Annotated in this window: 106 protein-coding genes, 2 tRNA genes and 2 pseudogenes (2 of these 110 running past the window's edge); 61 read left to right on the forward strand and 49 right to left on the reverse strand. The window is 63.5% G+C overall.

Annotated elements, in window-relative coordinates; translation table 11 throughout:
- The 4 genes from ACV959_RS09830 to ACV959_RS09845 all read right to left on the reverse strand — a co-directional run.
- Positions 1-645: the 5' portion of a PopZ family protein gene (locus ACV959_RS09830; RefSeq protein WP_475736434.1), read on the reverse strand. The gene continues 18 nt to the left of window position 1, outside the view; 645 of the gene's 663 nt are visible here — the first part of the coding sequence; the start codon lies at positions 643-645; its stop codon lies off the left edge, out of view.
- Positions 646-786: 141 nt separating this feature from the next.
- Positions 787-2,235 carry a TolC family outer membrane protein gene (locus tag ACV959_RS09835; RefSeq protein ID WP_475736435.1) on the reverse strand — a complete coding sequence of 483 codons (1,449 nt, stop codon included), beginning with the start codon at positions 2,233-2,235 and terminating at the stop codon, positions 787-789.
- Positions 2,236-2,361: 126 nt separating this feature from the next.
- The gene (locus ACV959_RS09840) at positions 2,362-3,078 is read right to left on the reverse strand and encodes a protein-L-isoaspartate O-methyltransferase family protein (protein ID WP_475736436.1); all 717 of its coding nucleotides are present in this window, start codon (positions 3,076-3,078) and stop codon (positions 2,362-2,364) included.
- Positions 3,079-3,157: 79 nt separating this feature from the next.
- Positions 3,158-3,640 (reverse strand): RrF2 family transcriptional regulator, encoded by a 483-nt coding sequence (locus tag ACV959_RS09845; protein WP_475736437.1) that lies wholly within the window; start codon positions 3,638-3,640, stop codon positions 3,158-3,160.
- A 295-nt stretch (positions 3,641-3,935) separates the two neighbouring features.
- On the opposite strand from ACV959_RS09845, the gene ACV959_RS09850 reads away from it, so the two are divergent.
- Both ACV959_RS09850 and cysK read left to right on the forward strand, forming a co-directional pair.
- On the forward strand, positions 3,936-4,739 hold the full coding sequence (locus tag ACV959_RS09850; protein WP_475736438.1) for a sulfite exporter TauE/SafE family protein: 804 nt from the start codon (positions 3,936-3,938) through the stop codon (positions 4,737-4,739).
- A gap of 22 nt (positions 4,740-4,761) precedes the next feature.
- Positions 4,762-5,742: a cysteine synthase A gene (gene cysK / locus ACV959_RS09855; RefSeq protein WP_475736439.1), complete on the forward strand. Its 981-nt coding sequence runs from the start codon at positions 4,762-4,764 to the stop codon at positions 5,740-5,742.
- 57 nt (positions 5,743-5,799) lie between these two features.
- On the opposite strand, the gene ACV959_RS09860 is transcribed toward cysK, so the two are convergent.
- The 3 genes from ACV959_RS09860 to ACV959_RS09870 are packed head-to-tail and all read right to left on the reverse strand — an operon-like array spanning position 5,800 to position 9,254.
- Positions 5,800-6,150 (reverse strand): hypothetical protein, encoded by a 351-nt coding sequence (locus ACV959_RS09860; RefSeq protein ID WP_475736440.1) that lies wholly within the window; start codon positions 6,148-6,150, stop codon positions 5,800-5,802.
- 43 nt (positions 6,151-6,193) lie between these two features.
- The gene (locus ACV959_RS09865) at positions 6,194-7,144 is read right to left on the reverse strand and encodes an aspartate carbamoyltransferase catalytic subunit (protein WP_475736441.1); all 951 of its coding nucleotides are present in this window, start codon (positions 7,142-7,144) and stop codon (positions 6,194-6,196) included.
- 58 nt (positions 7,145-7,202) lie between these two features.
- Positions 7,203-9,254, reverse strand: coding sequence for a putative bifunctional diguanylate cyclase/phosphodiesterase (locus ACV959_RS09870; RefSeq protein ID WP_475736442.1), 2,052 nt, complete (start codon positions 9,252-9,254; stop codon positions 7,203-7,205).
- Between the two features lie 373 nt (positions 9,255-9,627).
- Between ACV959_RS09870 and nadA the strand changes: the two genes are divergently transcribed.
- The 4 genes from nadA to nadC all read left to right on the forward strand — a co-directional run bounded on the left by nadA (position 9,628) and on the right by nadC (position 13,847).
- Positions 9,628-10,728, forward strand: a complete 1,101-nt coding sequence (nadA, locus tag ACV959_RS09875) for a quinolinate synthase NadA (protein ID WP_475736443.1) — start codon at positions 9,628-9,630, stop codon at positions 10,726-10,728.
- Positions 10,729-10,790: 62 nt separating this feature from the next.
- A complete protein-coding gene (locus ACV959_RS09880; RefSeq protein WP_475736444.1) occupies positions 10,791-11,411 on the forward strand; it encodes a DUF4202 domain-containing protein in 621 nt (206 codons plus the stop codon).
- Positions 11,412-11,414: 3 nt separating this feature from the next.
- Complete coding sequence (locus ACV959_RS09885; protein WP_475736445.1) at positions 11,415-12,959, forward strand: L-aspartate oxidase; 1,545 nt, start codon at positions 11,415-11,417, stop codon at positions 12,957-12,959.
- Positions 12,960-12,995: 36 nt separating this feature from the next.
- On the forward strand, positions 12,996-13,847 hold the full coding sequence (gene nadC / locus ACV959_RS09890) for a carboxylating nicotinate-nucleotide diphosphorylase (protein WP_475736446.1): 852 nt from the start codon (positions 12,996-12,998) through the stop codon (positions 13,845-13,847).
- A gap of 4 nt (positions 13,848-13,851) precedes the next feature.
- On the opposite strand, the gene ACV959_RS09895 is transcribed toward nadC, so the two are convergent.
- Entirely contained in the window at positions 13,852-14,709 is an 858-nt protein-coding gene (locus ACV959_RS09895; RefSeq protein ID WP_475736447.1) for a ChbG/HpnK family deacetylase, read from the reverse strand.
- A gap of 60 nt (positions 14,710-14,769) precedes the next feature.
- Between ACV959_RS09895 and ACV959_RS09900 the strand changes: the two genes are divergently transcribed.
- Complete coding sequence (locus ACV959_RS09900) at positions 14,770-15,750, forward strand: glycosyltransferase family 2 protein (RefSeq protein ID WP_475736448.1); 981 nt, start codon at positions 14,770-14,772, stop codon at positions 15,748-15,750.
- A gap of 196 nt (positions 15,751-15,946) precedes the next feature.
- Here the strand turns inward: ACV959_RS09900 and ACV959_RS09905 are convergent, their stop codons facing one another.
- Positions 15,947-16,303 (reverse strand): DUF2845 domain-containing protein, encoded by a 357-nt coding sequence (locus ACV959_RS09905; RefSeq protein ID WP_475736449.1) that lies wholly within the window; start codon positions 16,301-16,303, stop codon positions 15,947-15,949.
- Between the two features lie 116 nt (positions 16,304-16,419).
- Between ACV959_RS09905 and murJ the strand changes: the two genes are divergently transcribed.
- Entirely contained in the window at positions 16,420-17,961 is a 1,542-nt protein-coding gene (murJ, locus tag ACV959_RS09910) for a murein biosynthesis integral membrane protein MurJ (protein WP_475736450.1), read from the forward strand.
- Between the two features lie 3 nt (positions 17,962-17,964).
- Here murJ and ACV959_RS09915 read toward each other — a convergent pair whose 3' ends face one another.
- A complete protein-coding gene (locus ACV959_RS09915; protein ID WP_475736451.1) occupies positions 17,965-18,348 on the reverse strand; it encodes a DUF2267 domain-containing protein in 384 nt (127 codons plus the stop codon).
- 133 nt (positions 18,349-18,481) lie between these two features.
- On the opposite strand from ACV959_RS09915, the gene ACV959_RS09920 reads away from it, so the two are divergent.
- Entirely contained in the window at positions 18,482-19,477 is a 996-nt protein-coding gene (locus tag ACV959_RS09920) for a DUF4424 family protein (protein ID WP_475736452.1), read from the forward strand.
- 39 nt (positions 19,478-19,516) lie between these two features.
- Here the strand turns inward: ACV959_RS09920 and ACV959_RS09925 are convergent, their stop codons facing one another.
- Positions 19,517-19,969: a hypothetical protein gene (locus ACV959_RS09925; protein WP_475736453.1), complete on the reverse strand. Its 453-nt coding sequence runs from the start codon at positions 19,967-19,969 to the stop codon at positions 19,517-19,519.
- Positions 19,970-20,054: 85 nt separating this feature from the next.
- A complete protein-coding gene (locus ACV959_RS09930; RefSeq protein WP_475736454.1) occupies positions 20,055-21,287 on the reverse strand; it encodes an aspartate kinase in 1,233 nt (410 codons plus the stop codon).
- 165 nt (positions 21,288-21,452) lie between these two features.
- Between ACV959_RS09930 and ubiG the strand changes: the two genes are divergently transcribed.
- The 7 genes from ubiG to ACV959_RS09965 all read left to right on the forward strand — a co-directional run bounded on the left by ubiG (position 21,453) and on the right by ACV959_RS09965 (position 25,777).
- Positions 21,453-22,226, forward strand: coding sequence for a bifunctional 2-polyprenyl-6-hydroxyphenol methylase/3-demethylubiquinol 3-O-methyltransferase UbiG (gene ubiG / locus ACV959_RS09935; RefSeq protein WP_475736455.1), 774 nt, complete (start codon positions 21,453-21,455; stop codon positions 22,224-22,226).
- Positions 22,227-22,279: 53 nt separating this feature from the next.
- Entirely contained in the window at positions 22,280-22,975 is a 696-nt protein-coding gene (locus ACV959_RS09940) for an invasion associated locus B family protein (RefSeq protein WP_475736456.1), read from the forward strand.
- Between the two features lie 532 nt (positions 22,976-23,507).
- Entirely contained in the window at positions 23,508-23,675 is a 168-nt protein-coding gene (locus ACV959_RS09945) for a hypothetical protein (RefSeq protein WP_475736457.1), read from the forward strand.
- A 160-nt stretch (positions 23,676-23,835) separates the two neighbouring features.
- Positions 23,836-23,910 (forward strand) — tRNA-Gly (locus ACV959_RS09950).
- Positions 23,911-23,951: 41 nt separating this feature from the next.
- Entirely contained in the window at positions 23,952-24,818 is an 867-nt protein-coding gene (locus tag ACV959_RS09955) for a 4-(cytidine 5'-diphospho)-2-C-methyl-D-erythritol kinase (protein ID WP_475736458.1), read from the forward strand.
- Positions 24,815-25,660 (forward strand): 23S rRNA (guanosine(2251)-2'-O)-methyltransferase RlmB, encoded by an 846-nt coding sequence (rlmB, locus tag ACV959_RS09960; RefSeq protein ID WP_475736459.1) that lies wholly within the window; start codon positions 24,815-24,817, stop codon positions 25,658-25,660. Before ACV959_RS09955 ends, rlmB begins: the two co-directional genes overlap by 4 nt.
- Positions 25,661-25,701: 41 nt before the next feature.
- Positions 25,702-25,777, forward strand: a tRNA-Thr gene (locus ACV959_RS09965).
- A gap of 142 nt (positions 25,778-25,919) precedes the next feature.
- On the opposite strand, the gene ACV959_RS09970 is transcribed toward ACV959_RS09965, so the two are convergent.
- Together ACV959_RS09970 and ACV959_RS09975 are read right to left on the reverse strand one after the other, a co-directional pair.
- Entirely contained in the window at positions 25,920-27,293 is a 1,374-nt protein-coding gene (locus ACV959_RS09970) for a sensor histidine kinase (RefSeq protein ID WP_475736460.1), read from the reverse strand.
- Complete coding sequence (locus tag ACV959_RS09975; protein ID WP_475739633.1) at positions 27,290-27,979, reverse strand: response regulator transcription factor; 690 nt, start codon at positions 27,977-27,979, stop codon at positions 27,290-27,292. Before ACV959_RS09975 ends, ACV959_RS09970 begins: the two co-directional genes overlap by 4 nt.
- 750 nt (positions 27,980-28,729) lie before the next feature.
- Between ACV959_RS09975 and ACV959_RS09980 the strand changes: the two genes are divergently transcribed.
- The 7 genes from ACV959_RS09980 (at position 28,730) to ACV959_RS10010 (ending at position 38,509) form a co-directional block, all read left to right on the forward strand.
- Positions 28,730-31,057, forward strand: coding sequence for a TonB-dependent siderophore receptor (locus ACV959_RS09980; RefSeq protein WP_475736461.1), 2,328 nt, complete (start codon positions 28,730-28,732; stop codon positions 31,055-31,057).
- A 14-nt stretch (positions 31,058-31,071) separates the two neighbouring features.
- Entirely contained in the window at positions 31,072-32,268 is a 1,197-nt protein-coding gene (locus tag ACV959_RS09985) for a PepSY-associated TM helix domain-containing protein (RefSeq protein ID WP_475739635.1), read from the forward strand.
- A gap of 47 nt (positions 32,269-32,315) precedes the next feature.
- Entirely contained in the window at positions 32,316-32,636 is a 321-nt protein-coding gene (locus tag ACV959_RS09990) for a hypothetical protein (protein WP_475736462.1), read from the forward strand.
- Positions 32,633-34,681, forward strand: a complete 2,049-nt coding sequence (locus tag ACV959_RS09995) for a TonB-dependent receptor (RefSeq protein ID WP_475736463.1) — start codon at positions 32,633-32,635, stop codon at positions 34,679-34,681. The genes ACV959_RS09990 and ACV959_RS09995 overlap by 4 nt, the downstream gene beginning before the upstream one ends.
- A 35-nt stretch (positions 34,682-34,716) precedes the next feature.
- On the forward strand, positions 34,717-35,061 hold the full coding sequence (locus ACV959_RS10000; protein ID WP_475736464.1) for a LysR family transcriptional regulator: 345 nt from the start codon (positions 34,717-34,719) through the stop codon (positions 35,059-35,061).
- A 38-nt stretch (positions 35,062-35,099) separates the two neighbouring features.
- Positions 35,100-35,711 carry a LysR family substrate-binding domain-containing protein gene (locus ACV959_RS10005; protein WP_475739637.1) on the forward strand — a complete coding sequence of 204 codons (612 nt, stop codon included), beginning with the start codon at positions 35,100-35,102 and terminating at the stop codon, positions 35,709-35,711.
- Between the two features lie 1,016 nt (positions 35,712-36,727).
- Positions 36,728-38,509, forward strand: a complete 1,782-nt coding sequence (locus ACV959_RS10010) for a DUF3363 domain-containing protein (RefSeq protein ID WP_475736465.1) — start codon at positions 36,728-36,730, stop codon at positions 38,507-38,509.
- Positions 38,510-38,655: 146 nt separating this feature from the next.
- On the opposite strand, the gene ACV959_RS10015 is transcribed toward ACV959_RS10010, so the two are convergent.
- On the reverse strand, positions 38,656-39,099 hold the full coding sequence (locus ACV959_RS10015) for a four-helix bundle copper-binding protein (RefSeq protein WP_475736466.1): 444 nt from the start codon (positions 39,097-39,099) through the stop codon (positions 38,656-38,658).
- Positions 39,100-39,563: 464 nt separating this feature from the next.
- Here ACV959_RS10015 and ACV959_RS10020 point away from each other — a divergent pair.
- The 3 genes and pseudogenes from ACV959_RS10020 to ACV959_RS10030 form a co-directional block, all read left to right on the forward strand.
- Positions 39,564-39,647: pseudogene (locus ACV959_RS10020) on the forward strand (hypothetical protein); the annotation flags it as partial.
- Positions 39,648-39,905: 258 nt separating this feature from the next.
- Complete coding sequence (locus tag ACV959_RS10025) at positions 39,906-40,373, forward strand: hypothetical protein (RefSeq protein ID WP_475739736.1); 468 nt, start codon at positions 39,906-39,908, stop codon at positions 40,371-40,373.
- A gap of 2 nt (positions 40,374-40,375) precedes the next feature.
- Entirely contained in the window at positions 40,376-40,984 is a 609-nt protein-coding gene (locus ACV959_RS10030; protein ID WP_475736467.1) for a hypothetical protein, read from the forward strand.
- A gap of 36 nt (positions 40,985-41,020) precedes the next feature.
- Here the strand turns inward: ACV959_RS10030 and ACV959_RS10035 are convergent, their stop codons facing one another.
- Both ACV959_RS10035 and ACV959_RS10040 read right to left on the reverse strand, forming a co-directional pair.
- Positions 41,021-42,199, reverse strand: coding sequence for a tyrosine-type recombinase/integrase (locus tag ACV959_RS10035; protein ID WP_475736468.1), 1,179 nt, complete (start codon positions 42,197-42,199; stop codon positions 41,021-41,023).
- Between the two features lie 315 nt (positions 42,200-42,514).
- Positions 42,515-43,402 (reverse strand): annotated as a pseudogene (locus ACV959_RS10040) (transposase); the annotation flags it as partial.
- Between the two features lie 612 nt (positions 43,403-44,014).
- Between ACV959_RS10040 and ACV959_RS10045 the strand changes: the two are divergent.
- From ACV959_RS10045 to ACV959_RS10060, 4 genes are all read left to right on the forward strand, one after another.
- A complete protein-coding gene (locus ACV959_RS10045) occupies positions 44,015-44,959 on the forward strand; it encodes a hypothetical protein (RefSeq protein WP_475736469.1) in 945 nt (314 codons plus the stop codon).
- Positions 44,841-46,910: a glycoside hydrolase family 99-like domain-containing protein gene (locus ACV959_RS10050; protein WP_475736470.1), complete on the forward strand. Its 2,070-nt coding sequence runs from the start codon at positions 44,841-44,843 to the stop codon at positions 46,908-46,910. The genes ACV959_RS10045 and ACV959_RS10050 overlap by 119 nt, the downstream gene beginning before the upstream one ends.
- Positions 46,900-48,075 carry a glycosyltransferase family 4 protein gene (locus tag ACV959_RS10055; RefSeq protein ID WP_475736471.1) on the forward strand — a complete coding sequence of 392 codons (1,176 nt, stop codon included), beginning with the start codon at positions 46,900-46,902 and terminating at the stop codon, positions 48,073-48,075. Before ACV959_RS10050 ends, ACV959_RS10055 begins: the two co-directional genes overlap by 11 nt.
- Positions 48,076-48,332: 257 nt before the next feature.
- Positions 48,333-48,743, forward strand: a complete 411-nt coding sequence (locus ACV959_RS10060) for a hypothetical protein (protein WP_475736472.1) — start codon at positions 48,333-48,335, stop codon at positions 48,741-48,743.
- Between the two features lie 70 nt (positions 48,744-48,813).
- Here ACV959_RS10060 and ACV959_RS10065 read toward each other — a convergent pair whose 3' ends face one another.
- Positions 48,814-50,034 (reverse strand): hypothetical protein, encoded by a 1,221-nt coding sequence (locus ACV959_RS10065; protein ID WP_475736473.1) that lies wholly within the window; start codon positions 50,032-50,034, stop codon positions 48,814-48,816.
- 444 nt (positions 50,035-50,478) lie between these two features.
- Here ACV959_RS10065 and ybgC point away from each other — a divergent pair, with 444 nt between their 5' ends.
- From ybgC to tolB, 6 genes are all read left to right on the forward strand, one after another.
- A complete protein-coding gene (gene ybgC, locus ACV959_RS10070; RefSeq protein ID WP_475736474.1) occupies positions 50,479-50,904 on the forward strand; it encodes a tol-pal system-associated acyl-CoA thioesterase in 426 nt (141 codons plus the stop codon).
- Between the two features lie 14 nt (positions 50,905-50,918).
- Positions 50,919-53,156: a methyltransferase domain-containing protein gene (locus ACV959_RS10075; RefSeq protein ID WP_475736475.1), complete on the forward strand. Its 2,238-nt coding sequence runs from the start codon at positions 50,919-50,921 to the stop codon at positions 53,154-53,156.
- Positions 53,157-53,325: 169 nt separating this feature from the next.
- The gene (tolQ, locus tag ACV959_RS10080; RefSeq protein WP_475736476.1) at positions 53,326-54,069 is read left to right on the forward strand and encodes a protein TolQ; all 744 of its coding nucleotides are present in this window, start codon (positions 53,326-53,328) and stop codon (positions 54,067-54,069) included.
- A 3-nt stretch (positions 54,070-54,072) separates the two neighbouring features.
- Complete coding sequence (locus ACV959_RS10085; protein ID WP_475736477.1) at positions 54,073-54,522, forward strand: ExbD/TolR family protein; 450 nt, start codon at positions 54,073-54,075, stop codon at positions 54,520-54,522.
- A gap of 11 nt (positions 54,523-54,533) precedes the next feature.
- Positions 54,534-55,760: a cell envelope biogenesis protein TolA gene (locus tag ACV959_RS10090; protein WP_475736478.1), complete on the forward strand. Its 1,227-nt coding sequence runs from the start codon at positions 54,534-54,536 to the stop codon at positions 55,758-55,760.
- 169 nt (positions 55,761-55,929) lie between these two features.
- The gene (gene tolB, locus ACV959_RS10095; protein WP_475736479.1) at positions 55,930-57,231 is read left to right on the forward strand and encodes a Tol-Pal system beta propeller repeat protein TolB; all 1,302 of its coding nucleotides are present in this window, start codon (positions 55,930-55,932) and stop codon (positions 57,229-57,231) included.
- 3 nt (positions 57,232-57,234) lie between these two features.
- Here the strand turns inward: tolB and ACV959_RS10100 are convergent, their stop codons facing one another.
- Positions 57,235-58,011 carry a D-alanyl-D-alanine carboxypeptidase family protein gene (locus ACV959_RS10100; protein WP_475736480.1) on the reverse strand — a complete coding sequence of 259 codons (777 nt, stop codon included), beginning with the start codon at positions 58,009-58,011 and terminating at the stop codon, positions 57,235-57,237.
- A gap of 109 nt (positions 58,012-58,120) precedes the next feature.
- Between ACV959_RS10100 and ung the strand changes: the two genes are divergently transcribed.
- A complete protein-coding gene (gene ung / locus ACV959_RS10105; RefSeq protein ID WP_475736481.1) occupies positions 58,121-58,789 on the forward strand; it encodes a uracil-DNA glycosylase in 669 nt (222 codons plus the stop codon).
- 64 nt (positions 58,790-58,853) lie between these two features.
- On the opposite strand, the gene ACV959_RS10110 is transcribed toward ung, so the two are convergent.
- Together ACV959_RS10110 and ACV959_RS10115 are read right to left on the reverse strand one after the other, a co-directional pair.
- Positions 58,854-59,498, reverse strand: coding sequence for a glutathione S-transferase family protein (locus ACV959_RS10110; protein WP_475736482.1), 645 nt, complete (start codon positions 59,496-59,498; stop codon positions 58,854-58,856).
- Positions 59,499-59,510: 12 nt separating this feature from the next.
- Complete coding sequence (locus ACV959_RS10115; RefSeq protein WP_475736483.1) at positions 59,511-60,620, reverse strand: calcium:cation antiporter; 1,110 nt, start codon at positions 60,618-60,620, stop codon at positions 59,511-59,513.
- 156 nt (positions 60,621-60,776) lie between these two features.
- Here ACV959_RS10115 and ACV959_RS10120 point away from each other — a divergent pair, with 156 nt between their 5' ends.
- From ACV959_RS10120 to ACV959_RS10160, 9 genes are all read left to right on the forward strand, one after another.
- Complete coding sequence (locus ACV959_RS10120) at positions 60,777-60,947, forward strand: Flp family type IVb pilin (RefSeq protein WP_475736484.1); 171 nt, start codon at positions 60,777-60,779, stop codon at positions 60,945-60,947.
- 49 nt (positions 60,948-60,996) lie between these two features.
- Positions 60,997-62,985 carry an excinuclease ABC subunit UvrC gene (uvrC, locus tag ACV959_RS10125; protein WP_475736485.1) on the forward strand — a complete coding sequence of 663 codons (1,989 nt, stop codon included), beginning with the start codon at positions 60,997-60,999 and terminating at the stop codon, positions 62,983-62,985.
- A gap of 24 nt (positions 62,986-63,009) precedes the next feature.
- Positions 63,010-63,744 carry a GNAT family N-acetyltransferase gene (locus ACV959_RS10130; protein WP_475736486.1) on the forward strand — a complete coding sequence of 245 codons (735 nt, stop codon included), beginning with the start codon at positions 63,010-63,012 and terminating at the stop codon, positions 63,742-63,744.
- Between the two features lie 70 nt (positions 63,745-63,814).
- Positions 63,815-64,657 carry a YihY/virulence factor BrkB family protein gene (locus tag ACV959_RS10135; protein WP_475736487.1) on the forward strand — a complete coding sequence of 281 codons (843 nt, stop codon included), beginning with the start codon at positions 63,815-63,817 and terminating at the stop codon, positions 64,655-64,657.
- An 82-nt stretch (positions 64,658-64,739) separates the two neighbouring features.
- A complete protein-coding gene (locus ACV959_RS10140) occupies positions 64,740-67,274 on the forward strand; it encodes an FtsK/SpoIIIE family DNA translocase (RefSeq protein WP_475736488.1) in 2,535 nt (844 codons plus the stop codon).
- Positions 67,275-67,310: 36 nt separating this feature from the next.
- A complete protein-coding gene (locus ACV959_RS10145) occupies positions 67,311-68,240 on the forward strand; it encodes a sodium:calcium antiporter (protein WP_475736489.1) in 930 nt (309 codons plus the stop codon).
- 82 nt (positions 68,241-68,322) lie between these two features.
- Entirely contained in the window at positions 68,323-69,087 is a 765-nt protein-coding gene (locus tag ACV959_RS10150) for an outer-membrane lipoprotein carrier protein LolA (protein WP_475739639.1), read from the forward strand.
- A gap of 2 nt (positions 69,088-69,089) precedes the next feature.
- Positions 69,090-70,751, forward strand: coding sequence for a SulP family inorganic anion transporter (locus ACV959_RS10155; RefSeq protein ID WP_475736490.1), 1,662 nt, complete (start codon positions 69,090-69,092; stop codon positions 70,749-70,751).
- 55 nt (positions 70,752-70,806) lie between these two features.
- Positions 70,807-71,181 carry a hypothetical protein gene (locus ACV959_RS10160; protein WP_475736491.1) on the forward strand — a complete coding sequence of 125 codons (375 nt, stop codon included), beginning with the start codon at positions 70,807-70,809 and terminating at the stop codon, positions 71,179-71,181.
- Positions 71,182-71,258: 77 nt separating this feature from the next.
- On the opposite strand, the gene ACV959_RS10165 is transcribed toward ACV959_RS10160, so the two are convergent.
- The 9 genes from ACV959_RS10165 to ACV959_RS10205 all read right to left on the reverse strand — a co-directional run bounded on the left by ACV959_RS10165 (position 71,259) and on the right by ACV959_RS10205 (position 78,965).
- On the reverse strand, positions 71,259-72,293 hold the full coding sequence (locus ACV959_RS10165) for an aspartate-semialdehyde dehydrogenase (RefSeq protein WP_475736492.1): 1,035 nt from the start codon (positions 72,291-72,293) through the stop codon (positions 71,259-71,261).
- A gap of 30 nt (positions 72,294-72,323) precedes the next feature.
- The gene (locus ACV959_RS10170) at positions 72,324-72,707 is read right to left on the reverse strand and encodes a hypothetical protein (protein ID WP_475736493.1); all 384 of its coding nucleotides are present in this window, start codon (positions 72,705-72,707) and stop codon (positions 72,324-72,326) included.
- Positions 72,708-72,777: 70 nt separating this feature from the next.
- Positions 72,778-73,557 (reverse strand): succinate dehydrogenase iron-sulfur subunit, encoded by a 780-nt coding sequence (locus tag ACV959_RS10175; RefSeq protein ID WP_475736494.1) that lies wholly within the window; start codon positions 73,555-73,557, stop codon positions 72,778-72,780.
- A gap of 4 nt (positions 73,558-73,561) precedes the next feature.
- Positions 73,562-73,906: a virulence factor gene (locus ACV959_RS10180; RefSeq protein ID WP_475736495.1), complete on the reverse strand. Its 345-nt coding sequence runs from the start codon at positions 73,904-73,906 to the stop codon at positions 73,562-73,564.
- Between the two features lie 48 nt (positions 73,907-73,954).
- Entirely contained in the window at positions 73,955-75,787 is a 1,833-nt protein-coding gene (sdhA, locus tag ACV959_RS10185; RefSeq protein ID WP_475736496.1) for a succinate dehydrogenase flavoprotein subunit, read from the reverse strand.
- 45 nt (positions 75,788-75,832) lie between these two features.
- Positions 75,833-76,228, reverse strand: coding sequence for a succinate dehydrogenase, hydrophobic membrane anchor protein (gene sdhD, locus ACV959_RS10190; RefSeq protein ID WP_475736497.1), 396 nt, complete (start codon positions 76,226-76,228; stop codon positions 75,833-75,835).
- 16 nt (positions 76,229-76,244) lie between these two features.
- Positions 76,245-76,652, reverse strand: a complete 408-nt coding sequence (sdhC, locus tag ACV959_RS10195; RefSeq protein WP_475736498.1) for a succinate dehydrogenase, cytochrome b556 subunit — start codon at positions 76,650-76,652, stop codon at positions 76,245-76,247.
- A gap of 192 nt (positions 76,653-76,844) precedes the next feature.
- Positions 76,845-77,588 (reverse strand): outer membrane protein, encoded by a 744-nt coding sequence (locus ACV959_RS10200; protein ID WP_475736499.1) that lies wholly within the window; start codon positions 77,586-77,588, stop codon positions 76,845-76,847.
- A gap of 165 nt (positions 77,589-77,753) precedes the next feature.
- A complete protein-coding gene (locus ACV959_RS10205) occupies positions 77,754-78,965 on the reverse strand; it encodes an MFS transporter (protein ID WP_475736500.1) in 1,212 nt (403 codons plus the stop codon).
- A 231-nt stretch (positions 78,966-79,196) separates the two neighbouring features.
- Here ACV959_RS10205 and ACV959_RS10210 point away from each other — a divergent pair, with 231 nt between their 5' ends.
- Positions 79,197-80,813, forward strand: coding sequence for a PhoX family protein (locus tag ACV959_RS10210; RefSeq protein WP_475736501.1), 1,617 nt, complete (start codon positions 79,197-79,199; stop codon positions 80,811-80,813).
- Between the two features lie 89 nt (positions 80,814-80,902).
- On the opposite strand, the gene ACV959_RS10215 is transcribed toward ACV959_RS10210, so the two are convergent.
- Positions 80,903-81,637: a trypsin-like peptidase domain-containing protein gene (locus tag ACV959_RS10215; protein WP_475736502.1), complete on the reverse strand. Its 735-nt coding sequence runs from the start codon at positions 81,635-81,637 to the stop codon at positions 80,903-80,905.
- Positions 81,638-81,774: 137 nt separating this feature from the next.
- On the opposite strand from ACV959_RS10215, the gene alr reads away from it, so the two are divergent.
- Positions 81,775-82,923 carry an alanine racemase gene (gene alr, locus ACV959_RS10220; protein WP_475736503.1) on the forward strand — a complete coding sequence of 383 codons (1,149 nt, stop codon included), beginning with the start codon at positions 81,775-81,777 and terminating at the stop codon, positions 82,921-82,923.
- A 3-nt stretch (positions 82,924-82,926) separates the two neighbouring features.
- Here the strand turns inward: alr and ACV959_RS10225 are convergent, their stop codons facing one another.
- From ACV959_RS10225 to uvrB, 4 genes are all read right to left on the reverse strand, one after another.
- The gene (locus ACV959_RS10225; RefSeq protein WP_475736504.1) at positions 82,927-83,565 is read right to left on the reverse strand and encodes a Maf-like protein; all 639 of its coding nucleotides are present in this window, start codon (positions 83,563-83,565) and stop codon (positions 82,927-82,929) included.
- A 24-nt stretch (positions 83,566-83,589) separates the two neighbouring features.
- Entirely contained in the window at positions 83,590-83,808 is a 219-nt protein-coding gene (infA, locus tag ACV959_RS10230) for a translation initiation factor IF-1 (protein ID WP_016920926.1), read from the reverse strand.
- Between the two features lie 208 nt (positions 83,809-84,016).
- A complete protein-coding gene (locus ACV959_RS10235; RefSeq protein ID WP_475736505.1) occupies positions 84,017-85,282 on the reverse strand; it encodes a choice-of-anchor tandem repeat GloVer-containing protein in 1,266 nt (421 codons plus the stop codon).
- 248 nt (positions 85,283-85,530) lie between these two features.
- A complete protein-coding gene (uvrB, locus tag ACV959_RS10240; RefSeq protein WP_475736506.1) occupies positions 85,531-88,092 on the reverse strand; it encodes an excinuclease ABC subunit UvrB in 2,562 nt (853 codons plus the stop codon).
- 155 nt (positions 88,093-88,247) lie between these two features.
- Here uvrB and ACV959_RS10245 point away from each other — a divergent pair, with 155 nt between their 5' ends.
- Entirely contained in the window at positions 88,248-88,535 is a 288-nt protein-coding gene (locus ACV959_RS10245; protein ID WP_475736507.1) for a hypothetical protein, read from the forward strand.
- Here ACV959_RS10245 and ACV959_RS10250 read toward each other — a convergent pair.
- The gene (locus ACV959_RS10250) at positions 88,512-89,117 is read right to left on the reverse strand and encodes a hypothetical protein (protein WP_475736508.1); all 606 of its coding nucleotides are present in this window, start codon (positions 89,115-89,117) and stop codon (positions 88,512-88,514) included. The two genes, ACV959_RS10245 and ACV959_RS10250, sit on opposite strands and share 24 nt — an antisense overlap.
- A 126-nt stretch (positions 89,118-89,243) precedes the next feature.
- On the reverse strand, positions 89,244-91,127 hold the full coding sequence (locus tag ACV959_RS10255) for an ABCB family ABC transporter ATP-binding protein/permease (protein WP_475736509.1): 1,884 nt from the start codon (positions 91,125-91,127) through the stop codon (positions 89,244-89,246).
- Between the two features lie 127 nt (positions 91,128-91,254).
- Here ACV959_RS10255 and ACV959_RS10260 point away from each other — a divergent pair, with 127 nt between their 5' ends.
- The gene (locus tag ACV959_RS10260; protein WP_475736510.1) at positions 91,255-91,851 is read left to right on the forward strand and encodes an LOG family protein; all 597 of its coding nucleotides are present in this window, start codon (positions 91,255-91,257) and stop codon (positions 91,849-91,851) included.
- A 50-nt stretch (positions 91,852-91,901) separates the two neighbouring features.
- Here the strand turns inward: ACV959_RS10260 and cimA are convergent, their stop codons facing one another.
- From cimA to cysS, 4 genes are all read right to left on the reverse strand, one after another.
- On the reverse strand, positions 91,902-93,548 hold the full coding sequence (gene cimA / locus ACV959_RS10265) for a citramalate synthase (protein ID WP_475736511.1): 1,647 nt from the start codon (positions 93,546-93,548) through the stop codon (positions 91,902-91,904).
- Complete coding sequence (locus ACV959_RS10270) at positions 93,548-94,057, reverse strand: GNAT family N-acetyltransferase (RefSeq protein WP_475736512.1); 510 nt, start codon at positions 94,055-94,057, stop codon at positions 93,548-93,550. Before ACV959_RS10270 ends, cimA begins: the two co-directional genes overlap by 1 nt.
- A gap of 2 nt (positions 94,058-94,059) precedes the next feature.
- Positions 94,060-94,194: a hypothetical protein gene (locus ACV959_RS10275; protein WP_475736513.1), complete on the reverse strand. Its 135-nt coding sequence runs from the start codon at positions 94,192-94,194 to the stop codon at positions 94,060-94,062.
- A 191-nt stretch (positions 94,195-94,385) separates the two neighbouring features.
- The gene (gene cysS / locus ACV959_RS10280) at positions 94,386-95,792 is read right to left on the reverse strand and encodes a cysteine--tRNA ligase (protein WP_475736514.1); all 1,407 of its coding nucleotides are present in this window, start codon (positions 95,790-95,792) and stop codon (positions 94,386-94,388) included.
- A 284-nt stretch (positions 95,793-96,076) separates the two neighbouring features.
- On the opposite strand from cysS, the gene ACV959_RS10285 reads away from it, so the two are divergent.
- Positions 96,077-96,415: a hypothetical protein gene (locus ACV959_RS10285; RefSeq protein ID WP_475736515.1), complete on the forward strand. Its 339-nt coding sequence runs from the start codon at positions 96,077-96,079 to the stop codon at positions 96,413-96,415.
- Positions 96,416-96,419: 4 nt separating this feature from the next.
- On the opposite strand, the gene ACV959_RS10290 is transcribed toward ACV959_RS10285, so the two are convergent.
- Complete coding sequence (locus ACV959_RS10290) at positions 96,420-96,947, reverse strand: CreA family protein (RefSeq protein WP_475736516.1); 528 nt, start codon at positions 96,945-96,947, stop codon at positions 96,420-96,422.
- Positions 96,948-97,235: 288 nt separating this feature from the next.
- Between ACV959_RS10290 and ACV959_RS10295 the strand changes: the two genes are divergently transcribed.
- Complete coding sequence (locus ACV959_RS10295) at positions 97,236-98,390, forward strand: DUF2865 domain-containing protein (RefSeq protein ID WP_475736517.1); 1,155 nt, start codon at positions 97,236-97,238, stop codon at positions 98,388-98,390.
- Positions 98,391-98,517: 127 nt separating this feature from the next.
- Entirely contained in the window at positions 98,518-99,423 is a 906-nt protein-coding gene (cysD, locus tag ACV959_RS10300) for a sulfate adenylyltransferase subunit CysD (RefSeq protein WP_475736518.1), read from the forward strand.
- A 230-nt stretch (positions 99,424-99,653) separates the two neighbouring features.
- On the opposite strand, the gene cckA is transcribed toward cysD, so the two are convergent.
- The 5 genes from cckA to ACV959_RS10325 form a co-directional block, all read right to left on the reverse strand.
- The gene (cckA, locus tag ACV959_RS10305) at positions 99,654-102,167 is read right to left on the reverse strand and encodes a cell cycle histidine kinase CckA (protein WP_475736519.1); all 2,514 of its coding nucleotides are present in this window, start codon (positions 102,165-102,167) and stop codon (positions 99,654-99,656) included.
- Between the two features lie 321 nt (positions 102,168-102,488).
- Positions 102,489-102,659: a hypothetical protein gene (locus tag ACV959_RS10310; protein ID WP_475736520.1), complete on the reverse strand. Its 171-nt coding sequence runs from the start codon at positions 102,657-102,659 to the stop codon at positions 102,489-102,491.
- Positions 102,660-103,090: 431 nt separating this feature from the next.
- Complete coding sequence (locus ACV959_RS10315) at positions 103,091-103,549, reverse strand: hypothetical protein (RefSeq protein ID WP_475736521.1); 459 nt, start codon at positions 103,547-103,549, stop codon at positions 103,091-103,093.
- Positions 103,550-103,701: 152 nt separating this feature from the next.
- On the reverse strand, positions 103,702-104,118 hold the full coding sequence (dksA, locus tag ACV959_RS10320; protein ID WP_475736522.1) for an RNA polymerase-binding protein DksA: 417 nt from the start codon (positions 104,116-104,118) through the stop codon (positions 103,702-103,704).
- A gap of 128 nt (positions 104,119-104,246) precedes the next feature.
- A complete protein-coding gene (locus ACV959_RS10325; protein WP_475736523.1) occupies positions 104,247-105,458 on the reverse strand; it encodes an NADP-dependent isocitrate dehydrogenase in 1,212 nt (403 codons plus the stop codon).
- Positions 105,459-105,866: 408 nt separating this feature from the next.
- Between ACV959_RS10325 and ACV959_RS10330 the strand changes: the two genes are divergently transcribed.
- The 3 genes from ACV959_RS10330 to ACV959_RS10340 all read left to right on the forward strand — a co-directional run bounded on the left by ACV959_RS10330 (position 105,867) and on the right by ACV959_RS10340 (position 108,492).
- Positions 105,867-107,261: a hypothetical protein gene (locus ACV959_RS10330; protein WP_475736524.1), complete on the forward strand. Its 1,395-nt coding sequence runs from the start codon at positions 105,867-105,869 to the stop codon at positions 107,259-107,261.
- 59 nt (positions 107,262-107,320) lie between these two features.
- Positions 107,321-108,154 carry an RNA methyltransferase gene (locus tag ACV959_RS10335; protein ID WP_475736525.1) on the forward strand — a complete coding sequence of 278 codons (834 nt, stop codon included), beginning with the start codon at positions 107,321-107,323 and terminating at the stop codon, positions 108,152-108,154.
- Positions 108,155-108,264: 110 nt separating this feature from the next.
- Entirely contained in the window at positions 108,265-108,492 is a 228-nt protein-coding gene (locus ACV959_RS10340) for a hypothetical protein (RefSeq protein WP_475736526.1), read from the forward strand.
- Positions 108,493-108,534: 42 nt separating this feature from the next.
- Here the strand turns inward: ACV959_RS10340 and ACV959_RS10345 are convergent, their stop codons facing one another.
- Entirely contained in the window at positions 108,535-108,930 is a 396-nt protein-coding gene (locus ACV959_RS10345) for a nuclear transport factor 2 family protein (protein WP_475736527.1), read from the reverse strand.
- Positions 108,931-109,031: 101 nt separating this feature from the next.
- Here ACV959_RS10345 and ACV959_RS10350 point away from each other — a divergent pair, with 101 nt between their 5' ends.
- Together ACV959_RS10350 and ACV959_RS10355 are read left to right on the forward strand one after the other, a co-directional pair.
- Entirely contained in the window at positions 109,032-109,277 is a 246-nt protein-coding gene (locus ACV959_RS10350) for a hypothetical protein (protein WP_475736528.1), read from the forward strand.
- Positions 109,278-109,362: 85 nt separating this feature from the next.
- Positions 109,363-109,923, forward strand: a complete 561-nt coding sequence (locus ACV959_RS10355) for a NifU family protein (protein ID WP_475736529.1) — start codon at positions 109,363-109,365, stop codon at positions 109,921-109,923.
- 51 nt (positions 109,924-109,974) lie between these two features.
- Here the strand turns inward: ACV959_RS10355 and ACV959_RS10360 are convergent, their stop codons facing one another.
- On the reverse strand, positions 109,975-111,363 hold the full coding sequence (locus ACV959_RS10360; protein ID WP_475736530.1) for an N-acetylmuramoyl-L-alanine amidase: 1,389 nt from the start codon (positions 111,361-111,363) through the stop codon (positions 109,975-109,977).
- A gap of 183 nt (positions 111,364-111,546) precedes the next feature.
- On the opposite strand from ACV959_RS10360, the gene tsaB reads away from it, so the two are divergent.
- From tsaB to miaB, 3 genes are all read left to right on the forward strand, one after another.
- Entirely contained in the window at positions 111,547-112,317 is a 771-nt protein-coding gene (gene tsaB, locus ACV959_RS10365; protein ID WP_475739641.1) for a tRNA (adenosine(37)-N6)-threonylcarbamoyltransferase complex dimerization subunit type 1 TsaB, read from the forward strand.
- A 7-nt stretch (positions 112,318-112,324) separates the two neighbouring features.
- Complete coding sequence (locus ACV959_RS10370) at positions 112,325-112,813, forward strand: GNAT family N-acetyltransferase (protein WP_475736531.1); 489 nt, start codon at positions 112,325-112,327, stop codon at positions 112,811-112,813.
- A 184-nt stretch (positions 112,814-112,997) separates the two neighbouring features.
- A protein-coding gene (gene miaB, locus ACV959_RS10375; protein ID WP_475739643.1) for a tRNA (N6-isopentenyl adenosine(37)-C2)-methylthiotransferase MiaB crosses the window boundary here: on the forward strand, positions 112,998-113,045 show its 5' portion. The gene runs 1,302 nt beyond the window's last position; 48 of the gene's 1,350 nt are visible here — the first part of the coding sequence; its start codon is at positions 112,998-113,000; the stop codon falls past the right edge of the window.

Raw genomic sequence — 113,045 nt, forward strand, 5'->3', positions numbered from 1 at the left:
GGCCACCCGTTCGATTTCCGCGCGAACCAGACGCTCCACGATGACGGGCAGATTGTCGTCGAGCCACTGCTTCAGCATCGGACGCAGCATCTCCTGCGCATATTTTTGCAGGAGCCCGCTGTCGTTGATGATCATGCTCGCGGCGAGCGCCTGGAAATGCGACGCGATCGAGGACGCCGCGTCTGACGAGACCAGAGGCCCCTCGTTTTCCTCGACGAACTCCGCGACGTCTTCCTCGACGGCGTCAAGCGCGCGATCGGGTTCGGCATCCTCCGGATAGTCCTCCAGCGCAATGGCCTGCGGCGCCGCAACATGCTCGGACGCGGCGCGGTTGAGGCGCAATTGCCTGATGTCGGCGACGGGCGCCGGCTCCGGATCATGACGAAGTTCAGCCTTCGGTTCGGAGACGCGCGCCGCGGCGGGCTCCAGCGCCGGCGCTGGATAAGCTGTCTGGGCGGCAGTAGTGGCGGCCGCCTCGTCGACTGCGGCCGCTTCCGCCTCACGGCGGCGGCGGGCGTTCGGAAGCGAGTCGTCATCCGCGATGATTCGGCGGATCGACGCCAGAATCTCCTCCATGGAGGGCTCGTGCGCGCGCATCTCCTCTTCGAGAGAAGCCGAGGGGGCGGAAGCGTTCGCAGCGCTCATGGGGGGCTCTTCTTCATTGCTTGCGCCGACTCTCCAGCGGCGCGGTGGACAGGCAATCAGTGAACGCACCCTAAACTCGAATCAACTGATTCGACCTGAATTCCACACCTTTCGTCGCGCGCTGTCACGCATTCCGCGCGCTTATCGTCCGTCCGGCGCGCCGGTCCCGAACCATTTGGATTTGACCTGTTCGTAATGGACGCTCGGATCATAAAGCGCCACATCGAGATTCAGTTCGCGGGCGGACAGACGGCCGATCGAACCGAGCGCGGCGTAAGACGCCACGACCCGGTCGCGTTGCGACATGACAAGATTGACGCGCGCATTCAGCAGCGCCTGCTGCGCATTCAGAACGTCGAGCGTCGTTCGCTGGCCGACCTTCGCCTCTTCGCGCACGCCGGCCAGCGCCGTCTCCGCCGCCTTTACCGCCGCCTGCCCCGAGATGATCGACGCCTTGGCGGTCTCCAGCATGCCGTAACTGGAAACGACGCTCGCGCGCACGCTGTCGCGCTGCAAATCCGCGTTGAGTCGCGCTTGTCCCAGCTGTTCCTTGGCCTGCCGGATCGAGGCGTATTCCGCGCCGCCCTGATAGATCGGAATATTGAGCTGCCCGCTCGCGCCGGCCGAAAAATAACGCGATCCGGGAGAGCCGAGAAACGAGTCGTATTGGCTCGAAAGCTGCGCATTCACAGAAAGCGTCGGCGAAAGCGCGCTCTCGGCGACCTTCACGGCGAGTTCCGCCGCGTCGACCTGATGCAGGGCCGCGACCACGCCGGGATGTTCGGCGAGCGCGACATTGATCGCCTCGTTCAGCGACTTCGGCAGCAACGCATCGAGGGGGCGGCCGGGTTCGAGATGCTTCGGCTCGTCGCCGATGATCTGGCGGTAGTTCGCCGCGCTCGTCTTGAGTTGCGCCTGCGCCGCGTAAAGCTCCGAGCGCGCCTGGGCGAGAGACGCCTCCGCCTGCGCCACGTCGGTGCGCGTCACCTCGCCGACCTGAAAACGGTCGCGGGTCTGTTTGAGCTGCTCCTCGAGAACGGCGATGTTGTTCTTGCGCAGATTGACGACCGCCGTGTCGCGCAGAACATTCATATAAGCGGTGGCGCCGTTTTGAAGCGTGGCCTGCTCGGTCAGGCGCATCGTGGCCCGCGCTGCGAATACGCCGGATTCGGCGCGCCTCACCGAATTCTCCGTTGCGCCGCCGTCGAAAACGGTCTGTGAGACGTTAAGCGTCGCGCCGCGCGGGTAACCGAGATACTGGTCGTAGGAATAAGCTCGGCCATTGTCGAGCTGGCTTCGCCCGGCCGGGATTTTGACATTGCTGAACTGCGGCCCCCAGGTCGCCTGTATGTTGGCCTTCGGCCGCATGCCGGCGGCCGCGCGCGGCGTGTCCTCGTCCCGCGCCCGCACATTGGCCCGACTCTGGTTCAGGTCCGGATTCCCGTAATAGGCCCGCGACAAAGCGGACAAGAGGGTCTCCGCCCGAAGCGGGGAGACGAGCGACGTCGATATGGCCAATGCGAAGGCAAAGCGACGCGCAAAGGACGGGAGACCGGCCGTCTGCGGCAGATTTGACGCCGCCCAGTCCATTCCAACCTTCCTTTTACTGCCCGGCCCAAGCCGGTGGGAGGACGGCGGGACTCGCGCCGCCCCGGGTGATTCTCGACTAAGACGCAGCATGGAACGCTAGAAACGCCAATGAGGCGAAAATTGGCCTCAGAACGTGAAAACAGGCGGCTTCTGGAAACCCTCCAGAACCGGCGCGCCGGCGCTCAGCAGCGAAATCCGGCCGGCCAGCTGACCGCCCTGCCGTTCGAAGCGCACCACCTGACGCCCGGCCCCCGGCTCTGGCGTCACAATCGCCAACAAACGTCCGTTCGGAGTTAGCTGAGGGAAGAGCGCCTCCAGACCCGCGTCGACCGCTCCTTCAACGAAGATCAGGTCGAAGGGACCGGCGGAGGGAACGCCCTTCTCCAGGGGTCCGGTTTCGACTCGCACATTGCCGGCTCCGACCGCCGAGAGCCCCTCCCGCGCGCGGGCGGCCAGTTCAGGGTCGTTCTCCAGCGCGACGACCTCGCCGACCAGACCGGAGAGAATCGCCGCCGAATAGCCGGCGCTGCCGATGACCAGCGCTTTTTCGCCCGGCCGCGGATCGCCGCCCTGTAACATTCGGGCGAGGACCAGGGGCGGCAGGAGGCTGCGCCGGCGGCCGCTCGCGGTCTTCACGACGACGGCGAGATCCGAATAGGCGACCGCAGACTGGTCGGCGGGGAGAAACAGCTCCCGCGGAACGTCCATGAACCGCTCGAGCAGCGGCACATCCGTCACGTCGAAGGGCCGCAATTGACGCTCAACCATGGTGCGGCGCAACTCGGCCGCCGTCTGATCCTGTCCCATATCTTGCCGCACCGCCGCAACCGCTGCTTCCGACATTCGCTTCCCGGCCCGAGCCGGCCTCTGATCTCAAGGGAAATGCCGGCGCTTCAGCCGACAGGGCTTTATAAGTTCGCGCTCACGCCATGTCCATTGCCGCGGGACTGGCGGCTCGCGGCAAGGGCGAAAGCATCGCCTCCCCAGCTTCGCCCAACGTCCGCATCTGCTCGAGCGACGTGTTGTCGAGGACGCGGGCGATCGCGTCGCGCGCTTCCATCATAACCAAACGCACCGCACAATGCGTCTCGTCGACGCAATCCTCGCATCGGCGATACAAGCGCCTGCTGGCGCACTGGATCGGCGCGAGCGGCCCGTCGAGGGTGCGCACGAGATTGCCGACGCTGATCTCACCGGGCGGCCGCGCAAGCATGTATCCGCCGCCCTTGCCCTTCTTGGAGTAGACGTATCCGGCGTTGCGGAGTTCGCTGAGGATGGCGTCGAGGAATTTCTTCGGGATCTGGTTCGCGGACGCGATGTCCGCGACGAGCGCCGTCTGTCCCGGCGCCACGCCCGCCAGATAGGCCATCGCTTTCAGGCCGTATTTCGTCTTCTTCGTGAGCATTCGCAAACCTAACACAGATTCGTGCGCTCCGCGTCGCACGAGGCTGGCCGGACGGACCGCGTTTTTAGTCCGACGCAAGGGTCTGCCGTCGTGACTAAATCACATATTTCATTTTTTTCATATGAGAGCCTCCTCCTATCTGATCGGAGGGTTGACCTCTTATGTCTGTGTAGTTTAGTGTTTAGATAGACTAAAAGGCGGTTGACTGGCGCGCCAGCTCGGCCATTATCACATGTGTCATGCGTTCATTTCTGAAAACAACAGATATGAACATGTGAAATAGAGGGCCCGCTTCATGCCCACGTTTTTCGACGCCTTGCACGCCTTCAATCCGCTCTATTCGGTGTCCGGTTTCGTCGTGGGCGCCCTCGTCGGTTTCACCGGGGTCGGCGGCGGCTCCCTGATGACGCCGCTCCTCGTTCTGGTCTTCGGCGTGGCACCGACGACGGCGGTCGGCACCGACCTGCTTTATGCGGCGATCACGAAGAGCAATGGCACCCTCGTCCACGCCATGAACGGCACGGTCGACTGGAAGGTGACGCGCCGTCTCGCCTATGGCTCGGTGCCGGCGACAATCCTGACCCTGCTCACGCTTTCCTGGCTCGGCAAGACCCAGGGCCACGCCGCCAACGGCCTCATTACGTCGGCGCTCGGCTTCGCGCTTCTGCTGACGGCGGCGGCGATCCTGTTTCGCCGCTGGATCCTCGACTACATCGGGCATCATCTCGACGGCCTCAGCGACCGTCAGACATGCCTGCTGACCGCGACGCTCGGCGTGTTCCTCGGCGTCCTGGTCTCCATCTCCTCCGTCGGCGCAGGGGCCGTGGGAATGACGGTTCTGCTTGCCCTCTACCCGCGTCTTCCCACGGTGCGGCTCGTCGGCTCGGACATCGCCCATGCGGTGCCGTTGACGCTGGTGGCCGGCTTCGGGCATTGGCTCATGGGCGGCGTCGACTGGCTTCTGCTGTTCTCTCTCCTGATCGGTTCGCTTCCCGGCATCGCCATAGGAAGCCATCTGGCGGCGAAGGTTCCGGACCGCATCCTGCGCCCGGCTCTCGCGACGATGATGGCTGTAGTCGGGGCGAAACTGTCGATATAAGTCACCTGATCAGGAGCATCCCATGTCGAACGCCAAGAGTTTCACGCCCCCGGCCCGGCCGGGACGCGGCCGCATCTACAGCTCGATCACGGACACGATCGGCGACACGCCGATCGTGCGTCTCGACCGCCTCGCGAAGGAAAAGGGGGCGAAAGCCAACCTCCTCGCCAAGCTGGAGTTTTTCAACCCGATCGCGAGCGTCAAGGACCGCATCGGCGTGTCGATGATCGATGCGCTCGAAAAGACCGGCAAGATTTCGCCCGGCCAGACCGTGCTCATCGAGCCGACGTCCGGCAACACCGGAATCGCCCTCGCCTTCGTGGCGGCCGCGCGCGGCTATCGGCTCATCCTCGTCATGCCGGAGTCGATGTCGATCGAGCGGCGCAAGATGCTTGCCCTGCTCGGCGCGGAACTGGTTCTGACGCCCGCGTCCCAGGGCATGAAAGGGGCGCTTGCCAAAGCGGCGGAGCTCGCCGCGGACACGCCCGGCGCGGTCGTCCCCCAACAGTTCGAGAATCCGGCCAATCCGGAAATCCACCGCCTCACCACGGCAGAGGAAATCTGGAACGACACCGACGGACATATCGATTACTTCGTCTCCGGCGTCGGCACCGGCGGGACGATTACGGGTGTCGGCCAGGTGCTCAAGCAGCGCAATCCGGCCCTCAAGGTGGTCGCCGTCGAGCCCGAAGATTCCGCCGTCCTCTCCGGCCGGCCGCCGGGCCCGCACAAGATTCAGGGCATTGGCGCGGGTTTCGTGCCGCCGATCCTCGATCGCGGCGTCATCGACGAAATCGTGACCATCGGCAATCAGACGGCCTTCGACACGGCGCGGCTTCTCGCGCGCGTTGAAGGGATTCCGGTCGGCATTTCGTCCGGGGCCGCGGTCGCCGCCGCGCTCGAAGTGGCCAGCCGTCCTGAAGCCGAAGGCAAGACTATCGTGCTGATCATCCCCTCCTTCGCCGAGCGATATCTGTCGACGGCGCTGTTCGAGGGGCTCTGAAAACCGGAAGCCGGGCGACGCGCCGACCGCCCGGCTTCCTCCTTTTGCCTGGTCTTATTACTTCTTGCCGGATGCGCCGATGGCGACGCCCTTCCCGCGCGCGTAATGGCGGCCATAGGCGCCGGTGACATAGCCCACCGCGCAGATCACGAAATAGACGACGATCAGAAAGCCGCCGCGCTGATTGGCCGAATGCGCTTTCTCCAGCAGCGCCGTAACGCCGCTTTCATCGATGAACTTGTCGGATACGACGCCGAAGACGACGGCGAGCACGGGCACCCACCATGACGGCAGCCGCAGATAGCCGAGCGCCGCGCTCGCGGCGAAGGCCACGAAGCCGAACAGATTGACGAACTGGAGGAAGATTGACTGGGACACCAATCCGATGAAGCGGATCAATTTGAGCATTTCGCACCCCTTTTAGGTCCGAAGGACCGGTTTTGCGCCGATCTTACACATTCGGGAGGTGCTGCGCGAGAGCCTCCAGAACCGCCATTCGGACGGCGACGCCCATCTCGACCTGCTCGCGAATGAGCGAGCGTCCACTATCGGCGACGGCGGAATCGATCTCGACGCCGCGATTCATCGGCCCTGGGTGCATCACCAGCGCGTCGGGCGCGGCATAGGCGAGTTTCTCCTCGTCGAGGCCGAAGAAGTGGAAATATTCGCGCGCGCTGGGGGTCAGCACGCCCGACATGCGTTCGCGCTGGAGGCGCAGCATCATCACGATATCCGTTCCGTCGAGGCCCCGGCGCATGTCGTGATGCACCTCGACGCCGAGCCGCCCGAGGCTGTCGGGCGCGAGCGTCGACGGCCCCACGACGCGCAGCCGCGCGCCCAGGGCCGACAGCAGCAGAATATTCGAACGGGCGACGCGCGAATGAAGGATGTCGCCGCAAATCGCGACCGTTAGCCCCTCGATGCGGCCCTTGTTGCGGCGGATGGTGAGGGCATCGAGCAACGCCTGCGTCGGATGCTCGTGCGCGCCGTCGCCGGCGTTCACGACCGAGCAGTCGACCTTGCGGGCCAGAAGATGCGCGGCTCCCGCCTGCGCGTGGCGCACCACGATGATGTCAGGCCGCATTGCGTTCAAGGTCATCGCCGTGTCGAGAAGCGTCTCGCCCTTGGACTCGGAGGACCGCGCGACGGACATGTTCATCACGTCCGCGCCGAGGCGCTTGCCGGCGATCTCGAAGGAGGCCTGCGTGCGCGTCGAAGGCTCGTAGAACAGGTTGATCTGGGTGCGCCCGCGCAGGTTGGAGCGCTTCTTCTCGACCTGCCGGGAAACCTCGACCGCCTGCTCCGCGAGGTCGAGGAGCGCCTCGATATCCGGCCGGGAGAGCCCCTCGATGCCGAGCAGATGGCGATGCGGAAAGATGGCTTTTTGAACGTCGGCCTGCATGGCGACGTCTATAGCAGCTTTGCCGGTCGTCGCGACCCCCCGAATTCCGCCGTCGGCGTCATGCGGCCGCGACGGCGGGCGACGAAAGCCCCGGCGGCTCCGGCTCCAGCCCCGTCATCGGGCAGACGCCGAGCAGCGAGGCGATCTGGTTCGCGGGCCGCGGCCGGCTGAAAATATAGCCCTGAGCCTCCCGGCATCCGAAGTCGCGAAGCATCTCCAGCTGGCGCGCGTTCTCCACGCCTTCCGCCGTGACGGCGAGGGAGAGCGACCGCGCGAGTTCGATCGTCAGCTTCACGACCGACGCGCACATCGCGTTCGTCTCCAGATTGGCGACGAAGGAGCGGTCGATCTTCAGCCGGTCGAGCGGCAGCCCGACGAGATTGGCGAGCGAGGAGTAGCCCGTGCCGAGGTCGTCGAGCGCCGTGCGAATGCCGATGCGGCGCAGCGAGGCGAGCATCTCGAAGGCCAGTTCGCCGTCGAGGATCATCGCCGTCTCGGTGAGTTCGAGTTCGAGGCGGCGCGGATCGAGCCCGCTCCTTTCCAGCGCCTTCAGCACGACCTCCTCGAAATTAGGCTTGCGCAGCTGCAAAGCCGAGACATTCACCGCGACCCGCAAATGCGAGGGCCAGTTCGCCGCGATGGTCATGGCCTCTTCGAGCGCCCAAGCGCCCACTCTGTCGATCTGGCCCGCACGCTCGAAAAGCGGAATGATTTCCGCCGCGCTGAGAACGCCGCGCACGGGATGGCGCCAGCGAAGCAACGCCTCGAACCCTTGAGTTTCGTGCGTCTCCGTGTCCACGAAGGGCTGGAAGACCATGAAGAGTTCGCGCTGCGCGAAAGCGCGGTCGAGCTCCGCGTCGAGGGTGTTTCGTTCCGCGACGAATCCGAAACGGTCCCGAAACAGCGTGTAGCCGCAGCGTCCCGCCTGTTTCGTGGCGTACATCGCGCTGTCGGCGTTTCGGATCAGGCTCTCCGGGTCCACGCCGTCGCTCGGCGCGATCGCGATGCCGACGCTGACCGAGATCGGCATGCTGCGCCCGCCGATCTCGAAGGGCGCGCGGAACGCCGAAAGTATGCGATGCGCTATGGTGACGGCGTCCTCGACGCTGCGGATATCGATGGCGATGAGCGCGAATTCGTCGCCGCCCAGTCGCGCCACGAGGTCGCCCTCGCGCGTCGAGCTGCGCAGGCGCCGCGACGCCTCGACGAGCACGGCGTCGCCGGTCTCGTGGCCCATGGAGTCGTTCACGCCCTTGAAGCCGTCGAGGTCGAAACACATCAGCGCGAAACGCTCGTTCTGCCGCGACAGGCGGGCGAAGGCGCGGGCCAATTCCTCGCGGAAGGCGACGCGATTGGGCAGCCGCGTGAGTTCGTCCCGCAGGGCGCCCTCCTCTGCCGCGGCCTCAGCCGCGCAGCGCCGCGCCGCCGCCCCGGCGCGCGTCAGCGCGCCGCCGATGATGACGATCGTGTAGATCGCCACGGTGCCCGCCACGACGTCGAAAGAAGGATCGTGTTCGGCCAGCACCGCGACCAGAAAGCCGACGGCGATCGGGATCACATGCGCGAGCATGGCGCTCGGGATCATGGACAGCGCGAAACTTCCGCCGAACAGCGTCGCGAAACAGAAGCCCGAGATCACGAATTGCTGAGGCAGTTCCGATTCAGCGAAGAAGAACACCGGCAACGCGCCCCACAGCGAGCCGTGGAGCAGCGCATTCGCCGTCGCGCGCCAGACGCCGTCGGGCGACGCGACCCGGGCGACTCTTTGCGGCGCGCTGACCCTGCGAGCGTAGATCATGCCGGCAAGCGCAAAAATCAGCGTCGCCCAGACCCGCGCCTGATCGGCGAGCGGCGTCGCCCACATGGACATCGCGAAAATGAGCGCGCTGAAACACGACACGAGCATCACGACCGGCGTGCCGCGCTCGAGATCTCCAAGTTGCTCCGCGCGAAACCTCGCTCGGACGGTGGGGGACGATGGAACCTCGTCGAAAGCGAGCGGATCGCCCTCTAGAAAATTCCGCAGACGGGCGAAACCGCCATTCTCCCTTTCGGAAAAGGCGCGTTCAACGTCTAAGATAAACTCTGAAAAAGCCGTAGAAATCCCCATTTCCCGTCGCCGTCCCCCGTCCCATCGCGACCGCCCTGCCCCTGGCGTAAGCGCGGCTCTTCGCTCCAGCAGGGTCGTTTGCAGACATTTCCAATTGTTGAAATTCACCGTTCGATTGTCGACGCAGTTAACGGCTCCGCTCCCGGCTCTTCGGGACCTCGCCCCATCGGCAGTTCTTGACTTATGCTCGTGACGAGCACATCTGTGAGCGAGGCCGGGGTTGCGGGCGCTACAAAGCCCCATTAAACTTTGACCTTCGAGCGCTCCGGGCGGGGTCCGCCGCGGGGTTTTTGTATGATCCACTTATACTCAATTAGAGCATAAGTGGCGCCGTCGAGTAGGCGGCGACTGCACTGCGAAGGGCCAGCGATCCATGACGTCCCATACCGTCGACATCCGGAACGCCGCGCCGACGGCGTCGCCCATCTCGGCGAGCGCGCTCGGCGTAGGATTGAACGGCCGCTTCCCGGCGCTTCCCCGCCCCAATCTGGAATGGACGCCCGACGTCGAGGCGGCGACCGCGCACCTCTATGAGCGGGTCTCCAAGGTCATTCCCCCGGTCGAATGGCCATTCCACGCGCCCTACATAAAGGCGATCAACGACATCAAGAAAACGCGCAACGCGGTCATTCTGGCGCACAATTACCAGACGCCGGAAATCTACCACTGCGTCTCGGATTATATCGGCGACAGCCTTCAGCTCGCGAAGCTCGCGGCCAAATCAGACGCGGACGTGATCGTGCAAGGCGGCGTCTATTTCATGGCCGAGACGTCGAAGATTCTGAACCCTGAAAAGACGGTGCTGATTCCCGACGCCGGGGCGGGCTGCTCGCTCGCCGCCTCGATCACGGGCGCCGACATTCGCGCGCTGCGCAGGGAATATCCGGGCGTCCCGATCGTCGCCTATGTGAACACCTCGGCGGAGGTGAAGGCGGAAGTGGACATCTGCTGCACCTCCTCCAACGCCGTGAAGGTGGTCGAGAGCCTTGGCGTCGATCGCGTCATCATGGTTCCCGACCGTTTCCTCGCCCAGAACGTCGCGGCGCAGACGAAGGTGAGGATCATCGCCTGGCATGGCGCCTGCGAGGTCCACGAACGCTTCACGGCTGAGGAGATCCTGGGCTTCAAGGCCGATTATCCAGGCCTGAAGGTGATCGCACATCCCGAATGCCCGCGGGAGGTCGTGGAGGTCTCCGACTTCTCCGGCTCCACGGCGGCCATGATCGACTATGTGCGCGACAGGAAGCCGGCGCGCGTGCTGCTCGTGACCGAGTGCTCCATGGCCGACAACATCGCGGCGGAGACGACAGGCACGGAATTCGTTCGTCCGTGCAACTTCTGCCCGCACATGAAGCGCATCACGCTGCCGAAAATTCTCGACAGCCTGCTCGACATTCGCGAGGAGGTCGTCGTCGACGCGCAGATCGCCGCCCGCGCGCGCCAGAGCGTGCAGCGCATGATCGACCTGGGGTAAGCCGCTCCCCCGCCGCGGCGGGGGAGGTTTGACGAGGGGGAGTTTCCCCCTCCGGAGTTCCGATGCCCGCTCTCGAAGCCACGCTCGCGGCGATCGACGCCGCCAATGCGGAAGACCCACGAAAGATCGACGGCCGCGCCTTCGAGAGCCTTTACGCGGAGCGGATGAGCGCGCGTCTCTCGGCGCTCTACCCGAACGCTTCCGACCTTCTGAAGATCGCCGCCCGCGCCCAGCATCTGCGCCGCTGGGAAATTCCGCGCGGCGATTATCCGGAAGGGCGCAAGGGCTACAACGAATGGCGGCGCGCCTGCCGCGCCCATCACGCGAAACTTGCAGGAGAGATCATGCGCGCCAATGGCTACGGCGAGGCCGAGATCGCGCATGTCGGCGCGCTCGTCCGAAAGGAACAACTAAAGAAAGATCCGGAATCGCAGGCGTTGGAGAATGTCGCCGCGGTCGTCTTCCTGGAACATTATTTCGGGGACTTCCTTGCGAAATACCACGGCTATGACGATGACAAACTCATCGACATCCTCGGCAAGACGCTCTGCAAGATGTCGCCCCGGGGCCACGCGGCCGCGCTTTCCCTGCCCTTGCCGGAACGCGCGCGCGCGCTCGTTTCTGCAGCCGTGGCGCGCGAGGCGGCCGCGCTCGAGCGGCTCGCTGCCATGTCGCTCGATTAGCGCATGCCCGAAAAACTCCCCCCCATCGTCATCGTCGGCGGCGGCCTCGCCGGCGTCTTCTGCGCGTTGAAACTCGCGCCGCGGCCCGTTGCGATTCTCGCGCCCACGCCGGTAGGGTCCAGCGGCTCGTCCTACTGGGCGCAGGGCGGCATCGCCGCCGCGGTGGAGGAAGGCGACACGCCCGAGCGCCATGCCGACGACACGGTCAAGGCCGGCGCCGGCATCGTCGATCGCGAGATCGCGCTCGGCATGGCGCGCGAGGCGCGGGCGCGCGTCGAGGATCTCGCAGCCATGGGCGCGCCCTTCGACCGCAAGGACGGCGGGGCCTTCGCGCCCTCGCAGGAAGCGGCGCATTCACGTCGCCGCGTCGTGCGCGTCATGGGCGACGCCGCCGGCCGCGCCATCATGGAGACGCTGGAAAAGCAGGTCTCGAAAACGCCGTCGATCACGGTCGTCGACGGTTATTCGGCGCAGGAGATCATCACGCGGGACCGTCGCGTCGTGGGCGTGCGCGCACGGCATGTCTCGGGCGGAATATGCGACATTCCCTGCTCTGCGCTCGCACTCGCGACCGGCGGCCTCGGCCATCTCTATCGCGTGACGACGAATCCGGTGGAGTCGCGCGGCGTGGGCGTCGCCATGGCGGCGCGGGCGGGCGCGATCATCGCCGACGCGGAATTCGTGCAGTTTCACCCGACGGCGATCGACATCGACGCCGACCCCGCGCCGCTGGCGACCGAGGCGCTGCGCGGCGAAGGCGCGACCATTGTCGACCGCGTGGGCCGGAGATTTATGCTCGACGTAAATCCGGCGGGCGAGCTAGCGCCGAGGGACCTCGTCGCGCGCGGCGTCTTCGCGAGCATCAAGGCCGGGAACGGCGCGTTTCTCGACGCCCGCGTCGCTGTCGGCGCAGAATTCCCCCGTCGCTTTCCGACCGTTTATGCGAGCTGTAAGGCGGCGGGGATCGATCCCGTCACGCAGCCTATCCCCATCGCGCCCGCTGCGCATTATCACATGGGCGGCGTCTGGACGGACGCACGCGGACGCACGAGCGTCGCGGGCCTATGGGCGATCGGCGAAGTCGCCTCGACCGGCGTGCATGGCGCCAATCGTCTCGCTTCCAATTCGCTTCTCGAGGCAGTCGTCTTCGGCGCGCGCGCGGCGGCTGATATCGCCTCCGCGCAGCTTCCCGAACTCGACGCGCGCGTCGCGGCGGAGCGGTCGGAACTCGTCGCGCGCGACCGGGATTTCGCTGTCGTCGAGGAATTGCGGGACCTCATGTCCGCCAATGTCGGCGTCATTCGCGACGCCGCCGGCCTTACTGGCGCGCTGCGGACGATCCGTCGCCTGTCCGCCCGAACGAACGACATCGAGATCGCGAACATGCTGACGACGTCCCTGATGATCGCGGCCTCCGCGCTCGTGCGCCGTGAGAGCCGCGGCGCGCATTTTCGCTCGGACTTCCCCGAACCCAACGACGCCTTCGCGCGGCGCTCGCAGCTCTCGTTCGCCGACGCCTTACATATCGCAGACAGGGCGGGCGGCTGAGCGCGCCCGGCGCAGCGGATCAGAGGACGCCGTCAAATGACCTTCGAACTCTCCCCTCTCCTCGTCGCAGACGCCATCCGCGCCGCGCTGGCGGAAGATCTCGGCCGCGCCGGCGACGTTACGACCCAGGCGACGATTCCGGAAAACGCCAACGCCCGCGCCGTGATCGCGGCGCGCGAGGCTGGCGTCATCGCAGGGCTGCCGCTCGCCCTCGCCGCCTTCCGGCAGATGAGCGAGAAGGCGGGCGTCGAAACCTGGATCGCCGACGGCGCGAGGGTCGCGCCCGGCGACATCGTCGCCCGCATCGAGGGGCCGGCGCGCGCCGTGCTCTCGGCCGAGCGCGTGGCGCTGAACTATCTCGGTCGCCTCTCGGGCGTCGCCTCGCTCACCGCGCTTTACGCGGCGCGTATCTCCCATACCAAGGCGAAAATCTGCGACACACGCAAGACGACGCCGCTGCTGCGGGCCTTCGAAAAATACGCCGTGCGATGCGGCGGCGGCGCCAACCACCGTTTCGGCCTGGACGACGCCGTTCTCATCAAGGACAATCATATCGCGGTGGCGGGCGGCGTCGTTCCAGCTCTGCGCGCGGCCAAGGATTTCGTCGGTCACCTCGTGAAGATCGAGATCGAGGTCGACACGCTCGATCAACTGCGCGAGATTCTGTCCGAAGGCGCGGACGCCGTGCTGCTCGACAATATGTCTCCTGACGACTTACGTAAGGCCGTCGAGATGGTCGGCGGCCGCATGGTCTGCGAGGCTTCGGGCGGCGTCACGCTCGACACGGTCGCGGCGATCGCGGAAACAGGAGTCGATCTCGTTTCGGTCGGCGCGCTGACGCATTCGGCGCGCGCGCTCGATCTCGGGCTGGATATCGAAATCGCCTGATCGCTCAGCCTTCCGCCGCGGCGCTCAGCCGCCCGAGCTTGAGGCCGCGCTTTTCCAGCATCTCGGGCAGGCGCGGCGACAACAGAAACGCCAGCTCCTGCTCGCGTGTGATCGTCACCGGGTCCAGCGCCTTCAATTCGTCGTCGACATGGCCGGGATGGCACATCACGAGATGGCGGCGGCCCGGCGCGCGCAAATAGCTCTCGAAGGAACGCGCGAAATCCTTCCCCGGATCGAAGTCGGAAAAGCCGGCGAAGCCGTCGTTCGCCGCGAAACCGCGCCAATGCGCCGCGCGGTAAAACCCCGCCGACAACGCGCGGACGGCCAGCGCCTTGCGCGCATGGGCGCCGCGCAGCGCGATGCGATGCAGGGCGTCGGCGGCGTTGCGCACCCAGGCGCGGCCGGCGAGCTTGCGCGCGAGCATAGCGTCGAGCAGCGCGTCGCGTATGCCGGGGAGGCCATGCACATGCTGATGTCCGTCGACGAAATCCGGCCGGCGCTCGACAACCGCCTCGAAACGGTCGAGCTGGCGGTCGATCTCGGCGCGAATTTCGTCCATCGGAAGCTTTCCGCGCATGGCCATGCGGATGACTTTGGAAACCGGCGGAAACGCGCCCGTGGGCGCGAATTTCGGCATGTGGCCCAGCGGACGCCCGAGCGTGAGATTGAAGTGAAGGCCGATGTCGGCGTTTTCGCAATGGCGGAGCAATTCGCGCCCCATCGCCGGCCAGCGCGGACCGGTGACGAGCGCGGAGACGGCGGTGAGCCTGCCCGCGTCTAGCGCCTCCAGAATGCCGCGGCTAACGCCATAGGAGAGACCGTAATCGTCCGCGCAAAGCGCGATGAGTCTCTCCTTCGACATTCCGTCCGCCTCCCCGGTTCGGTCTTTGCGGCGCCCATAATTTCTGGTTGAACCAACGCCATGAGCGACAGCCTCCCAGATATATCGGTCGTCATCCCCGTCTTCAACGAGCGCGCCAATCTGCGCCCGCTGGCGGAGCGGCTTGTCGGAGTCCTGACCCGGGCCGGGGTCGCTTTCGAGACGATCTTCGTCGACGACGGCTCGCACGACGGCAGTCTCGACGAGCTTCGGACGCTTTGCCGCGACGAGCCGCGCTTTCGCGCCATCGCGCTCTCGCGCAATTTCGGCAAGGAGGTCGCGATCGCGGCCGGACTCGACGACGCGCGCGGGCGCGCCGCGGTCATCATGGACGCCGATCTGCAACATCCGCCAGAAGTCGTCGCGCAGTTCATCGAGAAGTGGCGGGAGGGCTACAAGAATGTCTACGGCCAGCGCACCGACCGCGCGACCGACCCGAAGATGCGCACTTTCTTCACCGAAATCTTCTATCGCCTGCTCGAGAAATTCGGCGATGTCTCTTTGCCGCCGGGCGCCGGCGACTTCCGGCTGCTGGATCGGCAAGCGGTAAACGCCCTGCTCTCGATGCGCGAGCGCGCGCGCTTTAACAAGGGCCTCTATGCCTGGATCGGTTTCCGGTCGATCGGCGTGCCCTTCGAAGTGGAGAGCCGCGCGAGCGGCGAATCCAAGTTCAATTTCGGCCGGCTCGTGCGCTTCGCGCTCGACGGCCTCATGTCTTTCTCCTCGATCCCCCTGAAGGTCTGGACCTATGTGGGGCTCGTCATCTCCTGTTTCGCGCTCGCCATGGCGGCCTATTACTGGGCGCGGACCATGCTGTTTGGCGTCGATACGCCCGGCTTCCCCACCCTCGTGGTGTCAATCGCCTTCTTTTCCGGCGTGCAACTCATCTCGCTCGGGGTGCTCGGCGAATATGTCGCCCGCATCTTCAACGAGGTGAAAGGCCGGCCCCTGTATCTCGTGGCGGAGCGGATCGAGTCACGCGACCCGGAGGGCGGCCGGACAGCGGCGCGCGATCGAGACTGAGCCCGCGACGGCCGGGCTCAGGACTTGGCGAGAAGACTATGGGCGGCCGCCTATTGAAACTTTGTCTTTCCGAGTTTCACGGAACGCCGTGACCCCCGCCTTTGCGTTTGCATTCTATCTGTTCCTGGCGTCGGATCGAGCCGGGCGGCAAGCCTGACGACGGGCGGCTATCGCCAACACTGCCCGGCGCATTGAATCACCGGCCGTAACCGAGCGAGCGGATCGAAATCAGCCGGCCGTTCTCGAAAAGAAGCTGCGGCATGAGCTGCGTCGAGCCGAAATTATAGACCCATTCGTCGATCACGACCTGACGCATCACGGGGCCGGAAGAATAGGGTTCCGGCGAATCGAGTGGGCGCGGCGCCATCGGCGCGGCGGGCGGCCCCCAGCGGTATTCCACGCGGCTGTCGGCATAGGCGGGGTCCCCGCAACGCTGGAGAACGTCGAATTTCGACTGCCCCTCGACGACCAGATTCGTCCCGCAATACAAAGCGAAGGCCGGCCCCGTGGCGAGGGGCAGGAAGAACGCCGGCAGAAACAGTTTCGACTTCATTGTCCGGTCCCGTTGCCTCACGCGCGCGCTGCGGCCGAAACTAAGCGAAGCGCGCCTTTCCCGCCAGACGCCGCCTGTGCGCAGATTTTGAAAACAATCCTGCTAGAAGCCGTCGAATGATTCGAAATTTCCTCTCGGTCGGCGGCTTCACCCTGCTCTCGCGCGTCACGGGCTTCCTGTCGCTCGCCATGCAATCCGCCATCATGGGCGCCGGGGCCGTCTCGGACGCCTTTTTCATCGCACAGAGATTGCCGAACAGTTTCCGCGCCATCTTCGGCGAAGGCGCCTTCAACGCGGCCTATATCCCGAGCTACGCGACGGCGCTGGAAAAGGAAGGCGCCGGCCCCGCCGAGGAATTCGCCGGCGAGGTTTACACGCTCCTGCTCGCCTCGCAGATCGTGCTGCTGCTGCTCGTATGGGCTTTCACGCCGCAATTTGTCGGGCTGCTGGCGCCGGGCCTGGGCGACCGGCCCGAGAAATTCGCCCTCGCGGTCAATCTGACTCGAATCACTTTTCCTTATCTGCTTTTCATGACGCTCTTCGTGCTGCACATGGGCACGCTCAACGCCCATGGGCGGTTCGCGCTCGCCGCCTTCGCGCCGAACCTCATGAATCTGTGCGTAATGGCCGCGCTCGCCGTCGCCTTCCTCTTTCCCAACGCCGGCTATGCCGCGAGCTGGGGCGTCACCGTGTCCGGCGTTCTGGAGCTCGGGCTTCTGATGTGGGACGCGCGGCGGATCGGGGTGCTGAAGCGGCTTCGCCGCCCTCACTGGCCGCGCGTGCGCGACTTCTTCATCAGGCTCGGGCCCGCGATCATCGGCTCGGCGAGTCCGCAGATCGCCGTTTTCGCCGATACGATTCTCTCGTCCATGCTCGCGGACGGCGGCGTGTCCTCGATCTCCTACGCCGAGCGGCTGTATCAGCTGCCGGTCGGCGTGATCGGCATTGCCGCCGGCACGGTGCTGCTGCCGGAAATGAGCCGCCGCATCGCGGCCGGCGACGTCGCCGGCGCACATCGGGCGCAGAGCCACACCATGGCGCTCACCATCGCCCTCGCCGCGCCGTTCTTCATCGCCTTCGACACCCTGCCCGAGTTGATCGTCGCGGGCCTTTTCATGCGCGGCAAATTCACCGCCGCCGACGCTGTCGCCGCGGGCGACGCGCTCGCGGCTTATGGCGCGGGACTGATGGCGCTGGTTCTGATCGCCTCGGCGCGCGCGAGTTTCCAGTCGCGCGGCGACACCGCGACGCCCATGAGAATCGCGCTCGCCGCCCTGGCGGTGAATGTCGCGCTGAAATTGGCCCTGTTCCAGCCCCTCGGCGCGGTTGGCCTCGCCACCGCGACCTCGGTTGGCCTGTGGGTCAATCTCGGCGCGCTGATCGCGATCGCGATCGCGAAAGATTTGATCGACTTCGACGCCGTCTTTGCGAGGACCGTGGGCGCGACGCTGATCGCCTGCGGGTTCCTCACGCTCGTCGTCATGTTCGGTCGCGCGCCGGCGCTCGCCTTCGGCCGTCATTTCGGCGCGCAGGCAAATCTCGTGGCCCTTATCGCGCTCGGCGCCGCCGGCGCGGCCGTCTATGGCGCCGTGCTCGGCGGCGTCCTGCACGCCGCAGGGGTCAGGGTCGCGAACCTTCGCACGCGCAGGAAGGTTTAGACCTCACAGGAACTGCGACAGCCCCGGGATCGAATTGGCGATTTGCTGGACCTTCTCCTTGCCGAGAACGGTCTCAGCGTAACCGAAGATTTCATGCCCGAGTTTCTGGATCTGCCCCATGTCGAGGCCGAGCGCGTTGAGCTTGGTCGCGAGTCCCATCAGGCCGCCGCTCAGCAAGCCGCCGAGCAGACCGCCGCCCGCGCTGCTCTCGCCGCCTTCCGCGGCGTCCGCCGCCTCGCGCGCGCCCGCGACGGAATCGAGAAACTCGGCGACGGGCCCCTCGGGAAGCTCCTTGCGGAGGAAGGCGAGCACATGGCCCACGGCGGTCTTCGCGACCTCCGCATCGACCCCGATCGCCGCGGAAACGCGCGCTATCAATTCATCCATGACCGTCCTCCCCAAATCGCTTCGTTGGACCGTGACTGTCGCCGCGGCTCGCCGTGAAATCAAGCGCGCCCGTGCGCGCGTTGAGCGCCCGACAAAGCCGTAATAGTGTCAAGGAACGGATGGGGAGGAGAACATGCGACGCTTGGTTCCGGGAACGGCCGCGCTCTTTCTCGGACTCGGCGCCGCCCCCTGCCTCTCGAATGATTCCGAGGCCGAGACCGGCGTCGGCGGACTGACGCTGAAACACTCTGAACACATCCGCATGGACAGCGAAGACCTGTTCATCTCGCGCGACGCCGTGCGCGTGAAATACCGCTTCACGAATACGAGCGACTCGCCGGTCGAAACGCTCGTCGCTTTTCCCCTGCCGGAAATTCCGCCAACCGACAGCGAGAATACGAGCTATTGGAACGATGTCGGCGATCTGAAATTCAGGACGACGATCGACGGCAAGCCAATCGTTTACGACATCGTCGAACAGGCGATCTTCAAAGACCGCGACATCGGCGCGCGGCTGAGCGCGGTCAAACTTCCGATCAACCGCCTGTCGCCGAAATTCGACGACGCCATCAAGAAGGCGCCCAAAGCCGAACTCGACAAGCTCGTCGCCGACGGCCTGCTGGAGAACACCGGGGACAACGACTATCCCAACTGGGTCGCGAATTGGGCGCTACGCACGACGATCACGCGCCGGCAGACGTTCCCGCCGAATGCGACGGTGACGGTCGAACATGAATATGCGCCGCTCGCGGGCGGCAGCGTCGGCGGCAATCTCGACGCCTGGCGGCGCAAGGACAAGGAACTCCGCAAGGAGTTCGAGGACACGCTCCGGAAATATTGCATCGACAAGGAATGGCTCGCGAGCTTCGACCGGATCGTGAAAACCCGGCGCACGGAAACGCCCTATTCGGAAGTCTGGCTCAGCTATATCCTCAAGACCGGCGCGAACTGGAAAGGACCGATCAGCGACTTCCGCCTCGTCGTTGACAAGGGCAAGCCCGACTCGCTCGTGAGCTTTTGCGCAGAGGGCGTGAAGAGAATTTCCCCGACGCAGTTCGAAGTGCGACGCAAAAACTTCACGCCGGATCGCGATCTCGATATTCTGATCGTCGACTGGCTGGGCAAATGACGCGGCCCGGAGGCCGCGTCGCCGGATTCAGGATTTGCGTCAGGCACCGGGGCGCATTTCCTTGCCTATGTCGGGCTGACGCCCCATGGGCCAGGAGCGCTCCATCAACGACGGCATCTTCGCCCTGATTTTGGAGACGCCGTCCTCGCCGATCAAAACTTCGGCTCTCGCAAGCGTTTCTTCGAGAAGCCGTTGGCTCTGCTCCTGCGTGAGGCCGAGATTGGCGAGCTTGCCGACCAGAATGTTGAGATCGGCGCGGCCGTGACCCATGAAGCTGGTCATGGCCTCGATAAACTGCGTGACGCCCCCATCGCCAGACGCTCCCGCGGCCGCCACGGCTTCCCGCGCACCCGGCATCTTGTCGATGAACTCCGCGACGTGACCGCCCGGAACCATGTCCCGCATGAACAGCAGCACGTGGCCAATTGCGGCTTTCGCAATCGCGGGTTCGAGCGACGTCGCTTCGACGACGCGTTTGGACAGCGTTTCCATGTGACATCCCTCCTTCAGGGATTACCTGAAAGTGAAATGTCGCGCCGCCCCGTCGGGTCAACCCGCGCGTGTGGAATTATGCGCCTCAGGCGGCGTCGAGGCCGTAGAGCGAATGCAGCGTGCGAACGGCGAGCTCCGTATAGGCCTCGTCGATGAGCACGGAAAATTTGATCTCGGAGGTCGTGATGGCGCGGATGTTCACGCCCTTCTCGGCCAGCGCGCGGAAAGCGCGGGCGGCGACGCCCGCGTGGCTGCGCATCCCGATGCCAATGGCCGAAACTTTCGCGACTTCCTTCTCGCCCGCCATGCTGGCGAAGCCGATGTCGGGCTTGAGTTTCTCGAGGATCGAAAAGGCGCGCTCGTAATCGGCGGAACCGACGGTGAAGGTCATGTCGGTCGTGCCCTGCTCGGAGACGACCTGCACGATCATGTCGACATTGATGCCGGCCTCGGCGAGCGGCATGAATACGGCCGCCGCGACGCCCGGCTTGTCGGCGACATTACGGAGCGTGATCTGCGCTTCGTCGCGCGAGAAGGCGATCCCTGTGACGACCTGGGCTTCCACGATGTCCTCCTCTTTGCAGATCAGCGTCCCCTCGCCCGGCCTGTCAGGATCGTCGAACGACGAGCGCACATAGGTCGGCACGCCGTGCACCATCGCCACTTCGACGGAGCGCACCTGCAACACCTTGGCGCCGAGCGACGCCATCTCCAGCATTTCCTCGAAAGCGACGCGCTCCATGCGGCGCGCTTTCGGCACGACGCGCGGATCAGTCGTATAGACGCCGTCGACGTCCGTATAAATGTCGCAGCGGTCGGCCTTAATCGCCGCCGCGAGCGCCACGGCACTCGTATCCGAGCCGCCGCGCCCGAGCGTGGTGATGCGGTTCGTTTCCTTGTGAACGCCCTGAAACCCGGCGATCACGGCCACTTCGCCGCGCGAAAAGCCCTCGACGATTCCCGACCCGTCGATCGCCTCGATCCGCGCGGAGCCGTGGGCGCCGTTGGTGTAGATCGGCGCCTGCCAGCCGAGCCAGGAGCGCGCGGGAACGCCAATCTCCTGAAGCGCGATGGCGAGAAGTCCCGCCGTCACCTGCTCGCCCGAGGCGACCACGGCGTCATATTCGACCTGGCTGTAGAGCGGCGCGGCCTCCTTGCACCAGGCGACGAGTTCGTTGGTCTTGCCCGCCATGGCCGAGACGACGACCGCGACCTCCCGGCCGGCGTCGACCTCGCGCTTCACGTGGCGCGCCACATTGCGGATGCGCTCGACATTTGCGACGGACGTGCCGCCGAATTTCATGACCAGGCGTGTCATAGGACCGATTTCGAACCGGGCGCGAGAAAGCGAGCGGCGAAGGAGAGGCCCTATTCGCCATTCGTGGAAAGCGGGCGTATATGTGACCGCGCCCGCCCACCTGTCAACGGCGCAGGCCGCCCTAGTCTAAAGCGGCGAAGGCTCGACCCGACAAAGAGGTTCTCAGTGTCCGAAGAGGCGACTTCCCCACATTCCGCCAGCGTCAACCCCGAGGACGTCGCCCGATTCAACCGCCTCGGCGACCTGTGGTGGGACAAGAAGGGCAAGATGGGGATCCTCCACGAGATCAACCCGATCCGCGTCACCTACATTCGCGACCATATTCGCCGCTTCCTGCTGGGCGACGCCAGCGCGCTCAACGAATCGCCGGACCGGCCGCTCGAGGGCGTGCGAATCGCCGACATCGGCTGCGGCGGCGGCATTTTGAGCGAATCTCTCGCGGAGCTCGGCGCGCGCGTGACGGGGATCGACCCAGCGCCCAACAACATCGCCGTCGCGCGGCGCCACGCCGAGAAAATGGGCCTCGACATCGACTACCGGAACGTCACCGCCGAAGCGCTGGCGGAGACCGGCGAGCAGTTTGACGCCGTCGCGGCGCTGGAAGTGATCGAACATGTCGAGGGACCGAGCGATTTCATTGCAATGCTCGGACGGATGGTGAAACCCGGCGGCCTGATTTTCCTCGCCACGATCGACCGCACCATGAAAAGCTACGTCTTCGCGATCGTCGGCGCGGAGTATATTCTCGGCTGGGTGCCGAAGGGAACGCACGACCACAACAAATTCATCCGTCCCGACGAACTCTCGGCGATGCTGCGAAGGGCCGGCCTGCGCGAGATCGACCGAGCCGGCATGAGTTTCCAGCCGCTGACGCGGCGCTGGCGCAAGAGCCACGACACCGACGTGAACTATCTGATGGCGGCCAAAAAGGACGCCTGAGGAGATGACGAAGCGTCTTGTTCGCGGTTTGAGCGGAAAGTAGACTTTCCGGGATGCTGACCGAATCGTCGATCCTGATTTCTCTCGCCCGGCGCGCGCCCTCCGCATTGGGAGCGTCGCTCGCACTCGCCTTTTCGCTCACCGTGATCGGCGCTCCGGCCGTCGCCGTCGCAAGAGAAAAGCCCGCAGCGTCGAAGGACAAGAAGGACGCCAAGGACAAGCCGGCGGAGGAAGCGTCCCCGCAGGAAGAGGGCGCGACCGACAACAAGGGCAAAAAGGGCGGAAAAACCGACAAGAGCGGCGCCGGCAAGCCCGAACAGCTTGGAACCTACGGGGAATGGGGCGCCTATCTGGCTCAGGGCGGCAAGGACAAGACCTGCTACGCCCTTGGCCAGCCAAAGGACCGCCAGCCGAAAGCGAAGCTGAAGGATACGTCCGCTTACGTCTTCATCTCCTCGCGTCCAGGCGAGGGGGTGCGCAACGAGGTGGCGATCAATCTCGGCTATCCCACGAAGGACGGCTCCGCGGCGACCGCGCAGATCGACGGCGACAACTGGGAGTTGATCACCAAGGGGACAAACGCCTGGGTGAAGGATCAATCCAAGGAGAAAGAGTTCGTCGGCGCGCTGCGCGGCGGCTCCAAGCTCGTCGTTAAGGCCTCCTCGGCCAAAGGCACCTCGACAACCGACACCTACACGCTCAAGGGTCTCTCGGACGCCCTCGCCCGCGTGGCGCAGGAGTGCAAATAGCATCAAGCGCCGCGCCTATTCCCGATTCGCCTTTCATTCGACGCCCGCGGCCGCCGCGGGCGTTTTGTTTTTGCTCCCGACACGCCGACTGACCCAGCCGCCTCGGACCAGATAGTATAAATTATATAGGACCAAGTAATTTTACCACGTGTCGGCAAATCTGTGGTTCTTTGATCCTTGCGTAGAATGACGCAATTTCGAGGCGTCAACGACGGCTTCCCCCTGTTGCCTAGTTGGCGAGCGATGGCGCAACCGCCTGAGGCCAAGGCGGTTCGGCGCCGTCGCTCTCTCGCTTCTTATCGTCTGGGGCGCCGACCGCCGCTTCCCGGCGGCCGTTTTGGCGCGCCCTGCTGCATGACAAAAATCATGTATATACCATGTAAATATTGGACCAAAATGCAATTATTGCATGGAGCCAGCTGGATTATTACATTAAATATAACCAGTCTGCGCGATTTTATATTTGCTTTGCTCCCGGCAATAGGCTACGAAGAAGTCCCCTGATTTAAAGAAAAGCCAAAGGGAGGGAAATATGGCTGTTAACGTTCATGGCGGCGCCGAGGTTGGCAAAATCCTCGTCTACATCGCCGCTTTCGCCGTCTTCGTGGTCGTCGCTCTGACGTGGGTTCCCGAGTGGATTTCGCCGGACAGCGCCAACATCACCGGCAACACCGGTTCGACCGCGCGCATGATCCAGTAATCAACTGAAAAACCGGGCCTCTCGCACGCTGACGGCGTTCGGGAGGCCCAATTCTCTCCGGCCTCGAAAATTGTTGCCGGAGCCTGTTGCAAAGCCGGATCGTTTGCGGCATAAGACCCCCGCGACGGCGAGGGCGAAACGTCAAACCGGCGCGTCGGATGCGGGTGTAGCTCAGGGGTAGAGCACAACCTTGCCAAGGTTGGGGTCGAGGGTTCGAATCCCTTCGCCCGCTCCAAATGAAGCTCCGCGATTACCCACAGCGGAGGACGGGGTTAGATGCTGGTTACGCGCGCCCCCGCGAAAATCAATCTTACGCTCCACATATGCGGTCGACGGGAAGACGGCTATCACGAGCTGGAAAGCCTCGTCGCTTTCAGCGGCGCGGGCGATACGCTGAGCTTCGTTCCCGGCCCGCGCCTCTCGTTCGACATCGACGGCCCCACGGCGACCGCCGCCGGAGCGGGCGACGACAATCTCGTCCTGCGCGCGGCGCGCAACCTGGCCGAACGAGTCGAGGGCCTGACGCTCGGCGCCTTCCGGCTCCAGAAGCGGCTTCCCGTTGCAGCGGGAATCGGCGGCGGGTCGTCTGACGCCGCGGCCGCCTTGCGGCTGATTGCCTTCGCGAGCGCGCTGACGCCTGAAGATCCGCGAATTTACGAAGCGGCGCGCGCAACCGGCGCCGACGTGCCGGTCTGCCTTGCCGGACGGGCGCGGATGATGCGCGGCGCGGGCGAATCGCTTGGCCCGGTCCTGCGGCTGCCGCTTTTGCCGGCGGTTCTCGTCAACCCCGGCGTCCCGGTGGAGACTCGGCCTGTCTTCGCGCGTCTCGGCCTGCAGCCGGGCCAACGCACGGCCGCCGCCGCCCATCCGGAGGTTGGGTCGGGCGCGCCGGCGGTGGAACTGCTCGCGACGCTGTCCCGCGGCCGCAACGATCTGGAGGACGCCGCCTGTCTTCAGGCGCCGGCGATAGTTGACGTGCTGGCGGTGCTGCGCGCGGCGCGAGGCTGCAAGCTCGCGCGCATGTCGGGCTCCGGCGCCACTTGTTTCGCGATTTTCTCCACGCCACGCGCCGCGGCCCGCGCCGCCGCCGCTATTCGAGCCCAACATCCCGAGTGGTGGGTGAAGACGGCGGCGCTGCGATGAGTCGACGCTTGCCGCCGAAGGATCGTCGCAGAGACGCCCCGCCGCCCTCGGGGAAGGTCACTCAGCGCGACGGAGCGCGAAGCGATTCGCCGCACGGCCCCTTCCGGGGACCCTCCCCCGAGGTTGTGACGCTTTACGGCGCTCATGCCGTCCGGGAGGCGCTCAAGAGCGGACGCCGCAAACTCCTGTCGCTCTACGCGACCGAAAGCGCCCTCCCCCGGATCGTCGATCTGGCGAAGGCCGCGGGGCTCGATCCGCGCCTGGTCGACGCCCGCGAACTGTCTCGCCGCCTCGGCCAGGACGCCGTGCACCAGGGCCTGCTTCTCGAGGCGCGCCCCCTTCCGGAAGCGGACATCAGCGACATCGAGAATCGGAGCGGCGTGGTTCTGGCGCTCGATCAGGTGACCGATCCGCATAATGTCGGCGCGATCCTGCGCACGTCCTGCGCCTATGGCGTCGACGCGCTGATCGTGACGGAGCGTCACAGCCCGGAATTCACCGGCGTGCTCGGCAAGGCGGCGTCGGGCGCGCTGGAGCATGTGACCATCGTCTCCGTCGTCAATCTCGCGCGGGCCCTGGATGCGTTGCGGGACCGCGGATACAGCGTCGTCGGCCTCGATTCGGAAGGCGCGGCGCCGATTGAAACCGTTCCTCTGACGCGACCGCTCGCGCTCGTCCTCGGCGCCGAGGGCAAGGGCCTGCGCCGTCTGACGCGCGAGCGTTGCGACGTGATCGCGCGGCTCGATCTCCCTGGCCCCATCAAGAGCCTGAACGTGTCCAACGCCTGCGCCGCGACGCTCTCCATCGTCCGCATGCGCCTCGGCTTCGCACTGCAGGATTGACCTGGAACGCGCCTTCGACGATTACAGGTTCCTGCAATCGGGCCGGTTTAGCTCAGCTGGTAGAGCAACTGATTTGTAATCAGTAGGTCGCGGGTTCGAATCCTGCAACCGGCACCAATAAATTCAATATGTTATGAAAATATAGGATGAGCAAAAATCTTACTGGTGACCAAATGGTGACCAGCAAGTGGGTTGCTGTACATTGATCGAATAAGGTCGGACCAACCGCATTCTCGGCCCACGGTCTCACAGGTGGGAATCAATTCGAAGGTGTAATTCGAAACAATAGTTTGAACGTCGCTCCGCCGCCGGGCGTGTCCTCGACCCAGATGCGACCGCCGAGTTTGTCCATAAGTTCTTTTGAAATTGCTAGCCCCAACCCGGTTCCAGGCGTTGCGTCACTCTTTCGCCAGAACGGTTCAAAGATGGATTCCCGATCCGAAGGGTCGATGCCTGATCCATGATCGGCCACCGAGACGATCGCCGGCTTGCTTACCTGAACTTTAACTTTTCCCCCGGCCGGTTCTGCGCGGAGAGCGTTGTCGATCAGATTTCCGGCGACGCATTCGATCGCCCTGCGATTCCCGCGAACTACGATCGAATCGGAGACTGCGTCCAGTTCAATGTTTCGATCGCATTCGATAATAAGCGGCGTGTAATCGGCGACGATCTGGCGAATGGTCGCGATCAAGTCCACTTCGTCGCTAAGCGAAGCTTGGCGTTCCGTTAGTCGCGTCGATATAAGCATCTGCTCGACGATCGCCTGCAGGTGGCTTGCATCGCGCAATAGGTCCTGCCGGAAAGTAGGCTCTTCCGTGTCTTCGAGACGCGCGCGCATGATAGCGAGCGGCGTTCGCAGTTCGTGCGCGGCGTTTGCAATGTAGCGGCGCATTCTGGCGGCGCTGGCATTCAGCCGCGCGAGCGCGTCGTTGATCGCATTGACAAATGGGCGCACTTCTCTTGGGACGGATTGGGTGATGATGTTACGATCGAGATTGTCGAGATCGATCGCTTCCACTTGCATTGCGGCGTCGCGGAGCGGCGTCAGACCTTTGCGCACGGCGTACCAAGCGACGACCGCGGACAACGACACGATGGCGATCAGATAGACTGCCATCCATTGCGCCGCGTCCAGCAAATACCCGAATACGTCGTCCCAACGAAATTTCTGGCGGTAGACTGCGACATGCAGCCAACCGTACGGCGTCCATCGGCGCTCCATGTAACCAAGAGGACTGACTTCGACGTCGCCGGGGAGATTGAAATGCAGATGGGCGGCCGTCATCTGAATCACGCCGGCCTTGGCGAGCGCAGCAGCAAGGTCTGGCGAAGAGCCTTTCAGTGGACGCCGCAATTCGTCGAATACAGCGAATTTCATTCCCGGCGCACGCTCGATTTCAGACTGCAATTCGGGAATTGGAGCGATGAAAAGTTCGCCATTCCCCTGATTCAACGACTTTTTGACCAGATTGCTGACGCGATAGGTTGCGAACTCGTCGAGGGAAGTACGAAAATAGGCGACCTTGGCGAGTTCCAAACCCATCGTCAGCATTGCGCCGATCACGAATGCGGCAATCTGCGCGACGAAAAGATGCAGCACGACCCTACGCGCAAGAGAAGGGTCCGCGGTCATTTGCTCAGATTTCGCTTTTCTGCTGCGATCATGTAGCCGACGCCACGCACGACATGCAAATCAACGCCGGAGCCGAGTTCCTGCAGTCGGCTACGCAGGCGGTAGACCAGTGTCGTCAAGGCCTGGGGCTGGACGTCGTCGTCTATCCCGTAAACCGCGTCGATCAAAGCCTCTCTCGTAACTATTCGACCCATGCGTCCGATCAGCGCCTCCAGCAGACTCAATTCGCGCCGGAGAAAGACGACGGGCTGCTCATTGATCGTCACCAGCCTTGTACTGAACTCAAATGACAGGCTCCCGATTTTAACTGGGGGCGCGTTCTCCGCACCCGGGCGTCGCAAACTTGCGCGGATGCGCGCCATCATCTCGTCGAGGTTGAAGGGCTTTGTGAGATAATCATCCGCTCCGGCATCCAACCCCACAATGCGGTCGTCCACGGCGTCCAAAGCGGTGAGCATGAGAATGCGAATGCCGGGCTGTTTCGACCTTATGCTGGGGATGAGGCTCAGGCCGTCGCCGTCCGGCAGACGCCGGTCGAGCAAAGCCAACGCATAAGGAGAGTCGTCGAGCACCCGCGAGGCATGCTCCACGCTTTCGACATGATCGATGAAAAAGCCCGCATTCTTGATGCGCCGCGTCACGCGGGACGCCAATTCCCGATTGTCTTCGACCAGCAAAATTCTCATGAGCGCCACTCCCAGTCGATCACAAAGCGCTAATCTGCGCCGAGAGCGTCGACGGGTTCAAGCGCCAACATATTGCTGGCCGCACAGAATGTGGCGAAAATGCCACAAGCATTACTTTCGTCTACATGACCGCCGGGCGTGATTCTCGCGTGATTTTTCGCAACTACCCATGATGCCGGGCTGGCGGGGATTCAACGCGCCGAAAGGCTCATGCACAGGCAAGAGAACGGCGTTTACGGCTCATGAGGCGGCCAGAGGCACAATACGCGGCATTCAGGTGGGACTGGGTTGCTCGTCGCACCCTTCTGGCCCTGCTGATCGTCCAGTTCCTTCTCAAGGCGCTTGTCCTTCCCGCTGCAGCCGCCGGGAGTGGCGGTTCCCATATGGAGGCGACGAACCTCTGGGGCGCCGTTCTCAGCAACATTTGCCGCTCCGAGGCGCCGGACTCCTCCGACGGCCATGGCCAGTCCCTTTCGGCAGATTGTTGTCTTTCGAGCGTTTCATTCGTCGACGCCGCACCGCCTCCCCAAGGGAAAACGTATCGAATAGCCCCTGCTTGGCGCGGTGAACGTGTCCCGCGCCTTGCGGTTCCGCTCCCGCTCTCAGCCCCTGGCTGGCGAAGCGCATGGTCGGCGCAATCCCCTCCCCGGACAGCGTAACGGAGCCGACCGCCCGGATTCTCGGAGCGGATCGTCGCAACGCCGTTCTCTAGCCTAGCTGTTCGGTTGGGCTGCAATCCGGAGATATAAAATGTCACGTCAAACCGCTCTGCGCGGCGTTTCCGCCGCCGCTCTCACTCTCGTTTTGCTTACCGCCGCAGCCCGCGCGCAGCAGTCCTTACCGACGATCGAGGTCGGACGCGCGCGCCAGAATCCTGCGCGCACCGTCGGGGCCAGCCAAGCCGCGGCTGTCCCTTCAACCGGCTCAAGCTCGGAATCGACGCCCGTCAAAATCGCTGAGCCGAAGACGCCTGCCGAGGGCTACGTCGTCCGAAATGCAACGACGGCACTAAAGACCGACTTGCCGCTCAGGGAGACTCCAGCTTCGATCGTCGTGGTTCCCAAGCAGGTGATCCGCGACCAGGCCGTGACCCGCCTTCAGGAATCTCTTGAGAACGTTTCCAGCGTCAGGTCAAACAGCAATAACCGCGGCGGCTACGTTTACAAGATTCGCGGCTTCACGAGTCTCGACGTCTACCGCAACAGCCTCGCTTTGCCCGGCGACAGCTTCGCGGGCATGAACGACATGGCGAATATCGAGCGGGTCGAGGTTCTCAAGGGACCAGCGTCCGTTCTTTATGGGCGCGCGGAGCCGGGCGGCGTCATCAACCTCGTCACCAAGCAGCCGACGTTTCAGGAGCGGTACGTCGTCGATCAGCAAATCGGCTCGTTTAATCATTATCGCACGCAGTGGGATTTCACCGCGCCCGTGAAGGCCGTTAATGGCCTCGCGTGGCGCTTCTCCGGCGCCTATCAGGACAGCGACTCCTTCCTCCCCTATGCGAATGGAAACCGCATACTCTTCGCGCCGGTCGTAACCTATCAGCCTACCGCCTGGACTGAATTCACGGCGGACCTTCAATATTTGGGCAACACGGTGCACGAATTCTCCGGCATTCCGGTGATCGGCGCTGCGCCCGCCCCGATCCCGATCCGCCGGACGTTCAACGAACCGAACGATCCGCGCGATCGCACCGCGCAATTTCTCGGAAGCTACTATTTCCGGCAGAACCTCAATGAGGACTGGAAGATCGTCAATCGCTTCCACTATGGGAGTACCTGGTTCAACGCCCGTCAGATTGTCCCGATTTCCTTCGATTCGGACTTGGCGACGCTCAACCGCAGCACGACGGCGCAGAATCTCCAAGGCGACACCTACGCGACCAACATCAATCTGGAAGGAAAATTCACGACCTTTGGGGCCAAGCACAATTTCCTGTTCGGCCTCGACTATCTTCATCGCCACTACGACTACTATTACTCGATCGGCGCAGGGAACTACCCGATCAACATCTATTACCCTATCTACGGAACGGTTTCGCCCTGGGGCTTCCAGGAAGGGTTCCTGGGAGCCGGCTTTAACGGTCACTCGTCATTTCTCGCGCGCCAGAAGGGAATGTATGTCCAGGATCAGGTCAATTTCTTCGATGATCGCGCCCATCTGTTACTGGGCGTGCGATACGACATCGCCGACGTCACGAATGGCGACACGTTCGGAAATTACGACGCCAATGGCTTCCCGCTCTTTGATTCGACGAAAGCGGCAGCAATCGCGGCGAGGCTGAGGGCGCCAACAAATATAGATAAGGGATGGAGCCCTCGCGCCGGCCTCGCTTTCGACATCACTTCGGAAGTGACCGTTCACGGCAGCTATTCGCGCTCCTTCGGAGCCAATAATGGCCGCAACACGACCGGTGAAGTTTTTCCCGCACAGCGTGGCATCCAGTGGGAAGTGGGCGTAAAGGCGCAGGTGCTCACCGATCTCAACATGGCGCTCGCCTTCTACCAGATCACGAAATCCAACGTCACCACGTTAGACTTCTCGACGCCCGATCCGGCTGATCGGCGTATCGCCGGCGTTCAGCGCAGTCGGGGTATCGAGCTTGATGTCTTAGGCCGGGTAACGGACCGACTGAGCGTCATCGCGAATTATGCCTATACTGACGCAAAGGTCATCGCGGATAATCCAAAGGACCCGCTCAATCCCTTCGGAAGCGGCCTGCTTTACAATCATCTCGACAATGTGCCGCGGCATTCGGGTAAACTCTTCGCCACGTATGATTTCGGCGACAATGGTCTCGGTCTGCGAGTCGGCGGGGGCCCTGTTGGCGCGACGCACGCATGGGGCGACATTCAAAATACGTTTCTTTTGCCGAGCTGGGTCCGCCTCGACGTCTTCGCAAGCTACACGACGCTTTTTGAAGGCCACAAGCTGACTGCGCAACTCAATCTCGACAATGTGACAAACACGAAATACTACACGGGCAACGATATCTTCTTCAATAACTGGGCTCCGCGTATGGGCGTGCTTCCCGCTCCGCCTTTCCAGGCGATCGGGACGTTGCGAGTGGAGTTCTAACCATGATGCGAGCAATGCTCGTCCGGCTTCATCGATGGGCCGGTCTCGCAACTGCGGGCTTCCTTTTTGTTGTCGGTCTGACGGGCAGCGTTCTCGCATTCTATCCCGAACTGAATCATTGGCTGACACCGGACCTCTTTCCCGGGCCACACCCCGGGAAGGAGCTCTCACTTGGCGCCTTGGCTCAACGCGCAGAAGAACTTGTTCGAAACGCCCGCGTGAGCAGCGTCTTCACGGGCTATACGGGAACCGCGATGATCCAGATCGAGGCGAGCCCCGGCCAGCCTGAACTCGACTTCAGCCGCATTTATCTCGACCCGATGACGGGCGCGGAGTTCGGGCGCGTGAATTGGGGCGCCTTTCCGACGTGCCGCGCGGAGATTCTGCCTTTCATCTACCGCCTTCATTATTCGCTTGTAGCGGGCGACGCAGGCTCCTGGCTTCTCGGATTAGTCGCGCTCATCTGGACGGTTGACTGTCTCGTCTCCTTTCTACTGACCCTCCCGCCACGGAGCGATCGCTCGCGAAAGAACTTCCTGGCCAGATGGTCCCCATCCTGGCGGATCAAGGCGAACGGTTCCTTCTACAGGGTCACCTTCGACATCCATCGCGCTGGCGGCCTCTGGCTTTGGGTGATGCTGTTCGTTTTCGCCTGGTCCAGCGTTTATTGGAACATGACAAGCGTATATGTCGCCGTCACGGATGCGCTGTTTGGCTTCAACCCACCTCTATGGGCGAGGCCAGCGCCCCAGGCGCCCGCCAGCGGTGGTGCGATCATGACTTGGGAACAAGCCCAGGCTGTCGCCGAAAGGCTGATGCCTGAACAAGCGCGATCGCACGGCTTCTCCATCGTGCGACCCGTTGGCCTCAACCGGATGCATGATCGGTCCGCCTTTTCCTATGATGTAATGAGCTCTCGCGACATCGCGGACACCTATGGCGCAACGTCCATCGCGTTCGACGCGGTTAGCGGCGCCTTGAGAGACGTTACAATTCCGACAGGGTTCCGAACCGGGAACACGCTCACCGCATGGCTTGGCGAACTCCACATGGCGGATGTCTTCGGCTTACCATACAAAGCCTTCGTATGCCTCCTCGGGCTCGCAATTTCGACTCTCTCCGCGACCGGCGTTTACATCTGGTGGAAGAAACGTTCAGCGCGGTTGGCGCATATTCGGCGGGCGGACGCGCAACATGCGCTGGCGGAGTAACATTTGTGATTGGAACGCGAATTCATTCGTTATCGATGGAGGAGAAAATGAATTTAGATCACGGAAAGCAGGAACGCCTTGTTCGAAATCTGCGCCGTGCCCTGCCGGTTTCGGCGTATCCGCGCCCGGCTCTGCTCGACTTTCTGCGCGCGCGCCGCACGACTGGCCGTGCCTCGCCCCGGTTGACGGTCATCGACATTTTCGATGCGGGCTTGGACTGCGGCCTGATGTGCCGCTTCACAATTGCGGGCGAGACCGACGGGGCGGTCTTTGTCGCGCCGCTCGCGCAACTCGCGCTCGAGCGCCGCCGCGCCGTTGCATCGGACGCGTCCCTGCGCCGGCGGCATTCCTATCGACCGGGCGCATGAAGGCGCCGCTCGTCGCCTTGCTCTTCGCCTTCGCCGGCTGCTGGCAGGCGTTGGGCGAGGAGGCGCGGGAGGACGAGCGCAAGGAAAAGTCGCAAAGCGAGAGCAAGCGGCGCGCGCGCGAGGACCCCAAGGTCGAAGCGCCGCGCGAGGCGCCCCGGGCGCAGACGCTGGGGCGCGACCAGAGCGGCGTCTATGTCAACGCCCCGGCGACGAACTCGGCCTATTCGCCGAGCTTCGTCATGCGCGGCTTTCCCGCCGGGGTGACGCTCTTCGACGGCGCCTCGCATGGCTTCACCGCCCAGGACGTCGATCTCTCGACGGTAGATCACGTCGAATTCTTCAAAGGTCCGGGCGCCATGCTGTTCGGCAAGGCGCTGGGGGGCTATGGCGGCGCGGCGAATTACATCCGAAAGGCGCCAACGCAGGAGACCTTTGCGCGCGCCGTTTCAACTCTCGCCAGCTTTGCCGTGCGGCGTCTCACCATCGACGTCAATACGCCGCTCAATAATGACAAGAGCCTGCTGTTTCGCTTCACCGGCTCGGCGCAGAGCCTAGGCAGTTTTGTCGACTTCGTACGTTCGCGCAGTTTCGACGTCGCGCCGATGATCGCCTTCACGGCCGACAATGGCGATCGAGCGAGCCTACGCGCCGAACATAATGGCGGAAGGCTCGTCTGGCGTGACGGCGTCCCCGCCGATCCGATCTTCTTGCACGTCCCGCGCGAATTCTACGCCGGCCTTCCCGCCAATGAGCAGGAGACGCCGATCTTCGACGATCTCACCTTCACCTATGAGCACGCCTTCAACAAGGATTGGAAGGTCGCCGCGGTCGTCGATTATTTCCTCTCCGCCAGCCGCTGGGGCTGGTTCACCGGCTGGGGCTATGACGGCTTTCAGTCGGTTGTCTTCGGCAATCCGGCGCGGGCGCGCGTCGCCAATCGCAGTTTCGACGCGCAGTTGCGCCTGAACGGGCGCTTCGACACGGGGTTCCTCTCCCATACCGTCTTTCTCGGTCTTGAGCACTGGGACTATTTCTTCGGCTATTCGAACGACATCGCGCAGGCGCCGGCGGCGCCGCTCAATATTTTCTTCCCCGTCTATTCGCCGGGCGTCAATTACGCCGGCGCCAATTGGTCGAATGGCGTCGCCCGCGCGATCAGCCGCTCGGTCTATGGCCAGGACCTGATCGACCTCAACGAGAACTGGCGCGTTCTGATCGGCGGGCGATACGATCTCCTTTCTCAGCGCGAACGCGTCTTCGATCCGTTCGGCGCGCTCGCCGGAGAGCCGACATCGAGTCTCAGCAAAGGGATCAAGGGCTATTTTTCCCCACGCGCCGGCATTCTCTATCGGCCGAACGAGGAGACGCAGCTTTTCGCCGCTTACGGCAAATCGCTGATCCCCAACACCGGCGTGCGGATTCAAAGCGGCGAAGCGCCGCCGCCACAGCAGGACACCCAATATGAGCTGGGCTTTAGGCGCGAGTTCCTGGATCGCAAGATGAGCTTTGAAGTCGGGCTTTTCGACATCACGCGCAATAGCGTCGCCATTCCCAATCCGGCCAATCCCAGCGGCTTCTATTCGGTCGTCACCGGCCAGCAGCACAGCCATGGCATCGAGGTCAATCTCGGCGGCGAAATCTTGCCGAACCTGAAAATCAACGCCGTCGCCACCTTCCTGCACGCGCTTGTCTCCAAGGATTCGAGCGTCCCCTCGCAGCAGGGCAGCGATCTCTTAGGTGCACCGCGGCGGGTTTACAATGTCTCCGCCAACTACACCTTCGACGCGGGCGACTTCAAAGGGCTGGAACTCGGCGCGAGCTATTATTACGCCAGCCGCGTCGAGGCGACGCTGCCCAACACCTACGGCTTCACCCTCGCGCCCCAGCAGATGCTCGGCGCCTCGCTGGCCTACAGCTTCAACGACAATCTCAAGCTCGAAATCAACGCCGCGAATTTGACGAACCGGCCGAACTGGACGTCGAACGGCGCGATGTTCCACGGCGAGCCCAGGTCCGTGTCAGCAAGCCTTTCCTACAAATATTGAAGTGGGCCGGCCACATTTTGGGAGCCGACATTATTATGCGACGAAGACGTTCTCGGCCACAATTTCCCACCAGCCAGCGCGCGCCTCAGTGGTTTCAGAGCATCGACTTTGTCTCCCTCTCGCAGGCGTTGCTGGTGGCTGATTACGCGAGCATCAGCCGCGCCGCGCGAGAGCTGGGCGTCAATCAAGCCGCAATCAGCTGCCGCATCAAATCACTGGAGGATGGACTTGGCGTTTCGTTGTTCGAGCGACAATCGAACGGCGTCCGACTGACGGTCGCCGGCCGTCGCTTTGTCGATAGGACACGCGCAGCTTTCGCCGAGATCGAGTCGGCAGTTCGTAATGCGGCGGCGGGGCGGGGCGGGGCGCGGAAGGCGTAATCCGGATCGGGATTTTCGCCGGTCCGATACCCGCATTCCTGACCGAATTGGTGAAGGATTTTCGAGAAGCCCATCCCAATGTCGGACTCGATTTCGTCGCAGGCTCCATGCGGGAGCGTATCGCCAGGGTCATGGGGCGAAGTCTCGATATTGCGATCACAACCGGCGCCAATCTCGCGCCAGATTGCGACACCGAACGGCTGTGGAGTTCGAGAATCCGCGTTGTTCTGCCCGACAATCACATGCTCGCCATTTGCGAGGCGGTCGACTGGATGTATCTGCGGGATGAGCGCTTCATCTTCGGTTCCGACTCCGGTTCAGAATGCTTCCGCGACGTTATCATCCAGAATATCCGGAGTGCTGATCCCCGACCAACAGTAGAGAATTTTTCCGTCTGCCAGGAAGCTCTGTTTCAACTTATCGCGTTTGGCCTCGGCGTCAGTTTGACGAGCGATGGTTGTCTACCGAACAGCTATTCCAGCGTCGTTATCCGCCCCCTCTCGGGCGATGACGATTGGGTCGACCACAGCGTCGTTTGGCTGCCGGATAACGACAATCCGGCGCTTCGGCGATTCCTCAGTCTGGCGCGCGTGAAGGCAGCGCAGCGGCGAACCGAGCGGTCGTCAACGAGCGACTCTGATAGCGCGTGAGCGCGTTCGCCGCACCCGAGTTCGCGAGCTCGCCCGCAGGAATTACGTTCAAAAAAAATTGCACGGGTGAGTCGGCAAACCGCATGGTCGCTGCGATTTCGAACACGCTACAGCAAACATTCCCGACGCGATCCGACGACGGGGTTGTTGCGTCGGGCGTCTGGGTTTGGTTACACGTTTTCGCGAGAGGGACCGCTATTTAGAGCACCAATTGTTGTCTTTCGATCTACAGCGAAATTGCAGCGCGCCGACGACTTGACCGCCTCGGCAAGATACATCCGATCGACGCGCCGGACGCTGGTCGAGAATGTGAGCCGCACGCATCCAGAGCGCCGGATTGCCCCGCCGCCGTGCACGAATTTCGCGCGGCGGCGGACGCAAATTTTCCGAAGTTGGGGGACGCGAACTTGCCGCGCCGACGTTTGTCAGTAGCTTTTTCGGCTGGCTTGCAGCCCGCGGGCGACGATTTTTTGCTTGCGGAAGAGCATGGGTGATCATAGTATTCTGTCGCATTGTAGCGTGCAATTTGCAGATTATTCAGTTAAGGCAAGATTAAAGAAGCCGTGCCGGCTTTCTGCAAGGTTTTGTCTGCACATTGTTTCTTGGCGGCCGTGAGACTTTCCGCAGTGTGCGTCGTTCCGCATCCCGCTTCTTTTTCAGCGCCATGATGCGAGCTGCGCGGATTGTAGCTTGTTTTGCCGCGTCGCTGAGACAAGCTGTTGCGCATGAGCAACGACGACGCTTCCGACCTTCGACTCCGCGCCGGGAAAATTCGTGATCGCGGCGGCGCCGCTGTCCGGCGACCACGCTCCTTCGTCGCGCAGGTTATGAAGGCCGTGACGAAAGCGAATGGCGCCGGGATCGGGTCTGCGCCGCCGCGCGGCGGTCGTTCCGTTAGGGGGCGCGATGTCGCGTCGGGTCGGCCCCGGAAAGGAAGATGCTCCCGCATCGGTCGGGGTCAGGTCGCGGCGGATCGGTTGAAGCTCGCGGCTGAGTGTCGGGGCCCAAGCGAGCGGATGCGCCGCGTCGTGGTGAAGGCGCGGATCGTTCGGTTGAAACTCGGGAGCAAGGGCGCCGACGCGCATCTGCGTTACTTGCAACGCGACGGGACCGACCGGGAAGGAGAGAAAGGGAGGCTCTACGGCGCGGAGACGGACGTGGCCGATGGCCGCTTGTTTCTGGAGCAAGGCCGCGAGGATCGGCATCAGTTCCGCTTCATCGTCGCGCCTGAAGAGGGAGATCAGCTGAGTGACCTTCGCGCTTTCACGCGCGGCGTGATGAAACATATGGAGGCGGACCTCGGCACACGGCTCGACTGGGTCGCGGTCGACCACTTCAACACCGGCCATCCGCACAGCCATGTCGTCGTCCGGGGCAAGGACGAGGCGGGCAAGGATTTGATCATTGCCCAGGACTACATCACGGACGGGATCAGGCTGCGCGCGCAGGAACTGGCGACGCTCGAATTGGGACCGGAGACCGACCTCGAACTCAGATCAAAACTGACGGCGGAAATTGCCGCCGAGCGCTTCACCCGGATCGACCGGGCGATACTCGCCGAGGCTGGCGAGGGAACGCTCGATTTGCGGCCGGAGACGGGCCAGGTCCGCGCCGACTTTGATCGGACGCTACGCATCGGCAGAATGCAGACGCTGGCACGTTTTGGCCTCGCTGCTGAGAGCGAGCCGGGCATCTGGAAACTGTCCGACCAGATCGAGCCGACGCTGCGGGAACTCGGCGAGCGCGGCGACATCGTCAAGGCCATCGACCGGGCGCTGAAAGCCCGCGGCGAAGAGCGCGCGCTCGAAAGCTATTCCCTTCACGGCGAAGAGGCCAAGACCGCGGTCATAGGCCGCGTGATTGACAAGCGACTGACCGATGAACTTGGCGAGCGACTTGGCCTCGTCGTCGACGGCGTTGATGGGCGCGTCCATCACGTCGCGCTCGGCTCCGAGGCGATGGCGAACGCCTCCGAGGAAGCCTCCATCGGATCGATTGTGGAGATCGCGCCCGCGCCGGCAGGGCCGCGACCGGCAGACCGCAATATCGCCCAGCTCGCCGGCGCCTCAGGCGACTATCGTCCGAGCGTCCACCGCATCATGGCGGAGGCAAGCCGCATCCGCGTCCCGGGCGGCGACTATGAGGCTTATGTCGCAAGCCATGTGCGGCGGCTGGAGGCGCTGCGCCGGGCAGGGATCGTGGAGCGGATCGACGCCGACCATTGGCGCCTGCCGGCGGACTTCGAGGCGCGCGCGGCCGACTATGAAGCCCAGCGGCGCGGTCGGGTGACATTGCGCCTTCTGTCCAATCTCGACCTCGAAGCCCAGATCGACGCCAATGGCGCCACCTGGCTCGACCGCGAACTCACCTCGCCCGATCGCGCGCCGCTTGTTCAAGCTGGCTTTGGAACCGAGGTCAGCGGGGCCATGCAGCGGCGCAAGGAAGCCCTCGTCGACAAAGGCCACGCGTGGCGCATGCCGGAGGGCGGCGTCCGCGCGCCCAAAGACCTCATCGCGCGGCTGGAGCGGGGCGAGGTCGAAAGCGCCGGAAATTCACTTTCTGCGGACAAGCACGCGCCGTTCAGACTGAAGGGCGAAGGCGAGCGCGTCTCGGGGGTTTTCACCGGCACGACGAATCTCGTCTCCGGCAAATACGCCATCGTCGAGAGCGCCTATGAGTTCACGCTTGTCCCCTGGCGGCCGGTGATGGATGACCGCCTCGGCCGGCAGGTCAGCGGCGTTGTCCGTGACTCCGGAATCTCATGGGAATTTACGCGCACGCGCGGACTCGGACTCTGAGCGCCGATCCGGCTTCCACGACATGCGTTCCCGGCAGGAGCGAACAACAGTGTTGGTCGCTCCCACGCATTGATGATTGTTGCAGCATCGCGACCCTTGCGGCAGCTTTGCCCTGAAGGGCGCGGTCGCAGGTGCAACCGCTGCTGCTACGCGCCCATCTTCCTGCATTCGTCGGCGCAGGCCTTGCACGAAGCGCCCATGTCTTTGCATTCGACATATTGCGGGAACTTGTCGCATTCCTTCTGACACGCGAGGCAGACCTCCGCGACCACTTTCGCGAAGGCTGGCGTATGAGGCGAGTTGACCGACGCCAGCGCTTCCAACGCGCCGCATGCCGCGATCACGTCATATGACGCCTTCGTGCAATCGGCCATGCTGGCGTCGTTCATCGACAGCATGCCAAAGCAGTGGCGCAAGCAGTTGTTGCCGTCGACGACGCATTTGCCGCTCGCGTCCGAGAGCGCCTTGTAGAGCGGCGGATGATGGTGGACGGCCGCGCCGGCCTTCCCGCCTTCTTCGGCTCTGGCCGATGTGATCGAGGCCACTGCCGCGGCAACGCCCAGCGCGCCGATAAATTCGCGACGTTCCATGATCGAACCTCCTCCTACCGAAACCTTGCTTCGGAAAGAGAGCTTCATGGCTCGCCGCTCGCCACAGGCCCTCAAGACTTTAGCTTGAGCAGTAGGCCCTTTCGGCAAGGGCCCACGCAACGAGAGTCGCAAGCAACATCCATTCCAGCAATCAAAATTGCTGGTCGGGGCCGCCAAGGGCTAGACGCCGCCGATCGCCTGTATTTACGCGCAGCAACACGCCATCGCTCCGCACCGCAGGTTTCGCGGTTCCGATCCGCTGCGACTCGGACGATGTTTTCGAAATGTCTTCCAATTCACAGTGGCGCTTTCCGCCGAACGCTCCTCCGCGGCTTTCCGACGATCGGATTGCCCCCTCCGGCAATGCCAACGAGGCGGCCAAACATGGCGGATCGTTTGCACGCGACAAATTCGTCTGGCTCGACCAGGTGCACGCCGACCCCGCTTTGACGCCGATTGCGTTCATGGTCGCCTATGTCCTCGCCAATCTCGTCAATGAACGCGAGGGTTTTGCCTGGCCCAGCATCGCGCGGCTCGCTGCGGAATGTCGCGTCACGGAGCGAGGCGTTCAGAAAATCATTCGCCGGCTTGTCGAATGCGGTCACCTCTGCGTTGAACGCGGCGGCGGTCGCGGAGAGACCAACCGCTATCGCTGGATCATCAAAAGCGACAATGGCGCGCCGCGGCGCGGAAAGGCCCGAGATGGGGATCGACGGCCTTGCTGCGCTGACGAGACGCCGCATCGATCGAAAGGGCGAACACGCATTCACCCAATCGACTCGAAAAGGGTGAACCACGGTTCCGAAATGGGTGAACAGCCGTTCGAAAAAGGGCGAACGTCCGTTCACCCAACCTTATTTAAAGAATCTAACTATGATCTTTCTTATCGACTCCCCTCGCTAAGCAAGACGAAAATCGCGGCGGGCGCCTTCGACGCCTTCTGGCAGGCTTATCCGAAAAAAGTCGCCGTGAACGAGGCGATGCGCGCGTTCGCTCGGGCGACTGAACGCGCGCCGCCAGACGACATAATTCGCGGCGCAGCGCGCTACGCCGCCGAGCGCGACGGCGAAGACCCGCGCTACACCAAGCATCCGGCGACGTGGCTCAATCAGGATTGCTGGCGGGATCAACCATCAATCCCGCGCGTCTTTCCAAAGGACCGGCCCGCCGAGTGGCGTCGACCAAATCGTTCGATCTTCGGGCAACTGCACAACGACGATGATTTCGACGAAGTTCTCGCACGCATTCAAAGTCGCCGCGACAGACGAGGCTAACAATGGACGAGCTGACGCTAATTACCCCCAGCGATAGCGACATTCCGCTACTTGCCGCGAAGCGCTGCGGCAATCGAGCCCGGGCGCTTTTCGAGCCGCTATTGGCTCACCAGCAAATTTTGCGTCGGATCCTCGACGCGGGGCTCGGCGAGTGGATTGGCGTCAAGCTGCTCGACTTACGCAATCCAGCCGCCATTCGCGATCGGGCGCTGATCCGCGTGCAGCAATTGCCCTCTAGAGAAACATTGCACGCGTGGGACGACGAGTTGTCTCACGCTCTTGACGGCAAAGCCGACGAAAAAACGCTTATCGTTCTGTTGACCACCCTGCTCGACGGCTTCCCGCGCGGAGTGATTCCGAATATCCAAACCTTTGTCGAAGGTGCGCTCATCGTCATCGACGACCATCCCCTTGCGCCTGAAATCCTTGCCGGCGCGATCGTTCGGATTTGGCGCAAGAACAGATTCCCGCCGACCATCGCGGAATTGCTCGACGAATGCGACCGCGCGCGGCAGGGCGCGACAAATGCAAGACGGGTGGTCACCAAGATGCTCGCGGTGCTGGACAATGCGGAGGAGGTTCTCTTCGCGGCCGGAGAAATCCGTCAATGAGGCAAAGATCGCCTCGGGTCCAACGGCATGACAGCGTCACCGGTCTCGCCCGGTCCGGCGGTCGAGCGCTGCGGCAATGGTTGCGCCGATTGCATCTGCCGCCCTGCGAACAGGATCAGCATCGAGATGCGCGTAACGCTGGGTGGTCGCGGCTTGGGTATGTCCCAGGAGCTTGCCGACGATCGGCAGACCGAGCCCGGAGCCTGCCCCGACGCTGGCGAAGGAATGGCGGAGATCGTGAATCCGCAGGCCGGGAAGAGAGGCAGCCTCGATCACTGCCGCCCACGGCTTCTTGAGATCGGCGCGCGGCGTGTCCGGACGGGCGCCCGGTATGACGAACGCCCCAATTCGCTCAATTGATTGAAGGACGGCGAGCGCCGGGACGTTGAGCGTTATCGCCTTCCGCCCGGTCTTCGAATCGGGCAGCAGCAACAGCCCGCGCTCGAAATCGACATGTTCCCAGCGCAGATGAAGGATTTCGCTCAGACGCGCGCCGGTAAAAAGCAGCAGCCGCAGCGCTGCAACGCCCTCCTCGAAACGACCGTCACCCTCGAAATGACGAAAGGCTTCCCCAAGCCGTCCTAATTCTTCCGTCGTCAGGAACCGTTCGCGACGGGCCTCCGGAAATCGCTCAATGCGGGCAGCGGGATTGTAGCCTTCGGGAACAAGCCCATGCCTTTCGCCGAAAGAATACATGCTGGCGACGACCGCGAGCAGGCGATTCGCCTGATAGGGCCGATCCTGAATCGACAAATGCAGCCGCGCGAGATCGGCACGAGTGAAGTCGTGCGCCTTGCGAGTGCCGTGCTTGGGCAGAAGGTAGCAATCGATCAGACTACGGTAATGGACCGCGGTGGAACCTTTCCGCTTGGCGTCAACATGTTCGGCGAAAAACCGCGCCGCAAGTTGCGCGACGGACAGCGCCACCCTCTCCTTCCGTCGTTCGTCCGCCGGATCATGCCCACGTCGTACGCTTGCCAGCGCGTCTTGCGCAAGACTGCGTGCCTGCTCGGGCGTGAGTTGACCGAAGCGGCCAACGGCGACGAAGCGCTTTCGGCCTGCAGTCCGATACCGAACAAGAAAAGTCTTGGTTCCCGAGGTCTCGACGCGCAGGCCAAAGCCCTTCAGGACACTGTCCCAAAGAATGTAGCGTTCGGCTTCCGGCCGGGCCGCATCCACCGAGCGCTTAGTGAGCTTAACGATCCGCTCAGTCATTGGGGCCTCCATGGTGACCATATGGTGACCACCAGAAAGAAAACCATGGGCCGAGACCGGAAACAATGGCGAAGACAATCAACAGATAAATCAAATGACTGTCGTGCAATAGCGTAGCCCCGGATAACTTGGAAAACGCCCGGAATGAGATTTGTAATCAGTAGGTCGCGGGTTCGAATCCTGCAACCGGCACCAAGGAAATCAATTAGTTATACCAACGGTCTTTCTGGCTCACTCATGTGGGATTCCTATAAGGGGATTTTTCTGACTGATTAGGCGTGACGTTGCCCACAACTTTTATCCAGCACTGAGTTCGTTCCCTGGGTTGGATTTGCCCTGCGGCTTCTTCCTGTGGATGCGCGAGACGAAGCCGCGCGGCGACAGCATGGCCTCATTCTTCGCCGAGCGATAGGCGGCGTCCGCCCAGACGTCGCTAGCCGTGTTGGTTCGATCCAGCACGTCTTCGAGCCGCGCGCCGTCATGCGCCGCCGCGTCGCTCGCCGTCCATTTGCGAATGAGCCCGAAACCGCGATCGATCGAGACGTGATTTTGTAGCCGAACGCCGGAACGGCGAGATCAACCGGGGGAAGCAATCCGTCCTCGCGCGGCTTCGCCTTGCCGTCTTTCACCGTCCAGCGCGCGTCCCGGTCCTTCCGCGCGATCTTGGCCGGCTTGTCTTTCCAGGCGTCGGGAATGCGACCGTCCTTGATGGCCGTCTTTTCCTCGAGCGTGTTGCGCTGCCTGGGCGCGGCGACGATCGTAGCATCGACGATCTGCCCGCTCATCGCCAGAAAGCCGGACTCGCGCAGCGCGGCGTCGAAACGAGCGATCAAGGCGTCGACGGCCTCGGCCTTTTTCAACGCCTCGCGAAACGCCCAGATCGTGTTGGCGTCGGGAACCCCATCGGCGAGGCCGAGCCCGAGGAACCGCATGAAAGACAGCCGGTCCTTGTCAGATATTCGCAGCGCTCGTCGGAGAGCCCATGCATGGCTTGCAGGATCAGGACCTCGAACATGAGGACATGATCGAAAGGGGGGGCCGCCCGCTTTTCGAGCGATCGCCGCGCGGAACCGCCGCCTCCAGCGCCGGGCGGAACAACTCGAAATCCACGAGCCCGTTCAACCGCTCCAGATCGTCGCCCTTTGCCGACAACTCCGCCAGTCCCTCGTCCACATCAAAGAAATTCAGAGCCTCATTCGTCATGTCCGCCATCCCCCGCGGCATGACGCGAGCGAATCAGCTCGATCCCGATTCGCCCAGAGGTTTCTGGGGGTCTCCAGCTTGATCTGAACATTATTGACATTCTAAAGGCTGCAGCTTTACCATAGGAAGTAAGTTCGTGGAAATCGCGTTCCGGCTGAAATGACGCAACGACGCCAAGGCGCGATTTTGATGCCGAATAGCAATTTTCTGGGGAGACCAAACTGGCGGCGATCGTCGCTGAAGTGTGCGAGCCGGCTTGAGCAAGCATCATCTGAGGCGCGAACATGAAACTGTTCTGTTCACATATCAAAGTCTCGCAGGCTGACTGAGTATAAGTTACAAAATGCCTGCCTATTTATTTAGATTTACACACAACATTGCTATTGCAAATTATTTTAGCAATTTTTTGTTTTTTATATTATAACTTTAATACTCATATCGTATGTAGAAAATATTCTTCTCAACAATTCCTTTGAGAAGATCGTGTAATTTGTATTATTATACGTAAATGCATTACTTGAGAAATAACTTAATTATCAAGCTTTGAACAATGTGTCGCTACGCAAATTATATTGTCTTTCAAATCAGGGAAAAAAGAGGCGCTGCTCGGGCATGTCGGAATTTAAAACTACGGTGCTAAAGAAGGTCCCTTCGATCGTCGGTCTGCGCGGAACCTTTGACGATAAGTGGGTCGCGACATCCGCCCTGCTTGAAATTCATAATACAAAATCAATCTCTATTGACATGTTCTTGCCGAAATCTGATCCAAATAATGAAGAAGCTGGAGATAGTAAAACTGTTAGTTTTTATCATGACTATAAAAAGATTTATCAAATCGAACTTGTTCGTGATAATTTGACATCAGTAAAACTTGATTTTGAAGAGTGCGATGGGCCTGTTTCTTTGCGCATTATTACCGAATATCCAGAACCGTTGACGGCGGACGATCTGCGGTTGTTGGGGTTTGTCTGCGCCGGTTGCTCGCTTCAAGGATCAGGGTCAGAGAATGTGCGTTTGGAGCGCCTGCCGGCGCCCGAACCTTCCGAGGCTGAGGCGCTGGACGATCCCGCCCTGGCTGGCGCGGATGAAGCCACGCAAAGAGAGGCGTCATTTTCGACGACCCGCGAGCGCATCGACGAACGCAAGCCCTCGACCGCACCCGAGGTTGGAGCGAACGTTCGCCGCGTCCCGGCGACGGTCGACGCGGCCGATCGCGCTTCATTTGAATTGGCCCGCCTCGCTCCGTTTTTCGACGAAGCCTTTTATCGCGAAAGCAACCCGGATCTGGAATTCGATCAAATTGCGCCCCTGGAGCATTTTTTCCGGATCGGCTGGCGGGAGGGCCGCGATCCGTCGGACGAATTTTCGGTAAAGGGCTATCTGCACCACAATCCGGACGTGCGAGAAGCGGACATGAATCCGCTCCTGCATTACGTTCTTGCAGGCAGGAGGGAGGGAGGGGAGAATCTCGCGCCCTGCTCAGAAAGCGCCGCGGCCGGCGGATGGACGATCGGAATGGCTCGGCTACAAAGAAGTTCGCGCATTTGGGTACGATAGTCAGGAAGGCAGAACGCCCGATTATGACGCGCTCGGTTTCTGTCATGTATTCGCCGGACTGGATCCCAGCGCGATCGCCAAGAAAATCAATCTTCCCGCGCCGGATGCGGCTGAAGACCTACGCGTTTCCATCGTTATCCCCTGCCTCAACGAGCAGGTGACGACCCTCGAATGCCTCGCGTCGATCGAGAAGGCCGCGCCCGACAGTTTCGGGATCGAGGTAATTGTCGTCGACAACGCCTCCAGCGATCCGGCCTACCGTGCAATCGCGCGCAATCCCACTCTGCGTTATTTGCGTTCTGAAAAGAACGAGGGCTTCGGACCGGCGTGCAATGCGGGCGCGCGCATGGCGCGCGGCGAATTTGTCTTTTTTCTCAACAATGACGCCCAGATCGCGCCGGGCTGCCTCGAGGCTTTGGTCAACGCCGCGAGCCAGGAGGGCGTCGGCCTCGTGGGGCCAAAAATCATGTCGTTCGACGGCACGTTGCAGGAAGCGGGATGCCTCCTGAACAGCGACGGCTCCGGCGCATTGATCGGCTTCGGGCGCGATCACAGAACGCCGCGCTACAATTACGCAAGAGACGTGGAGCACATATCCGGCGCAGCAATACTGTTGCGTCGCGCCCTGTTCGATGAGCTGGGCGGGTTCGACGATATTTACGCCCCGGCCTATTGCGAGGACGCGGATCTCAGCCTCAAAATACGTCGCAGGGGGCTCCGCGTTCTTTATGAACCGAAAGCGCTTGTCGCGCATCACCTCAGCAAGACGAGCAGCGCCGGCGTCAAATCGAACCAATCTAAGCGTCAGCGCATCGCGCGCAATCGCAACATTCTCGTCAATCGTTGGGCGGAAGACCTCGCCGACCGGCAACTGCGCACGATTGCATTTTATCTCCCACAGTATCACCCGATACCGGAAAACGATCTTTGGTGGGGCAAGGGTTTCACGGAATGGACCAATATTACGAAGGCGCGGCCGAATTACGTTGGCCACAATCAACCGCGGGTTCCTGCGGACCTGGGTTATTACGACCTGCGCGCGCCCGAGGTCATGGAGCAACAAGCCGACCTCGCGCGGCGCTACGGCGTGACAGGCTTCTGCTACTATTACTACTGGTTCGACGGAAAGCGGCTGCTTGAACAGCCCCTTGAGCGCATGTTGGCGACAGGCAAGCCTGATCTGCCATTCTGCCTCTGCTGGGCCAATGAGAATTGGACGCGCCGCTGGGACGGAAAAGAAAGCGACGTCCTTCTCGGCCAGTCCTACACGGACGAAGGCGCGCTCGACATTATTGCCGATCTCGCGCGCTATTTTCGGTCCAACGCCTACATTCGGATCAACGGACGTCCCCTGATCCTCGTCTACCGGATCAAGGAACTGCCGAATCCGGAACGCTCAATGGCGATGTGGCGAAACTATTGCCGTGAAAACGGCATTGGAGAAATCTGCATCGCGATGGTGGAGTCGTTCGAGCTCTCCGCGCAACCCAAGGATCCGAGGACGTACGGTTGCGATATCACCGTCGAATTTCCGGCCCATGGGATGGTGCGCGACCCTCAAAAAGACGTCGCGAAAATCAATTTCGACTGGACCGGGTCAGTCCACGATTATCGCGAGCTCGCGGGCGCCTTCATGCGACGCGTGGAGCCCGGATTCCCTCGCCTCCGCTCGGTGCTCGCGGGGTGGGACAATACGCCGCGACATGCAAGCCGGAGTTTGATCCTCGAAAACGCCACGCCCGGCGCATTTCAGGCATGGCTCGAATGGACATATCGCCGAACCCTGGAACAGAATTTTGGCGACGAGCGGATTGTCTTCATCCTTGCGTGGAACGAGTGGTGCGAAGGCAGCTACCTCGAACCGGACCGTCATTTTGGCCACGGCTATCTTCAGGCTGTGCGCAACGCCTTGACGACGGCGCAAAGCGGAGGAGACGTCTTTGTCCAATAGAAGCGGCAAATCGAAGCCTGCTAAAAGCCCCGGCGTCAGCCTTGTCGGACACCCTTTCGCGCCGATCGGCATGGGGCAGCACTTGCGCGAGGCGTGGCGCGCATTCAACGAGGTCATGGGCGGCGTCAGGATCGTCGACGTCTATGGCCCTTTCGGCGCACCCGACCCGCAACTCGTCGCCGAATTGACGCCATCGTTGGCGCGGCGGCCCTCCGGCGGCGTGAACATTTATTGCGTCAATGGCGACGAGGTGGAGTCCGTCTCGAAGGCGTTGGGCAACCCACTGTCGTCTGGAGGCTACGACATCATTTACCCGCTTTGGGAACTTGAGCGCTATCCGCGCGAATGGGCCGCGCAACTCGAGAAGTTCGACGAAGTCTGGGCGCCTTCCGCTTTCATCCGCGATTGTCTGTCGACGTCCGTTTCGAAGCCGGTCGTTCACATGCCGCTTGCCTGCGCGCCGCGTCGAATCGCCCTGCGCTCCCGTCGTTACTTCAAGATTCGCGAGAGCGCATACGCCTTCTTCTTCTGCTTTGATTTTCTTTCCTATGTGGAGCGCAAGAATCCCTTTGCCGTGATCGAGGCCTTCAAGGCGCTCGTCGAGGAGCGTCCGTTCGCTGATGTCGCGCTCGTCATCAAGACGAACAATTCGGCCCGCAAGCCGGAGATGAAAGCGCGGTTCGACGAAGCCATCGCGCCGCTGCGCGAACGCGTCACAGTCATCGACGCCACCCTGCCAGAGGCGGAGGTGCAGGGGCTGATGTGGCTGACGGACTGCTTCATCTCCCTGCATCGATCAGAGGGCTACGGCTTTGGACTGGCGGAGGCAATGTCGCAGGGCAAGCCGGTCATCGCGACCGGCTATTCGGGGAATATGGATTTTTGCACACAGGAAACGGCTTTTCTGATCCCCTACGAAATGGTCGGGCTGCGCGCCGGCGACTATCCGTTTTGGGAAGGGCAGCGTTGGGCCGAGGCCGATGTCGAGGCCGCAACCGACGCTATGCGGCGCCTGATCGACGACCCGGCGCTCGGAAAGGCCATGGGCGCGCGCGCGCAAATCCACCTCGCGCGGAACTTCGGCTATTTGCCTACGGGCTTGCGATACATGGCGCGAATTGAAACCATCTTGACCAAAAGTAAACAAGAAATGGAGCTCAAATGAGTAGGAAGTCTCAGTGCCGTTATGTTATCGGAGTCAGTTGGCCCAGAAGTGGGCATCACTTGCTAGTTCGCGTATTAAAGTCATATTTTGGCGCCGATTTCTCATATTGCGAATATTACACGAACACCCAATGCTGTAAACATACACCTTGTAAAAGACAAAATGTCAATTTCACCAAAAACCACGATTTTGACCTAAAAATGCCATTAGTCAGTGGCTATCCATACCTGATTCAATACCGAGACTATATACCATCAATGCTGTCAGAATTCGAACTACATGTGCAAGCAGGTAAACCGAATACTGAAGAGTATTTCAGATCATTTGCATCGTCTCATTGGAAGGGTTATCGAGCATGGATGAGAAAGTGGCTGCAAGGTCCAGATTTGGGGGTTGAGCATATGCTGTGTCGATATGAGGACTTGACATCACGCGATAGCTTGGAAAAGTTTTGTGCTACAATAAAATTTTTTGAACCTGAAAATGACGTCAATGTTGAAAGGCTTGAAGAGATATTAAATTATATTGATAAGGTCGAGGTAAGGGATGGAAAAGAGCTTTTGACAAAATCTGCTGGCGTGAGTAATATAAGAGACATTACTCAATTTAGATTTTATGACAAGACATTCTTTTCTGAATTGATCGAAATTGTGAACGAAATTTCATGACGTAACGTTTATTAAAAAAATATTGTAAGTTATAATACTTAAATTTCTATATATTTTTTCAAAATTTATTTTAATTTTTTAAAATATCGCCTTTCTTTCCTGCCGCTAAATTTTTCGTATCGAGAAATATATTTGATGTGCATTGCCCCAGCGTCGCTATGTAGTTATAATTGGCATATCCATATGTCCTATTATTGTTTACAATAACATTTTTTATGCAGTCTTTGCCGTCATAACGCCCAATCGCCAATAGAGGTTGGGAATAAAATTCATTACCTATATCTTTGAATTTATTTTCAATTATCTTTATGTCCTTTGTTTGAGCACCCCAGCCGTTTGATGTAATACTTATTGCCCGCTCCTTTGTCTTTTGTATAAAGTTATCTTTAACTGTAATATTTTCAGCTTCGGCGACACGAATACCGTGATAACTTTTTACAAATTCAATTAAATTCTCAACAACATTAATGTTCCTGACGAACCCATAGACCGGCCTATCGTTACTGCCATTCCAAAGTCCCGAGACATCTATTCCAACTTGATCGACATTGCGGCATCTGTTGTGAGAAACAATTCCGTTAAATGTTACATTATAACTATTATCTGTACTGAGTCCATTAACGTTGATGCAGGCCCCGCCGGAAGCAAAACCTCCATCGCAATCGTTGTTATCGACAACGAAATCATGGCTGCCATCCCATATATTTATGCACGCTCCTCGCGGTCCGAAACCAGAATTTCCGGCAGCCTGAAAGTTTGAAGAATTGACAAATGCTATACCTGTTTGCCCATTCACGGAGGATGAAATTGTCTTAACTCTCAAAACTTTTGTATGGGACGTTTTGTAAAAACTTATTAAATGAGCAATTCTTGATGTAATTTGTGTACCGTCAATAGTTAAATCATGTATATAAATACCATAATTACCATTAACCCAGTTTGAGTTTGTAATAGAACTTAAACCATTTGATGGAAAACCTGCCCGCTCCTTCCAATGAGGATTCGAACTAGCATCAGGCACTAGCTTTAGTATAGTGCAATCTCCTCTGCCCCCAATTTCCGCGTTCGAGGGAATCTCGATGGCGGCGTGTAACAAAAATTTTCCACAAGGCAATAAAATCTTTCGTTTCCCATCTTTGAAAGCTTTATCGATATAAATCGCTAAATTATCGATTAATATCTCATTATTATGCTCAAAATTAGAGATGCCATCATCACTCAATGCTACCTCTGAAACGTTCTCATGCAACAGCATGAAAATAAAAAATGGAATTATTTTCTGAAAATGCATCCGCAAGACCTTTCTGATATTTCCTGTGGCGCAAGAGGTTCGACCCAATTAACATAGCATATTCAATAACGGAGGTGCAAATGGTTGGCGATCAATTTGAGTTAGGCATAAATGCCAACTAAGTGGGGAATTTCACGATTTTTCTGAGAGCCACATTGCGGCTGCGACGATCACGGTCTTCGGAAATTTCGGGCCGGCGGGTACGGGCGTCACGAGGCCGACCGGCGGTTTCGACGTGGCGGGGGACGGAAATATTGCTTATGAACGGGGCTACGGTCCCCGCTAGGGCGAATTCCGCTCGCATGGAGCCGTGAGAGCGGAGTTCGCGCAAAAACATAAAGCTGGACCGCGTTCTGACCGCCCGGCCGTCAACTTTTGCGGAATGGGCGCCGGCTTCGGAGCCCGTCGAAGGCCCGGGCCGCAAGGTGAAAACAACGAGGCTGCATGACTCCCCACGCCCTGTCCGTCCGCGTCTATTGGGAGGACACCGACGCCTCCGGCCTCGTCTATCACGCCTCCTACGTCCGCTTCATGGAGCGCGGGCGCACGGAGCTCTTGCGCAGGCTCGGGCTCGATCAGCGCCCGTTGCTCGAAGGGATGGCCGGCGCCCCGATTTTCTTCGTCGTGCGGGCGATGGAACTCGAGTTCATGAAGCCCGCGGCGATGGATGACCTGCTGTCGGTGGAAACCCGCGTGCGTCAGTTGGGCGGAGCGTCGCTGACTCTGGACCAACGGGTGTTGCGGGGCGCAGAGACGCTCGTCGCGGCGACCGTCAAGGTCGTCTGCGTGGAGAGCGGCCGCGCCAAGCGCCTGCCGTCAGACGTTCGGGAAAGATTCGAGCGCGCCCTCGAGCCGCAGTCGCAGGATTGACCAGGAGCCGCTCGATGCATCCCTCCTCCCTCGAAAACATGCAGCGCTGCTATCTCAAATACGTCGCGGGCGGGCCGCTCGAGAAACGCGCGGAGACGATCGTCCTCGACATCGGGGGCGCCGACGTGAACGGCAGCTACAGGGAACTCTTCGGCAAGTCGCCATTCCGGTATTTGGCGGCCAATATCGCGCCCGGACCCGGCGTGGACATCGTGCTTTCCGATCCTTACGCCCTCCCCCTCCCCGACAGCTCAGTGGACATCGTGCTTTCCGGCCAGGCGCTGGAGCATTGCGAATTTTTCTGGCGCGCTTTTTCGGAAATGGCGCGGGTGGTTCGGCCGGAGGGCGTCATTTTCCTCATCGCGCCGTCGGCGGGGCCCATCCATCGCCACCCGGTAGACTGCTATCGCTTCTATCCGGACGCCTATCCCGCGCTCGCCAAAAGCGCGGGCTGCGTGCTTGTGGACAGCTGGTTGGACGAACGCGGACCATGGCGCGATCTCGTCGGCGTCTTTCGCAGAGGCGACGGGCCGCCCCTCCTTCCAGCCGCCGCGCAGCCGGCGGCGATCGTTCCGGGCTGGAGCGGCCCCCTGGGAACGCCGCAGGAGGAAGCAAGGAAAGGAGCGCTTCCGTACCTCGATGTTCTGAGGCGTCTGCACCAGGAGTTGAGTCCTGCGCTCTACCTGGAAATTGGCGTTCGTTTTGGCGCCAGCCTGTCCCTTGCGAGGGGGGCGGCTATCGGTGTGGATCCGGCTCCCGAGATCAAATTCGACTTGCCGGCGACCGCGAAAATCTTTTCCGCGACCAGCGACGATTTCTTCGCAAGCCCTGAAGGCGCGGTCTCCCCGGATCTCGCCTTTATCGACGGGATGCATCACTTCGAATATGCGCTCCGCGATTTCATGAATATCGAGCGACGCGCCGCGCCCGGCGCCGTCGTGCTTGTCGACGACATCTTTCCGAACCATCCCGCTCAGGCCGATAGGGAACGCCGCACGGCGTCATGGACGGGAGACATTTGGCGGCTGGTCGAAATCCTCCGAAATCATCGTCCTGATCTCTTTCTACTGGCGCTCGACACATCCCCGACCGGCCTGCTCCTGGTTGCCGGACTCGATCCCGCGAACCGCGTCCTCTGGGATCTCTACAATCCTGTCGTCCGGCAAATGATCTCCCTACCGGGGCCGCCGCAGGCAGTGCTCGAACGAAAAGGAGCCGTCGATCCTTCCGGAGAGGAATTCTCCCGCGTCGTTGAAGCGCTCAAAACGGCCCGCGCGTCTCGCCCGCCGCGGAAGGACATGGCGTCTCTACTGCGATCGGCGCTGGACGCGCACTCTGGCGCGAGGGCTGCACAAGCGGCGCCAAAGCTGTCCGTCGTGGTAATCTGTTACAATATGGCGCGAGAAATCCCGCGCACGATCCGCTCGCTTTCTCTCCCCATGCAACGCGGGATCGCAACATCCGAATACGAGATCATCCTTGTCGACAACGGCTCTACGCAGCCGTTCAACGAGGAAGAACTGCATCGCATCGCCCCAAATCTCACCATTTGCCGTCAACCGAACCCAACCGTCTCGCCCGTTCCGGCGATCAACCGCGGGCTTTCGCTTGCCCGGGGAGACCTTGTCGGCGTTTTCATCGACGGCGCGCGCATGGCGTCGCCAGGACTTCTGAGCCGTGCGCTGGCCGCTTCCAAGCTGCACGAGCGCCCGATCATCGGGAGCATCGGCTTTCATCTCGGACCGGCGAACCAGTCGGTCAGCATCCTGAACGGCTACGATCAGGCGGTCGAGGATCGCCTTCTATCGGAAAGCGGCTGGGAGGAGGACGGATACCGTCTATTTTCGATCGCCTCTTTCGCGGGTTCCTCCGCAGGCGGCTGGTTCCAGATCCCGGCGGAAAGCAACGCCCTGTTTTTGCGAGCAGCCCACTGGCGAGAGCTGGGCGGATGGGATGAGGGATTCGTGACGCCGGGCGGCGGATTCGCCAATCTGGACACCTGGGCGCGCGCCTGCGCAGACCCGGAGAGCGAACTTATCATGCTGTTAGGAGAGGCGACCTTCCATCAGGTCCATGGGGGGATCGCCACCAACAATCCGGCCGCGCCCCACGCCGAATACCGCGCGGAATACGAGCGATTGCGGGGCCGCCCCTATGCATTGCCGACGCGACGCCCGCTATATTTCGGAACCCTGCCCGACGCCGCCCTCGGCGGTTTCAAGGCCTCGATAGAGCGACTCTCCGACACATGAGCTGGCGCGCTCTTGCGTGACCAATCCTTAACTCTTACCGCTTGTTAACGCCTCGCCGGCAAATATCATTGTGCGGCGCACCCGCGGCCCCAGAAACGGCGAAATTGCGGGCGATAGAGGTCGTCGCTTTTTTGAACGAGCGCGCCCAACTCCGCTTCAAGGACAAATCATGAATCCAGCCGACATCGCCGCGACCGCCGCCGGCGCAGCCCCCGCCGCCGACATCACAATCTGGAGCATGTTCTGGGGCGCGCATATCGTCGTGAAGATCGTGATGGTGGGCCTGCTGCTCGCTTCGGTCTGGTGCTGGGCTATCATCATCGACAAGACGCTGCTCTTCTCGCGCATCCGCCGCGCCATGGACCGTTTCGAGGAGAGCTTCTGGTCCGGCAATTCGCTGGAGGAGCTTTACAACAAGCTCTCCGAGCGTCCAACCTCCGGCATGGCCACGCTCTTCGTCGCCGCGATGAGAGAATGGAAGCGCTCCTTCCAGACCGGCGCCTCCGCGAGTTTCATGGGCCTGCAGGCGCGCATCGAGAAAGTGCTCGACGTCTCCATCGCCCGTGAAGTCGAGAAACTCGAGTCGAACCTGCTTGTGCTCGCGACGGTCGCCTCGGCTGGCCCCTTCGTCGGCCTGTTCGGCACGGTCTGGGGCATCATGACGTCCTTCCGCTCCATTGCGGCGTCGAAGAACACTTCGCTCGCGGTCGTGGCGCCCGGCATTGCGGAGGCGCTGCTCGCCACGGCCATCGGCCTTTTCGCGGCCATCCCGGCGCTCATCGCCTACAACAAGATGCAGGGCGACGTCGCCAAGGCGCAGGCGCGCATGGAGAGCTTCGCCGACGAATTCTCGGCCATCCTTTCGCGCCAGATCGACCAGCACGCGGCCTCGAACCGCGATCGGGCGGCCTGACCCATGGGCGCGTCGATTTCCGCACCCGGACGTAAGGGCGGCCGGCGACGCCGGGGCGTCCCGCGCTACGGCGCCATGGCGGAGATCAACATGACGCCGTTCATCGACGTCATGCTGGTGCTGCTCATCATCTTCATGGTCGCCGCGCCCCTGCTCGCCACCGGCGTCGCCGTCGACCTCCCGCAAACCAAGGCTGGACAGCTCAACATCGACCAGAAGCCTGTCTCCATCGCCATCGACGACAAGGGCCAGATCTTCCTGATGGACCAGCCCGTCGAGGTCGCGCAGCTTCTCGACAAGTTGAAGGAAGCCGCCAAGCAGGGCTTCGACGAGCGCATCTATGTGCGCGGCTCCAAGGCGGTGAATTACGGCCGCGTGGCGGAGGTCATGTCGCTCATCACGACAGCCGGCTACAAGAAGGTCGCGCTGGTGACCGAGCAGGAGAAGAAGTGAGGCGCTGAACGTTGAAGGTTTCGCGCTCCGAGCCTGGCGTCGTCATTTCCTCCGCAGCCCATGCGGGGCTGCTGGTGGCGGCGCTCGTCCTGTTCTCGGACGCGAAGAAATTCGACGACGTCGAGGAAACGATCCCGGTCGAGATCGTGACCGATAACCCCGTGAGCCAGGCCGCCAGGGGCGAGAAGTCGGCGCGCGTTCCAAAGCCGACGCCCCGGGCGGACAGGATCGCGAAAGAGGCCGAAAGCAGACCGCTTCCGCCGATCGCGGAAGCGAAGAAGGACGTCCCCACGCCGCCCCCGCCGCTCAAACGCCTGCCGGACCCCGTCGCGGAGGACAAACCGGAGCCCATGCCGCCGAAGCGCATCGCCGCTCTGACCCCGGCGCCCGAACCGCCGAAGCCCGTCGACAAACCGGCCGAGGCGAAGCCGGCCGCTGCGCCGCCCGTGAAACCGAAGTTCGCCCCGGCGGAGGCGAAAGAGCCGGATGAGCCGAAGGACGCCGAAATCGTGAGGCCTAAGCCCCCGGCGCGGCCGAAGCCTGAAAAGGAACCGGAAAAACCGGCAAGCGAGACGCCGAAGCCGGAGAAGAGGCCGGAGCCGAAAGCGGAGGCCAAGACCGAGTCCAAAGCTGAAAAGCCCAAAACCGAGTCGCGCCTGAAGGCCGACGACGTCGCGAAGCTGCTCGACGCGAAAAAGGCCGAGGAAAAGGCCGCGAAGCCCGAAAACAGCGCCGATGGCGAGGCGGCGGAAAAGAGCGCAAAGGGCGGAAAGCCGAAGTCGGGCGACGAAAACGCGCCGAAATCGAAATTCGACGCCGCCAGCATCGCCAATCTTCTCAGCCGCGAAGCGCCGCAGCGCCGGGCCGCCGCGGGCAAGGAAATCAAGACCGCCTCGCTCGGCGCGCCGGAAGGCGCCGCGCCGAAAATGTCGGCTTCAATGGAGGCGCGGATCGCATCCTACATCCACGACCACTACCATCCCTGCTGGGCCTCGGCCCTCTCGCTCGGCGGCGCGACCTTCGCGCCGGTCGTGGAATTCCGCCTGACGCGCGACGGCGCGCTCGAGGGCCGGCCGCGCCTGCTGAACCCCTCCGCCAATCCGGTGGAGCAGGCGCGCGGCGAAAAGGCCCTGCAGGCGGTGCGCCGGTGCAGCCCCATGAAAATCCCGTCGGAATTCATGCCCTATTACGAAGAAGCGCTGCACGAAGTGACCATCCGCTTCCAGGATGCGAATTGATGGACGCTTTTTCCCTGACGCCAGCCCCCTCCCTGTCCCTCCCCCGCCTCGCGGGAGAGGGAACGCTCGCGATCAACGCTGTCAATGAAGGCCCGCATCTGCCCCCTCTCCCGCTTGCGGGGGAGGGCTGGGGAGGGGGTAAAGCAGCGATGCTAGAGAGACTCTTCCAATGACCCGCCACATCACCCGCCGCGCCGCCGCCTGCCTCATCGGGGGCGCCGCTCTGGCGCCCCTCGCGCCGGCCCGCGCCGGGCGCATCATCGAGCTGAAGGGCGGCGCCTTTCAGCCGACCAACATCGCCATCGCGCCTTTTGCCGGCGACGAGGCGGCGCGCACGATTGCCTCGGTCGCGACGAATAACCTCAAGCGCTCCGTCTTCATCCGGCCCGTGGATGCGAGCGCCGGAGAAGGCGGCTCCGTGGATCGGCCCGACCTCGACGCCTACAGGTCGGCGAATGCGCAATTCGTCCTCACTGGCCGCTCGGTTCGCGCCGCGGATGGTCGGCTCAAGACGGAATTCCGCCTTTTCGACGTCACGACCGGCGAGCAGGTCGCGGGCCAGCAATATGTGACGGAACCCGCCAATTTGCGCCGCGTCGCGCATCTCCTGTCGGACGCGGTTTTCTCGCGCATCACCGGCGAAAAGGGCTTTTTCGACACGCGCATCGTCTTCGTCGACGAGACGGGACCGAAGGACAGACGGCGCAAGCGTCTCGCGATGATGGACCAGGACGGCGCCAATGTGCGCTACCTGACCCGCGGCGACGATCTTGTCGTCACGCCGCGCTTTTCGCCCTCCTCGCTCGACGTCACCTACATGGCCTTCAACGACGACGGCGAGCCGAAGGTTCTCCTGATGAACATCGAGAACAACCAGCGCGAGGTCGTCGGCAATTTCCCCGGCATGACCTTTTCGCCGCGCTTCTCGCCCGACGGCCAGAAGATCATCATGTCTCTCTCGCAGGGCTCATCGACCAATCTCTACACGATGGACCTGCGCTCGCGCGCGACGACGCGCCTGACCGATACAAGCGCGATCGACACCGCCCCCTCCTATTCGCCGGACGGCGCGCGCATTTGTTTCGAAAGCGACCGCGGCGGCTCGCAGCAAATTTACGTCATGAGCGCGCATGGCGGCGAGGCCAAGCGAATCTCCTTCGGCGGCGGGCGTTATTCGACGCCCGTATGGAGCCCCAAAGGTGACTACATCGCCTTCACCAAGCAGAACGGCGGCAATTTCGCGATCGGCGTGATGAAGACCGATGGCTCCGGGGAGCGCATCCTCACCGAAGGCTTCCACAACGAAGGCCCCACCTGGGCGCCGAACGGGCTGTTCCTGATGTTCTTCCGCGACAGCGGCGGCGCCGGCGGGCCGAAGATCTATATGGTGGACGTCTTCGGCCGCTCCGAAACGCAGGTGCCCACGCCGAGCTACGCGAGCGATCCGGCCTGGGGGCCTTTGCAGGATTGAGGATCAGCCGACGATGTGCTCAGGGACGTCATTCTCAAGCCCCGCGATCGGCACGCCGGAGACGAAATATTCCCCAGGGAACGCAGCCTGGAGCTTTTTATCCATCGCTTCCGCGATCTCTTCGAGCGGCAACGAATCGTCTATCGACAGCGCCTTCAGACCGGCCCGTGTTTTCGGGCCGACTCCGCCATCGATATTTCCAATATTGTGTCCAAGCCGCACCAAGCCCGATTGAATGAATGCGGCGATATTATTTCCGCCGAACGCGTCGACCGGGACGCCCACGGACACGATCGCGCTCGCCGCCATTGCCGTCGCGGGTCGGGCAAAATTGTTGCCTTTTCCGGCGGCGTAATAATCGTAGACAAGCTGGTGGCTGCCGCGGCATTCGAAGTGCCACGCCTCGCTCAACTTGGCATCCGGCTTCGAAATGATGGGAACAACCCCTTCCGCTTTCGCGATATCCCAAAAATCCTTCAGACCGATTGATTTGATTTTCCCGAGGTCAAGATCGAAAGCGCGCCCCGCCTCATGCATGCTGCCTCCTGGAGGCGGGCTGTAAGCCTTCTTTTTTCCTGTTTTCCAATCAAGATAAGCTTGATATTGCATGTCATAAGATCGGAACAGATCGCTGAGAACTAGGCGGCCTCCAGCCCTTTCCGTAGCATTCGCCAGACGAAAAAGCGCGACATATGTGTCCGGCGCGCAGAGCGCCATGCGCTTGGGCAAATTGCCGCCGTAAATCGACGGAAACTTGATGGAGATGAGAGGAGAACTCATAAATTGCTCCAATGATTCAAAAAGTGACTGAACAACGTTCCCTCAGAGCGACGCCGTTGTCAATGGCATATGGGCAGGGATTTTACTCGCCGCTGCTTGCAGGGGCCACATGACCAAGCCCGTCCGCATCGAGGAAAGCTGGAGGACGCGTCTCGCGAGCGAATTCGAGAAGCCCTATTTCGCCGAGTTGCGCGAGTTCGTGCGCGCCGAATACGCCGCGCGCGCCGTCTATCCGCCGGCGTCGCAGATTTTCCGCGCCTTCGACGAATGCCCCTTCGACAGGGTGAAGGTCGTCATTCTCGGGCAGGATCCCTATCACGGCCCCGGTCAGGCGAACGGTCTGTGTTTCGCCGTTCATCCGAATGTTCCGCCGCCGCCGTCGCTCGTCAATATCTTCAAGGAAATCGAGGCCGATCTCGGCCATCCCGTCTCCCGCGATCCGGACCTCTCCCGCTGGGCGCGGCAGGGCGTGCTGCTGCTCAACGCGACGCTCACCGTACGCGCGTCCCAAGCGGGCTCGCATCAGAACAAGGGCTGGGAGCAGTTCACCGACGCGGCGGTGCGCGCGCTCTCGCGCGAGCGCGAAGGGATCGTCTTCATGCTCTGGGGTTCCTACGCCCGGCGCAAGGGCGCGGGGATCGACCGCGCAAAGCATCTCGTGCTCGAATGCGCGCATCCCTCGCCGTTATCGGCGCATAATGGCTTCTTCGGCTGCAAACATTTTTCCAGGGCGAACGATTATCTCGTCGCGCATGGGCAGGCGCCGATCGAGTGGTGACCGCCGCCGTCATTGCAGGCGAAACCCAGCAATCCAAAACGCCTCCGAACCGCTGCGGCGACCCCTATCCCCTCGCGGCCGCCGCCGCCTCGTGGATCTTCAAGAGCTGCTTGTCCGTCTCCGCGACGCGCGCGACCGAGGGTCTCGACCCGACCCGCTCAATGTAAGCGGCGATCTCCGGCGACATCGGCGCGAGGCCAAAATTCGTCGTCCAGCGCAAAGCCGTGGCCCAGAGAATGTCCGCGGCCGAGAAACGGGAGCCGAGGATATACGGCCCCGCGGCGAGCTGCCGGTTGACGAGCGCCATCACGCCGTCGAAATCGCCATAAGCGCTCATGCTTCTAGGCGGCTCATGCTTCATGTGACGATCCATGATCGCGGGCTCGAAGGCCGTGCCGTAGAAGGCCAGCCAGCGCAGATAGGGGCCGCGCAGCGGGTCGCCGATCGGGGGCGCGAGCTTCTTCTGTGGAAAGGCGTCGGCGAGATAGATGAAAATGGCGACAAGCTCCGTCACCAGCGCGCCATTGTGGACGACAGCCGGAACCTTGCCGAGCGGGTTCACCGCAAGATAGTCGGGCTGGCGTTGCGCGCCGATCCTGAAATTCAGATCGCGCAACGCGTAGGGCGCGTCCAGCTCCTCGAGCAGGATCAGAACGCTCGACGAACGCGTATTTGGCGAATGATAGAAAATCAGATCATTGTCGCTCATCGCTTCCCCGGCTCACGGGACGAACAGAAAGAACACATATGTCGCGAAAACGACGAGATGCACAAGGCCCGTGAAGACATTGGTGCGCCCCGCCCCGAAACTGACGATGGACAGCATCAGTGTGAGCAAGAGCATCGTTGCGTCGCGTTTGCCGAGCCCGAACATGATCTCTTTGCCGGTCCAGACGCTGAACAGCCCGACCGCGGGAACCGTCAGGCCGATCGTCGCGACAACGGAGCCGAGCGCGCCGTTGAGGCTCGTCTGAAGCGCGTTGCGATACGCCGCCCGAATGGAGTTGAGCGACTCCGGCAGCAGCACGAGAAGCGCCACCACCGCGCCGGTTACCGCATTCACCTCGGCGACGCCCGCCCGATTCAGCCCATCCTCGAGATCAGGAATGACGCGCTCGGCGAGCAGCGAGACGCCGAGCAGGCTCGCCGCAAGGCCGATGAGGGCGACGAGCGTGCGTCCCGGCGTCGGCTTTTCCGCGGCATGGCCGACCGCTGCGGCGTGCACGTCGGTGAAATAGGAACGATGTCGCACTGTCTGGATGAACAGAAAGGCGCTGTAGAGCACGATGGACAGAACGCTCACGAAAGCCAGTTGCTTTGCCGATAGCGTCGGTCCTGGCGTCGACGTCGTGACGTCGGGGATGATCAGCGTCAGCACCGAGAGCGCGATGAGCACGGCAAGATAGGCGCTCGCGCCCATCGGTTGCAGCTCCTGCTCACCATGGCGGAAACCGCCGAGAAGCAGGCACAGGCCGACGAGCCCGTTGCAGACGATCATGATCGCCGAGAAGACCGCCTCGCGCGCTTCTGTAGGGTCTTCAGAGCCGTGCGCAATCATCGACGACATGATGGCCACTTCGATGATCGTGACGGAAATCGTGAGAAGCAGCGTGCCGAGCGGCTCGCCCGCCTTTGCGCTGAGGATCTCCGCGTGCTCCAGCGTGGCGAAGACCGAGCCGATCACCAAAATGCCGGCGACCGCCGGCACGACGAAGACGACCGCCGGATGCGTGTGATCCAGCCAGGTCTCCACTGCTTTGAAAGTCGCAGCGAGACCCAGCGCGAGCGCCGGAAAAATCACGCCGCCCGCCGTCGCCCTGCCCCCGTTCATCCCGCCTCCGACTCAGGCATGTCATCGCCAGTAAAACGACTTTGGCCTTGCCGCTGGGCGAGCGCAAGCGTCGCCGCTGCGATGGCCCGCCCATTGCCGCGCAATGTGGCCGCAACGGCGGATTGTTCAATTCCGAAACAAAACGGGGTCAAAACGATGCTCGCGCACTTCTTGAAGGACGAGAATGGCTCCACTGCGGTGGAATATGCGGCCATCGCCTCCCTCGCCTCGATCGCCATACTCGCCGGCTGCCTGGCGATCGGCCAGGCGCTCGCGGGCAGGCAATTCGGGGCGTTGCTGACGGCCTGGACGCAGGCGCAATCCTGAGGCGACGGCGCTCTTCCCATCGCCGCGAACCGCGAATACATCTCTGGGCATGACCCCTCCCCCAGCCCAGACGCGCGACCTTCCGCCCGAGGAGGACGACGGCTTCGACGCGCCAGAGACCGCGACCGGGTCGGCCGACGAAGCGACCCAGGAAAAAGACGCGCCGCAGACGCCGGAAAGCGTGAAGCGCGGCGTCGCCGTCATCAAAAAGCACTGGAAGCACGCGCCGAACGGTCCCGGCGTCTATCGCATGATCGCCGAAAACGGCGAGGTGCTCTATGTCGGCAAGGCCAAGAACGTTCGCAAGCGCGTCGCGAGCTATACGCGCCTCGCCGGCCATGTGAACCGCATCGCGCGGATGATCTCGGCCACCGCGTCGATGGTCTTCATTTCGGTCGAGACCGAGACCGAGGCGCTGCTGCTCGAAGCGAATCTCATCAAGCAGTTGAAGCCGCGCTTCAACGTGCTGATGCGCGACGACAAGTCTTTCCCTTACATTCTCATCGCGCGCGATCACGCGGCGCCGCAGATCGCCAAGCATCGTGGCGCGCGCGTGCGCAAGGGCGACTACTTCGGTCCTTTCGCCAGCGTCTGGGCGGTCAATCGAGCGCTCAACGCGCTGGAGCGGGCGTTTCTCCTGCGCTCCTGCACGCAAAGCTTCTACGACAATCGCACCCGGCCCTGCCTGCTGTATCAGATCAAACGTTGCGCCGGACCCTGTACGGGCGAGATCTCGATCGACGACTACGCCGTGCTGGTGCAGGAGGCGCGAGACTTTCTCTCGGGAAAAAGCCGCAGCGTGCGCGAACAGCTCGCGAAAGAAATGACCGAGGCCGCCGACAAGCTCGAATTCGAACGCGCGGCGCGGCTGCGCGACCGCATCTCCGCGCTCTCCGCCATTCAGGGCGCGCAGGGAATCAATCCGCGCACGGTGGAGGAAGCGGATGTTTTCGCCATCGCCAAGGAAGCGGGCCGCTTCTGCATCGAGGCCTTTTTCTTCCGCGCCTATCAGAACTGGGGCAACCGATCCTATTTTCCGCGCGCCGACGCGAGCCTCTCGGAGGCGGAAGTCCTCGATTCCTTTCTCGCTCAATTTTACGACGAGCACCCATCGGCGCGCTGCGTGCTCCTCTCGCATCCGATCGAGGACAGCGCGCTGCTCGAAAACGCGCTCTCCGCGAAGCTGCGCAGAAACGTCGACGTGATCGCGCCGCAACGCGGCGAGAAGCGCGAGCTGGTGGAGCATGCGCTCAACAACGCCCGTCAGGCGCTGGGCCGCAAGCTCGCCGAGGATGCGAGCCAGCTGCGTCTGCTCGCGGCGCTCGGCGAGATCTTCGGCCTGCCCGGCGCCCCGCGCCGAATCGAGGTTTACGACAACTCCCACACCGGCGGCGCGCAGGCGATCGGCGCCATGGTCGTCGCGGGTCCCGCGGGTTTCATGAAAGCGCATTACCGCACCTTCACCATCAAGAACACGGACATCACGCCCGGCGACGATTACGGCATGATGCGCGAAGTTCTCACGCGCCGCTTCGCGCGTCTCGCAAAGGAAACGGAAAAGGACGCGGACCCCGACGCCTTTCCGGCGAAGCCAGATCTGGTGCTGATCGACGGCGGACGCGGACAGTTCGACGCAGCGCGCGACGCCTTGCGCGAGAGCGGCGTCGAAGGGGTCGCGCTCGCCTCCATCGCCAAGGGCCGCGACCGCGACGCGGGACGCGAACAGTTCTTCATCGAAGGCCGCGAGCCCTTCCGCCTGCCGCCGCACGATCCGGCGCTCTATTTCGTGCAGCGCCTGCGCGACGAAGCCCATCGCTTCGCGATCGGCGCGCATCGCGCGCGACGCAAAAAGGAATTCGTCAAAAATCCGCTCGACGAAATTCCCGGCGTTGGACCCTCTCGCAAGCGCGCCTTGCTGCTGGCCTTCGGTTCGGCGAAGGGCGTCGCGCGCGCCGCGCTCTCGGATCTCGAGAAGACGCCCGGCATCAACAAGGCGACGGCGCGGCTGGTGTACGACCATTTCCAGCGGGGGGATTGAATGCGTCCCGTTACGGAACAGACAATGCCCGGAAGGGGCGAAGCTTTGGCCGGTCCGAGGGCGCCGCCGGAAAATATCGTGTGGGAGTCGCTCACGACAATTCACGCCCCTCTCGCCGTCGGCGACGAGCGGGCGAAACGCTATCCGCGCGGGTTTCCGCCGATCTTCGCCTTCCCGGATCCGAAGGCCCCGGATTTCACAGCCCTGAAGGATCTTTGCGACGTCGGCGAGACGTTGATGGGCCCGGCCTGGGCGGACTCGAACTGCGCGGAGATGCAAATCGTCGAGGATACGTTCGCCGACGTCATGCTCTTCGCGAAGGATCGCCTCGACGAGACCGCGGCTCGCGACTTTTCCGGCGACGACGCCCTGTGCTGCGAGAGACTTACGCCCGATGACGCAGCCAGCGTCGAAAGCCTCGTCACCCGGACGAACCCCGGCCCCTTTTCGCCGAGGGCCATCGAACTCGGCGTCTTCTACGGCGTGAAGGCCGAAGGCCGGATCGTCGCCGTCGCGGGCACGCGTTTCGAGACCGCGCATGTCGAGGAGATCGCGACGGTCTGCAGCGACCCCGCCCATGAAGGCAGGGGACACGCGCGCCGGCTCGTCGGTCTGCTGGTCAAGGAGATTCTCGGTAAAAGAAAAACGCCCTTCCTGCATGTGCTCGACCGGCACGACCGCGCGGCGCGTCTTTACGAGAAAATGGGCTTCGTTACGATCCGACGCGCGCCGGTGAAGGCCTTCAGAAGAATCGCCTGACAGGCGGCAAGACGCGCCGATGCGTCATCCGGGTCTAGCCCCGGCTGCGCGCGCCCGTTACGCTCCCGCCATGGCCCTGCTTCGCATATTATACGCCGCCTATCTGAAATTCGACCGTGACGACGGCTGGGCCATCGCGAGCCACGTTGCGCTGTCCATCCTCACCTCGCTGTTTCCCTTTCTCATCTTCCTCACCGCGCTTGCCGGTTTCTTTGGCTGGCGTCAGGAGGCGGACGCGGCGACGAAGCTCTTGTTCGAGACATGGCCGCCCAGCGTCGCCAGGCCCATCGCGGCGGAAATTCGAAATGTGCTCACCCAGCAACGCGGCGGATTGCTGACAGCCAGCGCAGCGCTCGCCATTTATTTTTCATCGAACGGCGTCGAGGCGCTCCGCGTTGCGCTCAACCGCGCCTACGGCGAGCGGGACCGCCGTCCCTGGTGGCTTCTGCGGCTGGAATCCATTCTATACGTCTTTCTCGGCGCGGCTGCGCTGCTCGCCATCGCCTTCCTGATGGTTCTGGCGCCCCTCGCCCGCGCGCTGGCCGAAAGATACGCGCCCAACGTGATGTGGGAGCTCGAATCGCTCTATGAGCCGATCCGCTATGGCGTGACGTCGTCCGTCGTGGGCTTTGCGGTGCTCGCGGCCCATCTGCTTCTGCCGGCCGGGCGGCGCGGCCTGCTCACCGTCGCGCCCGGATTTCTGCTCACCCTCGGCGCCTCGCTCGGCTTCGGCGCGCTATTCGGCGCCTATCTCGCAAAATACGCCGCCAACTATGTCTCGACCTATGCCGGCCTCGCCTCCATCATGATCGCGCTGGTCTTCCTTCAAACTCTGGCGGTGATCTTCATCTACGGGGCGGCGCTCAACCAGACGATCGCGACACGCGGCGAGCCCCCGCCGCCGAAGGTTTAAGCGCCCCTTAACCGAGCTTTTTTACCCTCCCGCAATCGGCGCGCCCCATCGGCGGCGCCTCGCCACGCGGGCTTTTTCTCTCATGCGCAGCCAAAGCTTTGGTCATTATTCCGAACAGGTCCGCGAGTTTACGGCGCGACGGACGGCTGAAGCGGTCGGCGCGGCCATGGTGGCGAGCGCCGCCGCGATGACGCTGGCGCTCGTGAGCTGGTCTGCGCGCGACCCCTCGCTCAACAACGCCACCGGCGGCCATGTGCGCAATCTGCTCGGGCAGCCCGGCGCCATTGTCGCCGATCTTCTGATGCAACTCGTCGGCTTCGGCGCCATTGCGGCGATTCTCCCGCTCGCGACGCAGGGCCTGCGCGTGATCCGGCGCCGCCGGATCGAACGCGCCGCGCTGCGGCTCGGCCTGTGGGTCGCCGGCATTTTCGCCACCGCCGCCACGGCCTCGCTGCTGCCGCCGACTGACCGCTGGCCGCTGCCCACGGGACTCGGCGGCGTCGCGGGCGACGCGATTCTCGCGGTGCCGCGCACGATCTTCGCGGGTTCGGGCGTCGTCATGGCGATCTTCGGCCTCGCGGCGGCTTTCGTCGCAATTCTCTCCGTCAGCGGCGCCGCCGGACTCGGCTTCGAATCGGCGAACGACATTCGGGAAGAAGCGCTCGAAAACGACGACGAGCCAGAACATTACGGCGACGACGAGGACGACCGCGCGGGCGAGCCCGGTTTCGCGCTCATTTCGCTCGGCGCGCTCATTCATTTCGGCCTCGCGCTCAAGGCCTGGGGCGCGCGGCTGTTCGAGCGCCTGCGCAAGCGGGCCGTCACGCCCGCGCCAGAAACGGCGGCGCCGGTCCACGCGCGCGTGGAGCCGACATTCGAGGATATGGACGACTTCCAGATCTACGCGCCGCGCCGCGCGCGCAATCTGGACGAGTCCTTCGAGGACCGCCGCCCGGCCGCCCCGGCCCCCGTGTCGGGTTCAGCGGGTCCGGCCGCCGCGAGCGTCCCCCCGCCCGCGCGCCGCGTCGTGACGCGACAGCCCGGCCGCGCGCCTGCGCGCCATGCGCCCGAGATATACGAATATCCCGATCTGGCGCTCCTCGCGGAGCCGAAGAAGCCCGCCCGCGGCGTGGAGATTTCCGAGGACATTCTCGAATCGAACGCCCGCGTTCTGGAAGGCGTCCTGGAAGATTTCTCCGTGCGCGGCGAGATCATCAACGTCCGCCCCGGCCCGGTCGTCACGCTTTACGAACTGGAGCCCGCCCCTGGCATCAAGTCGTCGCGCGTCATCGGCCTCGCGGACGACATCGCCCGCTCCATGTCGGCCGTTTCGGCCCGCGTCGCCGTTGTGCCGGGCCGCAACGCCATCGGCATCGAACTCCCCAACCAGCGCCGCGAGACGGTCTTCCTGCGCGAACTGCTCGCCAGCGAGGATTTCATCCACTCAAATCACAAGCTCGCCATTGCGCTCGGCAAGACGATTGGCGGCGAGCCGGTGATCGTCGACCTTGCCCGCATGCCCCATCTGCTCGTCGCGGGCACGACCGGCTCGGGCAAGTCGGTCGCCATCAACACCATGATTCTGTCGCTGCTCTATCGGCTGAGGCCCGAAGAGTGCCGCCTCATCATGGTCGACCCCAAGATGCTGGAGCTGTCGGTCTACGACAACATTCCCCACCTCCTCACGCCCGTCGTCACCGACCCCAAGAAGGCTGTCGTCGCGCTCAAATGGGCCGTGCGCGAGATGGAGGACCGCTACAAGAAAATGTCGAAGGTCGGCGTCCGCAACATCGACGGCTACAACGCCCGCGTCGCCGAGGCGCAGGCCAAGGGCGAGACGATCACCCGCACCGTGCAGACCGGCTTCGACCGCGAGACGGGGGAAGCGATCTTCGAGCATGAGGAGATGGATCTCTCCGCCCTCCCCTATATCGTCGTCATCGTCGATGAGATGGCGGACCTCATGCTCGTCGCCGGCAAGGACATCGAAGGCGCCATCCAGCGCCTTGCGCAGATGGCGCGCGCGGCGGGCATCCACCTCATCATGGCGACGCAGCGCCCCTCGGTCGACGTCATCACAGGCACGATCAAGGCGAATTTCCCGACGCGCATCTCCTTCCAGGTGACGTCGAAGATCGACAGCCGCACCATTCTGGGCGAGATGGGCGCCGAGCAGCTCCTCGGCCAGGGCGACATGCTCTACATGGCGGGCGGCGGCCGCATCTCACGCGTACACGGCCCCTTCGTGTCGGACGCCGAAGTCGAGCATGTCGTCGCGCATCTGAAGGCCCAAGGCGCGCCGCAATATCTCGACAGCATCACGTCGGAAGACGACGAGCTTGGCGACGAGGGCGACGCCCCCGCGCCGGGCTCGATGGACGCGGAGGAAGGCGGCGACCTCTACGACCGCGCCGTGGCCATCGTGCTGCGCGACAAGAAATGCTCGACGAGCTACATCCAGCGCCGCCTGTCGGTCGGCTATAACAAGGCCGCCTCGCTCGTGGAGCGTATGGAGAAGGAAGGCGTGGTCAGCGCCCCGAACCATGCGGGCAAGCGCGAGATTTTGGCGGGCGGCGGCATTGATCGCGGGGCCTTCGATATCGAGGCGGCGGAATAGCGCCTGCGCGAGCTTGACTTACGCCATAATGGCTCGATGTTACGCCTCATGCTTGCAGAGCTTCACCTTCTCGCGCTCGCGCTGGGCGTCGCATGCGCCTTCTTTGGCGGCGATCTCTTCCTGCGCGGGACGCTCGGGCTCGCACGCTCATGGGGCATGGCATCGCGAACGGTGGCCGGCGCCATTGCGGGCCTCGCGACATCGAGTCCGGAAATGTCCGTCGCATTCACGGCGGCCGCCGCTGGAGAGCCGGAGATCGCGCTCGGCAACAATCTCGGCGGCAATATCGTCAACCTCGCGCTCGTTCTTGGACTCGTCCTGTCTTTCTCGCCTGTCGCGGTCAATCCGCAGTCGCTGAAGACGAGCTACGTCTTCGTCCTTGTTCAGCCGCTGATGTTGGCGGCGATGCTCGCCGACGGAACGCTTTCGCGGCTGGATGCGGGACTGCTCGCGTCAATGTTTGCCGCTTGGCTATATTTCTCGATGCGCGGCGCCTTCGAGGAGCCCGAGGAAAAAGCGCTGACGCGCCGGATGGCTTTCCTCGACGCGGGTGGAGGACTCGCCATGCTCGTGGCCGCCGGTCAACTGATCGTTTATGGCGCGTCGCATCTCGCGCGAGACTTCGGTTTCAGCGATTTCGTCGTGGGCGCGACGATCGTGGCGCTCGGCACGGCGACGCCGGAACTCGCGACATTTATTGTTTCGCGTCTGCGTCGTCACGATCAGGTCGGCGTCGGCATGATTCTCGGCAGCACGATTGTTAGCGGCTATCTTGTCATCGGGATCGCTGGCGCGATTTCGCCGATCCGCGTCACCCTTGGCGAAGCCGCTCCCGCCCTCGCGGCGGCCGTTGTGGCGAGCCTTTTTGTCTCGCCGCCGGCCAATGGCGTCATTCCGCGCTGGCGCGGTTTCGTTCTGCTCGCCACATATGGCGCTTATGTCGGAGGTCTCGCGACGGCGGGATAGGGTCTGTCCCGCCCCCAAAATCGCCGCCATATGCTACGAAGACTGCGTCGCCACCCGGAAATGGATTCGCGCCGTGAAGCACATGTCCCTCGCCGCCCTCGTCCTCGCCCTCCCGCTCGCCGCGCCCGCCGTCGCGGAGGACGCCGCGAAGACGCCGGCGCCGGCAGCCGAAGCCAAACCTGCGGAAACCAAGCCCTCCGACGCGAAGCCCGCGGAAGCCAAGCCCGCCAAGGGCAAGAAGGGCGCGAAAACGGCTCCCGCCGCCAAGAACGGGGAGCCCGTGCAGCTCACGAATCCCGCTGCGCCCGCCGAGCCGGCGAAACCCCTCAACCGCGAGGAAGCGATTAAACGCGCCAACGCCTTTTTCAACGCCTCGCCGGTGATGACCGCCGACTTCGTCCAGATCGGCGCCGACGGCAAGCGCTCCGAGGGCAAGCTGCATGTCCAGCGCGCGGGGCGCGTGCGCTTCGAATATGCGCAACCGGCGACCATGGAAGTCGTCGCCGACGGCGCGCAGGTCGCGGTGCGCGACCGCAAGCTCGGGACGCAGGATCTCTATTTCATCAACCAGACGCCACTGAAATTCCTGATGAAGGACAAGATCGACCTCGAGAAGGACGTCACTGTCCACGACGTCGAAATCAACGACTCCGGCGTGACGATCTTCATCGAGGACAAGGCGACCTTCGGCGGCACCTCGCATCTGCGGCTCATCTTCGATCCCAAGACCTTCAAGCTGAAGCAGTGGGAGGTGAAGGATCCGCAGGGCTACGAGACGCTCATCACGCTTTTCAACATCGATCAGACGAAGACTCCCGACCCCGCGCTGTTCAAGATCAGCAAATAGCGGTGAAAGCTTTCCGGCTTTTCTCAGGATTACGCGGAGCGAATCTTCGCACGGATTTGTTCGCGGGCCTGACGTTAGCGGCCATCTCCATTCCGGAGCAAATGGCGACCGCGCGGCTTGCGGGTTTCGAGCCTCACTTCGGCTTTGTCGCCTTCATCGCCGGCACACTCGCTTTCGCCGTCGCGGGCGCGAGCCGCGTCGTTTCTATCGGGGCCGATTCCACGATCGCGCCCATCTTCGCTGCCGGCCTCGCCAGCCTCACGGCGACGACCGGGTCTCATTACGCCGCGCTTGCCAGCCTCCTTGCAATCCTCGTCGGCGCGACGCTGATTCTGGCGGGGCTCCTGCGGGCCGGGTGGATCGCCGATTTGATGTCTATACCCGTATTGACAGGCTTCCTCGCCGGCGTCTCGATACATATCGCGCTTTCGCAGGCCCCCGCCTTTCTCGGGCTGCCGGCGGAGCATGGCGACCCGCAAAGCCGTATCGAAGCGCTTTTCAGCCACTTCGGGGCCGCCAACGGCCCGACTGTCGCGGTCGGCGCGCTTTGCCTCGCCGTCATCGTTGTCGCGGAGGCGCTCAGCCCGCGCATTCCAGGCGCGCTCATTGCGCTGGCGGGCGCGACCTGGGGCGCGATCCATTTCCATCTGGCCGAAAAGGGCGTGGTTCAACTCGGCCACATCGCGCATGGCGCGCCGCATCTGTCGTTTCCTGCGGTCCGGCTCTCGGACTTGCGCGAGGTTTTCGGTCTCGCCATCGTCGTCGCGCTGGTCGTTATGGTGCAAACTTCGGCGACGTCCCGCGCTTTCCCCTCGCATGGGGAGCAGAATATAGACAGGGATTTCCTCGGGGTCGGCGCGGGCGGCGTCCTTTCGGGCCTGCTGGGCTCCTTCGCCGTCAACGCCAGCCCGCCGCGCACCGCGATTATCGTCGAGAGCGGCGGCGCCAGCCAGCTTTCGGGCCTCGTGGCCGCGGTGATCGTCACGGGGGTGCTGCTTTTCGGCGGGGGAATGCTGGCGCAGGCGCCAACGGCGGCGCTCGCCGCAGTGCTGATGTTCGTCGCCTATCGCATCTTCCGCTGGCGCGACATGGTTGCGATCTGGCGGGCCACACGCACAGAGTTTCTGTTCATTCCCGTCACAATGCTCGCGGTTGTGCTGCTTCCGATCCAGCAGGGCGTTGCGCTCGCGATCATTCTTTCGCTGCTGCACGGCGTCTGGACAACGACGCGCACGCGCCTGATTGAATTCGACCGCATTCCCGGCACGACTGTCTGGTGGCCGACGCCGCAGCTCCAACGGGGCGAGCGCCTGCCGGGCGTGCGCGTCGTCGCTTTCCAAGCGCCCCTCTCCTTCCTCAACGCGGATTTGTTCCGGCGCGACATCGTTGCGGCGACCGAGCGGGCGGACGGCCCGCTGCGTCTCCTGGTGCTGGAGGCGAGCAGCATCGTCGAGATCGATTATTCCGCCGCCGTAGCGATGCGCGAGGCGATTGCGTCCTGTCGGGCGAAAGGAATCGACGTGGCGATTGCGCGCCTCGAATCCATCCGCGCACAGAATGGTTTCGTGCAGTTCGGCGTCATGGACGCACTTGGTCCGGGACGGGTGTTCCATAGCGTGGATGAGGCGACGAGAAGGCTGGCTCCCGTCGGGCCAGATTCTTGACGGCCAACCTGCCGCTTACCTTCCTCTCCAACAGCCACGATCCTGAGTTCGACGCATGAAGCGATTCGCCTTTGGCGTCGCCCAGGCAGCTTCGGTAAATGTCGCGACCCGAGAGATCCAAACGGGCCGCGAAGCCGCCTACCTGATCTTCAACTACAGCGAGACGGGGGCGCACTGGATCGAGGAGCAGGCCAATAACGGCTATCCTGAGGGCAACTGGACAGCGTTACCCAAATGCCCGTTTGAAAAGCTGCGTTTCGATCCGGCTAGCCGTCAGATTTCTTTTGGCCGCACGATCTGCGCCAAGGACGTGATGATGGCTGTGGGCGAAAGCGCCGTCAATACGGAACCCTGCCGGCTGCACAACGTCATCCGCGACATGGGGGGCGGCGCCCCAAGATTCGAAACAATCTTGATGATCGTTCGGTGACGCGCTCCCCGTCGTGTTTTGATCGGCTCATGGGAGCGCCCCAAGCGCAGGATTTGTTTGGTTCCAGTCGGCGACGGCTAGGCCGCCGCCTTTTTGGGCGTCAGCAGTTTGCGGTTCATCAGCGTTTCCGCAATCTGGATCGCGTTCAGCGCGGCGCCCTTGCGGAGGTTGTCGCTGACGCACCAGAGCGCCAGCCCGTTGTCGACGGTCGGATCTTCGCGGATGCGCGAGACATAGGTCGCGTCCTCGCCGGCCGCCTCGTGCGGCGTGATGTAGCCGCCAGGCTCACGCTTGTCGATCACGAGAACGCCCGGCGCCTCGCGCAGGATGTCGCGCGCCTCGTCGGCGGTGATCGGGTTCTCGAACTCGATATTCACCGCCTCGGAATGCGAGATGAAGACCGGGACGCGCACGCAGGTCGCGACCAGCTTGATCTTTGGATCGAGGATCTTCTTCGTCTCCGCGACCATCTTCCACTCTTCCTTGGTGAAGCCATCCTCCATGAAGACGTCGATCTGCGGAATGAGATTGAAGGCGATGCGCTTTGGAAATTTCTTCGATTCGACGGGATCTGAGACGAAAACGGAACGCGTCTGGGCGAAAAGCTCGTCCATCGCCTCCTTGCCGGCGCCGGAGACGGATTGATAGGTCGCGACCACGACGCGCTTGATGGTGGCGGCGTCGTGCAGCGGCTTCAGCGCCACGACGAGCTGCGCAGTCGAGCAATTCGGGTTCGCGATGATGTTCTTTCTAGTGAAACCCGCCGCCGCGTCGGCGTTCACCTCCGGCACGATGAGGGGCACGTCCGGGTCCATGCGCCAGGCGGACGAATTGTCGATGACGACGCAGCCCTGCGCGCCGATCTTCTGCGACCATTCTTTCGAGACCGTCCCCCCCGCCGACATCAGACAAATGTCCGTGTCAGAGAAATCATAGGTATCGAGATGACGGCATTTCAGCGTCTTGTCGCCGAAAGAAACCTCGACGCCGATCGAGCGCGACGACGCGAGCGGAACCACCTCCGACACCGGGAAGCGGCGCTCCGCCAAAATATCCAGCATTTCGCGGCCCACATTGCCTGTGGCGCCGACGACGGCGACCTTGTACGCCATTTCGAAACTCCGTCCGGCCGCTCGACCGGGTTAGAAAGGAAGTCCGACGGACATGTTGCCCGACGGCGACATCCCGACCGGCACCGACGAGTTCTTGCCCTGCTCCTGCGGCTCGGGGTCGTATTTGTCCTTAGGCTTCGGCGGCGCCTTGCCCGGCGACCAGCCCTCGAGCTCGCCAAACTGGCGGTTCGGGCCGTTGGCGGAAGCCGCCGGCTTGCCCGACGCCGGCTGCGCGGCGGCGTCTGGAGCCCTCTTCCCTTTACGCTTTGTGGAGACCGACGACGCGGCCCCAGACGTATCGAGCGACTTGGGATCGAGCTGCAATTCCTGGGCGACGGCGGCCTCGGCTCCGAGACCGATCACGAAGGCGGCGACAAACAGGGACCCGCGAAAACGACGCGCGCAAAGACGCATGGCTTCAGCCTCCAACGATAGTGGAGCCGTCCTAAACCGGTCCGGCGGCGGGATCAAGGCGGCGCGCCCGTCACGCCTCCTGCCGGGCGATCGCCATGTTCTTGAGCTCCGCGATCGCCTTGGCGGGCGAGAGGCCCTTGGGGCAGACCTTGGTGCAGTTCATGATCGTATGGCAGCGGTAGAGACGGAAAACATCGTCGACATAGCCGAGCCGCTCGTCCGTGGCCTCGTCGCGCGAATCCATGACCCAGCGATGCGCCTGAAGGAGCGCCGCCGGGCCGAGGAAACGGTCCGAGTTCCACCAATAGCTCGGGCAGGCCGTCGAGCAGCAGGCGCAGAGAATGCACTCGTAGAGCCCATCGAGCTTCGCGCGCTCTTCCGGCGACTGGAACCGCTCCTTCTCGGGATCCGCGCCGGCGTGAAGCCAGGGCTCGATGGCCGCATGCTGCTCGTAGAAAATGGTCAGGTCCGGCACGAGATCCTTGACCACCCCCATGTGCGGCAGCGGGTAGAGCTTGATCGGCCCCTCGATCTCGTCCATGCCCTTGGTGCAGGCGAGCGTGTTCACGCCGTCGATATTCATCGAGCACGAGCCGCAAATGCCCTCGCGGCAGGAGCGGCGGAAGGTGAGCGTCGGATCGACCTTGTTCTTGATCCAGATGATGCCGTCGAGCACCATGGGCCCGCAATCGTCCGTATCGACGAAGAAGGTGTCGATGCGCGGATTGGCGTCGCTGTCGGGATCGTAGCGATAGATGCGATATTCGCGCAGATTGCTCGCGCCTTCCGGCTTCGGCCAGACCTTGCCTTCGCCGATGACGGAGTTCTTGGGAAGGGTGAATTCGACCATTGCCCTAATCCTCGCCGTCTTCCAACGCGATCGTCAGATCGTTGTTTTCCTCGATGCGAAGCATTCTGATGTCTCTAACCGAGGGCTTGAACCAAGAATAGCGACGAGACAGCCTTTGAATTACGGTGACACAGCGGACGGCGTCAATCGTTTGATCGCCGAAGTATGTGCTTCCCTGCTTCCACTCGAAACCGCGCGAAGTCAGATAGTTTCTGACGTCGCTGTAGGCATTATTCCACGATGCATTGGGATAGGTCTGCCTAAGCATTTCAGTATCGAAATCGAAGACAATCGCATACATGCTGCGCCCTCGCGCCACGTTATGACCAATTCCAGGATTCGGACGCATGGCTCGACTCCTCACGAAGTTCGGTAGCTCACCTCGGTCTGCGCACCTTCAATACACCCGCGCCTTCGGCTCGATATAGGCGACTTCGTCGGTCATCGTGTAGCTGTGCACCGGGCGGTAATCGATCGACACCGTCTTCTTGTCGCGGTCGATCGAGGCCAGCGTATGCTTCATCCAGTTCTTGTCGTCGCGGTCGGGGAAATCCTCGCGCGCATGGGCGCCGCGCGATTCCTTGCGGTTGGCGGCGGATTCGATCGTCACCGCCGCCTGTACGATGAGATTGTCGAATTCGAGCGTCTCGACGAGGTCTGAGTTCCAGATCAGCGAGCGGTCGGAAACCTTCACCTCCGCCGCCTCCCGCCAGACCTCATGCACGCCCGCGACGCCCTCCGCGAGCACCTCGCCGGTGCGATAGACCGCGCAATGCGACTGCATCGTGCGCTGCATCTTGTCGCGCAGCGTCGCGGTCGACATCGAGCCATTGGCGTTGCGGAAGAAGTCGAGACGCGAGAGCGGCAGTTCGGCCGAATCAGCGGGCAGCTCCGGCTGCGACTGGCCGGGCTTCACCAGCTCGGCGGCCCGCAGGCCGGCGGCGCGGCCGAAGACGACGAGGTCGATGAGCGAATTGGAGCCCAGACGGTTCGCGCCATGCACGGAGACGCAGGCCGCTTCGCCAATCGCCATCAGACCCGGCACGACCGCATCGGGGTTCCCGTCCACCTTGCGCAGCACTTCGCCGTGATAATTCGTCGGGATGCCGCCCATATTGTAATGCACGGTCGGCAGGATCGGGATCGGCTGGCGCGTGACGTCGACGCCCGCGAAAATCTTGGCGCTCTCGGAAATGCCCGGCAGCCGCTCATGCAGGATCGCCGGGTCGAGATGCTCGAGATGCAGATAGGCGTGATCCTTGCGCTTGCCGACGCCCCTGCCCTCCCTGATCTCGACAGTGATGGCGCGCGAGACCATGTCGCGCGGCGCGAGATCCTTCACGGACGGCGCATAGCGCTCCATGAAGCGCTCGCCCTCGCTGTTGGTCAGGTAGCCGCCCTCGCCGCGCGCGCCCTCGGTGATGAGGCAGCCCGCGCCGTAAATGCCGGTCGGATGAAATTGCACGAATTCCATATCCTGCAACGGCAATCCCGCGCGCAAAACCATGCCGCCGCCGTCGCCCGTGCAGGTATGCGCCGAGGTCGCGGAGAGATAGGCGCGGCCATAGCCGCCGGTGGCGAGAACGGTGAGCGCCGCGCGGAAGCGGTGGATCGTGCCGTCGTCGAGCTTCAGCGCCACGACGCCGCGGCAGGCGCCTTCGCTGTCCATGATGAGGTCGATCGCGAAATACTCGACGAAGAATTTCGTCTCGTGCTTCAGCGCCTGACCATACATGGTGTGCAGCATGGCGTGGCCGGTGCGGTCGGCGGCGGCGCAGGTGCGTTGCGCGGGCGGGCCCTTGCCGAAGTCCGTGGTCATGCCGCCGAACGGGCGCTGATAGATCTTGCCTTCGTTCGTGCGCGAGAAAGGAACGCCCCAGTGCTCCAGCTCGTAAACGGCCTGCGGGGCGTTGCGGCAGAGATATTCGATCGCGTCCTGGTCTCCGAGCCAGTCGGAGCCCTTGACGGTGTCGTACATGTGCCATTTCCAGTCGTCCGGCCCCATATTTCCGAGCGCGGCGGCGACGCCGCCCTGCGCCGCGACCGTGTGCGAACGGGTCGGGAAAACCTTGGTGACGCAGGCGACGTTCAACCCCGCCTTGGCGCAGCCGACGACCGCGCGCAGGCCCGCGCCGCCCGCGCCGACGACCACCACGTCGAAAGTGTGGTCGGTGATGGGATAGGCCCGTCCGCCGATCGACACGGATGAAGCAGCGCCATTCGCAACCATAATCGAAGCCTTTGTTGTCGTCGTTCTTTCGCGGCTTTTTTCGCGCTACTTCGGCGCGGCGATTATCATGATCGCCAGCGTCCAGACCCCGGCGATCGCGATCGACGCGAGTCTGTTCCAGTAGAGCGCCTTTTCCTTCAGCGCGGCGTCGTGGACGTAATCCTCGATGATCTCGTTCATGCCCTGCCGGGCGTGGATCATGCCGACGACCGCAAAGGCGATGAGGACGATGGCCGGAAAAGGCCGGCCGATCTCGGCGCGCACGCCGTCAAGATTCTTGCCGACCAGGCCCGCGAGCCACCACGCCGACAGCACCCCGAGCGGCGCCAGCGCATAGGACGAAAGCCGCATGAAGCGCGCATGCGCGGAGCCTTCATGGTCCGAAACGTACGCGGCGCCCTGGCCGCTGCGCCCGCTCTTGAAGTGAGTCGGAACAGACATTCGACGCGTCTCCGTTTCAGCCCGCGATCGTCTTGAGAACCCACAACAGGACGGTGAGCCCGATCCCGCCGTAAAGCGACGCCTGGGCGAGAAGCTCCCGGCCTTCCTTGTCCATATAAAGACCGCGGTCCCACAGGGCGTGGCGAATTCCGCCAAGAAGGTGGTGGAAAATCGCCCAGGTGGCCAGAAAGACCAGCAACCCGCCGACGAACCCCGAGGCGAGCCAGCCCGTGAGCGCGTGAAGCCAGCCGCCGAACGCGGCGCCCAGCAGGAAAAGCCCCAGAAGGGCCATGCAGATGTAAAGGCCGGCGCCGGTAATGCGGTGCGCCATGGACATGGCCATGGTCAGCCAGGGTTTGAAGATCGTCAGATGCGGCGATAGCGGGCGCTTCGCGGCCCGGGCGTCGGTTTCGGCGTTCGCCATGTCCGTCCCTCTCGCGCGCTCTTCGGAAAGGATCCGAAAAGGCTTCCTGAAGAGTGGATAATTCAAATGTTGCGGCGCCGCAACTACGCCACTCGACCTGCGCGCGACGACGACGGGCCCGGCGCGGCTCCATTCGCACAAAAGCCCCGCTTTGCGGGGCTTTTGGCGTTCGTCGACTATTCTTGTCGCGTATTAGTATTTGGCGACGACCGGCGCGAGAGCGCCCCAGTTGAAGCGGTAGTTCACGCCCGCGCGCACTGTGTGGAAGTTGACATGGTGCTCGGCGCGATTCACGCCGCCCCACGCGTCGTTGCCAAGGTTCGTGTAGAGATACTCTGCCTTGACCGACCAATTCGGCAAAACCGCATATTCCGCGCCGCCGCCGGCCGACCAGCCGATCGCCGAGCCGTGCAGATTGCCCAGCCAGCCATGGTTCAGACGAACGTCGCCATAGGCGAAGCCGCCCGTGCCGTAAACGAGAAGCTGCGACCAACCCGGCAGAGTCACGCCGACGCGAGCGCGAACGGTGCCGAAGTCGTCAACGACGCGCCGCACAGGATTCACCAGACCGCCGCCGGCGCCGCTGCTGATGCTCGTGCCCTGGAAGTCGGTCTCGAGACCGATAACGAACATGGGCGTCAGCTGGAAGTTGTAACCGACCTGGCCGCCGCCAACGACGCCGCCGCCTGAGCTGCCATTTGCGATCACATATCCCGGAACCCAGACATTGCCGAGCCACAGAGTGCCGTTGCCAGTGCGGTTCCAGTTTTCCATCCAGCCGCCGCCGATGTTGACGCCCGCATAAAAGCCGGTCCAACTGAAAACGGGCGGCGGCGGAACGTAAACCGGCGCTTCCTTGCGCGAAGGAAGATCAGCAGCAAGCGCCGAGACGGAGGACAGGGCGGCAGCGGCGACCGCCAAAGACAGCTTCTTCATATTCGTGCCTCTTTCTTGAGCGCCATGCGCGTAAACTCAACCTTATGGCGATTATTTATAGCGACGATTCTCCTCGATAAATTGATGTATATCAATTAATGTGAGATCAAGGGCGCATAATGCCTGATCGTTGCACAAGCGCAACACTCCAAGAAAGCTCATCTTTTAGCGTTCCGGGGCCGGAATCCCTCTTAAAAACAGAAGTCCGACGAGCGCAATAGCGGCGAAGCCTCCGCCTGCGGCAAAAGCGGCCCAGGGGGCGAGAAAATCCCACAATTTCCCAGCTGTCAGGCTCGCCGCCAGCAAGGCCAGCCCGCTCGTGAGGTTGAAAACGCCGAAAGCCGTGCCCCTTGCGTGCGCGGGCGCGGTGTCGGCGACGAACGCGGCAAAGAGCCCCTGGGTCAGCCCCATGTGGAGGCCCCACAGGGCTACGCCGAGCCAAACGAGCGGCATCGCCTGCGCGAAGGCGAGCGCCGCATCCGCCAGAATGAGCGCGAGCAAGCCGGCGGCGAGCGCGGCTATGCGCCCGCCACGGTCGGAAAAGGCGCCCGCCGGATAGGAAACGGCGGCGTAAATGACGTTCATCGCCACGAGCACGAGCGGGGCAAGAGCGTCCGGCAATCCGGCGGACCGCGCCTGCAGTATCAGAAAGGCCTCCGAAAAGCGCGCGAGGCTGAACGCGGTCGAGACGCCAACGACGCGCCAAAAGTCTCCGCCCAGCCCTCGCAACTCCTCGACATGCAAAGGAAAGCGCGCCGGTTTCGCCGGCAGACTCGCCTCCGGCTCGCGCACGCCGAACATCAGCGTCGCCACCGCGAGAAACGCCGGCGCTGCGGCGACCCAGAAGACCGCGCGAAAGTCATCGAGCGACGCCCACATCACAGCGGCGGCGACCGCCGGACCGAGGAAGGCGCCAACTGTGTCGAGCGACTGCCGGAGGCCGAAGGCGGCGCCGCGCAAGGCCGGCGGCGTGACGTCGGCGACGAGCGCGTCCCGCGGCGCGCCGCGTATTCCCTTCCCGACCCTGTCGATGAAGCGCGCGGCGGTCACCCAGGCCACATCGGGCGCGAGCGGAAACATGGGCTTGGTGAGCGCCGCGAGTCCGTAACCGACGACGGCGAGAAGCTTTCGATTCCCGACCCAGTCGGAGATCGCGCCCGAGAAAATTTTGACGATCGACGTCGTCGCCTCCGCCACGCCCTCGATGGCGCCGACCTGCGTCATGGTGGCCCCCATGGCCCCCACGAGATAGACGGGCAGCAGCGCGTGGATCATCTCCGAGGAAAAATCCATGAACAGCGAGACCAGGCCGAGGGCCCAGACGCTTTCGGGGATTTGGCGAAGCCGCGCGAAGCTGAAAGTCTTGCCGTCGGTCATTGAGCCCTCGTCCTATGCTTGGCGAGGGTATTAGCACAGGCGCTCGCGGAACGAAGCTCGCAAGAGGGCGTCAGCGGACCAACACGCTCCGACCGCAACGCGAGGCAATTCGCTTCGCCATTGCTGACACGAAACCGCAGCAAAGTCGTAGCGCGCCTGTTACGCAGGTTTGCGATCCCCCTCTCGGCGCCGTCACGGCGCGCCAGAAACCCGTTTTGCAGGGGGCTTGCCATGGATTTCAGACACTCGCTGACGGCCGGGGTCCTTCTCGCCGCAGCGATCCCTAACCTCTCTGTCGCCCAGAACGTCGGTCCGAGCACGACGACCGAACCCTATGTTCTTCCGACTGCGCCGGGCGTCGTCACCACGTCGATCCTGACCGTGGGCGACGGGGTCGGCGGCTATCGCATGGTGGGCCTTCCGGACGGCATTGGCGTTCCATCCGAGGCGCCGGGCACACTCTATCCCCAGACCTTCGATCTCGTTCTGAACCATGAAATTTCGAAGAACCTCGGCGTCACGCGCGCGCATGGCTCGAACGGCGCCTTCGTATCCCGCTGGAGCTTCGACCGCAGCCTGAAAGTTCTGTCGGGCCGAGACCATTTGACCAATCCAAACAATGTCTTTGCCTGGAGAGGCTCGGGCTGGGCTCCTGGAACGATCGCCTTCGATCGTCTCTGCTCGGCCGACCTCCCGGCCAAGAGCGCCTTTTATTTTGACAACGCGATCGGAACGCAAAGTCGCATGTTTCTAAGCGGTGAGGAAACCACGCCGCCGTTCTCCGCCGACCATGGCCGGGTCTTCGCCCATGTCGTCAGCGGACCCGACATGAACAAAACCTACGAACTGCCCCGACTGGGCAAGATGGCTTTCGAGAACGCGCTTGCGAGCCCCTTCAGGCAGAACAAGACCGTCGTCATGCTGAGCGACGACGCGAACCGCGATACGGACGTCACCCTCGGCAATGTGTGCCGGACGCAGGGCCAGACCGGCTGCAAGGAGCCGCCGAGCGAGCTTTTCATGTATGTCGGCGTCAAGCAGGGCGGCGGCTCGGACGTGCAGCGCGCCGGCCTCGCCAATGGACGCTTCTTCGGTCTGCGCGTCCGGGTCAATGGGGTCGCGGTCGCGGGCGAAAACAAGGACTTCGTTTTCAGCGGATCCGCGCCAGCGATTACCTCCGCCCGCTTCGAGGCCGTCAATTTCGGCGACGTTTCCAATAGGACCGGGGTCCAGATTCAGGATCGCGCGCTGGCGTCGAGCGTCACGCAGTTCATGCGCATCGAGGACGGGGCATGGGATCCGCGCCCAGGCAAGGAGCGGGATTATTACTTCGTGACGACGGGCCGCCTCCACGCCAACGCCGACTCCTGGCGTCCGTCGCGGCTGTGGCGCCTTCGCTTTGACGACATTCGCCGGCCCGAGCTCGGCGGCGAGATCACGATGCTCCTGACCAACCAGTTCTATCCGGGCGCCGACTCTACGCCGGACAGCGACCCGGCCTATCAGATGTTCGACAATATGACGATCGACCATCTGGGACGCATCGTTCTTCAGGAGGACACCGGCCGCAACGATCGCCGCGGCCGCATCTATGTCTATGGAATTGACAGCGGAAAGCTCGTGCAGGTCGCCGTCCACAATCCGAAATTCTTCGGCGGCGACGCGTCGAGCAACCCGAACTTCCTCACCAACGACGAAGAGAGCTCCGGCGTGATCGACGCCTCGCAGTTCCTGGGCGACGGCTGGTTCCTTCTCGCCAGCCAGTCCCACAAGGGCTCGGCCGATCCCGAACTCGTGGAAGGCGGCCAACTGCTGGCGCTTTACATTCCGATCGGGATCGCGCGTTAACCGGCGGCTTCCGCCATAGCCGGAAGTCGAAAGGAAAAGGAGAGCCGGCCAGCCGATCGCTGGCCGGCTTTCGACCTGTTTCGAGCCCGTCATGCCTCCGTCAACGTCAGCAGAACGTCGGCGTACCACGCGCAATTCAGCCCCAGCGCCTCATCCTGAACGATATCGCGCGTTCCGACGTCGAGGCGCGACGAATGCACGCCGAGCAGGCGCCAGGGGAGATCGTCCGGCGTCGGCGCGTCGTCGGTCGCGCGGATCACCACCGGCGCGCCGCTCACGCCTCGATGAGTGCGGGCGTCGGTGAGGAAATAGCCCTGCCCCTGAAAGCGCAGGCCAAAGGAAGAGGCGACGATCGCCTGCCGGACGACGGGCATATGATGCAGCGTGTCGTGAAAGCCGAGCGGAAAGCCGATGATGAGCACCGAGGCGCCGATTTCCACATTCGCTCCCGGATCGACCAGATGAGCCGAGGTGAAGGCGCGGTAGACGGTAGGCTGCGGCAGCGCCGCGCGTTCGATTTCGATCACCGCCACGTCGATCGAACCTGCATCGTCCCGCCCCTGCCGCCACATAGCGACGCCGTCACGATAAAGCGGCATGGAGAAGCCGGTCGATTTCGCCAGGTTTTCCGGATCGACATGCAATTCGATCTCGATGCGGTCCGGGCGGTGATTGCTCGCCTCGTCGAACATGACATGCCGGCTCGTCACGACGAACAGGCGCCCGCTTCTCTCGAAGAAAAAGCTGCTGGCGTTGGTAAGCGGAACCTGCCCTACGAAAGTGCAAAGGCGCGCGGCGGCGAGCAGAAGCGAGTCGATCGGCATGTGCGGACCTCCAATTCGAGCGCCGGACGCGACAATGAGGTCGAATTCACGAATTTAGCGCGTCGGAGCGAAATTCGCGAATGCGCGTCGGCGGCCGCCATCTGAGCGCCTTCTTTTTGCAGGCAGGATGTCTCTCCATGGGAATCATTTCGCCCGCCGAGCGTCTCTTGCCGGCCGCCGATCCGTCGGAGCCGGTCGAGACTGGTTTTCTCTCCGTCGACCTCCCGGCGCTGGTCGCGAACTGGCGCAAGCTCGCCGCGCTCTCAGGGACCGCCGAATGCGGGGCGGTGGTCAAGGCCGACGGCTATGGCCTCGGCCAGGCCGCGACCATGCGCGCGCTCGCCGGCGCGGGCTGCAAGACCTTCTTCGTCGCCAATCTGCTGGAAGGCGAAACCGCCCGCGCGCTGGCGCCCGACGCCACGATCTACGTGCTCGACGGCGTCGTTCCCGGCTGCGCGTCCCGCCTCGCGGCGGCGCGGCTGCGCCCCTGCATCGGCTCCTTCGCGGAACTGGAGGAGTGGGCGGCGGCGGGCGTGACGTTCGGCCGCAAGCTCGAGGCGGCGATCCATTTCGACACTGGCATGAACCGGCTCGGCTTTGCGCCGAAGGACGCCGCCGAAGTCGCCGTCCGGGCGAAAGCGATCGGGCCGACGCTGGTGATGAGCCATTTCGTCAGTTCGCAACTTGCCGACGCGACGATCAACGGCCGCCAGATCGCGGACTTTCTTGCCCTGCGCGCCCATTTCCCCGGCGTCGCGGCGTCGCTGGCCAATTCCTCCGGCGTCTTCCTGCCGCAGCGGCCGCATTTCGATCTCGTGCGGCCGGGCTACGCCCTCTACGGCGGCAACCCCACGCCCGCCGCCGTCAATCCCATGCGGGCCGTGGCGCGCTTGTCTGCGCGGATCATCGCTCTGCGCGACCTCGCGACGGGCGAAACCGTCGGCTATGACGGAGTGTGGACGGCCCCCCGACCGTCGCGCGTCGCGACCATCGGCGTCGGTTACGCCGACGGCCTGCCTGTTTCCGCGACCGCCGCGCCAGGCAAGCCCGCGGGCGAAGCGCTGGTCGGCGGCGTGCTCTGCCCCTTCGTCGGCCGCGTGTCCATGGATTACATCGTGCTCGACGTGACCGATGCGCCCGCGCGCGCGGCCGGGCGCGGCCAGTGGGTCGAGCTGCTGGGAGAGACGATCGACGTCGAAGAACTGGCGGGCCGGGCGCGGACGATCGGCTACGAGGTGCTGACCCGCCTCGGGCGGCGGTATGCGCGGCGGTATCTCGGCCCCTGAGATTTACGCCTTGGCGAACCAGGGCTGGAGCACGGGATACCCCTCCCCCGCGAGCAGCGAAACCGTCTCATAGAGCGGCAGGCCGACGACCGCGGTGTAGGAGCCGACGAGCTTCACCACGAAAACGCCCGCAAGACCCTGAATCGCATAGCCGCCTGCCTTGCCGCGCCACTCGCCCGAGGCGAGATAGGCGTCGACCTCCATGGACGACAGGCGCTTGAAGCGCAGCCGCGCCTCCACCAGCCGCTTGCGCTCGAAGCCCAGCGGATTGACGAGGCTCACCGCCGTATAGACCCTGTGCTGGCGGCCGGAAAGAAGCTGAAGGCATTCGTCCGCCTCTTCCGCCGTCTCCGGTTTAGGCAGGATTCGGCGGCCGACCGCAACCACCGTGTCGGCGGCGATGAGGTAGGAATCCTTGAGATCAGGGTGGGCGGCCCGGGTTTTCGCAGCGGCGGCCGCCTTCTCGCTCGCCAGCCGGATCGCCAGCGCGCGCGGAGACTCGCCGCGTTGCGGGGTCTCGTCGATGTCGGCTGGCAAAAGCGCGTCGGCCTCGAGCCCAGCCTGTTGCAGGAGCGCGAGACGCCGCGGCGAGGCCGAGGCGAGGATGAGTTTCGAACGGGGCGCGGCGGGTTCGGCTGTCACGAAAGCGGCTCCGCCTGACGGAAATTACCGGAAACGATAGGTGATGCGGCCCTTGGTGAGGTCGTAGGGCGTCATCTCGACGAGCACCTTGTCGCCCTCCAGCACGCGGATGCGGTTCTTGCGCATCTTCCCGGCGGTGTGGGCGATGATTTCGTGATCGTTTTCGAGCTTCACCCGAAACATCGCGCTGGGCAGGAGTTCGGTGACGATTCCGGGAAATTCGAGCAGTTCTTCCTTGGCCATGTGGTTCCTTGTGTGGCGCATCCGGGCGGGAAGCGCGGCAAAGCAAAAAGCCGCAGCGTCCGGGCCGGACGGCGGATTGGCGCGGACCCTAATCGAGAACGAGGGATTTGTGAACCGGAGAGTTGGGCGCGGGCCATGTAACTCGGAAAAAGCCCGCGCCCATCCATGCGGGGAGCAAAAAACCAGCGCCCCGTCGGCATTCTCGGCATTAAGGAGTAGCGGCCCCGCTTATTTTGAACACGGTGCCCCAGCCAATGCTTCCGCCTTGCGACGTAACGCCGTACAGGTCGCCCCTGACCTTAACGAAGCCCATCGGAAATACCCCATCCACGCCACCGCGGAAATGGTGCAGAACCGTCTGGGTCCACCGCGTCGACGGCGCAACGGGCGGCGCAAGCTTGAAGGCGACGCCCATTCCAAAGAACCCGCCGCCAGTCCCCGTGCCGAACAAGGCGCCGGTCGAATCCATGACGAGCCGACCGTAGGGTGAATGCCCGCGAAGCGCGAAAGGATCCGTAGGGCGACGGGGGAACTCGTAAAGCGTCGTTTTCGTCCAGGCAGTCGACGGCGGAACTGGCGGCGTGATCCTGAAAATGGTCCCGAGGTTGCCCGAGCCGCCGTTTGCGGTCATGCCGAAGAGCGCGTTCCCGACCCGCAACAGGTCACCTTGCGGAACCGCGCCGTCGAACCCCTGAAAGCGGTAGATGACCGACTCCACCCACGCGGTCTGAGGCGGCACAGGCGGCTTCAGTCTGAAAACGACGCCACACCCGCTCCATTGGCCGGTTACTTTGCATCTTTCTTCTCCAGGACGCGCGCCGCCATAGGACGTCGTCCCGAACAACGAACCATCCGCGCCGATGGCCATGCCTCCGAAAGGGCTCGCGCCATCTTCGCCGCCCCTGAAGGAATACAGCGTCGTCTTGGTCCACTGAGTCGCGGGGGGAACTGGCGGCGTCAATTTGAAAACGGTTCCCTGATTTGTCGCGCCGCCTCGTTGCGTGACGCCATAGAGCGCACCCGTCGCCGGATCCCTCGTGAGAGGCCCTGGATAGACGCCGAGCGGGAAAGTCGCAATCACGCTGTGAGTCCATTGCGTCGAAGGCGGGACGGGAGGGGTCAGCTTGAATGCAGTGCCACAGCCCGGCGTAAACCCAATGGTTGTACCGTAAAGGGCTCCGGACGCATCTCTGACCAAAGCGCCCCCGCCCGGGAAAGCCCCATTGCAACCGCCCATGAATCTGTAAATCACGGTCTCGGTCCAATTGGTGGCGGGAGGGGTCGGCGGCGTCAGTTTGAAAACCGCGCCGCATCCGCTTCCGCCGCAGATGAATTCGTTGCCGCCCTGCTGTGTGACGCCGTACAGCACGCCGCCCGGCGCCGCCACCAGTCCGAGTCCATTCGGCACGCTTCCATCGCGAAACCCGCTCGCACCCCTGAATGAGTGCAAGGTCTGTTTCACGACGGCGTTCATAGAGAAATCGTCCCCCGCAACGACGGGATGGACGGAGAGGATCAAACACAGGGACGGGGCGAGTAACCGTAAGGAAGATTTCATCGTAAAGACCCTGATCAGAACGATTACAGCAATAGTTAAGTCGGCGTTAAAGAGCACGTCAAGCGCGAAACATCGACGAGCGGCCAAGTCCCGCCCTCTGCCATTTTAAGACGGGAGGCCCGCAGCTGGCGGTAGCGTCTGGCGTGTCGTGGCATTGAAAACGCCTATTTCGGCTTCCCCTTCACCGTCCGCGTCCCCGGCTTGCCGCCAGACGACCGCCCCGCCGGGCGCGCCGGCAGGGTTCGGCCGAGCGGGCGCGCTTCCCCGCCGCCGAAATTATGCGGGCCCATGTCGGCGTCGGTCGGCTTGCGCACGCGGGTGGAGAGCGTTCCCTCGGGCTCGTGGCCCTTGTGACGCGAAGCCTCCCGCGCCCGTTGCAAGCGCTCCAGCGGCGGCAGGTCGCCGAGCAGCTCCATCTTCTGCAGGCGCTGGATTTCGTCGCGCAGCCGCGCCGCCTCCTCGAAGGCGAGATCGGCGGCCGCCTCCTTCATGCGCTTTTCGAGATCGGCGATGGTCGTCGCGAGATTGTGGCCGGGCGCGAGGTCATAACCTGTATCGACTGTCACATGGTCCTGCTCGGCGACGGAGCCGAGAATGTCGGCGATGCCGCGCTTGATCGAGGCCGGCGTGACGCCGTGCTCCTTGTTGTAGGCCATCTGCTTGGCGCGGCGGCGCTCCGTCTCGTCCATGGCGCGTTTCATCGAGCCGGTGATCTGGTCGGCGTAGAGGATGACCCGCCCGTCGACATTGCGCGCGGCGCGGCCGATGGTCTGCACCAGCGAGGTCTCGCTGCGCAGAAAACCTTCCTTGTCCGCGTCGAGAATGGCGACGAGGCCGCACTCCGGAATATCGAGGCCCTCGCGCAGCAGGTTGATGCCCACCAGCGCGTCGAAGGCGCCCAGCCGCAGGTCGCGGATGATCTCGATGCGCTCCAGCGTGTCGATGTCGCTGTGCATGTAGCGCACGCGCACGCCGTTTTCGTGCAGATATTCCGTGAGGTCTTCGGCCATGCGTTTGGTGAGCACGGTGATGAGCGTGCGATAGCCGATGTCCGACGTGGCGCGCACTTCGTCCAGAAGATCGTCTACCTGCGTCCGCGCCGGACGCACTTCCACCGGCGGATCGATAAGCCCCGTGGGGCGAATGACCTGCTCGACGAAGACGCCGCCTGTCTGCTCCAGCTCCCAATTGCCGGGCGTCGCCGAGACGCACACCGTCTGCGGCCGCATCGCGTCCCATTCCTCGAAGCGCAAGGGGCGATTGTCCATGCATGACGGAAGACGGAAACCGTATTCGGCCAGCGTCGCCTTGCGGCGGAAGTCGCCGCGATACATGCCGCCGATCTGCGGGATCGAGACATGGCTTTCGTCCGCGAAGACCAGCGCGTTGTCGGGCAGATATTCAAAGAGCGTCGGCGGCGGCTCGCCCGGCTTGCGGCCGGTGAGATAGCGCGAATAATTCTCGATGCCCGCGCAGGAGCCCGTCGCCTCCATCATCTCAATGTCGAAGCGCGTGCGCTGTTCGAGCCTTTGCGCTTCGAGCAGACGGCCCGAACGGTTCAACTCGTCGAGCCGCTGCTTCAGCTCCTCCTTGATCGCCTTGATGGATTGCAGCAGCGTCGGGCGCGGCGTGACATAATGCGAATTGGCGTAGACCTTCACGAATTCGAGATCGACCGTCTTCTTGCCGGTGAGCGGATCGAATTCGGAGATCGACTCCACTTCGTCGCCGAAGAAGGAAATGCGCCAGGCGCGGTCCTCATAGTGGGCCGGGAAAATATCGACCGTATCGCCCCGCACGCGGAACGCGCCCCGCGTAAAATCTGCCTGCACGCGGCGGTAATGCAGCGCGACAAGGTCGGTCACCAACTGCCGCTGCTCCAGCTTCTCGCCGAGCTGCACGGAGAAGGTCATGGCCGTATAGGTCTCGACCGAGCCGATGCCGTAGATGCAGGAGACGGAGGCGACGATGATGACGTCGTCGCGCTCGAGCAGCGCGCGCGTCGCGGCGTGGCGCATGCGGTCGATCTGCTCGTTCACGCTCGACTCTTTCTCGATATAGGTGTCGGAGCGCGGCACATAGGCCTCAGGCTGGTAGTAGTCGTAATAGGAGACAAAATATTCGACGGCGTTGTTGGGGAAGAAGCTCTTGAATTCGCCGTAAAGCTGCGCCGCGAGCGTCTTGTTGGGCGCGAGGATCAGCGCCGGGCGCTGGGTGGCCGCGATGACGCTCGCCATTGTGAAGGTCTTGCCCGAGCCGGTGACTCCGAGCAGCACCTGATCGCGCTCATTGGCCTCGATTCCCTTCACCAGCTCCGCGATCGCCGCCGGCTGGTCGCCCCTGGGCGTGTAATCCGAGACAAGCTCGAATTTGACGCCGCCCTCGGATTTTTCCGGCCGCTCCGGCCGGTGCGGAACCCAGGGCTTTTTGTCGCGCAGGTTCGGATCGCCAAGCCGCAGGAGTTCGGCGAGCGAATCGGCCGTCGCCTGCACGCCGCCGCCCTGCGGCGGGAGGTCGCCAAGAATCCACTTCTGGACCTCTTCCTCTTCCAGCGGCGCGCCATCCGCGCCGTAAGCCGTCTGTCCCGCGTCCTCGAAACCCGGCGCCAGCGCGGGATTGAGAAGCTGCGCGAGATACGGCGCAAGCGGCGCCAGCTCGGGCTTCGCCGCCTTGGCGCGGGTGGGGCGCGCGGGGTCTTTCGTCGGTTTGTCCGGGGATTTGGCCATGGCGGCATTATGGGGGGCGATCGGGGCGGAGAAAAGCGGCAAGCTTGACGCCCCTCGCGGCCCCGAAATCGGGAAAGCCGACCGCCCCGCCCGGCCTTTGCATTTCTGTCGCATTTAGCGCAGACTTGGCGTCCTGTCGCGGGAGACTCACTCGGATGACCGACAAGCCGGGACTCACTACGCTCTTTACCGACGCGCTTGCCCTGAGCATGACGGCGAACGCCGTCATCGCGGTCCGGCTGACGAAAATGGCCTTCGGCGTCGTGGACCCGAAGAGAGAGGGAAATCTGATGGTCGCGGAGAAGATCGACGCGGCGGCCGAGGCGACTTTCGCCGCCGCCCGCGCGATCGTGACCGGCGAGCCGCATCACGCCGCCGGTCGCGCGGTTCGGGTCTACAAAAAGCGCGTCGACCGCAACCTACGTCGACTGACGCGCGGTTGACGCTTCCGGCGCCGGTCCGGGCCGGGTCTGCGGCGACTTTTTCGACGAACCGCCGCGCCGCCAGAGGCCAATCCCGGCAAAAGCCGCCGCCGCCAGCGCGCCGCCGGCCATGAGCCAGTCCGAGGAATCGCCGACTGTGAAGCGGTATTGGCCGACATATTCCTTCTTGCCGTCGTCGCTCGTCGCCCGGACAACGGCAATATAGGCCCCCTCGCCCGTGAAGTCGTGCCTGAGGCTCGTCGTGCCACGCTGCTCCAGATATTTCTTCGCCGGGAATGCCGCGACCATGTTGGCGTCGAGATCGTCGCGCCAGTCCTTCTGCCCGACGTCCCTGACGAGGCGCACCTCGATGTTCATGTCGCGCAGCTCATTGCTGCGGGCGTCGAGGATGATCAATGTCGGGCCAAGGGCGGGAATGCTCTGGCAGAAGATTTCGTCGGTCCTGTTTTCCTGAAAGGCGCTGAACATCATCTGCGTCGGGCCGACGCTCATGACGCAAAAGCGCGGGTGCTCGGCCTTGATCTGGGCCTGCGCGGAAGACGCGGCGCAAATGGCCGCCGCGAGAACGAGTTTTTTCAGCATCAGACGCTCCCGAGCGAAAGGCATCCGGATCGCCGCGATGGATGCGAAGCCTCAGGGTGCGCCGGTATTTGATCTGAAGCAAAGAACGATCTTCGCCAAAGGGCGGGCGAAATCGGTCAACCCGCCCTACTCCGCCTCCTCCCGCTCGGCTTCCAGAAGCTTCGCCCGCGCCTCCGCCGCCTCGCGCTGACGGTTCCACATGTCGGCGTAATGACCGCCGAGCGCGAGAAGCTCCGAATGGCGGCCGCGCTCGATGATGCGGCCGTGGTCGAGGAACAGGATTTCGTCGGCGTCCACCACGGTGGACAGGCGGTGCGCGATGACGAGCGTCGTGCGCCCCTTCGCGACGCGGCGCAGCGCCTCCTGAATCTCATGCTCGGTGAAACTGTCGAGCGCGGAGGTCGCCTCGTCGAGGATGAGAATTGGCGGTCCCTTGAGGATCGTCCGGGCGATGGCGACGCGCTGCTTTTCGCCGCCCGACAGCTTTAGTCCGCGCTCGCCGACCTGCGCAGCATAGCCGCCCGGCACGCGCTGGATGAATCCGTCGATCTGCGCCAATTGCGCCGCCTCCCGAACTTCCTCATCGGTCGCGTCCCAGCGGCCGTAACGAATGTTGTAGCCGATCGTGTCGTTGAACAGCACCGTATCCTGCGGCACCATGCCGATCGCCGCGCGCAGGCTCGTCTGCGTCACGTCGAGAATGTTCTGTCCGTCGATCAGGATGCGTCCGCCCTGCGGCTCGTAAAAGCGGAACATCAGCCGCGAGATGGTGGATTTGCCCGCGCCCGATGGACCCACGATCGCAATGGTCTGGCCGGGCCGCGCCTCGAAGCTTACGCCCTTGAGGATTTCCCGCTCCTTCTCATAGTGGAAATGCACGTCCTCGAAGACGATGCGCCCTTCGCGCACGATGAGCGCCGGCGCGCCGGGCTTGTCGGAGATCTCCGGGTTTTGCGACAGGATGCCGAACATCGTTTCGATGTCGATGATCGCCTGCCGCACCTCGCGATAGAAGGTGCCCATGAAATTCAGCGGCTGCGCGAGCTGGATCATCATGGCGTTGATGAGCACGAAATCGCCGATCGTGTTGCGCCCGTCGCGAATGCCGTAGACGCACATCGCCATCATCGTCGTCACGCCGATGATGTAGATCACCGTCTGGCCCGCGTTGAGGATGGCGAGCGAGACGTAGGAATGCGTCGAGGCCTTTTCATAGAAGGCCATTGACTTGTCATAACGCTCGGCCTCGCGCGACTCGGCGGAGAAATATTTCACCGTTTCGTAATTGAGCAGGCTGTCGATCGCCTTCTGGTTCGCATCGGTATCGCTCTCGTTCATCTTGCGGCGGATAGCGATGCGCCAGTTGGTGGCGAGCGTCGTATAGGCGAAATAGGCGGCGAGCGTCAGGATCAGCACGAGCCCGTAGCGCCAGTCGAACTGGTAGACAAAAACGCCCAGCACGAGCGCCATCTCGATCGCCGTCGGAGCGCCGGTGGACATGACGAGTCTCGCCAGAGTCTCGATCGCGTTACGGCCGCGCTCCAGCACGCGCGTGAGCCCGCCGGTCTTTCGGCTGATGTGGAATCGCAGCGACAATTCGTGCATATGGACGAAAAGGTCGGTTGCGAGCCGGCGCACAGCGTGCATCGCCACCGCGGCGAATACGCCATCCCGCGTCTGCATCAGGATGACGGCGACGATGCGGATCACGCCCATGAGCAGGGTGAAGCCGACCGCGCCGAGGCCGAGCGCCGGAATCGCGTTCGCGCCCTCTTCCGCCAGCGCATCCGTCGCCCATTTGAAAGCGTAGGGCGTCATCGCGTTGAAGAGCTTGCTCACGAAGAGAAGCAGGAAGACGACGGCGACGCGCCGCTCCAGATCGCGACGCCCGCGCGGCCAGATATAGGGCCACAGGCGGCGAATCGTCATGAGCAGCGAGGCTTCCGAAAGGGATGCGTCTTGCGGGCCGGGCGCGAGGGCGCCCGAGTCGCGTTGGCCAATTCTCAACATCGGGGGTCCGGTGACAACTGAAAGGGCGCCTCGGCGAAAGAGGCCTGAGCGTCATATAAGACTTTTAGCGTCTTCGCGCACCCCGCCTGACGGCCGGGCCGGAGGAGCCAGTTTACGGATGAGGGTTATGCAGAAAATCAAGAATATTTGTGTCTACTGCGGTTCCGCCGAGGGAGACGATCCCCGCTACGCGGCGGCCGCGGCGACTTTCGGACGCGCGCTGGCGGAGGCCGGCGTCGGCCTCGTCTTCGGTGGCGGCTCCTGCGGACTGATGGGCGTCGCCGCGCGCGCGACGCTCGATGCGGGCGGCCGGGTGACGGGCATCATTCCCGGTTTCCTCGACGATCGGGAAATCGCGCAGCAAGGATTGAGCGAGCTCATCGTCGTCGACGACATGCACACGCGCAAGCGGCTCATGTTTGAGAAGTCCGACGCCTTCGTCGCCCTGCCCGGCGGCGTCGGCACGCTCGAGGAACTCACCGAACAGCTCACCTGGATTCAGCTCGGCCGCCACACGAAGCCGCTCGTCATCGCAGACATCGGCGGATTCTGGCGCCCGCTGCTGACGCTCTTCGCGCATATGCACAATTCGGGCTTCATCCGCGAGGGCTATGAAGTGCGCTACATGGTCGCCGAACGCGTCGAGGATATTCTGCCAATGATCCTCTCCACCGCGCGCAGAACGCCGGAAGTCGCCGGAATGGCGGTGACGGAGCGGATGTGATCAAACCTCCCGAGCCCTCCCCCGTCGACACGGGAGAGGGACGGGACCGATCAAAAAATCCCGCGAAGCGGATCGTGCCTTGCCGGCGTATATTTGTCCTCGTCCGCGCGCGCGCCTGACACCAGCAGCTTGTAATTGATCGCGTCGACGATCGCCTCGAATGAGGCGTCGATGACGTTCGCGGACACGCCCACGGTCGACCAGCGATTCCCTTCTCCGTCCGCGCATTCCACCAGCACGCGCGTCACCGCGTCCGTGCCGCCCTGGAAGACGCGCACGCGGTAATCCACGAGCCTCACGTCGTCGATGAATTTCTGATACGCGCCCAAATCCTTGCGCAGCGCGAGATCGAGGGCGTTAACCGGGCCGTTGCCTTCGGCGGCGGAAATGCGGCTTTCGCCATGCACGGCGATCTTGACGATCGCCTCGGCGCCGCGATCCTCGAATCCGTTGCGCGCGAAGCGGCGGTCGACCGCCACGCTGTAGCGCTCGATGTCGAAGAAATGCGGAACCTCGCCAAGGACGCGCTTCGCCAGCAGATAAAAAGAGGCGTCGGCGCCCTCATAGGCGTAACCCTGCGCCTCCTTCTCCTTCACTTCGTCGAGGAGACGCCCGAGGCGCGGATCGTCCCGGTCGAGCGTGACGCCAAGGCGCGCCAGCTCCGAAAGGATGTTGGAGCGCCCCGCCTGATCCGACACGAGGACGCGCCGCTGATTGCCGACCGTCTCCGGCGGCACATGCTCATAAGTGCGCGGATCCGTTAGCACGGCGGACGCATGGATGCCCGCTTTCGTCGCGAAGGCGCTGGCGCCGACGTAGGGCGCATGACGGTTCGGCGCGCGATTGAGCAATTCGTCGAGCGAATGGCTGATGCGCGTCAGATGCGTCAACTTCTCGCGCGTTACGCCGATCTCGTAGCGCGCCGCGAACTCTTCCTTGAGCAGCAGCGTCGGGATGATCGTCGTGAGATTTGCGTTGCCGCAGCGCTCGCCGAGCCCGTTGAGCGTGCCCTGAATCTGGCGCGCGCCGGCGCGCACGGCGGCGAGGGAGTTCGCCACCGCCTGCCCCGTGTCGTCATGGCAATGCACACCGACATGCGCGCCGGGAATATGTTTCACCACGTCAGCGACGATCCGCTCGATCTCGTGCGGCAGCGTCCCGCCATTGGTGTCGCAAAGCACCACCCAGCGCGCGCCCGCGTCATAGGCCGCCTTCGCGCAGGCGAGCGCATAGCCGGGATTGTCCTTGTAGCCGTCGAAGAAGTGCTCGCAATCGACCGCCGCCTCCTTCCGCCTGAGAACCGCGGCCTTTACGGATTGCGTAATGCCCTCGAGATTGTCCTCTTCCGTGGAGCGTAAGGCGACCTTGACCTGATAATCCCAGCTCTTGGCGACGAAGGTCACGGCGTCGGCCGCGCTGTCGAGCAGCGCCGCGACCCCCGGATCGTTCTCGACAGAGCGTCCCTGCCGCCGCGTCATGCCAAAAGCGGAGAAACGCGCGCGGATCTCGGGGCGCTGCGCGAAAAATTCCGTATCGAGCGGATTGGCGCCGGGATAGCCGCCCTCGACATAATCAATTCCCAGATCGTCGAGCATGGCGGCGATCTGCCGCTTGTCGTCGAGCGAGAAATCGACGCCCGTCGTCTGCGCGCCGTCGCGTAGCGTGGTGTCGTAGAGCGTGACGCGTTCCCTGGTCATCAATGCGGCCCCGAGGCGGCGGTCGCCGCCAGTTCCTTGGTCATCGTCGTGTTGCCGAGCCATTCGCCGGCGATCGACACCGTGTTGCGGCTTTGCGCGACATAGCCGCGCGCCGCGAAGAAATCGCGCGCGGCGTCAGAGGCGTCGACGCTCAGTTTCCTAGCCCCGCGCGCGGATGCGAGTTTCTCGATCGCGTCAGCGAGCGCGCTGCCCACGCCCTGACGCGCGAGATCAGGCCGCACGTAAAGCATGTCGAACAGCTTGTTGTCCTTGAGCGAGGCGAAGCCCGCGATCTCTCCGCCGACCAGCGCGACGATGGTGAGCGCGCCCGAAAGCCGCGCGACGAAGACCTCCGCATCGTCGGCAGCCGACGCCCAGGCTTCGCGCTGATCCTCGCTGTAATCGTCGGCCGCGAGTTCATCGACGCTCGCGCGAAACAGCGCGGCGAGTGCGGGCGCGTCGCTCGGCAGGAATGGCCGGAGACCGGGCGAGACCCCGCGCTGCGCCATGGTCAGACCATCCCGAAGGCGCGCAGAAGATGCCAGGTGATGAAGGCCGCCGCCGCGAGCACCAGCACCTTGAACAGGAGATAGACCGCCCAATGGCGCTTGAATGGCAGCGTCTTTTTCCAGTCGTCATTGGACATGGCTCGCTCCTTTTATCCTAACCGCGGCGCCCGCCCGTAACGGGGAGGGACAGGGCTGCGTCGGCGGCGCCGATCACCTCGAAGATTCGAAACCGGATCGGCGTTTCGGCATGAACGCAACGCTGCGGGCTTGGCGCCCTCCCCTTCGCGGGGCGGGCGGGGCGCGAAGCGCGACCAGTGGGGCGCCGCGATCACCGCTTCACCTCCCATGTCGTCGTGCCGTCTTTATTGTCCTTGAGCGCAATGCCCATTGCCGCGAGTTCATCGCGGATGCGGTCGGACTCGGCCCAGTTCTTCGCGGCGCGAGCGGCGAGGCGTTGTTGAATCGCGTTGTTCGCGCTAATCTCCTGAGGCGAAAGTTCGAGCATTTTGGCGTCAGCCCCCCGGACTAAAAAGCTCGTAGAGGCGACGTCTAGGACATATATCTTTGATGCGCCCAAGCCGAGCAGGTTCAGAGAGGCCCGAAGCTTTGCTGCGTCTCCGCTAGCGCGAAGTCTATGCAATTCTGCGATTGCTTCGGTAGTATTCAAATCGTCGCACAGCGCTTCGAGAACGCCTGACGCTGGCGCCGCAACTTCTTCACAGGGCGTGTAAAACTTTGCCCAATCGCTGAGGACGGCCTCCGCCTCCTCCAGCGCCTTCACGGTCCAGTCGATCGGCTGCCGGTAATGCGTCCTCAACATCGCAAGGCGCAGCGCCTCGCCGGGCCATTTCCGTCCCCCGAATTTCTCCGTGTGGAGCAACTCGTGAATCGTCACGAAATTCCCCAGGCTCTTGGACATCTTCTCGCCCTCGACCTGAAGAAAGCCGTTGTGCATCCAGTAATTCGCCATCACGTCGCGCCCGAAGGCGCAGCAGCTTTGCGCGATTTCGTTTTCGTGATGCGGGAAGACGAGGTCGATGCCGCCGCCATGTATGTCGAAGGTCTCGCCGAGATGCGTCCAGCTCATCGCTGAACATTCGATGTGCCAGCCGGGGCGGCCCCTGCCCCACGGGCTGTCCCAGCCGGGCTCGCCCTCCTTCGACGGCTTCCAGAGCACGAAATCCATGTCGCCGCGCTTATAGGGCGCAACGTCGACGCGCGCGCCGGCGATCATCTCGTCGAGCGAGCGGCGCGACAGGCGCCCGTAGGCCGGCATGGAGGGCACATCGAACAGAACGTGGCCGTCGGCGGCGTAGGCGTGGCCCGCGGCGATGAGCTTCTCGATGATCGCAATCATCTGCGCGATATGTTCCGTCGCGCGCGGCTGCACGGTCGGCTCGAGACAGCCAAGAGCGCGCACGTCCTCCTGAAAGACGCGGTTGGTCTCCTCCGTCAGTTCGCGAATCGTGATCCCGCGCTCGGCGGCGCGGGCGTTGATCTTGTCGTCGACGTCAGTGATGTTGCGGACATAGGTCACATGCTCCGGCCCGTAGAGATGGCGTAGCAGGCGATACAGCACGTCGAAGACAATGATCGGACGGGCGTTGCCGATGTGGGCGAAATCGTAGACTGTCGGCCCGCAGACGTACATGCGCACATTCGCGGGATCGAGAGGCGCAAAGACCTCTTTCGTTCGCGTCAGCGTGTTGTAAATCCTGAGAACGGGCGTCGACATGAAAACCTCTGTGGCCAGCGGGGCCGGCGCGTTTCATGTCGTGATTTCAGACGTGACGGCTCCGGCCAGCGCTGGTCGCTAGCTGATGATGATCCGGCCGCAAATTCGGCGTTCGCGCGTCATGCGCAGACCATGCGCCCGAAAGCGCCGCCGCGTCAAGCGCGCTGTTGCGACGCCGCATTTTTGGCGGGATCATGGCGACTTAACGCATATTTTACTGCGCGCCGCTACCTCTTCCATCAACCGCCGCCGCGTCTGGCGGCGCTGGGGAGCGGGCGCCGCCGATGTTCATTCTCTCGTCGCAAAACGAAAAATCTCTGTGGCCGCGCATCGCCTTCCCGCTCGTCGCAGGGCTCCTTGCTTCCGCCGCTTACCACTCCAACGCGCAGGCCGCCGCCTCGACCGCCTATGTGGTGTCGGATCAGGATGGCTATGGCGTGCTGGAATGCCTGACGCAGAAGTCGGATTGCGGCAAGATCGTCGCCGACGCCTGGTGCGAGTCGCATGGCCACGGGCCCGCGCGCGCCTACGGCCGCGCCGAAGACGTCACCGCCTCGATTGCGACCGACGCGCCGCGCCAACCTGTTCAGCCCGACGCGGCTGTCGTCTCCTGCGCGGATTAAAGCGCTACTTCAACCAGTCTGCGCATTTTGGGGGTTCGGTCCCGCCCCAGGGCTGGATCGCCACGGTCGCGGTGGAGTTCTCCGGCGACCCCTCGATCAGCTTGTCCGAATAGACCATGTAAACCAGCATGTTGCGCTTCGTGTCGCAGCCGCGGGCGATGTGCATCTGCTTGAAGAACAACGACCGGCGTTCACTCACGACAAGATCGCCCTGAGCAAATTTGGCGCCCTCCTTGCGCAGCTTGATCGGCCCATACTGGCTGCAGGCGAGCGATACTTCCGATGTCTGTTCGGCGACGCCGAACATGCCCGCGACGCCGCCCTTCTCATGCGCCGTATAGGTGCAGGCGACGCCGTCGATCAGCGGGTCGTCGACGACATAGGTCGCCAGTTTGTCGTTTGGCGTCAACAGCTTGAAGTCGGTCGACTTGCGGAAGACGAGGTCCGGCCCCTCCTGCGCGAGCGATGGCGTCGCGGAGATTGCGGCCGCGAAAACGATCGGGAAAACCGAGGCGAATCTGGTTCTCTTCATAAAATGGACCTCCATGGCGTCGCCGCGGGATATGGGCGAAGACCCCACCCGATGGAAGGGCTGGAGAGCGCGTTGCAACAAAAAAAGCCGCGGGCGCCGTTCCCTCCGGCCGGTCGACGCCAGCTGTCGTCCGTCGCCTTTTTGCGGACATGATGCCCGACAAATGTGCCAGTTTGATCCGCGGCCCGAATGGACGAATATGAAGAAACGCCCCGCGTCGCGAATCTGAACGAAGCCGCAGCGTGGTTTAGACGACCCAACGCCCCACGCCGGCAACCGGAGCAGTTGATGAGGCCAAAACTGGCCGTTTCCAGAATATGCGGAGCGGCGCAAATCCTGATGGCTGGAGCGGCGGCGCTCGCCCTGGCGGCCGGATCCGCCGTCGTCGCCGGCCCGGCGAGCGCCGAGAGCGCCTATTGTCAAGGTTTGCGCGCCCAGATCGCCAAGGCGGGAACGGAGGGCCTCGCCGCGCGCTACCGCGCCGCCGCCGCGAAGCAGCGCCAGGAATACGGGCGCCTCGCCGCAAAGGCGCGGACGCTCGGCTGCGACCGCCAGCAGTTTCTGTTTTTCGGCGATCCGCCGCCGCCGCAATGCGACTGGATCAACGCCCGTCTCGCCGCCCTTCAGGGAAGCATCTCCGCCTACGACCAGGGCGCGTCCGATGACAGCCAGCGTCAGGCGCTAATGGCGCGCTACGAGGTGGAGTGCCGGGATCCGCACATCGTTACGCGCGACCAGGCTCCGGGCAATTTCTTCGAGGAGCTATTCGGCGTCCGGCCGCCGAACCCGACGACCGGGCTACGCGAGACGCCGCTCGGACCGCCGGAGAACGAACAGACCGAGACGCTGGAAGACGAAGGAGAGAAGGCCGACGAGCGGCCGCGCGGCGGCTCCATGGCCATATGCGTGCGCGAATGCGACGGCGGATTTTTCCCGATCACCTATTCCGCGCGGAGCGCCGATCTCGACGACCTGAACGCCCTCTGCAAAGCGATGTGCCCCGGCGCCGAGGCGAAACTCTACACGCAATCGCAATGGAAAGGCCTCGAGTCGGCGATTTCAGTCGACGGCGAACCTTACGCCGACCATCCGAACGCCTACAAATTCCAGAAAACTTACGACGCCGCCTGCGGCTGCAAGCCAAAGGACAGGACCTGGGCGGAGACGCTGGCGGAGGCTGAGAGGATTCTGGCCGAGCGCAACAAAAAGGATCAGATGGTGACGGCGGAACAGGCCGAGCAAATGTCGCGGCCGATCGCGCCCGCGGACGCCCGCGCGAAAAAGGCCGCCGGTCAGGCCGACGCGCTCTCACGCTCCGTACAAGACCAGCCGCTGCGGGGCACGGCCGAGGGCGGCGTAACGACCGGACGCGAGATTTTCCGCGACGTCGTCGGGCCTGACGGCGTGAAGCGCCGGGTGCGCGTGGTGGCGCCGACGCTGTAGCGGGGCTTTTGTAACCGCGGGGTGCGGCGCCAAAAATATCAGCAGATCGACGCCGGCGCGCAGGCTGGTCCCTGGCCGCGCCAATCCTACACCTTGCAGTGCAACATGCCACCAAGGAGGAGCGTCTGTGAGGGGAAGCCCGTCTCATCTCGCCTGGCTGGAAGCGGAAGCCATTCACATCCTGCGCGAAGCCGTCGCCGAGTCCGACAATCCCGTCATGCTTTTTTCAGCCGGCAAGGACTCGACCGTGCTGGCCCATCTCGCCGTCAGGGCCTTCTATCCCAGCAAACCGCCCTTCCCGCTCCTTCACATCGATTCGACATGGGAGTTCCGCTCGCTGCTCGAATTCCGCGACGCTTTCGCAAGAGCCCACGGCTTCAAGCTGATCGCCCATGCGAATGAGGAAGGCCGCGCGGCGGGGATGAACCCTTTCGACTACGGCGACCGATATACGCTCGTGATGCGCACCGAGCCGCTGAAGGCCGCGCTCGACATGGGCAAATATGACGTGATTTTCGGCGGCGCCCGCCGCGACGAGGAGCGCTCGCGCGCTAAGGAGCGCGTTGTCTCCGTTCGCGACGAGAAACATGTCTGGGATCCGCGCCAGCAGCGGCCGGAATTCTGGCGCCTTTACAATTTCCGTCTCGGGCGCGGGCAATCCGCGCGCGTCTTCCCGCTCTCCAACTGGACCGAGAACGACATCTGGAGCTACGCGCTGCGTCACGACATCCCGCTCGCGCCGCTGTATTTTGCAGAAACCCGCCCGGTCGTGCGGCGCAAGGGGGCGTTCATCGTCGTCGACGATGAGTCGCGCATGCGCTTCGAACCTGGCGACAAAATCGAAATGCGGAAGGTGCGTTTCCGGACCCTCGGCTGCTGGCCCGTCACCGGCGCGATCGAATCGGAGGCGACGGATATCTCGACCGTGCTGGCCGAAACGCTCGCCTCGAAATCCTCCGAACGTCAGGGGCGGATCAGCGACGGGGAGGACGGCGGATCCCTCGAACAAAAGAAGCGGGAGGGCTATTTCTAGCCCCGCGATCCTACGCGACGCGCGAAGTCTCGGCGGAACCGCCGGGACTGTCGGCCCTGGCGAGCGAACCGCCCGCCGCCAGCGCGAGAAAAACCGTCAGTAGCGCCAATATTCTGCAAGATAATTTCATTATTCCCTCCGGCGCCGCAAAAGCGGCGGACGCCGGCATGGTCGTCAATTCGGATTAACGGCGCAGCTTCAGCAATCGTCGAGAGGCGGCGACGGTCAATTTACCCTAAATGCGCCTTTACCGTCTCGATGAGCTGTTTGATCGAGAACGGCTTCGGCAGAAAGCCGAAGTCGCCATCCGGGAGGTTCTTGGCGAAGGCCTCTTCCGCATAGCCCGAAACGAAGATCACCTTCGCCGTGACGCCGCGTTTGCGTAATTCCGCGAACATGGCCGGTCCGTCCATCTCCGGCATGACAACATCGGAGACGATCAGGTCGATCTTGCCGTCCGCCTCCTCGACGATTTCCAGCGCCTCGAGGCCTGTCGTCGCCTCGAGCACGGTAAAACCGCGCGACTTGAGCGCGCGCGCGCCGATCGAGCGTACGGCGTCTTCGTCCTCAACGAGCAGAATCACGCCCTGCCCCGTATAATCGGCCGCCGCCTTCGGCGCGTCGGCCTCCTTCTGGGGCATCTCCTTTTCTTCCGGCACATAGCGCGGCAGGAAGATGCGGAAGACGGCGCCGCGGCCTAACTCGCTTTCGGCGAAGATGAAGCCGCCGGATTGCTTTACAATGCCGAACACGGTCGAGAGACCGAGGCCTGTGCCCTTGCCGACCTCTTTCGTCGTAAAGAAAGGCTCGAAGATCTTCTCCATGACCTCCGGCGAAATGCCGGCGCCATTGTCCTCGACTTCGACGAGGACGTAATCGGCTGGCGTCAGATGCGGCTCGTTGAAGGACGCGCAATCGTCCTTCGTGACGTTTCGCGTGCGGATCTGCACGCGCCCGCCGGACTCGGGCATGGCGTCCCGCGCATTGACAACGAGGTTGATAATGACCTGCTCGAATTGCGTGATGTCCGCCTTGACGAACCAAAGGTCGCGGCCGTGCCGCAGGTCGAGTTCGTTCTTCTCGCCGACAACGCGACGCAGCAGGATTTGCAGCTCGGAAAGCGCGTCTCCGAGTTGGAGAACCTGCGGCCGCAGGGTCTGCCGCCGCGAAAAGGCCAGAAGCTGGCGGGTGAGGCCGGCGGCCCGATTCGCTGTTTCCTTGATCTGGCGGATGTCCCGGAAGGCCGGATCGGTCGGACGGTGGCTCGACAGCAGGAGATCGGAATAGCCGATGATCGCCGTGAGCATATTATTGAAATCGTGCGCGATGCCGCCGGCGAGTTGCCCCACCGCGTTCATTTTCTGCGACTGTGCGAATTCTTCCTGGAGCTTGCGCTGCTCCGTGGTGTCGAGCGCATAGATCATCGCGCCCTTCTTTCCGGCGTCTTCCGCCGGCGAGACGAAGAATCTCGCTGAACGCGGGCCCCCGCCCTCTTCGAAGGAGACATTGACCGGACGAATGTCGCTCTTGCCCTCGATCGCCTCCTGGATCGCGTTTCTCAACGCCCGAGCGTCCCTCTCTCCGAGGCCCGTGAGGACCGACCATCCCTCCTTCGCCTGCCCGGTCTTGAGCGCCTGCGGCAGCAGTTTGGCGAAGGCGGCGTTGGAATCGAGCACGCGCCCTTCCGCGTCGAGGGTCGCGATGGCCATGGGCGTGGAATTGAAGAAGCGCGCGAAACGCACTTCCGCCGCGCGCAAGTCCTCCTCGGGCTTTTCGCCCGAAGCGCGGTTGAGCACCAGCGTTCGCGACGGTCCGGCGGCGCCGTCCTGGCCGAACGCCACCTGATGAAGCAGGCGCACCGGCAGCGAGCGGCCGTTCTTGCAGCGCAGGTCGAGGTCGATCTGCTCGGTGCGCACCTCGCCGGGCGATCCCGACACGGCGGCGATGAGCGCGGCGCCATTGTTGGCGACGATGGAGGAAAGGCTCGCGCCGCCCGAGCCGACCTGGGTGAGATCATAGCCGAGCCAGCCCGCGAGGGTCTTGTTCATGTAAGAAATGGCGCCGTCGGGAGACGCGGAAAAAAAGCCCGCCGGCGCATGGTCGAGGAAGTCGATCGCGTGCTGAAGCTCCTGGAACACGCCCTCCTGCCGTTGCCGCTCGCCGGTGACGTCGCCGACTTTCCAGAGCGTGGCGCGCGGACCGGCCAGCGGCACGGGACGCACCTTGATCCGGTACCAGGCGACAGGGCCGCCGCCCGTGAGCGGCGGCGACAAGCGCAGGTCCTCCACATGCGGCACGCCGGCCCGCGCCGCCTGCGCCAGCCGGTAAATCGCCTCGGAGACTTCGGGGGGCCCGGAAAAGAGTCGCTCCACCACCTGAAGGCCTGAGGAGTCGCGCGCGCCGCACAGCGCCATATACGCCTCGTTGGCGTAGGCGATCTGCATGTCGCCCCGCGTGACGAGGAGCCCCTCCGTCGAACTGTCGGCGATGAGCTTCGTGACGTCATTTCGCGCGACGCGGCCGGAAAATTGAATGAGCCCCACGGCGTAGGCGAACAGGAAGAAGACGCCCGCCACGCCGAAAAGCGCCAGCGCGAGCATCACGAAGCGCGGCGCCATCGCGGCCGGCGCGAGAAAATAGATTCCCAGAACGGCGACGATCGCCACCGCGAGCGCCAGAACCAGTCCGGCGTTTCCGGGTCTCTCGCCGCGATCCAATGCAGACGACGCCACCCTATCGGTCATTCTGAACGCCCCGCGTGTCGCGCGCCCGCGACCAGGAATTTCGCGAGCGATTCGGACTGCATGCCAGAATATGGTTAATTAAGGCGCGAGTCCCCGACGGCCTCGCGTACTTTCGACTCGTCTAGCCCGGAGGCCGGCGGAATCAGACGGAACAATGGCTGGCCAAAGGGTCGAAGGCAACGGCGCCCATTGGAGGCCTTCCCCGTCGATCTCTCGTTAACCATTCATTAACCTTTTGACTCCGCTTGCCAAGAAAGATGTTAATTTGGCAAGGTTCAGGCGCGTTCGAAGAGAGACCTGCTGTTCATGCAAGATAAATTCTCACAACTGCTCCCGGTTCTGGGAGCAATCGTGGCGTTCCTCATCGCCGCGCTCCTCGTCGTTTACATTTTCCGCCTTCTGTTCGGGCGAAGAATTCGCGCGGCAGGCGCGAAAAAAGGCCCGCGCCGGCTGGACATCGTCGATGTTTTCGATCTCGATCGCGAACGGCAACTTGTGATCGTCCGCCGCGACAACACCGAACATCTCCTCCTCCTCGGCGGGCCCAACGATCTTCTGGTCGAGGCCGCGATTGCGCGCACGGAGACGGCTGTCGCCCGCGCGCCTGAGCCAGAGTCGCGTCCCGCGCAGCAACCGGCGGGCGCCGGCTGGCCGCCTGGTCCCGCGCCTGCCCTGGAGCCGAGCGCGACGCCCCCCGCGCCGGCGCCCAAGCCCGCCCCAACAGGCCCGCTCAACTTGCCGCCGGACCTGTTCGCGCCTGCGCCGGCGAAGCCGATGGAGCCAGCGCCGACGCTCCCCTCGGCGCCGCCGCCCGCGCCTGCGCCTGCCCCGTCGCGCTTGTCGGGGCTGAGCGCCCCGCCGCCGCGGCCCGCATCGCCCCGTCCCGCGACGCCGCCATTTCTTGCGCGCGCCCAGCGTCTGATTCAGCCGAAGCCGGAAATCGGTCCGGCGCCGCCGAAGCCTGTCGCCCCTCCGCCGCCCCCGGCCGCCGCCGCGCCCGCCCCGCCGTCGCCCCCGGCCGCCGCGCCGCCGGCGCCGCCGAAGCCTGTCGCCCCTCCGCCGCCCCCGGCCGCCGCCGCGCCCTCCCCGCCGTCGTCCCCGGCCGCCGCGCCGCCGGCGCCGCCGAAGCCTGTCGCCCCTCCGCCGCCCCCGGCCGCCGCCGCACCCGCCCCGGCGGCGCCCAAACCCGCGGCCCCGCCGGCGCCGCCGAAGCCTGTCGCCCCTCCGCCGCCCCCGGCCGCCGCCGCACCCGCCCCGGCGGCGCCCAAACCCGCGGCCCCGCCGGCGCCGCCGCCTGCTGCGACCCGTCCGCCTGCGCCGCCGCCGGCCACGCCGCCCGCCGCGGCAAGACCTCCGGCGCCGCCGCCGTCAGAGGCGCCCAAGCCGGTTGACGTCGACCCGCTCGAGTCGCTCGAAGCCGAAATGGCGCGACTGCTCGGCCGGACGGACAAGGAATGACCAAAAAGAGAAGGGCGTCGCTTTCCGGCGACGCCCTTTCCTCATCTTTTATCGGAGCCGATGTCGGTTCAGGCCGTCAGTCGTCGCGGTAGACTTTTTCGCGCCGCTCATGGCGCTCCTGCGCCTCGATCGACAGGGTCGCGATGGGGCGGGCGTCGAGGCGCTTCAGTGAAATGGGTTCGCCCGTCTCCTCGCAATAGCCGTAAGTGCCGTCGTCCAGCCGCCCGAGCGCGGCGTCGATTTTCGCGATGAGCTTCCGCTGACGGTCGCGCGCGCGCAGTTCGATCGCGCGGTCCGTCTCGGAAGACGCCCGGTCCGCGAGATCGGGATGATTTTCATTTTCATTCTGGAGGGCCGCGAGCGTCTCGCGGCTTTCGTGCAAAATGTCTTCCTTCCAGGCGAGCAGCTTACGGCGAAAATATTCGCGCTGCCGATCGCACATGAAAGGCTCGTCTTCGGACGGCTTGTAGGTTTCGTCCAAATCCACCGTCATTGCCGAGAATCCTCAATTGGCCGATAGGCGCGGCCTATATAGACGCGACGCAGGACAGATACAATGCGCATGCGCAGGCTTGCTCCCCGCTGCGAACCTGCAGGTCCGGCGCGGCCCGGACAGGCGGTCTACCCCATCGCCTTCCGCAAATTCTCGTCGACCTTGTCCAGGAAGCCGGTCGTCGACAGCCACTTCTGATGGCAGCCGACCAACAGCGCCAGATCTTTCGTCATATAGCCGGACTCGACCGTCTTCACGCAGACGTCTTCGAGCGTCCGCGAGAAGCGCGCCAGTTCCTCGTTGCCGTCGAGCTTGGCGCGATGGGCGAGACCGCGCGTCCAGGCGAAGATCGAGGCGATGGAGTTGGTGGAAGTCTCGTGGCCCTTCTGGTGCTCGCGGTAATGGCGCGTCACCGTGCCATGCGCGGCTTCGGCCTCGACGGTCTTGCCGTCCGGCGTCATCAGCACGCTGGTCATGAGTCCGAGCGAGCCGAAGCCCTGCGCCACGATGTCCGACTGCACGTCGCCATCGTAATTCTTACAGGCCCAGATATAGCCCCCGGACCATTTCAGCGCCGAGGCCACCATGTCGTCGATGAGGCGATGCTCGTACCAAAGGCCCAACGCCTCGAATTGCGGCTTGAACTCCTTGTCGTAGACTTCCTGGAAGATGTCCTTGAAGCGCCCGTCATAAGCTTTGAGGATCGTGTTCTTGGTCGAGAGATAGACCGGAAACTTGCGCTGCACGCCGTAATTGAAAGACGCCCGCGCGAACTCGTAGATCGAGTCGTCGAGGTTGTACATTGACAGCGCCACGCCGGCGCCGGGGAATTTGAAGACTTCCTTCTCGATCGCCTGCCCGTCTTCGCCTTCGAACTTGATGGTCAGGCGCCCCTTGCCGGGAACCTTGAAGTCGGTGGCCTTGTATTGGTCGCCAAAGGCGTGGCGGCCCACCACGATGGGCTGCGTCCAGTGCGGGACGAGGCGCGGCACGTTGGAGCAGATGATGGGCTCGCGGAAGATGACGCCGCCGAGGATGTTGCGGATCGTGCCGTTCGGCGACTTCCACATTTCCTTGAGGCCGAATTCCTTCACGCGCGCTTCGTCCGGCGTGATGGTGGCGCATTTCACGCCGACGCCATGCTGCTTGATGGCGTTCGCCGCGTCGACGGTCACCTGATCGTTGGTCGCGTCGCGGTTCTGGATGGAAAGGTCGTAGTAGAGAAGATCGACGTCGAGATAGGGCCGGATCAGCTTGTCCTTGATGAAGGCCCAGATGATGCGGGTCATTTCGTCGCCGTCGAGTTCGACGACAGGGTTCGCCACCTTGATCTTCTGCATGTCCGATCGATCCTCAAGCTGCGCGCGCCTTATAGCTCCGCCCGGACGCAAGGGAAAGCGGGCCGTTCGTTGGATTTTCAACAATGGTTTGGAAACCAAAGCGAAAAGCGGGGCCGTTTCCGCCGTTCGAGCCAAGTGCTTGAATTCCCGCGCGTCGCCATTCGCCCAACGCGCCATCTTTGCATTAACGGCGCCATGCGGCGCGCAAAACGATCGGGAATGCGCAACCCTAACGTTCTGAAACTCGACCTTGCGTCGGCAGGCCGTGCGGGATGCAATGTCTGTTCAACAAGGCGCTGGCGGAAACCGCGCTCGAGCAGACCCGCCGATGGCCGGGCCTGTCCGTTTACGCGAATTTATCGGCGCGCCCTTAGAGTCTCTCCGCTTTTCGCGCTGGGAACGCCCTGGATGCCGCCCTCTCTCCTGTTGTTTCTGATTTATTCGATCCCGCCGCTCGCTGGCTGGTGGGCGTGTTTCCGAATGCCGCTCGGACGCCGGCGTTTTCGCCGCAGTGTCGTCATTCCCGCCCCGATGGAGCGGATCTGGCGCCTTCTCGATCCGCGCGGACCCCAGGGCGGCTGGTCGTTCCTCCACGAGACGCGGAACGCCGCGCAACTGTCCGGGAATCCGCTCACGCTCTCAATGGAGCGTCGTCCCCGCCACAGCCACCGGCCTTTCGTCCGCGCGGAGGAAGAATGCCTCGTTGATGTCGCCGCCCGCCGGGTCTTCCGCGCGGACCACGCGCCAGACGGCGCCCGCAGCGAGGTTACGCTCGCGAACTCCGGCGCCGGCGTGACGGTCAACGCAACCTATGAACGACGCGTCACAGGCCTTCTCGACTATGAGATCACGCGCCTCGGCTTTGCGCGCGATCTCGACGCGCTTGCGGACGCGGTCCTGGGCCGCGACGCTGGGGCGGCGCCGCTTTTCCGCTTCTCCGGCTGGCGGCTCGCGGCGCTCGGGGTCGTCAGCGGCGTCGTCATGGCGGCGTTGATTCTGGCGCCGGGGTTCTATGCCGCGCTCAAATCCATGGGCGTTTCCTTCGAGGCGCTCCTCGCCGACCCGCAAGCGCTTGGCTTCATGCTCGCCCTCGGTTTCGCCATCGCCCTGTTTCTGTCGACGCTTTTCATCGCCGCCACGCTCGTCCACGAGATGGGCCATGCGCTGGCGCTCGCGGCTTTCGGCCACCGTGGAATCACCGTGAGCCTCATCCCCTTCGGCGGCGGCGTGGCGCTCGGCGCGCGCGACTACGCCAGCGCCTTCGAGGCGGGCGCGGTGAGTCTCGCGGGGCCGGCCTTCTCCGCCGTCGTCGCCCTCGCCGCTCTGCCCGACCCCGGCCGGCTCTCGGCGCTCATGCAGGGGCTTGGCGGCAATGCGCCGGAATATGGCGCGGCCTTCGTCGCTTTCTCCGGCGCGGTCTACGCCCTGCTGACGCTGCTCATCAATATTCCCAATGTCCTGCCCTGGACGGGATCGGACGGCGCCGTGGCCCTCGGCGCCATCTTCGGCGGCAGGCGGCGGCGCCACGTCGCGGCGGGGCTTTTCGCCGCGCTGCTCGCGGTCGTTTTCGCGGGCCGCGACGACCTTTTGCCCTTCGGCCTGATGTTCGTCGCGCTCTCCTGGTTCAACCGCAAGCGGCCCGAAACGGCGGGTTCGTCGACCGCCGACGGCTGGCGCCGCCTGGCCGTCGCGGGGAGCCTCGCGCTCGTCGTCGGGGTCTATGCGCATGAGGCGGCGACGCTGCGACAGATCGACTGGCTGCCGCGCCCGCCGACCCCGACCATGGCGCCCGACCGCGCCTGACCCCTTCCCCCGCGCGCCGCTTCCGCGTAATCAGCGGTTCGTCACGGGGGAAGCGGAAATTGGTCGGAGCGGGCACGGATCACACGAAACAGGCGCTCACGGGCGGGCCGGCCATCATTCTTGTGCGGCCGCAGCTCGCCGTGAACATCGGCATGTGCGCGCGGGCGATGGCCAATTTCGGCCTCTCGGACCTGCGCCTCGTCAGCCCGCGCGAGGGCTGGCCGCGCACGGGGGCCTATCGCAAGGGAGCCTACGCCGCGGCGGCGGGCGCGACGCATCTTCTCGAGCAGGCGAAGCTCTACGACAGCGTGCGGGAGGCCATCGCCGATCTCAATTTCGTGTATGCCACGACGGCGCGGGGACGCGGGCAAATGAAGCCCGTGATCGCCCCCGCCAGGGCGCTCCCCGACACGGCCGCCCGGCACGCGGCGGGGGAGACGCATGGCTTCCTCTTCGGCCCCGAGCGCACCGGCCTCGACAATGACGACGTCGCGCTGGCCGACGCGATCCTCACCTTTCCCGTCAATCCCGCCTACGCCTCGCTCAATCTCGCGCAGTCGGTCCTGCTCGTGGGCTACGAATGGTTCCGCGCCGCCCATGGCGACGCGCTGCCTTACGAGCTGGAGCAACGCTCGCCCCCGGCGACGCGCGAGATGACGATGGCTTTCTTCGACTTTCTGGAAGAGGAGCTCGACAAGCGCGGCTTCTTCCGTCCACTCGACAAAAAGCCCGTGATGTCGCGCAACCTGCGCAACATGTTCCACCGCATGAGCCTCACGGAACAGGACGTGCGCACGCTCTGGGGCATGGTGGTGCGCCTCGTGGAAGGTCCGCGGCGCGATCCGAAAAAGGCATGGCGCCGGAAGAAGATAGAGACGGCGGAAACGGAGTGAGCCGCGTTTGCGGCCCCTGCCCGGCAGCCGAGCGCGCGCTCCCATTCAAGGCCAAGCCGTGCTAGCGTCGCGGAAGGGGCTCGCGCTCGAGGCCCGAAGGGAGCGATCAGATGCCTTATTTTCTTGCGGCAATTCTCATTGGCGCGCTCGGCGCGCCCGCGGCGTCCGCCCTGCCCTCCATCAGCCCGCATTCGCTAGCGACGTCGAAAGCCGATCCGATCATCCAGGCGGCGGCGAAACGCAAACCGGCGCCGAGCCGCAGCAGCCGCAAACGCGGAAACAGCGGCGGCGGCGCGAGCAGCGGCATCCATCCTCTTGTCGGCAGCGGCGAATACTGAGCCGCGCGGGGTCGGATCGGGCTTCGCGCGCGCCGGCGCCGCTCAATGGAACGAACGCTTCGCCTCGCGTTGCGCGGGCGGCGGAGGCGCGAGCGGACTCGCCTGATGATGCAGCAGCCGCCATTTGCCGTCGATGACGCGAAACCAGTTGGTGGCGAGCAGCAGTCCGCCGCCGACTTCCTCCACGCAGAAGACGCGGCCCTCGCCGCCTTGGACCAGCGCCCGTTCCTCCCGCGCGGTGACCGCCTCCTGCGACGGATTTCGAAAAATGTCGCGATAGGAGCCGAGGATCGGCGCCCGGCCGATCAGCGCCGTCCAGCCCGGATGCACGCAGCTCACGCCGTCTTCCGCCCAGATTTCCGCCATGCCCGGAAGGTCTCGGGCGGCGAAGGCGCGATAATAGGCGGCGTTGGCGGCGAGAAGCGAGTCTTCGTCCATCCGCAGAGAGTGGGGGATTTGTCCTCGCCGCGCAATATGCGCGCGCGGCGGACTCTCTCCCTGGCGAGATTGTTGCTTGCTCCCGGTCCGGAAAATTCCCCATGGATGCGCTGACCCTTTTCGGACTTTTCGCCGTGAGCGCCATGCTGCTGTCTTATGCGCTCGAGGAACGCAGCCACTGGTTGGTGCTGTGCTTCGCCGCCTCCTGCGCGCTTGGCTCCATATATGGTTTTCTGCAAGGGGCGTGGCCTTTCGGCCTCGTCGAGGCGATATGGTCGGGCGTAGCGCTGCGTCGCTGGACTGACCGCCGCAAAGCCTTCCGCGAATACGATCGAAACGCCAGATAAAGGGTGGCGCATATCGCCGGAACCCGAAATTGTGCTAGACCCACGCCCGTCCCCCGGCCTTGAACCGGGCTCAGGAGGCTTGAAAATGTTCATTCAGACCGAAGCCACCCCCAATCCCGCCACCTTGAAGTTCCTGCCCGGCCAGGCCGTGCTCGGCCAGGGCGCGATGGAGTTCCGCTCGGCCGCGGCCGCGGCCAACGCGCCGTTGGCGCAGGCGCTGCTCGCCATCGACGGGGTCGAGGCGGTGATGTACGGGGCCGACTTCGTTTCCGTCACCAAGAACGAGAGCGACTGGGCGCATCTCAAGCCCGCGATTCTCGGCACGATCATGGAGCACTTCGCCTCGGGCGCGCCGCTCCTCACCGAGGGCGCGGACGCCGTCACGGATCACGCCGGCGAATTCTACGACGACGACGACGCCGAGACCGTCGCGACGATCAAGGAGTTGATCGAGACGCGCGTGCGTCCCGCCGTGGCCGGCGACGGCGGCGACATCGTGTTTCGCGGCTTCCGCGACGGCGTCGTCTATCTCGCCATGAAGGGCGCCTGCTCGGGCTGTCCCTCCTCCACCGCGACGCTGAGAAACGGCATCGAAAACCTGCTGCGGCACTTCCTGCCTCAGGTGAAATCGGTCGAGCCGGCGTAAAATTGACTTGGCACCTGGCGGCGTTCGTTGCCGCCAGGCCCGTGGATCTTGTCACCAATCCGCGATGTACCCCCGCGTGTCGATGTGGATGAACTTCTTCGAGGGATAGTAGCCAATGCCGCCCCGGAAGCGCGGGTCAGAATCGCGCACCGCGCGGGCCACCTCCCGCCAGTCGGAAGGCTCACCGCCCGCGCAAGTCCAATCGATCGCGTTGAAGCGCCGGTGATGGCTCTCCCCCGCACCCCGTATGCACTCATTATAGCCCTCACTTCGGAACGCCGAGAGAATCCGGACCGGGGCGCCCAGCCGGTGGCGAATCTCATCCAGCATCAACGCTGTATTTGTGAGATTCGGCCAGACCGCCCGCGGCGGCAGGGTGTTTTTGCCCGCGCAGGCGCCGCTTTGATTGCCCGCGCCGAGAAAGAGAAACTCCGCCGGTGCAAAGTAGCGCAGACCAATCGATCGGATCTGGGCATTGAAGGCGTCGTAATCGAAGCCGTAGAAGGCCTCTGCAGTTAACCACCTGCGCAACAAATCTAAATTCCTGGCGGCATCCGCGTCGAAAATCTGGATATTGAAGCCGCCATGGGGATCCTGCTCAGCGAACTCCCGAACGTCATTTTCGGCCAATGACGCGACGGCCTCGGCCAGATCATCAGCAATCCTACCGAGTACGCGCTCATGATCGGCGCCGCCGAGGTCGACGGACGCCACTTGAGTATCCACTCTCGACACCGATAGCCGATCAACGGAAAGCTCGGCTTCCGCAGTGGCGAAGGCGACGGCGTCTTCGAACCCGTCCTCCGCCGCAGCTATAAAAAGGTTCTGGCCGAGATAGTCTTCAATACCATCTGCGATCGCGACGGCGATCGAATTCCGGTACGATTCGCTGCCAAGCTTCGCCTCTTCGTCTGCGCGATCGAGAAAGCTTACCTCGGTCAGGCAGCAGGCCGTGGCCTCGGCATGAAACGCCCTGCGCAGGACGCAGAGATTCATGCGTTTCACGCCGCCGGGATGGATCGCATTGCGATCGCGCAGCCCAGTGGCTGCGACAAGTCTGGCCTGGACGGCGCGACATAGCGCAGCCGAAATATCTCTATGGTCCGTATGAACGAAGGTTTCAGTTCCCTGTGCGTTGTGCGCCTCCGACCCGTTGAAATGGATCGAGACGAACACGGCGGCAGACGCGCGCTTGGCCCGCCGGGCCCGGTCCTTCAGGCTGAGATTGACGTCGTCATCCCGAGTCAGGTCGACGCGATGGCCGCGGGAAGAAAGAACGCTGCGGACCCTCCGCCCGACGTCGAGCGTCAGCGACTTCTCAAGCGTCCCGGCCGGGCCGACCGCGTTGTTTGGACTTGAGACGCAGGTTTCGCGGTTGCCAGCAGGGCTTGTCCCCCCATGCCCCGGATCAATAACAATAATGGCCATCAAAATCCCCATTTTTTATAGCTCGCAGGGTCAAGCCTGCGCCAAAATGCAGCATTGGGCAAGTGCGGTTCAACCGCAATTGCATCAACCGGCGTGGGCGACTCAGTTCGCCATAGCAAGAATTTTCCTTTTTCTACGATACGCGAAGTCGAGCTTTATTGATCGCGGCCCCAAAAGGGTCATATGCTCCGCCGCATGCGAATCCTTGCGATTGACACCGCCCTTCCCGCCGTTTCGGCCTGCGTGCTCGACAGCGACGCGGAAGCGCCCATCGCCGCGGAGTCCCTCGCCATGGAGCGGGGGCACGCCGAGGCGGTGATGCCGCTCATCGAACGCGTGATGAGCAAGGTCGAGGGCGGTTTCTCGACGATCGACCGCGTCGCGGTCGCCGTCGGCCCCGGCTCCTTCACCGGGATTCGCATCGGCCTCGCGGCCGGTCAGGCCATTGCGCTCGCCTGCAAGGCCGAGGTCGTCGGGGTCTCGACGCTCGCCGCGCTGGCCGCGCCGCTCATTCTCGACGCGTCCGACGGGATCGTCGCAGCGGCGATCGACGCGCGGCACGGCAAAGTTTACGTCGCCGCCTTCGGGCCGGACGGCCGCGCCCTGCTCTCCCCCCGCCGCGCGGGCGCGCACGAGGCGCTTCGCGCCCTCGGCGACGGGCCGCTGCTGCTGGTGGGCTCGGGGGCCGAACTTCTGGCTAAGGAGGCCCACGCGCGCGGCCTGCCGGTTCAGATCATCAGCGAACAGCCCTCGCCGGACATCGAGTATATCGCGCGGCTCGGCCTCGCCGCCCGGCCGGAAAGCGCGCCGGCGAAGCCGCTCTACCTCAAGGAGCCGGACGTGACGCTTCCCAAGGCTCCAGAAACCGCGCACGCCGCCTCCGCCGCCGAGGATGCGCCGGCGCCCGCCGCCAAGCAGCCGGGCTCCGCTCCGGAAGCGCTCGCCTCCGCGCCGGCGCAGGCGTGAAACGGCCATGAGTTTATTCTCCAGCTTTTTCGTCAAGCCGACATTCGTCGTGCAGCCGATTGGCGCCGAGCGCGCGGAGGAATGCGAGGCGCTGCACGGCGCCTCCTTCGCCTTCGGCTGGTCCGCGACGGATTTTGAAAGCTACCTCACCGATCCCCATGTCATCGCCGACGGCGCGGTGAGCGAGGGCGCCAAGGGCATGCTCGGGGGCTTCATCCTGTCGCGCCTGCTGCCGCCCGACGCCGAGGTGCTGACCTTCGCCGTCGACCCCGCCCGCCGCGGCGTGGGATTGGGCCGCATGCTTCTCGACAGGCATCTCGAAAATCTCGAACGCGGCGGCGCGCGCCTCGTCTTTCTGGAGGTCGCGGACGACAACGAGGCGGCGCTCAAGCTCTATTTTCGCGCCGGCTTCAAGGAAATCGGCCGGCGGGAGAATTACTATCAGCGCGCAGACGGGACGAAGCGCGCGGCGGTGAATTTGCGCCTGGAGATGTGAGCCCGCGCGATATTCGAGTCGTTGTGCGCGCGAAAAATCTCTATAATGCCGCCAAATCCTGAAGCGGGCCGCGAATCGCGGCCTTCGGGAGAGAAGGAGCGGCAAAATTCCCACCCAGGTTTCGAACGCGGCCGCGGCGCATGCGGAGGCTCCCGAGACCGCGCCCGCCGAAAGCGCCAAGGTTCTGGTCAAGTCCTACGGCTGCCAGATGAACGTCTATGACGCGACGCGC

Source organism: Methylocystis sp. Se48 (assembly GCF_056269425.1).

Bases quoted from the DNA above. Each gene is read 5' to 3' on its own strand.
- ACV959_RS10285 (WP_475736515.1), top strand. From the start codon at position 96,077: ATGTTCATTCTCTCGTCGCAAAACGAAAAATCTCTGTGGCCGCGCATC.
- ACV959_RS10030 (WP_475736467.1), top strand. From the start codon at position 40,376: ATGGACGAGCTGACGCTAATTACCCCCAGCGATAGCGACATTCCGCTA.
- tolB (WP_475736479.1), top strand. From the start codon at position 55,930: ATGACCCGCCACATCACCCGCCGCGCCGCCGCCTGCCTCATCGGGGGC.
- ACV959_RS10170 (WP_475736493.1), bottom strand. From the start codon at position 72,707: ATGCGTCTTTGCGCGCGTCGTTTTCGCGGGTCCCTGTTTGTCGCCGCC.
- ybgC (WP_475736474.1), top strand. From the start codon at position 50,479: ATGACTCCCCACGCCCTGTCCGTCCGCGTCTATTGGGAGGACACCGAC.
- ACV959_RS10275 (WP_475736513.1), bottom strand. From the start codon at position 94,194: ATGTCCAATGACGACTGGAAAAAGACGCTGCCATTCAAGCGCCATTGG.
- ACV959_RS09860 (WP_475736440.1), bottom strand. From the start codon at position 6,150: ATGCTCAAATTGATCCGCTTCATCGGATTGGTGTCCCAGTCAATCTTC.
- ACV959_RS09905 (WP_475736449.1), bottom strand. From the start codon at position 16,303: ATGAAGTCGAAACTGTTTCTGCCGGCGTTCTTCCTGCCCCTCGCCACG.
- ACV959_RS09940 (WP_475736456.1), top strand. From the start codon at position 22,280: ATGCTGACCGAATCGTCGATCCTGATTTCTCTCGCCCGGCGCGCGCCC.
- ACV959_RS10145 (WP_475736489.1), top strand. From the start codon at position 67,311: ATGTTACGCCTCATGCTTGCAGAGCTTCACCTTCTCGCGCTCGCGCTG.
- infA (WP_016920926.1), bottom strand. From the start codon at position 83,808: ATGGCCAAGGAAGAACTGCTCGAATTTCCCGGAATCGTCACCGAACTC.
- ACV959_RS09885 (WP_475736445.1), top strand. From the start codon at position 11,415: ATGCCCGAAAAACTCCCCCCCATCGTCATCGTCGGCGGCGGCCTCGCC.
- dksA (WP_475736522.1), bottom strand. From the start codon at position 104,118: ATGACGGTGGATTTGGACGAAACCTACAAGCCGTCCGAAGACGAGCCT.
- ACV959_RS09930 (WP_475736454.1), bottom strand. From the start codon at position 21,287: ATGACACGCCTGGTCATGAAATTCGGCGGCACGTCCGTCGCAAATGTC.
- ACV959_RS10075 (WP_475736475.1), top strand. From the start codon at position 50,919: ATGCATCCCTCCTCCCTCGAAAACATGCAGCGCTGCTATCTCAAATAC.
- alr (WP_475736503.1), top strand. From the start codon at position 81,775: ATGGGAATCATTTCGCCCGCCGAGCGTCTCTTGCCGGCCGCCGATCCG.
- tolQ (WP_475736476.1), top strand. From the start codon at position 53,326: ATGAATCCAGCCGACATCGCCGCGACCGCCGCCGGCGCAGCCCCCGCC.
- ACV959_RS10260 (WP_475736510.1), top strand. From the start codon at position 91,255: ATGCAGAAAATCAAGAATATTTGTGTCTACTGCGGTTCCGCCGAGGGA.
- cimA (WP_475736511.1), bottom strand. From the start codon at position 93,548: ATGACCAGGGAACGCGTCACGCTCTACGACACCACGCTACGCGACGGC.
- ACV959_RS10135 (WP_475736487.1), top strand. From the start codon at position 63,815: ATGGCCCTGCTTCGCATATTATACGCCGCCTATCTGAAATTCGACCGT.
- ACV959_RS10325 (WP_475736523.1), bottom strand. From the start codon at position 105,458: ATGCAGAAGATCAAGGTGGCGAACCCTGTCGTCGAACTCGACGGCGAC.
- ACV959_RS09880 (WP_475736444.1), top strand. From the start codon at position 10,791: ATGCCCGCTCTCGAAGCCACGCTCGCGGCGATCGACGCCGCCAATGCG.
- ACV959_RS10360 (WP_475736530.1), bottom strand. From the start codon at position 111,363: ATGGGGATTTTGATGGCCATTATTGTTATTGATCCGGGGCATGGGGGG.
- ACV959_RS10370 (WP_475736531.1), top strand. From the start codon at position 112,325: ATGAGTTTATTCTCCAGCTTTTTCGTCAAGCCGACATTCGTCGTGCAG.
- ACV959_RS10215 (WP_475736502.1), bottom strand. From the start codon at position 81,637: ATGCCGATCGACTCGCTTCTGCTCGCCGCCGCGCGCCTTTGCACTTTC.
- ACV959_RS10355 (WP_475736529.1), top strand. From the start codon at position 109,363: ATGTTCATTCAGACCGAAGCCACCCCCAATCCCGCCACCTTGAAGTTC.
- ACV959_RS10200 (WP_475736499.1), bottom strand. From the start codon at position 77,588: ATGAAGAAGCTGTCTTTGGCGGTCGCCGCTGCCGCCCTGTCCTCCGTC.
- ACV959_RS10150 (WP_475739639.1), top strand. From the start codon at position 68,323: ATGTCCCTCGCCGCCCTCGTCCTCGCCCTCCCGCTCGCCGCGCCCGCC.
- ACV959_RS10025 (WP_475739736.1), top strand. From the start codon at position 39,906: ATGGGTGAACAGCCGTTCGAAAAAGGGCGAACGTCCGTTCACCCAACC.
- ACV959_RS09975 (WP_475739633.1), bottom strand. From the start codon at position 27,979: ATGAGAATTTTGCTGGTCGAAGACAATCGGGAATTGGCGTCCCGCGTG.
- ACV959_RS10120 (WP_475736484.1), top strand. From the start codon at position 60,777: ATGCTCGCGCACTTCTTGAAGGACGAGAATGGCTCCACTGCGGTGGAA.
- ACV959_RS10330 (WP_475736524.1), top strand. From the start codon at position 105,867: ATGCCGCCCTCTCTCCTGTTGTTTCTGATTTATTCGATCCCGCCGCTC.
- ACV959_RS10205 (WP_475736500.1), bottom strand. From the start codon at position 78,965: ATGACCGACGGCAAGACTTTCAGCTTCGCGCGGCTTCGCCAAATCCCC.
- ACV959_RS10175 (WP_475736494.1), bottom strand. From the start codon at position 73,557: ATGGTCGAATTCACCCTTCCCAAGAACTCCGTCATCGGCGAAGGCAAG.
- ACV959_RS10035 (WP_475736468.1), bottom strand. From the start codon at position 42,199: ATGACTGAGCGGATCGTTAAGCTCACTAAGCGCTCGGTGGATGCGGCC.
- ACV959_RS10295 (WP_475736517.1), top strand. From the start codon at position 97,236: ATGAGGCCAAAACTGGCCGTTTCCAGAATATGCGGAGCGGCGCAAATC.
- ACV959_RS10340 (WP_475736526.1), top strand. From the start codon at position 108,265: ATGCCTTATTTTCTTGCGGCAATTCTCATTGGCGCGCTCGGCGCGCCC.
- ACV959_RS10000 (WP_475736464.1), top strand. From the start codon at position 34,717: ATGCGACGAAGACGTTCTCGGCCACAATTTCCCACCAGCCAGCGCGCG.
- ACV959_RS10270 (WP_475736512.1), bottom strand. From the start codon at position 94,057: ATGGCGCAGCGCGGGGTCTCGCCCGGTCTCCGGCCATTCCTGCCGAGC.
- ACV959_RS09980 (WP_475736461.1), top strand. From the start codon at position 28,730: ATGTCACGTCAAACCGCTCTGCGCGGCGTTTCCGCCGCCGCTCTCACT.
- nadC (WP_475736446.1), top strand. From the start codon at position 12,996: ATGACCTTCGAACTCTCCCCTCTCCTCGTCGCAGACGCCATCCGCGCC.
- ACV959_RS09895 (WP_475736447.1), bottom strand. From the start codon at position 14,709: ATGTCGAAGGAGAGACTCATCGCGCTTTGCGCGGACGATTACGGTCTC.
- ACV959_RS10350 (WP_475736528.1), top strand. From the start codon at position 109,032: ATGGATGCGCTGACCCTTTTCGGACTTTTCGCCGTGAGCGCCATGCTG.
- ACV959_RS10085 (WP_475736477.1), top strand. From the start codon at position 54,073: ATGGGCGCGTCGATTTCCGCACCCGGACGTAAGGGCGGCCGGCGACGC.
- ACV959_RS09840 (WP_475736436.1), bottom strand. From the start codon at position 3,078: ATGTCGGAAGCAGCGGTTGCGGCGGTGCGGCAAGATATGGGACAGGAT.
- ACV959_RS10165 (WP_475736492.1), bottom strand. From the start codon at position 72,293: ATGGCGTACAAGGTCGCCGTCGTCGGCGCCACAGGCAATGTGGGCCGC.
- ACV959_RS09995 (WP_475736463.1), top strand. From the start codon at position 32,633: ATGAAGGCGCCGCTCGTCGCCTTGCTCTTCGCCTTCGCCGGCTGCTGG.
- ACV959_RS09870 (WP_475736442.1), bottom strand. From the start codon at position 9,254: ATGGGGATTTCTACGGCTTTTTCAGAGTTTATCTTAGACGTTGAACGC.
- ACV959_RS10115 (WP_475736483.1), bottom strand. From the start codon at position 60,620: ATGAACGGGGGCAGGGCGACGGCGGGCGGCGTGATTTTTCCGGCGCTC.
- ACV959_RS10110 (WP_475736482.1), bottom strand. From the start codon at position 59,498: ATGAGCGACAATGATCTGATTTTCTATCATTCGCCAAATACGCGTTCG.
- ACV959_RS09945 (WP_475736457.1), top strand. From the start codon at position 23,508: ATGGCTGTTAACGTTCATGGCGGCGCCGAGGTTGGCAAAATCCTCGTC.
- ACV959_RS09900 (WP_475736448.1), top strand. From the start codon at position 14,770: ATGAGCGACAGCCTCCCAGATATATCGGTCGTCATCCCCGTCTTCAAC.
- ACV959_RS10045 (WP_475736469.1), top strand. From the start codon at position 44,015: ATGTCGGAATTTAAAACTACGGTGCTAAAGAAGGTCCCTTCGATCGTC.
- ACV959_RS10180 (WP_475736495.1), bottom strand. From the start codon at position 73,906: ATGCGTCCGAATCCTGGAATTGGTCATAACGTGGCGCGAGGGCGCAGC.
- ACV959_RS10245 (WP_475736507.1), top strand. From the start codon at position 88,248: ATGACCGACAAGCCGGGACTCACTACGCTCTTTACCGACGCGCTTGCC.
- ACV959_RS09985 (WP_475739635.1), top strand. From the start codon at position 31,072: ATGCTCGTCCGGCTTCATCGATGGGCCGGTCTCGCAACTGCGGGCTTC.
- cysK (WP_475736439.1), top strand. From the start codon at position 4,762: ATGTCGAACGCCAAGAGTTTCACGCCCCCGGCCCGGCCGGGACGCGGC.
- nadA (WP_475736443.1), top strand. From the start codon at position 9,628: ATGACGTCCCATACCGTCGACATCCGGAACGCCGCGCCGACGGCGTCG.
- ACV959_RS10015 (WP_475736466.1), bottom strand. From the start codon at position 39,099: ATGGAACGTCGCGAATTTATCGGCGCGCTGGGCGTTGCCGCGGCAGTG.
- sdhA (WP_475736496.1), bottom strand. From the start codon at position 75,787: ATGGTTGCGAATGGCGCTGCTTCATCCGTGTCGATCGGCGGACGGGCC.
- ACV959_RS10345 (WP_475736527.1), bottom strand. From the start codon at position 108,930: ATGGACGAAGACTCGCTTCTCGCCGCCAACGCCGCCTATTATCGCGCC.
- ACV959_RS10255 (WP_475736509.1), bottom strand. From the start codon at position 91,127: ATGTTGAGAATTGGCCAACGCGACTCGGGCGCCCTCGCGCCCGGCCCG.
- ACV959_RS09845 (WP_475736437.1), bottom strand. From the start codon at position 3,640: ATGCTCACGAAGAAGACGAAATACGGCCTGAAAGCGATGGCCTATCTG.
- ACV959_RS09955 (WP_475736458.1), top strand. From the start codon at position 23,952: ATGCTGGTTACGCGCGCCCCCGCGAAAATCAATCTTACGCTCCACATA.
- ACV959_RS10235 (WP_475736505.1), bottom strand. From the start codon at position 85,282: ATGAACGCCGTCGTGAAACAGACCTTGCACTCATTCAGGGGTGCGAGC.
- ACV959_RS09835 (WP_475736435.1), bottom strand. From the start codon at position 2,235: ATGGACTGGGCGGCGTCAAATCTGCCGCAGACGGCCGGTCTCCCGTCC.
- ACV959_RS09920 (WP_475736452.1), top strand. From the start codon at position 18,482: ATGCGACGCTTGGTTCCGGGAACGGCCGCGCTCTTTCTCGGACTCGGC.
- cckA (WP_475736519.1), bottom strand. From the start codon at position 102,167: ATGACCGATAGGGTGGCGTCGTCTGCATTGGATCGCGGCGAGAGACCC.
- ACV959_RS10010 (WP_475736465.1), top strand. From the start codon at position 36,728: ATGCGCCGCGTCGTGGTGAAGGCGCGGATCGTTCGGTTGAAACTCGGG.
- ACV959_RS09990 (WP_475736462.1), top strand. From the start codon at position 32,316: ATGAATTTAGATCACGGAAAGCAGGAACGCCTTGTTCGAAATCTGCGC.
- sdhC (WP_475736498.1), bottom strand. From the start codon at position 76,652: ATGGCGAACGCCGAAACCGACGCCCGGGCCGCGAAGCGCCCGCTATCG.
- ACV959_RS10160 (WP_475736491.1), top strand. From the start codon at position 70,807: ATGAAGCGATTCGCCTTTGGCGTCGCCCAGGCAGCTTCGGTAAATGTC.
- ACV959_RS09915 (WP_475736451.1), bottom strand. From the start codon at position 18,348: ATGGATGAATTGATAGCGCGCGTTTCCGCGGCGATCGGGGTCGATGCG.
- uvrB (WP_475736506.1), bottom strand. From the start codon at position 88,092: ATGGCCAAATCCCCGGACAAACCGACGAAAGACCCCGCGCGCCCCACC.
- ACV959_RS09970 (WP_475736460.1), bottom strand. From the start codon at position 27,293: ATGACCGCGGACCCTTCTCTTGCGCGTAGGGTCGTGCTGCATCTTTTC.
- uvrC (WP_475736485.1), top strand. From the start codon at position 60,997: ATGACCCCTCCCCCAGCCCAGACGCGCGACCTTCCGCCCGAGGAGGAC.
- cysS (WP_475736514.1), bottom strand. From the start codon at position 95,792: ATGTCGACGCCCGTTCTCAGGATTTACAACACGCTGACGCGAACGAAA.
- ACV959_RS10130 (WP_475736486.1), top strand. From the start codon at position 63,010: ATGCCCGGAAGGGGCGAAGCTTTGGCCGGTCCGAGGGCGCCGCCGGAA.
- ACV959_RS10100 (WP_475736480.1), bottom strand. From the start codon at position 58,011: ATGAGTTCTCCTCTCATCTCCATCAAGTTTCCGTCGATTTACGGCGGC.
- rlmB (WP_475736459.1), top strand. From the start codon at position 24,815: ATGAGTCGACGCTTGCCGCCGAAGGATCGTCGCAGAGACGCCCCGCCG.
- ACV959_RS10210 (WP_475736501.1), top strand. From the start codon at position 79,197: ATGGATTTCAGACACTCGCTGACGGCCGGGGTCCTTCTCGCCGCAGCG.
- ACV959_RS10065 (WP_475736473.1), bottom strand. From the start codon at position 50,034: ATGCATTTTCAGAAAATAATTCCATTTTTTATTTTCATGCTGTTGCAT.
- sdhD (WP_475736497.1), bottom strand. From the start codon at position 76,228: ATGTCTGTTCCGACTCACTTCAAGAGCGGGCGCAGCGGCCAGGGCGCC.
- ACV959_RS09850 (WP_475736438.1), top strand. From the start codon at position 3,936: ATGCCCACGTTTTTCGACGCCTTGCACGCCTTCAATCCGCTCTATTCG.
- ACV959_RS10290 (WP_475736516.1), bottom strand. From the start codon at position 96,947: ATGAAGAGAACCAGATTCGCCTCGGTTTTCCCGATCGTTTTCGCGGCC.
- murJ (WP_475736450.1), top strand. From the start codon at position 16,420: ATGATTCGAAATTTCCTCTCGGTCGGCGGCTTCACCCTGCTCTCGCGC.
- ACV959_RS10060 (WP_475736472.1), top strand. From the start codon at position 48,333: ATGCTGTCAGAATTCGAACTACATGTGCAAGCAGGTAAACCGAATACT.
- tsaB (WP_475739641.1), top strand. From the start codon at position 111,547: ATGCGAATCCTTGCGATTGACACCGCCCTTCCCGCCGTTTCGGCCTGC.
- ACV959_RS10250 (WP_475736508.1), bottom strand. From the start codon at position 89,117: ATGCTGAAAAAACTCGTTCTCGCGGCGGCCATTTGCGCCGCGTCTTCC.
- ACV959_RS10140 (WP_475736488.1), top strand. From the start codon at position 64,740: ATGCGCAGCCAAAGCTTTGGTCATTATTCCGAACAGGTCCGCGAGTTT.
- ACV959_RS09865 (WP_475736441.1), bottom strand. From the start codon at position 7,144: ATGCAGGCCGACGTTCAAAAAGCCATCTTTCCGCATCGCCATCTGCTC.
- ung (WP_475736481.1), top strand. From the start codon at position 58,121: ATGACCAAGCCCGTCCGCATCGAGGAAAGCTGGAGGACGCGTCTCGCG.
- ACV959_RS09925 (WP_475736453.1), bottom strand. From the start codon at position 19,969: ATGGAAACGCTGTCCAAACGCGTCGTCGAAGCGACGTCGCTCGAACCC.